General features: G+C 70.7%; 97 protein-coding genes (2 of these 97 cut by a window edge). 47 read left to right on the top strand and 50 right to left on the bottom strand.

What is annotated here, in order from left to right:
- Positions 1 to 548: the 3' portion of a F0F1 ATP synthase subunit A gene (locus ID574_RS24460; RefSeq protein ID WP_188191272.1), read on the top strand. 262 nt of this gene lie to the left of the window's left edge; 548 of the gene's 810 nt are visible here — the last part of the coding sequence; its start codon lies off the left edge, out of view; the stop codon is at positions 546 to 548.
- A gap of 55 nt (positions 549 to 603) precedes the next feature.
- On the opposite strand, the gene nagZ is transcribed toward ID574_RS24460, so the two are convergent.
- The 3 genes from nagZ to ID574_RS24445 form a co-directional block, all read right to left on the bottom strand.
- Entirely contained in the window at positions 604 to 1,896 is a 1,293-nt protein-coding gene (gene nagZ / locus ID574_RS24455; protein WP_223167015.1) for a beta-N-acetylhexosaminidase, read from the bottom strand.
- 115 nt (positions 1,897 to 2,011) lie between these two features.
- Positions 2,012 to 3,325, bottom strand: a complete 1,314-nt coding sequence (locus ID574_RS24450; RefSeq protein ID WP_223167014.1) for a PTS transporter subunit EIIC — start codon at positions 3,323 to 3,325, stop codon at positions 2,012 to 2,014.
- Positions 3,326 to 3,382: 57 nt separating this feature from the next.
- The gene (locus ID574_RS24445) at positions 3,383 to 4,123 is read right to left on the bottom strand and encodes a GntR family transcriptional regulator (RefSeq protein WP_223167013.1); all 741 of its coding nucleotides are present in this window, start codon (positions 4,121 to 4,123) and stop codon (positions 3,383 to 3,385) included.
- Positions 4,124 to 4,251: 128 nt separating this feature from the next.
- Here ID574_RS24445 and ID574_RS24440 point away from each other — a divergent pair, with 128 nt between their 5' ends.
- From ID574_RS24440 to ID574_RS24410, 7 genes are all read left to right on the top strand, one after another.
- Positions 4,252 to 5,286: an SIS domain-containing protein gene (locus ID574_RS24440; RefSeq protein WP_188191269.1), complete on the top strand. Its 1,035-nt coding sequence runs from the start codon at positions 4,252 to 4,254 to the stop codon at positions 5,284 to 5,286.
- Positions 5,287 to 5,415: 129 nt separating this feature from the next.
- Positions 5,416 to 5,652: a PTS sugar transporter subunit IIB gene (locus ID574_RS24435; protein ID WP_125632338.1), complete on the top strand. Its 237-nt coding sequence runs from the start codon at positions 5,416 to 5,418 to the stop codon at positions 5,650 to 5,652.
- 10 nt (positions 5,653 to 5,662) lie between these two features.
- Positions 5,663 to 6,109, top strand: coding sequence for a PTS sugar transporter subunit IIA (locus ID574_RS24430; protein WP_188191268.1), 447 nt, complete (start codon positions 5,663 to 5,665; stop codon positions 6,107 to 6,109).
- A 119-nt stretch (positions 6,110 to 6,228) separates the two neighbouring features.
- Positions 6,229 to 6,492, top strand: a complete 264-nt coding sequence (locus tag ID574_RS24425; protein WP_188191267.1) for an HPr family phosphocarrier protein — start codon at positions 6,229 to 6,231, stop codon at positions 6,490 to 6,492.
- Positions 6,493 to 6,503: 11 nt separating this feature from the next.
- Entirely contained in the window at positions 6,504 to 8,156 is a 1,653-nt protein-coding gene (gene ptsP, locus ID574_RS24420; protein WP_188191439.1) for a phosphoenolpyruvate--protein phosphotransferase, read from the top strand.
- Between the two features lie 536 nt (positions 8,157 to 8,692).
- Positions 8,693 to 9,970, top strand: coding sequence for a PTS transporter subunit EIIC (locus ID574_RS24415; RefSeq protein ID WP_188191266.1), 1,278 nt, complete (start codon positions 8,693 to 8,695; stop codon positions 9,968 to 9,970).
- 177 nt (positions 9,971 to 10,147) lie between these two features.
- The gene (locus tag ID574_RS24410; RefSeq protein ID WP_188191265.1) at positions 10,148 to 10,537 is read left to right on the top strand and encodes an Rv3235 family protein; all 390 of its coding nucleotides are present in this window, start codon (positions 10,148 to 10,150) and stop codon (positions 10,535 to 10,537) included.
- A gap of 65 nt (positions 10,538 to 10,602) precedes the next feature.
- On the opposite strand, the gene secA is transcribed toward ID574_RS24410, so the two are convergent.
- Positions 10,603 to 13,392 (bottom strand): preprotein translocase subunit SecA, encoded by a 2,790-nt coding sequence (gene secA / locus ID574_RS24405; RefSeq protein ID WP_188191264.1) that lies wholly within the window; start codon positions 13,390 to 13,392, stop codon positions 10,603 to 10,605.
- Positions 13,393 to 13,616: 224 nt separating this feature from the next.
- Here secA and ID574_RS24400 point away from each other — a divergent pair, with 224 nt between their 5' ends.
- The 3 genes from ID574_RS24400 (at position 13,617) to ID574_RS24390 (ending at position 16,387) form a co-directional block, all read left to right on the top strand.
- Positions 13,617 to 13,877, top strand: coding sequence for an HGxxPAAW family protein (locus ID574_RS24400; protein ID WP_188191263.1), 261 nt, complete (start codon positions 13,617 to 13,619; stop codon positions 13,875 to 13,877).
- A gap of 674 nt (positions 13,878 to 14,551) precedes the next feature.
- Complete coding sequence (locus tag ID574_RS24395; protein WP_188191262.1) at positions 14,552 to 15,751, top strand: winged helix-turn-helix domain-containing protein; 1,200 nt, start codon at positions 14,552 to 14,554, stop codon at positions 15,749 to 15,751.
- Positions 15,752 to 15,778: 27 nt separating this feature from the next.
- A complete protein-coding gene (locus ID574_RS24390) occupies positions 15,779 to 16,387 on the top strand; it encodes a Uma2 family endonuclease (protein WP_188191261.1) in 609 nt (202 codons plus the stop codon).
- A 31-nt stretch (positions 16,388 to 16,418) separates the two neighbouring features.
- On the opposite strand, the gene ID574_RS24385 is transcribed toward ID574_RS24390, so the two are convergent.
- The 6 genes from ID574_RS24385 to mtrA form a co-directional block, all read right to left on the bottom strand.
- Positions 16,419 to 17,117, bottom strand: a complete 699-nt coding sequence (locus tag ID574_RS24385; protein ID WP_188191260.1) for a response regulator — start codon at positions 17,115 to 17,117, stop codon at positions 16,419 to 16,421.
- Between the two features lie 240 nt (positions 17,118 to 17,357).
- The gene (hpf, locus tag ID574_RS24380; RefSeq protein ID WP_188191259.1) at positions 17,358 to 18,026 is read right to left on the bottom strand and encodes a ribosome hibernation-promoting factor, HPF/YfiA family; all 669 of its coding nucleotides are present in this window, start codon (positions 18,024 to 18,026) and stop codon (positions 17,358 to 17,360) included.
- A gap of 627 nt (positions 18,027 to 18,653) precedes the next feature.
- Positions 18,654 to 19,337, bottom strand: a complete 684-nt coding sequence (locus tag ID574_RS24375; RefSeq protein WP_188191258.1) for a ComF family protein — start codon at positions 19,335 to 19,337, stop codon at positions 18,654 to 18,656.
- A gap of 354 nt (positions 19,338 to 19,691) precedes the next feature.
- Positions 19,692 to 21,431: an LpqB family beta-propeller domain-containing protein gene (locus ID574_RS24370; RefSeq protein ID WP_188191257.1), complete on the bottom strand. Its 1,740-nt coding sequence runs from the start codon at positions 21,429 to 21,431 to the stop codon at positions 19,692 to 19,694.
- The gene (gene mtrB / locus ID574_RS24365; RefSeq protein WP_188191256.1) at positions 21,418 to 23,163 is read right to left on the bottom strand and encodes an MtrAB system histidine kinase MtrB; all 1,746 of its coding nucleotides are present in this window, start codon (positions 23,161 to 23,163) and stop codon (positions 21,418 to 21,420) included. Before mtrB ends, ID574_RS24370 begins: the two co-directional genes overlap by 14 nt.
- Before the next feature lie 18 nt (positions 23,164 to 23,181).
- Positions 23,182 to 23,859 (bottom strand): MtrAB system response regulator MtrA, encoded by a 678-nt coding sequence (mtrA, locus tag ID574_RS24360; RefSeq protein WP_043620615.1) that lies wholly within the window; start codon positions 23,857 to 23,859, stop codon positions 23,182 to 23,184.
- Positions 23,860 to 24,349: 490 nt separating this feature from the next.
- Here mtrA and ID574_RS24355 point away from each other — a divergent pair, with 490 nt between their 5' ends.
- The 5 genes from ID574_RS24355 to ID574_RS24335 all read left to right on the top strand — a co-directional run bounded on the left by ID574_RS24355 (position 24,350) and on the right by ID574_RS24335 (position 30,286).
- On the top strand, positions 24,350 to 25,381 hold the full coding sequence (locus ID574_RS24355; RefSeq protein WP_223167011.1) for a DUF7847 domain-containing protein: 1,032 nt from the start codon (positions 24,350 to 24,352) through the stop codon (positions 25,379 to 25,381).
- Entirely contained in the window at positions 25,378 to 26,412 is a 1,035-nt protein-coding gene (locus tag ID574_RS24350; protein WP_188191254.1) for a DUF4129 domain-containing protein, read from the top strand. Before ID574_RS24355 ends, ID574_RS24350 begins: the two co-directional genes overlap by 4 nt.
- Positions 26,409 to 27,632, top strand: coding sequence for a DUF4350 domain-containing protein (locus ID574_RS24345; protein WP_188191253.1), 1,224 nt, complete (start codon positions 26,409 to 26,411; stop codon positions 27,630 to 27,632). Before ID574_RS24350 ends, ID574_RS24345 begins: the two co-directional genes overlap by 4 nt.
- Before the next feature lie 13 nt (positions 27,633 to 27,645).
- Complete coding sequence (locus tag ID574_RS24340; RefSeq protein ID WP_223167010.1) at positions 27,646 to 28,602, top strand: AAA family ATPase; 957 nt, start codon at positions 27,646 to 27,648, stop codon at positions 28,600 to 28,602.
- Positions 28,603 to 28,912: 310 nt separating this feature from the next.
- Positions 28,913 to 30,286, top strand: coding sequence for a DUF58 domain-containing protein (locus ID574_RS24335; RefSeq protein WP_188191251.1), 1,374 nt, complete (start codon positions 28,913 to 28,915; stop codon positions 30,284 to 30,286).
- Positions 30,287 to 30,295: 9 nt separating this feature from the next.
- On the opposite strand, the gene ID574_RS24330 is transcribed toward ID574_RS24335, so the two are convergent.
- A complete protein-coding gene (locus tag ID574_RS24330) occupies positions 30,296 to 31,288 on the bottom strand; it encodes a stage II sporulation protein M (protein WP_188191250.1) in 993 nt (330 codons plus the stop codon).
- 51 nt (positions 31,289 to 31,339) lie between these two features.
- On the opposite strand from ID574_RS24330, the gene ID574_RS24325 reads away from it, so the two are divergent.
- Positions 31,340 to 32,362 carry an RDD family protein gene (locus ID574_RS24325; RefSeq protein ID WP_188191249.1) on the top strand — a complete coding sequence of 341 codons (1,023 nt, stop codon included), beginning with the start codon at positions 31,340 to 31,342 and terminating at the stop codon, positions 32,360 to 32,362.
- A gap of 24 nt (positions 32,363 to 32,386) precedes the next feature.
- Here ID574_RS24325 and ID574_RS24320 read toward each other — a convergent pair whose 3' ends face one another.
- Complete coding sequence (locus ID574_RS24320) at positions 32,387 to 33,775, bottom strand: LVIVD repeat-containing protein (protein WP_188191248.1); 1,389 nt, start codon at positions 33,773 to 33,775, stop codon at positions 32,387 to 32,389.
- 86 nt (positions 33,776 to 33,861) lie between these two features.
- Positions 33,862 to 35,259 (bottom strand): LVIVD repeat-containing protein, encoded by a 1,398-nt coding sequence (locus ID574_RS24315; RefSeq protein ID WP_188191247.1) that lies wholly within the window; start codon positions 35,257 to 35,259, stop codon positions 33,862 to 33,864.
- A gap of 166 nt (positions 35,260 to 35,425) precedes the next feature.
- Between ID574_RS24315 and ID574_RS24310 the strand changes: the two genes are divergently transcribed.
- Positions 35,426 to 36,073, top strand: a complete 648-nt coding sequence (locus ID574_RS24310) for a DUF305 domain-containing protein (RefSeq protein ID WP_188191246.1) — start codon at positions 35,426 to 35,428, stop codon at positions 36,071 to 36,073.
- A 272-nt stretch (positions 36,074 to 36,345) separates the two neighbouring features.
- Here ID574_RS24310 and ID574_RS24305 read toward each other — a convergent pair whose 3' ends face one another.
- Both ID574_RS24305 and ahcY read right to left on the bottom strand, forming a co-directional pair.
- Positions 36,346 to 37,581, bottom strand: a complete 1,236-nt coding sequence (locus ID574_RS24305) for an adenosylhomocysteinase (protein ID WP_188191245.1) — start codon at positions 37,579 to 37,581, stop codon at positions 36,346 to 36,348.
- Between the two features lie 203 nt (positions 37,582 to 37,784).
- Positions 37,785 to 39,212, bottom strand: a complete 1,428-nt coding sequence (ahcY, locus tag ID574_RS24300) for an adenosylhomocysteinase (protein ID WP_188191244.1) — start codon at positions 39,210 to 39,212, stop codon at positions 37,785 to 37,787.
- Between the two features lie 104 nt (positions 39,213 to 39,316).
- Here ahcY and ID574_RS24295 point away from each other — a divergent pair, with 104 nt between their 5' ends.
- On the top strand, positions 39,317 to 39,658 hold the full coding sequence (locus ID574_RS24295) for a MerR family transcriptional regulator (RefSeq protein ID WP_188191243.1): 342 nt from the start codon (positions 39,317 to 39,319) through the stop codon (positions 39,656 to 39,658).
- Between the two features lie 101 nt (positions 39,659 to 39,759).
- Here ID574_RS24295 and ID574_RS24290 read toward each other — a convergent pair whose 3' ends face one another.
- From ID574_RS24290 to ID574_RS24265, 6 genes are all read right to left on the bottom strand, one after another.
- Positions 39,760 to 40,692: a cation diffusion facilitator family transporter gene (locus tag ID574_RS24290; protein ID WP_188191242.1), complete on the bottom strand. Its 933-nt coding sequence runs from the start codon at positions 40,690 to 40,692 to the stop codon at positions 39,760 to 39,762.
- Between the two features lie 49 nt (positions 40,693 to 40,741).
- Positions 40,742 to 41,848, bottom strand: a complete 1,107-nt coding sequence (locus tag ID574_RS24285; RefSeq protein ID WP_188191241.1) for an SIS domain-containing protein — start codon at positions 41,846 to 41,848, stop codon at positions 40,742 to 40,744.
- Positions 41,845 to 42,012: a Trm112 family protein gene (locus ID574_RS24280; protein ID WP_188191240.1), complete on the bottom strand. Its 168-nt coding sequence runs from the start codon at positions 42,010 to 42,012 to the stop codon at positions 41,845 to 41,847. The genes ID574_RS24285 and ID574_RS24280 overlap by 4 nt, the downstream gene beginning before the upstream one ends.
- Positions 42,009 to 43,358: a phosphomannomutase/phosphoglucomutase gene (locus ID574_RS24275; protein WP_188191239.1), complete on the bottom strand. Its 1,350-nt coding sequence runs from the start codon at positions 43,356 to 43,358 to the stop codon at positions 42,009 to 42,011. The genes ID574_RS24280 and ID574_RS24275 overlap by 4 nt, the downstream gene beginning before the upstream one ends.
- 46 nt (positions 43,359 to 43,404) lie before the next feature.
- Positions 43,405 to 43,773 (bottom strand): DUF3499 domain-containing protein, encoded by a 369-nt coding sequence (locus ID574_RS24270; RefSeq protein ID WP_106236645.1) that lies wholly within the window; start codon positions 43,771 to 43,773, stop codon positions 43,405 to 43,407.
- Between the two features lie 266 nt (positions 43,774 to 44,039).
- Positions 44,040 to 45,041, bottom strand: coding sequence for an NADP-dependent oxidoreductase (locus ID574_RS24265; RefSeq protein WP_188191238.1), 1,002 nt, complete (start codon positions 45,039 to 45,041; stop codon positions 44,040 to 44,042).
- A 145-nt stretch (positions 45,042 to 45,186) separates the two neighbouring features.
- Here ID574_RS24265 and ID574_RS24260 point away from each other — a divergent pair, with 145 nt between their 5' ends.
- The 5 genes from ID574_RS24260 (at position 45,187) to ID574_RS24240 (ending at position 50,795) form a co-directional block, all read left to right on the top strand.
- Positions 45,187 to 48,117 (top strand): AfsR/SARP family transcriptional regulator, encoded by a 2,931-nt coding sequence (locus ID574_RS24260; RefSeq protein ID WP_188191237.1) that lies wholly within the window; start codon positions 45,187 to 45,189, stop codon positions 48,115 to 48,117.
- A 169-nt stretch (positions 48,118 to 48,286) separates the two neighbouring features.
- Positions 48,287 to 49,198 carry a zinc-binding dehydrogenase gene (locus ID574_RS24255; protein WP_188191236.1) on the top strand — a complete coding sequence of 304 codons (912 nt, stop codon included), beginning with the start codon at positions 48,287 to 48,289 and terminating at the stop codon, positions 49,196 to 49,198.
- Between the two features lie 203 nt (positions 49,199 to 49,401).
- Positions 49,402 to 49,761 (top strand): metallopeptidase family protein, encoded by a 360-nt coding sequence (locus ID574_RS24250; RefSeq protein WP_336245539.1) that lies wholly within the window; start codon positions 49,402 to 49,404, stop codon positions 49,759 to 49,761.
- A 352-nt stretch (positions 49,762 to 50,113) separates the two neighbouring features.
- The gene (locus ID574_RS24245) at positions 50,114 to 50,497 is read left to right on the top strand and encodes a VOC family protein (protein ID WP_188191235.1); all 384 of its coding nucleotides are present in this window, start codon (positions 50,114 to 50,116) and stop codon (positions 50,495 to 50,497) included.
- 19 nt (positions 50,498 to 50,516) lie between these two features.
- Positions 50,517 to 50,795 (top strand): DUF1905 domain-containing protein, encoded by a 279-nt coding sequence (locus ID574_RS24240; RefSeq protein WP_188191234.1) that lies wholly within the window; start codon positions 50,517 to 50,519, stop codon positions 50,793 to 50,795.
- Positions 50,796 to 51,077: 282 nt separating this feature from the next.
- Here ID574_RS24240 and ID574_RS24235 read toward each other — a convergent pair whose 3' ends face one another.
- The 4 genes from ID574_RS24235 to ID574_RS24220 all read right to left on the bottom strand — a co-directional run bounded on the left by ID574_RS24235 (position 51,078) and on the right by ID574_RS24220 (position 57,822).
- Positions 51,078 to 52,385, bottom strand: coding sequence for a DUF5719 family protein (locus ID574_RS24235; RefSeq protein WP_188191233.1), 1,308 nt, complete (start codon positions 52,383 to 52,385; stop codon positions 51,078 to 51,080).
- Positions 52,382 to 55,180, bottom strand: coding sequence for a glycosyltransferase family 2 protein (locus tag ID574_RS24230; protein WP_188191232.1), 2,799 nt, complete (start codon positions 55,178 to 55,180; stop codon positions 52,382 to 52,384). The genes ID574_RS24235 and ID574_RS24230 overlap by 4 nt, the downstream gene beginning before the upstream one ends.
- Positions 55,181 to 55,292: 112 nt before the next feature.
- Positions 55,293 to 55,553 carry a WhiB family transcriptional regulator gene (locus ID574_RS24225; RefSeq protein ID WP_020546325.1) on the bottom strand — a complete coding sequence of 87 codons (261 nt, stop codon included), beginning with the start codon at positions 55,551 to 55,553 and terminating at the stop codon, positions 55,293 to 55,295.
- A gap of 307 nt (positions 55,554 to 55,860) precedes the next feature.
- Positions 55,861 to 57,822, bottom strand: coding sequence for a hypothetical protein (locus tag ID574_RS24220; protein ID WP_188191231.1), 1,962 nt, complete (start codon positions 57,820 to 57,822; stop codon positions 55,861 to 55,863).
- Between the two features lie 179 nt (positions 57,823 to 58,001).
- Between ID574_RS24220 and cofD the strand changes: the two genes are divergently transcribed.
- Both cofD and ID574_RS24210 read left to right on the top strand, forming a co-directional pair.
- Complete coding sequence (gene cofD / locus ID574_RS24215) at positions 58,002 to 58,940, top strand: 2-phospho-L-lactate transferase (RefSeq protein WP_188191230.1); 939 nt, start codon at positions 58,002 to 58,004, stop codon at positions 58,938 to 58,940.
- 64 nt (positions 58,941 to 59,004) lie between these two features.
- The gene (locus ID574_RS24210; RefSeq protein ID WP_188191229.1) at positions 59,005 to 60,330 is read left to right on the top strand and encodes a coenzyme F420-0:L-glutamate ligase; all 1,326 of its coding nucleotides are present in this window, start codon (positions 59,005 to 59,007) and stop codon (positions 60,328 to 60,330) included.
- A gap of 144 nt (positions 60,331 to 60,474) precedes the next feature.
- Here ID574_RS24210 and ID574_RS24205 read toward each other — a convergent pair whose 3' ends face one another.
- The 7 genes from ID574_RS24205 to ID574_RS24175 form a co-directional block, all read right to left on the bottom strand.
- Entirely contained in the window at positions 60,475 to 62,223 is a 1,749-nt protein-coding gene (locus tag ID574_RS24205) for a substrate-binding and VWA domain-containing protein (RefSeq protein WP_223167008.1), read from the bottom strand.
- Between the two features lie 81 nt (positions 62,224 to 62,304).
- Positions 62,305 to 64,857 carry a bifunctional FO biosynthesis protein CofGH gene (locus tag ID574_RS24200; RefSeq protein WP_188191227.1) on the bottom strand — a complete coding sequence of 851 codons (2,553 nt, stop codon included), beginning with the start codon at positions 64,855 to 64,857 and terminating at the stop codon, positions 62,305 to 62,307.
- A 49-nt stretch (positions 64,858 to 64,906) separates the two neighbouring features.
- Positions 64,907 to 65,800: a DNA-3-methyladenine glycosylase family protein gene (locus ID574_RS24195; RefSeq protein ID WP_188191437.1), complete on the bottom strand. Its 894-nt coding sequence runs from the start codon at positions 65,798 to 65,800 to the stop codon at positions 64,907 to 64,909.
- Between the two features lie 114 nt (positions 65,801 to 65,914).
- Positions 65,915 to 66,994, bottom strand: coding sequence for a mannose-1-phosphate guanylyltransferase (locus ID574_RS24190; RefSeq protein ID WP_223167007.1), 1,080 nt, complete (start codon positions 66,992 to 66,994; stop codon positions 65,915 to 65,917).
- A gap of 32 nt (positions 66,995 to 67,026) precedes the next feature.
- The gene (locus ID574_RS24185; RefSeq protein WP_188191225.1) at positions 67,027 to 68,142 is read right to left on the bottom strand and encodes a glycosyltransferase family 4 protein; all 1,116 of its coding nucleotides are present in this window, start codon (positions 68,140 to 68,142) and stop codon (positions 67,027 to 67,029) included.
- A 93-nt stretch (positions 68,143 to 68,235) separates the two neighbouring features.
- Entirely contained in the window at positions 68,236 to 69,180 is a 945-nt protein-coding gene (locus ID574_RS24180) for a lysylphosphatidylglycerol synthase transmembrane domain-containing protein (protein ID WP_223167006.1), read from the bottom strand.
- Entirely contained in the window at positions 69,177 to 70,004 is an 828-nt protein-coding gene (locus ID574_RS24175; protein ID WP_188191224.1) for a class I SAM-dependent methyltransferase, read from the bottom strand. Before ID574_RS24175 ends, ID574_RS24180 begins: the two co-directional genes overlap by 4 nt.
- Positions 70,005 to 70,142: 138 nt before the next feature.
- Between ID574_RS24175 and ID574_RS24170 the strand changes: the two genes are divergently transcribed.
- The gene (locus ID574_RS24170; RefSeq protein WP_188191223.1) at positions 70,143 to 71,102 is read left to right on the top strand and encodes a lysylphosphatidylglycerol synthase transmembrane domain-containing protein; all 960 of its coding nucleotides are present in this window, start codon (positions 70,143 to 70,145) and stop codon (positions 71,100 to 71,102) included.
- Here ID574_RS24170 and ID574_RS24165 read toward each other — a convergent pair.
- Genes ID574_RS24165 through ID574_RS24155 form a run of 3 tightly spaced genes read right to left on the bottom strand, consistent with a single transcriptional unit; the run spans position 71,003 to position 75,036 of the window.
- Entirely contained in the window at positions 71,003 to 72,064 is a 1,062-nt protein-coding gene (locus ID574_RS24165) for a glycosyltransferase family 4 protein (protein WP_188191222.1), read from the bottom strand. The two genes, ID574_RS24170 and ID574_RS24165, sit on opposite strands and share 100 nt — an antisense overlap.
- Positions 72,065 to 72,068: 4 nt before the next feature.
- Complete coding sequence (locus tag ID574_RS24160) at positions 72,069 to 72,998, bottom strand: glycosyltransferase family 2 protein (protein WP_188191221.1); 930 nt, start codon at positions 72,996 to 72,998, stop codon at positions 72,069 to 72,071.
- A 58-nt stretch (positions 72,999 to 73,056) separates the two neighbouring features.
- Positions 73,057 to 75,036, bottom strand: coding sequence for a glycosyltransferase family 39 protein (locus tag ID574_RS24155; protein ID WP_188191220.1), 1,980 nt, complete (start codon positions 75,034 to 75,036; stop codon positions 73,057 to 73,059).
- A gap of 532 nt (positions 75,037 to 75,568) precedes the next feature.
- Between ID574_RS24155 and ID574_RS24150 the strand changes: the two genes are divergently transcribed.
- From ID574_RS24150 to ID574_RS24130, 5 genes are all read left to right on the top strand, one after another.
- Positions 75,569 to 77,068 (top strand): hypothetical protein, encoded by a 1,500-nt coding sequence (locus tag ID574_RS24150; protein ID WP_223167005.1) that lies wholly within the window; start codon positions 75,569 to 75,571, stop codon positions 77,066 to 77,068.
- A gap of 144 nt (positions 77,069 to 77,212) precedes the next feature.
- On the top strand, positions 77,213 to 78,859 hold the full coding sequence (locus ID574_RS24145; RefSeq protein ID WP_188191219.1) for an LCP family protein: 1,647 nt from the start codon (positions 77,213 to 77,215) through the stop codon (positions 78,857 to 78,859).
- Between the two features lie 1,050 nt (positions 78,860 to 79,909).
- A complete protein-coding gene (locus ID574_RS24140; RefSeq protein WP_188191218.1) occupies positions 79,910 to 81,022 on the top strand; it encodes an acyltransferase family protein in 1,113 nt (370 codons plus the stop codon).
- A 56-nt stretch (positions 81,023 to 81,078) separates the two neighbouring features.
- Positions 81,079 to 82,044, top strand: a complete 966-nt coding sequence (locus ID574_RS24135; RefSeq protein ID WP_188191217.1) for a glycosyltransferase — start codon at positions 81,079 to 81,081, stop codon at positions 82,042 to 82,044.
- A gap of 65 nt (positions 82,045 to 82,109) precedes the next feature.
- Positions 82,110 to 82,823, top strand: a complete 714-nt coding sequence (locus ID574_RS24130) for an acetoacetate decarboxylase family protein (protein ID WP_188191216.1) — start codon at positions 82,110 to 82,112, stop codon at positions 82,821 to 82,823.
- Positions 82,824 to 82,863: 40 nt separating this feature from the next.
- On the opposite strand, the gene ID574_RS24125 is transcribed toward ID574_RS24130, so the two are convergent.
- From ID574_RS24125 to ID574_RS61700, 6 genes are all read right to left on the bottom strand, one after another.
- Positions 82,864 to 83,748, bottom strand: a complete 885-nt coding sequence (locus ID574_RS24125) for a glycosyltransferase (protein ID WP_188191215.1) — start codon at positions 83,746 to 83,748, stop codon at positions 82,864 to 82,866.
- A gap of 182 nt (positions 83,749 to 83,930) precedes the next feature.
- Positions 83,931 to 84,698 (bottom strand): CDP-alcohol phosphatidyltransferase family protein, encoded by a 768-nt coding sequence (locus ID574_RS24120; protein WP_188191214.1) that lies wholly within the window; start codon positions 84,696 to 84,698, stop codon positions 83,931 to 83,933.
- The gene (locus ID574_RS24115) at positions 84,676 to 85,716 is read right to left on the bottom strand and encodes an iron-containing alcohol dehydrogenase family protein (RefSeq protein WP_188191434.1); all 1,041 of its coding nucleotides are present in this window, start codon (positions 85,714 to 85,716) and stop codon (positions 84,676 to 84,678) included. Before ID574_RS24115 ends, ID574_RS24120 begins: the two co-directional genes overlap by 23 nt.
- Positions 85,717 to 85,744: 28 nt before the next feature.
- Positions 85,745 to 86,479, bottom strand: coding sequence for a phosphocholine cytidylyltransferase family protein (locus ID574_RS24110; protein ID WP_188191213.1), 735 nt, complete (start codon positions 86,477 to 86,479; stop codon positions 85,745 to 85,747).
- Between the two features lie 78 nt (positions 86,480 to 86,557).
- A complete protein-coding gene (locus ID574_RS61705; protein WP_188191212.1) occupies positions 86,558 to 87,181 on the bottom strand; it encodes a DUF5941 domain-containing protein in 624 nt (207 codons plus the stop codon).
- Complete coding sequence (locus ID574_RS61700) at positions 87,178 to 88,596, bottom strand: CDP-alcohol phosphatidyltransferase family protein (RefSeq protein WP_188191211.1); 1,419 nt, start codon at positions 88,594 to 88,596, stop codon at positions 87,178 to 87,180. The genes ID574_RS61705 and ID574_RS61700 overlap by 4 nt, the downstream gene beginning before the upstream one ends.
- 201 nt (positions 88,597 to 88,797) lie before the next feature.
- Between ID574_RS61700 and ID574_RS24095 the strand changes: the two genes are divergently transcribed.
- The gene (locus ID574_RS24095; protein WP_188191210.1) at positions 88,798 to 90,036 is read left to right on the top strand and encodes a bifunctional cytidylyltransferase/SDR family oxidoreductase; all 1,239 of its coding nucleotides are present in this window, start codon (positions 88,798 to 88,800) and stop codon (positions 90,034 to 90,036) included.
- Positions 90,037 to 90,062: 26 nt separating this feature from the next.
- Positions 90,063 to 91,865 carry a CDP-glycerol glycerophosphotransferase family protein gene (locus ID574_RS24090; protein WP_223167004.1) on the top strand — a complete coding sequence of 601 codons (1,803 nt, stop codon included), beginning with the start codon at positions 90,063 to 90,065 and terminating at the stop codon, positions 91,863 to 91,865.
- On the opposite strand, the gene ID574_RS24085 is transcribed toward ID574_RS24090, so the two are convergent.
- On the bottom strand, positions 91,804 to 92,844 hold the full coding sequence (locus ID574_RS24085; protein ID WP_188191209.1) for a glycosyltransferase family 2 protein: 1,041 nt from the start codon (positions 92,842 to 92,844) through the stop codon (positions 91,804 to 91,806). The two genes, ID574_RS24090 and ID574_RS24085, sit on opposite strands and share 62 nt — an antisense overlap.
- A 66-nt stretch (positions 92,845 to 92,910) precedes the next feature.
- Here ID574_RS24085 and ID574_RS24080 point away from each other — a divergent pair, with 66 nt between their 5' ends.
- The 6 genes from ID574_RS24080 to ID574_RS24055 all read left to right on the top strand — a co-directional run bounded on the left by ID574_RS24080 (position 92,911) and on the right by ID574_RS24055 (position 98,891).
- Complete coding sequence (locus ID574_RS24080) at positions 92,911 to 94,356, top strand: LCP family protein (RefSeq protein WP_188191208.1); 1,446 nt, start codon at positions 92,911 to 92,913, stop codon at positions 94,354 to 94,356.
- A 34-nt stretch (positions 94,357 to 94,390) separates the two neighbouring features.
- Entirely contained in the window at positions 94,391 to 94,738 is a 348-nt protein-coding gene (locus tag ID574_RS24075) for an STAS domain-containing protein (RefSeq protein WP_188191207.1), read from the top strand.
- A gap of 99 nt (positions 94,739 to 94,837) precedes the next feature.
- Positions 94,838 to 95,683: a GNAT family N-acetyltransferase gene (locus ID574_RS24070; RefSeq protein ID WP_223167003.1), complete on the top strand. Its 846-nt coding sequence runs from the start codon at positions 94,838 to 94,840 to the stop codon at positions 95,681 to 95,683.
- The gene (locus ID574_RS24065; protein ID WP_223167002.1) at positions 95,680 to 96,525 is read left to right on the top strand and encodes an LLM class flavin-dependent oxidoreductase; all 846 of its coding nucleotides are present in this window, start codon (positions 95,680 to 95,682) and stop codon (positions 96,523 to 96,525) included. The genes ID574_RS24070 and ID574_RS24065 overlap by 4 nt, the downstream gene beginning before the upstream one ends.
- Positions 96,526 to 96,733: 208 nt before the next feature.
- Complete coding sequence (locus tag ID574_RS24060; protein WP_188191206.1) at positions 96,734 to 97,468, top strand: DUF4097 family beta strand repeat-containing protein; 735 nt, start codon at positions 96,734 to 96,736, stop codon at positions 97,466 to 97,468.
- A 667-nt stretch (positions 97,469 to 98,135) separates the two neighbouring features.
- Positions 98,136 to 98,891 (top strand): hypothetical protein, encoded by a 756-nt coding sequence (locus tag ID574_RS24055; RefSeq protein ID WP_188191205.1) that lies wholly within the window; start codon positions 98,136 to 98,138, stop codon positions 98,889 to 98,891.
- On the opposite strand, the gene ID574_RS24050 is transcribed toward ID574_RS24055, so the two are convergent.
- The 3 genes from ID574_RS24050 to ID574_RS24040 all read right to left on the bottom strand — a co-directional run bounded on the left by ID574_RS24050 (position 98,860) and on the right by ID574_RS24040 (position 101,512).
- On the bottom strand, positions 98,860 to 99,270 hold the full coding sequence (locus ID574_RS24050; RefSeq protein ID WP_188191204.1) for a peptidase inhibitor family I36 protein: 411 nt from the start codon (positions 99,268 to 99,270) through the stop codon (positions 98,860 to 98,862). The genes ID574_RS24055 and ID574_RS24050 overlap by 32 nt on opposite strands.
- A gap of 116 nt (positions 99,271 to 99,386) precedes the next feature.
- Positions 99,387 to 99,794, bottom strand: coding sequence for a VOC family protein (locus ID574_RS24045; RefSeq protein WP_188191203.1), 408 nt, complete (start codon positions 99,792 to 99,794; stop codon positions 99,387 to 99,389).
- A gap of 926 nt (positions 99,795 to 100,720) precedes the next feature.
- The gene (locus ID574_RS24040) at positions 100,721 to 101,512 is read right to left on the bottom strand and encodes an IclR family transcriptional regulator (protein WP_188191202.1); all 792 of its coding nucleotides are present in this window, start codon (positions 101,510 to 101,512) and stop codon (positions 100,721 to 100,723) included.
- 448 nt (positions 101,513 to 101,960) lie between these two features.
- On the opposite strand from ID574_RS24040, the gene ID574_RS24035 reads away from it, so the two are divergent.
- Genes ID574_RS24035 through ID574_RS24015 form a run of 5 tightly spaced genes read left to right on the top strand, consistent with a single transcriptional unit; the run spans position 101,961 to position 108,554 of the window.
- The gene (locus tag ID574_RS24035; RefSeq protein WP_188191201.1) at positions 101,961 to 102,599 is read left to right on the top strand and encodes a hypothetical protein; all 639 of its coding nucleotides are present in this window, start codon (positions 101,961 to 101,963) and stop codon (positions 102,597 to 102,599) included.
- Entirely contained in the window at positions 102,580 to 103,896 is a 1,317-nt protein-coding gene (locus ID574_RS24030; RefSeq protein ID WP_188191200.1) for a hypothetical protein, read from the top strand. The genes ID574_RS24035 and ID574_RS24030 overlap by 20 nt, the downstream gene beginning before the upstream one ends.
- Positions 103,897 to 103,947: 51 nt before the next feature.
- The gene (locus tag ID574_RS24025; RefSeq protein ID WP_188191199.1) at positions 103,948 to 105,141 is read left to right on the top strand and encodes an OmpA family protein; all 1,194 of its coding nucleotides are present in this window, start codon (positions 103,948 to 103,950) and stop codon (positions 105,139 to 105,141) included.
- On the top strand, positions 105,138 to 107,846 hold the full coding sequence (locus ID574_RS24020) for an ATP-binding cassette domain-containing protein (protein WP_188191198.1): 2,709 nt from the start codon (positions 105,138 to 105,140) through the stop codon (positions 107,844 to 107,846). Before ID574_RS24025 ends, ID574_RS24020 begins: the two co-directional genes overlap by 4 nt.
- A gap of 21 nt (positions 107,847 to 107,867) precedes the next feature.
- A complete protein-coding gene (locus tag ID574_RS24015) occupies positions 107,868 to 108,554 on the top strand; it encodes a hypothetical protein (RefSeq protein WP_188191197.1) in 687 nt (228 codons plus the stop codon).
- 123 nt (positions 108,555 to 108,677) lie between these two features.
- Here ID574_RS24015 and ID574_RS24010 read toward each other — a convergent pair whose 3' ends face one another.
- Positions 108,678 to 109,841, bottom strand: coding sequence for an acyl-CoA dehydrogenase family protein (locus ID574_RS24010; protein WP_188191196.1), 1,164 nt, complete (start codon positions 109,839 to 109,841; stop codon positions 108,678 to 108,680).
- A gap of 126 nt (positions 109,842 to 109,967) precedes the next feature.
- On the opposite strand from ID574_RS24010, the gene ID574_RS24005 reads away from it, so the two are divergent.
- Positions 109,968 to 111,281: a UDP-glucose dehydrogenase family protein gene (locus ID574_RS24005; protein WP_188191195.1), complete on the top strand. Its 1,314-nt coding sequence runs from the start codon at positions 109,968 to 109,970 to the stop codon at positions 111,279 to 111,281.
- Positions 111,282 to 111,380: 99 nt separating this feature from the next.
- Here ID574_RS24005 and ID574_RS24000 read toward each other — a convergent pair whose 3' ends face one another.
- The 3 genes from ID574_RS24000 to ID574_RS23990 form a co-directional block, all read right to left on the bottom strand.
- Entirely contained in the window at positions 111,381 to 112,259 is an 879-nt protein-coding gene (locus ID574_RS24000) for a GNAT family N-acetyltransferase (RefSeq protein WP_188191194.1), read from the bottom strand.
- 332 nt (positions 112,260 to 112,591) lie between these two features.
- Complete coding sequence (gene purE, locus ID574_RS23995; protein WP_262496042.1) at positions 112,592 to 113,086, bottom strand: 5-(carboxyamino)imidazole ribonucleotide mutase; 495 nt, start codon at positions 113,084 to 113,086, stop codon at positions 112,592 to 112,594.
- A 67-nt stretch (positions 113,087 to 113,153) separates the two neighbouring features.
- Complete coding sequence (locus tag ID574_RS23990; protein WP_188191193.1) at positions 113,154 to 114,302, bottom strand: 5-(carboxyamino)imidazole ribonucleotide synthase; 1,149 nt, start codon at positions 114,300 to 114,302, stop codon at positions 113,154 to 113,156.
- Positions 114,303 to 114,592: 290 nt separating this feature from the next.
- Here ID574_RS23990 and ID574_RS23985 point away from each other — a divergent pair, with 290 nt between their 5' ends.
- Positions 114,593 to 115,075: a GtrA family protein gene (locus ID574_RS23985; protein WP_188191192.1), complete on the top strand. Its 483-nt coding sequence runs from the start codon at positions 114,593 to 114,595 to the stop codon at positions 115,073 to 115,075.
- On the opposite strand, the gene ID574_RS23980 is transcribed toward ID574_RS23985, so the two are convergent.
- Positions 115,059 to 115,343, bottom strand: the final stretch of a protein-coding gene (locus ID574_RS23980; RefSeq protein ID WP_188191191.1) for an ATP-binding protein. Its footprint extends 996 nt past the window's final position; 285 of the gene's 1,281 nt are visible here — the last part of the coding sequence; its start codon lies off the right edge, out of view — the gene reads right to left on this strand; the stop codon is at positions 115,059 to 115,061. The two genes, ID574_RS23985 and ID574_RS23980, sit on opposite strands and share 17 nt — an antisense overlap.

Raw genomic sequence — 115,343 nt, 5'->3', positions numbered from 1 at the left:
GGCCCGCCCTCGGCAAGGACGCCGACCGATGGATGGGCCTGCTCCTGACCATCTTCCTGACCGTCCTGGTGTGGAACCTGATGGGCATCGTCCCGCTCATCCAGTTCCCCGTCGCCGCCCACATCGCCTTCCCCATAGTGCTGGCGCTCAGCGTGTACGGCATCAAGGTCTACCTCGGCGTCCGGCACCACGGCGTACGCGGGTACCTGAGGGGCATCGTGCACCTGCCGGGCCTGCCCGGCTGGGCCTACGGGCTCTACGCCCCGATGATCCTGGCCGAGGTGTTCATCACCTCGCTGTTCACCCATTTCATCCGGCTGTTCGCGAACATGTTCGCCGGCCACATCATCGTCGCCTTCTTCAGCTCGGTGGGTTTCTGGTTCCTGTTCGAGCAGGTCACCCCACTCGGCGTGGGGCTGGGCATCCTGGGCGTGGTGATGACGATCGTCATGACCGCACTGGAGATCCTCATTCAGTTCCTGCAGGCCTTCCTCTTCGCCGTTCTCGCCTCGATGTTCATCGCCAGCGGACTGCACGGCGAGCACTGACACGTCCTGGGGAGGCGGCCCGGAAACATGGCGTCCGCTCGGACAGGTGCGGGCGTCAGCGTGCGGCACGCAGAACAGCGGCGGCCAGCTTGCGGTGTTCGGCGGAGCGCAGCACGTCGGCCGCCTCCTCCGCCGACGCGACGGGCGCCTTGGTCAGCAGGCCCCTCGCCTGTTTGAGCTCGAGCAGCCGGGTGACCGACTCGTCGAGGCGCTCCTGACTGATCCGGCCCGACTTCACCGCCGCCAGCACCGCCTGGTAGGCCTTGGGCAGGTTGTTCGGCATGAGCAGCAGATCCGCGCCGGCCAGCACGGCCCGCACCGCGATCTCACCGTCGTTGTACTTCTGCCGCACACCCGCCATGTTGAGGGCGTCAGTGGAGATCACGCCCTTGAAGCCGAGCTTCTGCCGGAGCAGGCCGGTCAGGATGGGCTTGGACAGCGTCGCGGGGTCGCCCGACGGGTCGAGCTTGGGGAAGACGATGTGGGCGCTCATCACGGCGTCCACCCCGGCGTCGATCGCGGCCTTGAACGGCGGCGCGTCGATCTGCTCCCACTCGGCCTTCGTGTGCTTGATCACGGGCAGGCCGGTGTGGCTGTCGACGGTCGTGTCGCCGTGCCCGGGGAAGTGTTTGGCGGTGGCGGCCACCTTCGCGTCGGCGAAGCCCTTGACCGCCGCGGAGACCATCGTGGCCACCCGCTCCGGGTCCTTGCCGAACGCCCGCGGGCCGATGACGGGGTTTCTCGGGTTGACGTTGACGTCGGCGACCGGGGCGAAGTCCAGGTTGACGCCGAGGGCGCGCAGCTCCACGCCGGTCGCCTTGGCCACGGCGCGCGACATGTCCGGATTTTTCGTGGCCCCGATCTGCGACGCCCCGGGGAAGTCGGTCATGAGCGCGGACATCCGCGCCACCAGACCGTTTTCCTGGTCGGTGCCGATCAGCAGCGGGACCCCCTTCGACGCCTGCTGGAGGCCGTTGGTCAGGCCGACGACCTGGCCGACACTCTTGATGTTGTGCGGGAAGAGGATCACGCCGCCCAGGTGGTATTTCGCGATCACCTTGGCCGGGGTCTGGGCGGAGTATCTCGCCTGGTTCTCGCCCGAGACGGTGTCGGCCGACGTGCCGTAGAGGACGGGCATGAGCAGCTGGCCGACCTTTTCCTCGACGCTCATCTTCGACAGCACGCGCTCGACGGGGTCGGGCTGGGCCTGCGCCAGGGACGGGCTCGGCGCGGGCGGCGTGGTCTTGGCGGGCGGCGCGGCCTTGCCCCCGCTCGGGGTGGCGCCCGCCGGCCCGCCGCCACCGCCGCACGCCGCCAGAGTGATCACCAGGAGGCCTGCCGTACCCATCCGTCGAAGCATGCATCCAAAGGTATCCAGCCGACGACGCCCGCGAGTTCCCCTCTTTGAGAGGTAGAGGGGCCGTATCGGCGGCTCCATAGTGGCTGACCTGCGGCAAACGGCGTCAGGTCTCGCCGGAGTCGACGTCGGGTTCCGGTTCGCGGCCCGGGGTCATGATGTTGAGCCGGCGGATCAGGAACCTGAACACCACGTAGTAGACGACGCCGTAGATCACGCCCAGCAGCAGGATGCCTGGGAGGTTTTCCGTGTTCGACTTGCTGGCGTTCAGCACCAGGTCGAGCAGCCCGGCCGAGAACCCGAAGCCGAGCTGGCCGCCGATCAGCGTGGTCAGCGCCATGGCCAGGCCGGTCAGGAGCGCGTGGACGGCCAGCAGCAGCGGGGCCACGAAGATGAACGCGAACTCGATCGGCTCGGTGATCCCGGTGACGAACGACGCCAGCGCCGCCGACAGCATGATGCCGCCCACCGCGGCACGCCGGTGCTTGGGCGCCGCCTGCCACATGGCCAGGGCGGCGGCGGGCAGGGCGAACATCATGATCGGGAAGAAGCCGGCCATGAACTGACCGGAGTGCGGCGCGCCGCCGAAGTAGCAGTTCCAGTCGCCGCCGAGCACCTGGCCGCCCACCTCGCACTGCGGCACGACGTACCAGACGACCGAGTTGACGAAGTGGTGCAGGCCGAGGGGGATGAGCAGACGGTTGATCACGCCGTAGATGCCGGTGCCGATGGGGCCGATCGCGGTGAGGGCCTCGCCGGCCTGGCGGATCCACTCCCCGAGCACCGGCCAGAGCCAGCCGAAGAGCACGCCGATGAGCAGCGCCGCGATGGAGGTGATGATCGGCACGAACCTGCGCCCGCCGAAGAACGCCAGCCAGGACGGCAGCTTGATCCGGTGGAAGCGCTGCCAGAGGAGGGCGGTGACCAGGCCCATCACGATGCCGCCGAGCACCTTGGTGGGGTTCTGCATGCCGTAGTCGATGATCTCTTTGATGCCCTGGTCCTGGACCTCCCTGATCAGGACGGTGTCCCTGATGCCGGAGCCGAAGAACATGACCTTGGTGACGCGGTCGAAGACGAGATAGCCGACCACGGCGGCGAGCGCGGTGGATCCGTCGGACTTGCGCGCGAAGCCGATCGCCACCCCCACGGCGAACAACATCGGCAGGTTCTCGAACAGCGCCGCGCCGGCCGCGGCCAGCACCTCGGCGACCTGGTTCATCCAGGCGAGGCCCGCCACGTCGGCCAGCCCGCCCGGCTCGGCGCCGTTGGAGCCGAGCATGTCGGGCTGCCCGAAGCGCAGCAGCAGGGCGGCCGCGGGCAGGGCGGCGATGGGCAGCATCAGGGAGCGGCCCAGCCGCTGGAGCACGGTCATGACACGCGCGAACGGCGAGGGCCGGGCGGCGGCGGTCTCGTTCACCGGGCGTTCCTCCGGGGGGTGGGAACGCCGGGGCAGCGCCCCGGCGGGGTAAGGCCCTCAGCCCCGTCTTACGGGCATTTCGAGAATGGTGCGCAACTGGTAGCGGTCGGCGCGGTAGGTGGACACGCCCAGCTCCGCGCAGACGCCGCCGGAGAAGGACCGGCGCTGCAGCAACAGTACGGCGCCGCCGCGCGGCAGCTTCAGCAGGTCGGCGTCGCTGGGGTCGGCGATGCCGCCGTCGATGGTGAGCTCGCCGGCGTCCATGACGAGGCCGTAGCGGCTCTCCAACAGCTCATACAGCGATTTGTCGGACAAATCATGAGAAGCCAGGTCAGGCGCGAGCTTGACCGGGATGTGCGCCCGCTCGATGGACAGCGGCTCTCCATCGGCCGTACGCAGGCGCTCGATGAAATGCACCTCCTCGCCCGGCTGGATCCCCAGCTCCTTGGCCAGGTGGGCGCTGGCGCGGACGACCCGCCTGTCGAGGTCGCGCGAGCCCGGGATCATGCCGCGGGCCCTCATGTCGTCGGTGAACGACGTCAGCTGCAGCGCCAGCTCGATCTTCGGCCTGGCCACGAACGTGCCCTTGCCCGGCACGCGGTGCAGGCGACCCTCGGACACGAGGTGGTCGACGGCCTGCCGGACGGTCATCCTCGACAGCCCGAAACGCTGGCACAGCTCGCGTTCGGACGGGATGGCGGCGCCGATGCTGAGCTCGTCGCTGTCGATGAGGTCCAGCAGGATCTCGCGCAGCTGGAAGTATTTGGGCACCGGACTGTCCGGATCGATGTGCGCCACGGATCCTCCCCTCGTATCCCACATGGGCAATGAGCTATGGTTCGTACTGGTCTAGTCCGGACTAGACCACCATATGTCGCGAAACACGGTCAAGTCCGAGCCGCACTGATGTGAGGGATGAGCCCACGATGACCACGAAGATGCGCAGCGAGATCGCCGAGCAGCCGGCCGCGCTGCGGGCCACACTGGACTCTCTGCTCCCCAGGGTCGGCGAGGTGAGGGCGGTCGGCGAGCGCACCCGCCAGCTGCTGTTCATCGCGCGTGGCACCTCCGACAACGCAGCAGTGTACGGCCGCTACCTGGTCGAATCACACGCGGGCAGGCTGGCGGCGCTGGCTGCCCCGTCGATCGCGACCACGTACAAGCGCAAGCTCGACCTGGACGGTGTGCTCGCTGTCGCGATCTCGCAGTCGGGACGCACTGAGGAGATCGTCGAGACCCTGGCGTGGGCGAAGGACTGCGGGGCCGCGACCGTCGGCATCACCAACGGCGGCGAGGAGAGCCCGCTGGCGCAGGCAGCCGACGTGGCACTGTGCACGGTGGCCGGGGAGGAGAAGGCGGTTCCGGCGACCAAGACGTACACGACGCAGCTGGCCGCGCTGGCGGTGCTGGCGCTCGGCCTGGGGGCCGACGTGGACGTGGCCGAGCTGCGGCGGGTGCCCGAGGCGGTGGAGAAGCTGATCACCGAGCCCGGCGACGTGGAAGCCGTGGTGGAGGGGCTTCTCGACAAGCCGGGCGTGGTCGTGTCCGGGCGCGGGCTGGCGTTCTCGACGGCGCTGGAGACGGCACTCAAGCTCAAGGAGGCCTGCTACCTGCACGCCATGGGCCTGTCGTACGCCGACCTGCTGCACGGCCCCATCGCCGTGGTCGACGCCGACACCCCGGCGCTGTTGGTCGCCGCGGAGAACAGCCCGACGCTGCCCGGCACGGTCGCCCTGGCCGAGCGGGTCGTCGCGGCGGGCGCGGCGGCGTACACGATCGGCGGCGGCCACGCGCTCGCCCAGGCGGGCACGGCCGCCCTCAACGGTCCCGACCTGCCCGAATGGGTGGCGCCCATGGGCTTGATCGTCCCTGGACAGCTGCTCACCGAGGCGCTGGCCCGCCGGCTCGGCATCGACCCCGACGCGCCGCGCGGCCTGAACAAGGTCACCCAGACCGACTGATCAGCGTCCCTGAACGGGGGACGACACCCCCGTGTGGCCTGGGCACGGGGCTGTTCACGAGAAGTAACCATACGATTACCCGGGTCGCGTGCCGGTCGGTAGCCTGGGTGGAAGAGCTAGGGAGGCCGGATGGCGGCGGATGTGAACGCGATCATCGCCGGGCTCGGCGGCGCGGACAACATCATCGAGATCGAGCCCTGCATCACCCGCTTGCGTACGGAGGTGCACGACGCGTCCAAGGTCGACCAGGCCGCGCTCAGGGCGGCGGGCGCGCACGGCGTGATGGCCGCGGGCAACGTGGTCCAGGTCGTCGTCGGGCCGGAGGCGGACACCATCGCCAGCGACATCGAGGACATCATCGGCTGAGGGCGAGACGATGACGACTGTTCTCGCCCCGGTTGAGGGGGCAGCCGTGGGGTTGGCCGCCGTGCCCGATCCGGTGTTCTCCGCGGGCATGGTCGGTCCGGGAACGGCCATCGATCCCCTGCGGGGGCCGGGCAAGGCCGTGGCCCCCATCGCGGGAAAAATCATGAAACTGCACCCGCATGCGTACGTCATCGTGGGGGACGACGGCAAAGGCGTGCTGGTGCACCTCGGCATCGACACGGTCCAGCTCAAAGGGAAGGGTTTCCAGCTGCTGGCGGCTGAGGGCGACCGGGTGAGCGCCGGCCAGCCGGTCGTGGCCTGGGATCCTGCGGCGATCGAGGCCGGCGGCCGCTCGCCGGTCTGCCCGGTGGTCGCGCTCGACGCCCTCTCCGAGGCGGTGACCGGGGTCGCCGAGGGGGCAGTGCATGTGGGGGACGAACTCTTCCAATGGGAATAGGCACGGTCTCACCTCCATCGGGAAGACGACACAATAGGCACGTCCGCCGATCCCGCCCCCGATCGGCAGGGTGGTCACGTATGTCCAGCTGGTCTGGACCGGCACAGAAGGAGGACTCGATGGGTGAGCGCAAGGTCACCGTGGCGGCGGAGGTGGGGCTGCACGCCCGTCCCGCGGCGACGTTCGTGCAGCGGGCGATGAAGGCCCCGATGGACATCACCGTGGCGAAGGCGTACGGCAGCAAGCCGCCGGTCAACGCCAAGAGCATCCTCGGGATCCTGGCTCTGGACGTCAGGCAGGGCGAGACCGTGGTGATCAGGGCTGAGGGCGAGGGCGCCGAGGAGGTCCTCGACGAGCTGGCCGAGATCGCCGGTACACCGTGAACTTGCGGGGGGTGGGGGTCAGCCCGGGCATCGGGCACGGCCCCGCGTACGTGCTGGCCGTCTCCGTGCCCGAACCCCCCGAGGGCGCGACGTACACCGGCGAGGCGGACCAGGAGAAAGAGCGGGCCACGGCCGCGCTCAGGCAGGTCGCGGGCGAGCTGGAGGCCCGCGGCAACCAGGCCGGCGGCGAGGCCGAGGAGATACTCAAGGCCCAGGCGCTCATGGCGGAGGACCCCGGGCTGGTCGTGAAGGTGCGATCCCTCATCGACCGGGGGCTGGCCGCGCCCAGGGCGGTCTTTGAGGCTTTCACGAAATATCGGGACGTGCTGGCAGGGTCCGGGGGCTACCTGGGCGAGCGGGCCGCCGACCTCGACGACATCAGGGACCGCGTGATCGCGCTGCTGTACGGGCAGGCCATGCCGGGGCTGCCGACCGCGCCGGCGGAGCCGTACGTGCTGGTCGCCAGGGATCTCGCGCCTGCCGACACCGCGCTGCTGTCCCGCGAGCAGGTCGCCGCGTTCGTCACCGAGGAGGGCGGCCCCACCAGCCACACCGCGATCCTGGCCAGGGCCATCGGCGTGCCCGCCGTGGTGGCCTGCCCGGGCGCGACCGGCATCCCGCACGGTGTGCGGGTGATGGCCGACGGCACCTCCGGCGACGTACGCGTGGAGCCGGCCGAGTCCGACGTCGCCGACGCGGTCAGCGCGGCCACGGCCAGGCAGGCCGCGCTCGCCTCGGCGCGAGGCCCGGGCAGGACCGCCGACGGGCACCTCGTTCCGCTGCTCGCGAACGTCGGCGGCCCCGCCGAGCTGGACGCCGCCGTGGCCGCGGGCGCCGAGGGCATCGGTCTCTACCGGACCGAGTTCCTCTTCCTCGGCCGGGCCGAGCCGCCGTCGGAGGAGGAGCAGGCGCGGGCCTACCGCGCGGCGATGGAGGCGTTCCCCGGCGCCAAGGTGATCGTGCGGACGCTGGACGGCGGCGCGGACAAGCCGCTGACGTTCCTGCCCGCTCCGGCCGAGCCGAATCCGGCGCTGGGGGAACGCGGGCTGCGGAGGTTCCGGCGGTTCCCCGGCGTGATGGACGCGCAGTTGGAGGCGCTCGCGGCCGTGGGGTCCGAGGATCTCCTGGCGATGGCTCCCATGGTGGCCACGGCCGAGGAGGCCGGGTGGTTCGCGCGGGCGTGCCGGGCCAAGGGGTTGCCGGTCGCCGGCGTGATGATCGAGATCCCGTCGGCCGCGTTGCGGGCCGAGGACGTGCTCGCGTCGGTCGACTTCGTCTCGATCGGCACCAACGACCTCGCCCAGTACGCCCTCGCCGCCGACCGCCAGCTCAGCGCCGTGAGCGCGCTCCAGGACCCGTGGCAGCCCGCGGTGCTCGACCTGGTGGCGATGACCGCGAGCGCCGCGGCCCGGGCCGGCAAGCCGTGCGGGATCTGCGGCGAGTCGGCCGCCGACCCGGCCATGGCCTGCGTACTGGTCGGGCTGGGCGCCTCGACCTTGTCGATGGGCGCCGCCGCGCTGGCTCCCGTACGCGCCGCCCTGGACGCGCACACCCTGGCCCAGTGCCGCCTGGCCGCCGACGCCGCCCGATCACGCACCACGGCGACCGAGGCCCGTGCGGCGGCCCGCGCCCAGTTGCCCGGGCTCGGCCGGCTGGGATTGTAGGGCCCGCCACCAGCCTGCCCACGCGCGCCGCAGCCCCGACCGAGCAGCGGCCCTCACAGCGCCCGCCCCTGCCGGAGCCCGACCCCGCCAGAGGTCGACCCTGTCAGAGCCCAACCCCGCCAGAGCCCAACCGACGCCGTGGCCCGGCCGACGCCGTGGCCCGGCCGAGCAGCCGCCCTTCGCAGAGGCCCCCGTCAGGTCGGCCGGCGCCGCCGCCCCGGCTGCAGCAGCCCCTCACAAGGGCCTGGCTCTGCCAGAGGCCGGCCGACGGGGCGGCCCGGTAGGCGCCGCCGACCCGTCGTTCCGATCCCATCCATGGGCGTTCGCACTCGCTCAAGCCGCCTACGGCCCGTTCAAGCCCGGGGGAAGGCCCTTCCCCATGGCGGCCTTCCAAGGGGCGTCGGGCGCGCTCACGAGTCCGTGGATCGGTGAGCGGGCGGCCCGGTCGACCGCGGATGCCCGGTTTCCCGGCAGGCGGCCGTGGTAGGAACCCACCAATCCCCCGCGAACGGATCACCGAGCGGGGGGATGCGGCGATGGGGGCTGTCGGCTCGGCCTGGTCATCGTCCTTCGCGGTGCTGCAGCGCATCGGCCGCTCGCTCATGATGCCCATCGCCGTCCTCCCCGCCGCCGGCCTGCTCTTCCGCTTCGGCCAGGACGACCTCCTCGGCGCGAACGGCCTCGGCGGCGTCCTGCCCTGGCTCCTCCCCGTGGCGAGGGTGCTGGCGGCCGCCGGCGGCACCCTCTTCGAGAACCTCCCCGTCCTGTTCGCCATCGGCGTGGCGATCGGCTTCGCCCGCAAGTCCGACGGCTCGACGGCACTCGCCGCCCTGGTCGGCTACCTGGTCTTCGACCGGGTCACCAAGACGTTGTTCTTCGCGGCGGGCGAAGGGGCGGTCCACGACAAGGTCGCGCTGGTCCTCGGGGACGGCACCCGTACGCTCGACGTCGGCGCCCAGAACCCGACGGGCGTCCTGGGCGGCATCGTCATCGGCATCACCGCCGCCCTGCTCTGGCAGCGTTGCCACCGGGTCAAGCTCCCGTCGTGGCTGGCCTTCTTCGGCGGCCGCCGCTTCGTCCCCATCGTCACCGCCGTCGCCGCCCTCCTCCTGGGCGTCGGCTTCGGCCTGCTGTGGCGCCCGGTCGGCGACTGGCTGACCGGGGCGGGTGACTGGCTCTCGGCTCACGGCACCGCCGGCACCGGCATCTACGGCGTCGCCAACCGCCTGCTCATCCCCGTGGGCCTGCACCACTTCCTGAACACCATCGTCTGGTTCACGCTCCCGGAGTGCCACGCGGGCGTGAACGGCGCGATCCGCAATGCCAGCGGGGACCTGAACTGCTATTTCGCGGGAGAGCAGGGCGCGGGCATCTTCATGACCGGCTTCTTCCCCGTCATGATGTTCGGCCTGCTCGGCGCGGCCATCGCCATGTGGCGTGCCGCCCCGCCCGACCGCCGCCGCTCTGTCGGGGGCATCATGCTCTCGGCCGGTCTGACGTCCTTCGTCACGGGGATCACCGAGCCGCTGGAGTTCGCCTTCATCTTCGTCGCGCCCGTCCTGTTCGCCGTGCACGCGCTGCTGACGGGCGTGTCGATGGCGCTCATGGCCGAGCTGGGCGCCCGTCTCGGCTTCACGTTCTCGGCGGGCGCGATCGACCTGCTCCTGAACGCCGGCAAGTCCAACACGCACGGCCTCGGCCTGATCATCGCCTTCGGAGTCGCGTACTTCTTCATCTACTACGCGATCTTCGCCGTCCTCATCCGCGCCCTCGACCTGCCCACGCCGGGCCGCGAGGTTACGGCCGAACCATAGCGTCCGGCGAGCCCGTCCGAAAGGATGGCGAAGGACCCCAACTCTCCCCTCACTTTCTCCCCCGGAATGGGACGAAAAGCAGCGGAAATCGAGGAAGCTGGCGGCCTGCGTATATCCGAGCAGGGCCGAAAACTCCTTATAAGCGATTCTTTCTCCACTCGGGAAATGGGAGGACGAGTGTCGGCAGCACCTCGAAACCCGCAGGTCGACGGGTCCCTGGCCCTGGACATCCAGCCCTTGATATGGGGGCCGCCGGGCGCCATCCCGGACGAGCGCAAGCTGCGCCACCTCGGACAGGCCCTGGCCGAGGTGCTGGCGGGCCGCCGAGCCCCGGAGACCGTGGCCGACCGGCTCACCGATCGCGCCTACCGGGAGCTGGTCCGGGCAGGACGGATGATCCAGACGAACCGCACCCCGTTCGCCGGGAGCATGCACGTGAAGGAGCCCAGGGAGGGCGCGATCGAGATGTGCGTGCTCGTCCACTGCGGCGAGCGCAACCACGTCCTCGCCGTACGGCTCGAACGCCGCGGCGTCCACTGGCTGTGCACGGACTTCGAAACCGCCTGACCCACCGAAAAGGCCTCCACCTCTTACGGGGTGGAGGCCTTTTCGGCGTTGCTTCCGCTATCAGCTCAGGCGGCGTTCTTCGGGTCGCCGTGGCAGCGCTTGTACTTCTTGCCGGACCCGCACGGGCACGGCGCGTTGCGCTCCACGTTGCCCCACTGGGCCCGCTCCGCCGGAGTCGTGCGCACCTTGGTGTGCTCGACTCCGCCCTGCTCGCCGGGCGCGGTGTATTCGAGCTCGGCCGGCCGCTCGGGACCGCGCAGCCCGCGGGCGATGATCGACCGGGTCTCCGCGATGACCGCGTCCTCTTCCTCCACGATCGGGTTTTCCTGCACCTCGACCTCGAGGTTGAACAGGAAGCCCACGGAGTCCTCCTTGATGCCCTCGAGCATCGCGGCGAACATCTCGTAGCCCTCACGCGCGTATTCGATCTTGGGGTCCTTCTGCGCGTAGGCCCGCATGCCGATGCCCTCGCGCAGGTAGTCCATCTCGTAGAGGTGCTCGCGCCACTTGCGGTCGAGGACGGACAGGATGACCCGACGCTCGATGTCGCGCATGGCCTCGGCGCCGAACTCGGCCTCGCGCCGGTCGTACGCCTCCAGTGCGTCCTTCGTGATCTTCTCGCTGATCAGCTCGGCGGTCAGCTCCTCACGGCCGCCGGCCTCCTCGATCACGTCGTCGATCCTGACGGTGCACGGGTAGAGCTCGCCGAACGCCTTCCACAGCTTGTCGAGGTCCCACTCCTCGGCGAAGCCCTCGGCCGTGGCGCCCTTGACGTAGCCGTCGATCACTTCGCCGATGAAGTTGCGCACCTGCTCGTGCAGGTCGGCGCCCTCCAGCACGCGGTGCCGCTCGGCGTAGATGACCTTGCGCTGGCGGTCCATCACCTCGTCGTACTTCAGAACTTCCTTGCGGATCTCGAAGTTCTGCTGCTCGACCTGGTGCTGGGCGGAGGCGATGGCCTTGGAGACGATGCCGGACTCGATCGGCTGCTCGTCCGGGATGTTGAGCCGCTCCATGATCATCTGCACGCGCGCCGAGTTGAACAGGCGCATGAGGTCGTCGCCGAGCGACAGGTAGAAGCGGGACTCGCCCGGGTCGCCCTGACGGCCGGAGCGACCGCGCAGCTGGTTGTCGATGCGGCGCGACTCGTGGCGCTCGGTGCCGAGGACGTAGAGGCCGCCCAGCTCGGTGACCTCGTCGTGCTCGGCCTTGACCGCGGCCCTGGCCTTCTCCAGTGCCTCCGGGTAGGCCTTCTCGTACTCCTCCGGCGTCTCGACCGGGTCGAGGCCGCGCTGGCGCAGCTCCTGGTCGGCGCGGAACTCGGAGTTGCCGCCGAGCATGATGTCGGTGCCTCGACCGGCCATGTTGGTGGCCACCGTGACGGCGCCCTTGCGGCCCGCCTCGGCGATGATCGCGGCCTCACGCGCGTGGTTCTTCGCGTTGAGCACCTCGTGGGGCACCCCGCGGCGCTTGAGCGCCTTGGACAGCCGCTCGGACTTCTCCACCGAGGTGGTGCCGACGAGCACCGGCTGGCCGCGCTCGTAGCGCTCCTTGATGTCCTCGACCACCGCGTTGAACTTGGCGTCCTCGGTCTTGTAGACGACGTCCGGCTGGTCCTTGCGGATCATCGGCCGGTTGGTCGGGATGGGGACCACGCCAAGTTTGTACGTCTGGTGGAACTCGTTGGCCTCGGTGGCGGCCGTACCGGTCATGCCGGCCAGCTTGTCGTAGAGGCGGAAGTAGTTCTGCAGCGTGACCGTGGCGAGCGTTTGGTTCTCGTCCTTGATCTTCACACCCTCTTTGGCCTCGATGGCCTGGTGCATGCCCTCGTTGTAGCGGCGGCCGTGCAGGATGCGGCCGGTGAACTCGTCGACGATCAGGACCTCGCCGTCGGCGACGATGTAGTCCTTGTCCTTCTTGAACAGCTCTTTGGCCTTGAGCGCGTTGTTCAGGAAGCCGACGAGGTGGGTGTGCTCGGGCTTGTAGAGGTTGTCGATGCCGAGCCAGTCTTCGACCTTCTCGACGCCGGACTCCAGGATGCCGACCGTGCGCTTCTTCTCGTCGACGATGTAGTCGCCGGTGCTCTCCTCGCCGGGGTTCTTCGCCTCGACGCCCCTGCGCAGCCGGGGCACGATCTTGGCGAACTCCTGGTACCACTTGCCGGACTGCTCGCCCGGGCCGGAGATGATCAGCGGCGTCCTGGCCTCGTCGATCAGGATGGAGTCGACCTCGTCGACGATGGCGTAGTGGTGGCCGCGCTGCGCGCACTCCTCGAGCGACCAGGCCATGTTGTCGCGCAGGTAGTCGAAGCCGAACTCGTTGTTCGTGCCGTACGTGATGTCGGCCAGGTATTGCTTGCGGCGCTCGTCGGGCTGCTGGCCGGAGACGATGCAGCCGACCTCGAGGCCGAGGAAGCGGTGGATGCGCCCCATGGTCTCGGCGTCGCGCTTGGCCAGGTAGTCGTTGACCGTGACGACATGGACGCCCTTGCCGGTCAGAGCGTTGAGGTAGGACGGCAGCGTACAGGTCAGCGTCTTGCCCTCACCGGTCTTCATCTCGGAGATGTTGCCCATGTGGAGGTTGGCGCCGCCCATGATCTGCACGTCGTAGGGACGCTGGCCGAGCACGCGGCGAGCTGCCTCGCGCACGGTCGCGAACGCCTCGGGAAGCAGATCGTCGAGGGTTTCGCCGTCGGCGTAGCGCTGCTTGAACTCGTCGGTCAGGGCGCGCAACTCCGCGTCGGACATGCTCGTGAAGTCGTCCTCGATGGAGTTGACCTGGTCTGCGATCCGCTTGAGCTTGCGCAGAGTCTTGCCTTCGCCGGCGCGTAGGATCTTGTCGAGAATGGCTGGCACTTTATGTAAAGCTCCTCGCAGGTCTACCCCGGCGGCGTCGCCAGGATGGAGAGGCCGAGACAAACTTCCCCGATGCCATCGTAGGCGCTTCCGCAACCAGACACAGCCACCGTGCCGACGAGGGCGCGGTATGGGTCTGGGAGAATGGGCGTAAGGCAGAGGGTATGCCGGTTGAGCGCCGGCCCGCACTCAATAGCGGATAACCGGCAAAGGAAGGATTTGTCATGGTTGAGGGGAAGAAGTCGGAGCAGACGGAGAATCTCGGCAGCCACGGCGGGCGCGCGTCATCGTGGCTGGCGGTGACGGTCATGGTGGCCGGATTCACCGTGGCCGGCTTCGGGCTCACCGCGGCCAGCTGGACGCTCATCTGGATCGGCGTCGGGGTGTTCGTCGTGGGCGCCATCCTGGCCCTTGTCTTCGACATCTACAGCGACGTCGTGATCGACGCGCCCCGGGCGGGCATGCGCGCCGAAGATCACCGCTGAACCCAGTCGCCACAGGCGGGCACCGACCCCATCGGCTGCCCGCCTTTTCCGTGCCCGCCCATCACGATCGGCACGACGGCGCCCGACTGCGGCAGCACCCATCGCCCCCCTTCCCCTGCACCAGCGCCGTTGGGAGCCGCCCCCTCGGCACAGCGCGGTTGACGAGCGAACACCGGAACCCGAGCACTGCTGGCAACTCGTCGCCGGCAGCCGGAAGCGCTGTAGGCGGGCCAGCACCGTAGGCAGGCCAGCGCAGCACGCAGGCCAGCACAGCAGGCCGGGCCGGTCGACGGCGTCGACAGCAGCAGAGGCCGATGCCATCGCAGGCCCAGCACCACCGCAGGCCAGGACCACCGCAAGCCAAGCACCACCGCAAGCCAAGCACCACCGCAAGCCCGACGCCATCGAGGACTTGGCGCCGCCGTCGCGCCAGCGCCATCAGCAGCCAGCGCCGTCGGGGCGCGCTGGCGACGTTGGCCGATCGGCGGCATCGGCCGGCAGCGTCCGAGGGCCTACGCCATCGCAGACCCCACACCGTCGCGGGGCCGGTGCCATCGGGCTGGCATCGCTGGCGAGTCAGCGGCGTCAGGGCCGGGGGAAGGTCTTGCGGGGCCGGGTTTTGTCGGTGCCCGGCGCTAAATTGCTCGCATGCATCGCCCTATAGAGACGCGCACATGACCGGTTCGACCGACCTGACGGCCGACGACGCACGCCGGATCGTCCTGCGCTCGCAAGGTCTGATCGGCGCCGACGCGCGCAAGGGCGGGGTGCACGCCATGCTGCGCAGGCTGGGCGCCGTGCAGCTCGACACGATCTCGGTGCTCGCCCGCTCCCACGAGCTCGTCGCATACGCCCGCCTGGGCGCGGTGGGCCGGGCCAAGGTGGAGCGTGCCTACTGGCACAACCCCGCCCAGAGCTTCGAATACTGGTGCCACGCCGCCTGCATCCTGCCCATCGAGCACTGGCCTCTCTACTCTTTCCGGCGCCGCGCCTTCCGGGACCGGAAGTTCCGCTGGCACGAGGTCCCCGACAACGTGGACAAGCTCCTGGAGCAGGTGCGCGAGTCGGGCCCACTGATGACCTCCGACGTGGGCGGTGCCAAGAACGGCGGCCCGTGGTGGGACTGGTCGGACTCCAAGATCGGCCTGGAGTGGCTGCTGGACATCGGCGAGCTGGTCTGCAGCCGCCGCGTCGGCTGGCGCCGCGTCTATGACCTGGCCGAGCGTGTGGTCCCCGCCGACCTCATGGCCGAGGACCTGTCCGACGAGGAGTGCATCGTCCGGCTGGCCGGCATCGCCGGGCGTTCCCTGGGCGTGGCCAACAGGACGGACCTGATCGACTTCCTGCGCCTCAAGGGCCGCCACGCGGCGATACTCGACGAGGTGCTGCTCAGCGGCGCGGCGGGCCTGGTGCCGGTGACGGTCCAGGGCTGGCCGGGCAAGAAGGGCCAGGCCAACGCCTGGGCGGATCCCGCGGCGCTGGAGTCGGAGCCACGCGGCCGCCACCGCACGACGCTGGTGTCGCCGTTCGACTCGCTCATCTGGCACCGCGGCCGCACCGAGCGGATCTTCGGCTTCACATACACCCTGGAGCTCTACGTTCCCAAGCAGAAGCGGGTGCACGGCTACTTCACGATGCCGGTGCTGGCCGCCGGCCGTCTGATCGGCCGCGTCGACCCGGCCCGCGAGGGCACCACGCTGGTGGCCAGGCAGCTCAGCCTGGAGCCCGGCCTCTCCCCCGCCAAGTGGGCCGACGCGTTAGCGGACGCCCTGTGGTCGGCGGCCGAGTGGGTGGGCTGCGACGCGGTACGCGTCGAACGCGCCGACCCCCCGGAGCTCGTGCCGATCCTCAACAGGGCCAGTACGGCGAGGTAAGCACAATCCCGCATTCGGAAGGGCGTCATGTCGGAGATCTTCGACTGGGTGCAGAAGGCAGGGGTTCAGCCGGAGCCCATCACGGTGGATGTCTGGAAACGACTCCCCGAGGAGTTCTGCCGCCAAGTCGAGGTTGTGGACGGCCAGGCGATTCGGTGCGAACCGCCGTCAAGGCTGCACCAGAAGGTTGCTCGACACCTGACCAACATGCTTGAGCTTGCCACCGTGCGACACGGCGCCGAACACGAAGAGCGCCTCGAAGCCAACATGGACTTCGACGTTCTGCTCTGGGAGCTACCGCGCGCGCAGATCCGACGGCCCGATGCGGCCCTGTTCCGCTGTGCGCCGGAAGAGGAGAACCCCCTTCCGGCACACCTGGTGCTGCTTGTCGTGGAGGTCGTCTCAGGCACCGGCAGAGTAGACACCGTCGGCAAGCGCGCCGAATATGCCGCCGCCGGGATCCCCTGGTATTGGATCGTCAGATTGGACGATCAGGGAGTCTCCAGCATCGAGATCCTCGCGCTGGATCACGGAATCGCCGGCTATCGGCTCGTCTCCCTCCTCGAGCCCGGCTCGGGGACCCTTGCTGAGGGACCGATCCGGATCCGTCTCGAGTGGGAGCGGCTGCGCCCATAGCCCGCCGGACATCTCCAGCGGGCTACCCCTGCTAGGTGATCTCCAGCATCCGCTCCCGCACCGCGTACACGACGGCCTCCATCCGCGAGTGCAGCTGCAGCTTGTCGAGAATGTTCCGGACGTGGTTCTTCACGGTGTTCTCGGAGATGAACAGCTGCTTGGCGATCTCGCGGTTGTTCATGCCCTTGGCCACCAACCGCAGGACCTCCATCTCACGGTCCGTCAGCCGGGGCACCGGCAGCTGGGGCGGGCGTTCGGCCTCCTTGCGGCTCATGTTCGCGAACTCGCTGATGAGCTTGGCGGCCATGGCCGGGTTGATTAACGACTGGCCTTCGTGAACGCCCCGCACCGCAGCGGGCACGTCGTTGATCTGGACGTCCTTGAGCAGGTAGCCGGTCGCTCCTGCCTTGATGGCCTCGAAGAGGTCTTCTTCCTCGTCGCTCACCGTCAGCATGATGATGCGGGTGCTGGGGACGGAGGCCTTGATGCCCTTCGTCGCCTCGATCCCGTCCTGCCGCGGCATGCGCACGTCCATGAGCGCGACGTCAGGCATGAGGCGATCGGCCAGTTCGACCGCCTCCTGCCCGTCGCTCGCCTCACCGACCACCTCGATGTCAGGCTCAGCGGCCAGCGCCAACGCCAGGCTGCGCCTGATCAGCTCGTGATCGTCAACGATCAGCACACGGATCGGCTCGCTCGCCGGCGTGCGGGCCTCGCCAGACTCGCTCACGAGGCCTCCTTCGTCGGCCTCGTGAGCAAGCTGCTGCGTCTGATGGTTCGCTCGCTTCGCTCGCTCACGAGGCCTCCTTCATCCGCCTCGCGACTGCGCATCCCTCGCTTCGCTCGCCCATCTGAACCTGACTGAGCTCGCTCACGTCTCCTCCTCGTCGGGGGGCCAGAGCCGTTGAACCGCAATGATGGCATGTATGCCGCGGTTCTCGGGTGGTCGAGAAGATCTTTTAGCGCGCGATCAGGGCTCTACGAGCCGCAACACGCCGTAGTTGTACCCGCGTCTGTTGTAGACGACGCTCGGCTGGCCGCTCTCCTTGTCACGGAACAGGTAGAAGTCGTGTCCGACCAGCTCCATCTCGAGCAGGGCCTGGTCGATGGTCATGGGTTCCGCTCTGTGGAACTTCTCCCGCACGACGAGCGGCCCCTCGCCGTCCATCTCGATGGGGACGATGTCGTCGTAGAGCTTGTCGCTCTTCTGATGCAGCTCGTCCTCGTCGGGCTCGGCCTGCTCCGGGACGGCGGGCTCCTTCTTCGGCGCCAGGCCGGCTGCGTCGGGGAGCGTCGCGGTGATCTCCGCCACCGAGGGCGGGCAGTGGCTTCCGTGGTGGACCTTGCGCCGGTCGGCCAGCCGCCTGAGTCGGCCTTCCAGCTTGTCGAGGGCTATGTCGAGGGCTGTGAATCGGTCGTCGGCCGAGGCCTCGGCGCGGATGGCCGGTCCTCGGGAGTGAATGGTGAGCTCGACGCGCTCCCGCTGATCGGCGAGACGCGGATTGCGTTCTTTCGACACCTCCACATCGACTCGGATGAGTTTGTTGTCCAGACGTTCGATCCTGGCCAGCTTGGTCGTCACGTGGTCGCGGAACCGGTCACTCACTCCGGTGTGCCGGCCCTTGACGATGATGTCCATGCAACAGCCCCCCTTCCGTCTAACGACTGAGCAAGAGCGCCCGACGACGTGCATGCCGGGCGGGGTCTTCTGTCTGCCTTTCTGTCACCGTTACCCTCTTCCGACTCACGGTCACCGGGAACCCGAGTGGCACCCGTCCGGCCGACCTGGTCTTCGACCCCACATCCGCCTGCTGAGGATTTCGCAGCTCTGTCGCCACTACTGCCCTTCTCTTCTGACGAGGGGCATCTGGCCCCTCGGGAAGGCAGGACTTACCCCTAAGCCGCACCGTGATCGGTCGACAAAGAGTCGCCTTACGTGGACCGTTTTGCCTGCGGCTGGCATCGGCTAGCAGAGCCGGGGACCCCGACCCTGCGCAACCACGGACCCGAACGGGTGCCATGTCAGAACGCTATCCGCATCCTGGGCGAATGTCAGCCAAGGGTTGGACCAAAGGATCACTTTCCGTGATTTCCGCAGGCGTGGCGGGCGCTGCTCGATGCCCTAGTTAACCGATCGGCAAGCCTTATGCGTGGGGGCCTCCCTTCGACGGAGCTGCCCCACCGCGCCCCCAAGGAAGTGACATGTGACCTCCGGGTGAGGGTGAAGTTTTGGATCTTTCTTTACTGACCGTCACCGTAATCCTTTTCAAGATCTTCGGCGTGTCGCCGCGACAGTCACCGCCAGGGGAACGCTCCACCCCGCCGACCGCAGAGCTCTGGAAGCTTCCAAAAGGGTGGCCCCCGTCGTGACGATGTCGTCCACGAGCAGCACAGAGGCCACTGGAGGGCCTTTCGCGCCCTCCGCGACCCGGAGGGACCCGGCGAGGTTGGCGGCCCTCTCGGCGGAGCTCAGGCCCGCTTGGTCGGCCACCCGCCTGGTCTGCCTCAGCGCCGCCCAGGGCTCGGCCGGCAGTCCGTACGCCCGCAGGCGGCGTGCCGCCAGCACCGCCAGGCGGCCGATCGGATCGTGTCCCCGCGCGCTCACGCTCGCCCGCCGGCTGGGCACGGGCACGACCGCGAACCCCCGGGCCGCCCACCGCGCGCCGGTGCCGCCGATCGCCATGACGGCCGTGTAGGCGAGGGCCTCGGCCAGCACGCCCGCCAGCGCCACCGCGCCCCGCTCCTTATACGCCAGGATCACCTTGCGTACCGCCCCTTCGTACGGACTCGCCGACCAGCAGTCCGGCATGCCGGGCAGCCTCGGTCTGGGCAGCCGCCTGGCCGGATGGGCGGTCAGCTCGGCCACGCAGCGCGCGCAGCAACGCGCGCCCTTGGCACGGCACGCCGCGCACGTCTGCGGGAGGACCAGGTCGAGTACGGCGCTCAGCACGCGCCCCAGAATGCCGCCCACCACCGACAGTTCCGCCCCTGCCGCCTCCGGCCCCAGCGCAGGCCCTGCACGCCACCTGGCTTGTACGTCCCCGTCCGCCCGGCGACCATGCGGGCGCGGACCGAGCACAGGTGGCGGGCGGCACAGGCGGCAGACCGAGACGTCGGCTCCCCCGAGACGTCGGCTCCCCGAGACGTCGGGCTGGCCCAGGCCGACGATCGGCCCAGGCGATGACCGGCCCAGGCGATGACCGGCCGAGACGGTGGCCGGCCCAAGCGGTGGGGCCGACCCAAGCGGTGGCGCCGACCCAAGCGGTGGCCGGCCGAGACGGTGGCCGGGCGAGGAGTCGAGGGGTCAGCCGAGGGGGAAGAGGGGGCCGCCGGCGTCGGAGTCGATCTTGGCGGTCCAGGTCTGGTCCGGGTTGAGCTCGATGACCTTGTGCCCCTTGCCCTTCTCCCCTTCGGCCTCCGCCAGGACCCGTTCGTTCAACGCCGCCACCGACCAGAGCGGATCCTTCAGCGGGATCTCGGTGATCTCCCCGTCCCCGATGTCGATCTCGTTCAGCGTCTGCCCGGCCTTGCCGCTGACCAGCAGCAGCAGGTGCTCGTCATCCCGCCATGCCACGTCCTGGATCGTGTCCTTCGAGTCGATCCCCGCCAGCACCCGGACGTTGCCCAGCTTGAGCCCGCCGACGTCCGTCAGCGCCCCGAGTTGGACGGCGTTCTTGCTGGTGGTCACCACCACCCGCACGCCGTCCCTGGCGATGCGCAGGTTGGTGACGTCCCAGCCCTTCAGTTCGGGTGCGGAGACCCGCTCGGGCCCGCGCCCGCTGGCCGGGTCGTACCGCAGCACGACCTTGTTCTTCCGGTCGAACGCCCACAGCGAGCCGTCCCGGTGCCACGACGGCGCGGTCAGGTCGGCGGGAGCGCCCTGGATGACCTCCTGCCACTGCCCCTCCTGGGTGAGCCCGGCCACGGAGATGCCGGTGGAGGTCTTGGCGGCGATGAGCGCGCCGTCCTTGGACATGGCGAAGTCGGAGTAGCCCGGGCGCGGCTGACCGGCCGGTCCCTGCACGGCGCGGCCGGGTCCTTCCTTGGTCATGACGTGGACCGCGCCCCTGCTGACGTAGTAGGCGGTGTTGACGCCGTTGTCCAGCCAGCTCTGGTCGGAGTTGGGCCGGTAGTTGGTGTACAGCTCCCCGTCGACCATGACGTCGATGTCGCGTCCCTTGGCGACGTCGTTGTTGTTGAGGCTGTACCTGATCTGCGCCATGAGGGCGTGCTGGAGGCTCAGGTCAAGGGGGTCGAACGAGCCGGACAGGGTGATCACCACCCGCTCGTCCTCGCCCGACCTGACCGATTCGATCTTGGTGCCGGGTGGGAAGCTCGTGGTCGCCGCGCCCTTCAGGGCAGCGGTCGGGTCCTTGAGCAGGCGCTCGAGGACGATCTTCGCGTACGTCTCCGTGGGCTTCAGCCGCAGGCGCACGTTGTCCACGACGAGCCGGTCCGGCGTACGGCTGCTGAGGTAGTAGAGCTTGGTCGCCCGGTACGCGCGGTCCACGTCGGACCTGGTGAGGACGAGCCCGTCGGTGGGCAGGCTCCGCACCCGGTAGCCGCCGCCCTCCACCTTGACCAGTTGGAAGGGCCGCTCCCAGCCACCGGACTGGGGGACGTAGGTGTCGTCCTCTTCGATGCGGCCCACCAGCTTGGCCTTGAGCGTGATCGTCACCACGGGCTCCGTGCCGTCGTAGTCGCCCATGTCGAACGTCCACTGGTCGTCGAGCACCGTGACCGCCCCGGACGGCGTCCAGTTCCGCAGCGCCTCGGGGGTCAGGTATTGGGGCAGGACCTTCGGGTCGTCGGCGTAGGCCGCCATGGCGGCCTGCAGTCCCCTGACGGTCTGCTCGGCGCTCCAGGTGGGTTGCGGCCTGGTCGCGATCATCCGCTGGAACGGCTTGCTCAGCGGGTCGCCGCCGCCGGCCTGGTCCTTGACGGCGTACGGACCGGTCACCGGGATCACCGTGCAGCCCGAGATCGCCCAGATCAGGGCGGCCGCGATCGCGGCGACCGCCCGGAGCCGGCTAGTCCTCGTCATGAGCCGCCCCGTCCCCGGTGGCGGGCAGCAGCACGGGGGTCATGGTCCCGCGCCACGTGCGCCGCATCTCGATCTCCGGCGGCACCAGCGGCAGCGGCGACCCCTTCAGGTCGGCGCCGGCCGTCCTGGGCAGCGTCAGCCTGAACTGCGAGCCCTCACCCGGCTGCCCCCAGGCCTGCAGCCAGCCGCCGTGCAGGGTGGCGTCCTCGCGTGAGATCGCCAGCCCGAGCCCGGTGCCGCCGATGGTCCGCGCCCGCGACGGGTCCGCCCGCCAGAACCGGTCGAACACCATGGTGTCCTCGCCCGGCTTCAGCCCGATGCCGTGGTCGCGTACGGCGACCGCCACGGCGTCCCGGTCGGCGCCCACGGTGACCACGATCTCCCGGCCCTCGCCGTGCTCGATGGCGTTGAACAGCAGGTTGCGCAGGATGCGCTCGACCCTGCGGTTGTCGATCTCCGCCATGCACGGCTCGTGCGGCAGCCGCAGCTCGAAGCGGGTGCCGTGGCGCTCGGCCAGTGCCTCGGAGTCCTCGATCGCCCGCAGCACCACCTTGGTGACGTCCACGGAGTCCAGGTCGAGCGTGGCGGCGCCGGCGTCGTAGCGGCTGATCTCGAGCAGGTCGGCCAGCATCGACTCGAACCGCTCCAGCTGGGCCTGCATGAGCTCGGCCGAGCGGGCGGCCATGGGGTCGAAGTCCTCGCGGGCGTCGTACAGCAGGTCGGCGGCCATGCGCACGGTCGTCAGCGGCGTGCGCAGCTCGTGCGAGACGTCCGAGACGAACTGCCGCTGGACCTGCGACAGCTCCTCCAGCTGGTGGATCTTGAGTGCCAGGTTCGCGGCCATTTCGTTGAACGAGTTCGCCAGTCGCGCCAGGTCGTCCTCGCCGCGGACCTTGAGGCGTTCGTCGAGCTTGCCGGAGGCCAGGCGTTCGGCGGCCTGGCGGGCCAGCCGCACCGGGGTGACGACCTGCCGGGCGACCAGGTAGGCGATGGCGGCCAGCAGCAGCACGAGCCCGAGGCCCACGACGACGATGGCCAGCCGGACGTTGGACAGCAGCTCCTCTTCCGCGTCGAGCGGGAAGAAGTGGTAGACCTCGTAGTTCTGGCCGGTGGACAGCTCGTGGACGATGCCGCCGACCACGTACGTCAGCCTGGGCTGGCTCTGGCCGACGAACGTGAGCCGCTCGATGGAGGCGACGGGCGTGTCGTACTCGCCGTTCTTGATGTTGCGGCCGAGGCTGGTGGCGAGGCCGGCCGGCACGCTCTCGGGCACGACGTTGCCCGATGCGCGCGACTTACCCGGGCTGGCCGGGTTGAGTATCAGCACGTCGTAGCTCTTCTTGGAGCCGTCCTCGCTGGAGCCGGTGACGGTGTCCATGACGTCGTCGAGCGGGTTGAGCGAGACCGCGCCGCCGTCGGGCGGCTGCGGTTGCTCGTCCGTCTCGGAGGTCAGCGCGTCGGCGATCTGCAGGCGGTCGGCGGCCGCCTCGCTGACCGACGACCGCGTCCTGCTGTCGATCACCGACTTGTTGATCTGGGTGGACAGGAACGTGCCGAGCACGACCACCACGATCACGGAGATCACCAGCGTGCTGGTGACCACCTGGAGATGGAGCGAGCGCCGCCAGACGCTGCGTGCCCTGCCGGCCGCACGACGCACCCGCCGACGCACTCCGCCGAGAATCTGGCGGAGTGTCCGTCGGCGCGTCCTCTTCTTCTTCGTCGGGGGCATGGCGGGGCGGGGCGAAGACTACGCGGGGCCGGCTTTGTAGCCCACGCCGCGAACGGTGACCACGATCTCAGGGTGCTCGGGGTCCTTCTCGATCTTGGCCCGGAGCCGCTGGACGTGGACGTTGACCAGCCGCGTGTCGGCCGCGTGCCGGTAGCCCCACACCTGCTCGAGCAGGACCTCGCGGGTGAACACCTGGCGCGGCTTGCGGGCCAGCGCGACGAGCAGGTCGAACTCGAGCGGCGTGAGGTTGATGGTCTCCTCGCCCCGCTTGACCGAGTGACCGGCCACGTCGATGGTGATGTCGCCGATCTGCAGGATCTCGGGGGTCGGCTCGTCGGTGCGGCGAAGCCGCGCCCGCACCCTCGCGACCAGCTCCTTCGGCTTGAACGGCTTGACAATGTAGTCGTCCGCGCCGGACTCCAGCCCGAGCACGACGTCGATCGTGTCGCTCTTGGCCGTGAGCATGACGATCGGAACCCCCGACTCAGCCCTGATCCTGCGCGCGACGTCGATGCCGTCGGCCCCCGGCAGCATCAGGTCGAGCAGCACCAGGTCCGGGCGCGTATCCCGGAACGCGTCGAGGGCCTTGTCGCCGTCGGAGACGAAGGATGGTTCGAATCCCTCTCCCCGCAGCACGATCCCCAGCATCTCGGCGAGAGCGGCGTCGTCGTCGACGACCAGCACGCGTCCTTTCATGGCCCCTCATTCGTTCTACGCATTGTGGGACATACCCGCACGATCGCTGAAGGTTACCCTTGCTCGGGCCATGAGTGTGACCTGAGCCCTACAAAAGACGAATTTTAGGTCCGCCCCCACGACCGCAATCTCAGTCTGCGGTAACAGAGCAACTTTCGGCCATCCCCGGACGGGAAGCTTGACCGGATTCGCCGAGAATGCGGGCAAGATGAGAGGGCGAATCGGCTCTGTGACACCAATGCCCTCCTCAGCGTGCCAGGATTGGGATATGTCAGACGGTCACGGTCCCATGCCCGAGACGCCATCCGGCTGGTCGGCCGAGCAGCCCCCGCCTTACAGCGCCCCGCCGGCCTCCCCGTGGACCGCCCCCGGCTCGCCGCGGCAAGAGCCCGACGGGCCGCCGTACGGGCCGCCTCAGCAACACCAGCAGCCCTACGGACCTGGGCCCCAAACACCATATCCAGCCCAGCCGCAACCCGGTCACGGCTACATGCCGCCCCCGCCGGCGCTGCGTCCCGGCATCATCCCGCTGCGCCCGCTGGCCCTCGGCGACATCCTCGACGGCACGATCAAGCTCATCCGCTCCAACCCGAAGGCCGTGCTCGGCCTCTCTGCCATCGCCGCGCTGCTCAGCGCCATTCCCCTCGCCGCGGGGCAGGCGTACGTCTTCAACTCCATGGGCGGCCTGCTCACCGATCCCCAGAACGCCGGCGCGGCCGAGGAGCTCACCGGCCTCTACGGCCTCGCCGCCCAATACGGCAGCATGCTCGTCTCGTACGCCATCCAGTTCGTGGTGGTCACCCTGCTCACCGGCGTGATCACCCGCATACTCGGCCGGGCCGTCTTCGGCGGCAACCTCAGCGCGGGCGAGGCCTGGCAACTCGTCAAGGGCCGGATCCCGGCGCTGTTCGGCGTCGTGGGGATCCTCGCCCTCATCATGCTCATACCGGCGATCCTCTTCGTGGTGCTCATGGTGGCCCTCGCGATGAACCCCTCCTCAGGCACCGCCGGCGCGATCCTCGGGCTGTCCGTCCTCTTCTTCATCCTGTACATCGGCTACGCGCTGTTCTTCCGGGCCCGCTTCGCGTTCGCCCCGCCGGCCGTGGTCCTGGAGGGCAGGGGCCCGATCGAGGCCATGCGCCGCTCGTGGCACCTGGTCACCGGCGATTTCTGGCGCGTGTTCGGCATCCTGCTGCTGACGCTGCTGCTCGTCGGCATGCTGGGGGGCCTTCTGTCGCTCCCGTTCTCGGTGGCGGGCATGCTGCTCGGCATGCTGGGCGCGGGTTCCGCGGCCAACGCCGTCCTCTCCGCCGTGCTGATCGCGATCGGCGCCACGCTCGGCGCGATGCTCACCTATCCCATCGAGGCCGGGGTGGCCGGCCTGCTCTACGCCGACCGCCGCATGCGCAGTGAGGCGTTCGACCTCGTGCTGCAGACGGCGGCCATCGAGCAGCAGCGCCAGGGGTGGGTGCACGCCTCGGCCGACGAGCTCTGGCACCCGTCCAACTCCGCCGGCTCGTGAGCCCGATCGACAGGGAGGAGGCCGCGCGCCGGGCCGCGGAGGAGCTCCTCAAGCCTGAGTTCGAGAAAGAGTCGCTGCTCGCGCTGATCTGGCGGCGGATCAACCAGTTCCTCGGCGACCTGATGGACGCGGCCACGGGCGGAGGGCCGGCCGGCGGGATCATCGCGGGAGTGATGATCGTCCTCATCATCCTCGGGGTGATCGTGCTCATCTCGTGGCAGCTGCGCAGAACCGCCCGCAGGAACGCGCTCGCCGTGGGCGGGCTGTTCGGTCAGCGTGCCATGAGCGCCGCCGAGCACCGGCAGGCCGCCGAACGTCTCGCCGCCGAGGGGCGCTGGAGCGAGGCCATCCAGGAGCGGCTCCGCGCCATCGCCCGTGACCTGGAGGAGCGGGCGCTGGTGGACGGCATGCCCGGGCGCACGGCCGACGAACTGGCCGCGGAGGCGGCGGTGGCGCTGCCGGGCTTCGCGACGGAGCTGGCGGCGGCGGCCCGCGCGTTCGACGACGTCACGTACGGGGGCGTCCCCGGCACCCGCGAGACGTACGACTCGATGACCCACCTGGACGACCGACTCCGCCAGGCCCGCCCCGTCCCCCTCGCCGCTCCGGCAGGGGTCGGCGCCGGGGTCCCGGTCGGCGCCGGAGCTCCGACGGCCGGACCCGCCGGCGGGCCTGTCGCAGGCCGGCCTGGCGGACCCATCGGCGGCCCCATGGCGGGGCCGCCTGGGGGACCGTCGGCGTACCCGCTCGCGCCGCCGCCTGCTGGACCGGCATACCCGGCTGCTCCACCGCCTACTGGACCGGCGCACCCGGTGGCACCGCCGCCTGCGGGGCTGGTCTCGGAACGTCCGGCAGCCCCCGTCTCACCCTGCGGAGCCGACAGCGCCCTGTCGGATGACGCGCCCGGCCGAGCCGACGACCCTCGATCGGGAGGCGTATCCGGGAGCGCCGGAGGGCGGGAGGCCGGGAGCACGCGTGACGGTGAGGGGACGGACGGGGTGGATCGGGAGTCTGGGGAGGGGGCGTCATGAGCGCGGTCCTGCGCCCGGTCCAGGCGTCCGGCGGCGGGCCGCAAGGCGGCGGGTCGCCGGGCGGCGGGTCACGGCCCACCTCGCCCACCGTCCGCTCCACCTGGAACGCGAGCCGCATGATCGTGCTCCTGGGCGCCCTCCTCGTCCTGGCGGCGGTCGTGGGAGTGCTGATCAACCCGGGCCGGGGCCCGGAACGCCCGCTCGACCCGGCGGACACCTCCTTGGCCGGCTCCAAGGCGCTGGCCGATCTGTTGCGTGACCGCGGCGTCACGGTGGACCGGGTCGACTCCGTGCAGGCGGCGACCGAGAAGGCGGCGACGGGCAACCGCCTGCTGCTGATCACGGACATGACGTACTTCGACGAGCACACCCTGTCCAGGATCCCCGGCGACCGCCTGATCATCGGCAACGCGTTCGGCCTCGAGACCCTGGCCCCGGGCGTGCGGATGCACCCGGGCCCGCCGGCGCGCAGCCGCTCCCGCGAGCCCGAGTGCCAGTTGCCCGCGGCCAGGCTGTCGGGCAGCGCGTACATGGGTGGCACGGCGTTCGACGGCCCGCCGGGAGCCACCGGCTGCTACCCGTCTCCCTACGGCGGCCACACGCTGATCACCTACCCGAACGCGGGCGGCGTGACGACGATCGTGGGTGACGGCTCCTTCATGACGAACCTGCGCCTGGCCGAGGACGGCAACGCCGCGCTCGCGCTCAACCTGATCGGCACCGGCAGGCCCGTGACCTGGCTGGTGCGCCCGGACAACCCGCCGCCCGCGCTCGACCTGCCCGGCGAGCGCGGCAAGTCGATGTACGAGCTGATGCCCGACAACATCCTCTGGACCGTCTACATGGCGATCATCGCCGTGGCGCTCACCGCGTTCTGGCGGGGCAGGCGACTGGGGCCGGTGGTGGCCGAGCGGTTGCCGGTCATCGTCCGGGCGGCCGAGACGGTCGAGGGACGCGGCCGGCTCTACCGCGCCAGGCGCGCACGGCAGCGGGCGGCGGAGTCGCTGCGCGCGGGCACGATCGACCGGCTGACGCCCAGGCTGGGGCTCGCCTCGGGCGCGGGCGCCCAGGAGGTCGTCGCGGCGCTGGCCGCCCGTACCGGGCAGGATGCGCCCCAGGTCGGCGCGGCGCTGTACGGGCCGCCGCCGGCCGACGACGCCGGCCTCGTCGCCCTGGCCGGATACTTGGACTTCATCGAAAGGCAGGTCAGTGAACTCTGAGGAGACTTACCGCGTGCAGACCTCGACCGACGCGGCCAGGGACGCGCTCGGCGCGCTGCGGGCCGAGGTGTCCAAGGCCGTGGTGGGACAGGACGCGGTGGTGACGGGGCTGGTCATCGCGCTGCTGTGCCGGGGGCACGTGCTGCTGGAAGGCGTGCCCGGCGTGGCCAAGACGTTGATGGTGCGCACGCTGGCGTCGGCGCTTTCCTTGGACTTCAAGCGGGTGCAGTTCACGCCCGACCTGATGCCGGGCGACGTGACCGGATCGTTGATCTATGACGCGAAGACCGCGGAGTTCGAGTTCCGCGAGGGCCCGGTGTTCACGAATCTGCTGCTCGCAGACGAGATCAACCGTACGCCGCCGAAAACGCAGGCGGCGCTGCTGGAGGCGATGGAGGAGCGGCAGGTCAGCGTGGAGGGTGCGGCCCGGCCGCTGCCCGAACCGTTCGTGGTGTGCGCCACGCAGAACCCGGTCGAGTACGAGGGCACGTACCAGCTCCCGGAGGCGCAGCTCGACCGGTTCCTGCTGAAGCTGACCGTGCCGCTGCCGCCGCGCGAGCAGGAGATCGCGGTGCTGGAGCGGCATGCCCGCGGCTTCGATCCGCGCGACCTGTCGGAGGTCAAGGCGGTCGCCACGGCCGAGGACCTTGCGGCGGGGCGGGAGGCGGCGGCGAAGGTGCACGTCGCGCCCGAGGTGCTCGGCTACATCGTGGACGTGGCCCGTGCCACGCGGAACTCTCCCTCGCTGCAGCTGGGCGTCTCGCCGCGAGGCGCCACGGCGCTGCTGGCCGCCGCGCGGGCGTGGGCGTGGCTGTCCGGCCGGCACTACGTGACGCCCGACGACGTGAAGGCGCTGGCCAGGCCCGCGCTGCGGCACCGCGTGCAGCTCCGGCCGGAGGCCGAGCTGGAGGGCGCTACCGCCGACGGCCTGCTCGACGGCATCCTGGCCTCGGTCCCGGTCCCCCGCTGATGTCCGCTCTGACGGGATCCACAGCGCGCCCGGCACCCTTCGCGACCGCCCCTGCCGTGGGCGCCGGACTGGGCGTGTCCCTCGGGATGGCCCGGACCACCGCCCAGGTGACCGCGCCTCTCCGGACAAACCCAGCACGGCACGCCGAACAGGCCGCGTCTCTCGGGACGGTCCCGGCCGGGCGTGTCGGGGTGGCCGTGGCCGTCGGGGTGGTTCCGGCCGGGCGTGCTGGGGTGGCCGTGGCCGTCGGGGTGGTTCCGGTTGCGGGTGACGGGCTGGGCGGGGTGTTCGGGACGGCGGTGGTGTGCTGATGGCGTTGACGGGACGGGCCGGGCTGGTCGCGGCGCTCGGGATCGTGGTGGTGCTGTTCGCGCCCCAGCCCGGGGCCGCGCTGGCGGGAGTCTGCCTGGTGCTGGCCGCCGCGGTCATTGTGGATCTGGTGTTCGCGGGCGCGGTGCGGCCGCTGCGGTTCCACCGATCCGGGGACACGCTCGTACGTCTCGGCCAGCCGGCGACGGTCGAGCTGATCGTGGAGAACCCCGGAGGCAGGCGCGTCCGCGGCATGCTGAGGGACGCCTGGCCGCCCTCCGCGAACGCCACCCCGCGGGTCGCCCGGCTGGACGTGCCCCCGGGCGAGCGCCGCAAGATCGTCGTGACGCTCGACCCGACCAGACGCGGCGACCGTTCGTCGGTGGCGGTCACGGTACGCTCGCTCGGCCCCCTCGGCCTGGCCGCCCGCCAGGGCAGCCACCGGTCGCCGTGGACGGTCCGCGTGCTGCCGCCGTTCCTGTCGCGCAAGCACCTGCCCTCCCGGCTGGCCAGGCTCCGCGAGCTCGAGGGCCAGCATCCGGCGCTGGTGCGGGGACAGGGCACGGAGTTCGACTCGTTGCGCGAGTACGTGATCGGCGACGACGTACGCTCCATCGACTGGCGGGCCACCGCCCGCCGCCACGACGTGGTGGTGCGTACGTGGCGCCCGGAACGCGACCGCCGCGTGCTGATCGTGCTCGACACCGGCCGCACGTCGGCGGGCCGGGTGGGCGACGCGCCGATTCCCATGGCCGGGGCCACGCCGGGCGGCGGCGGGCTGCTGGTCAGGACGGAGCCCAGGCCCACGCCGGGCTGGCCGCGGCTCGACTGGTCGATGGACGCGGCGCTGCTGCTGGCCGCGCTCGCCGCCCGGGCCGGCGACCAGGTGGACTTCCTGGCCTACGACCGGGCGGTGCGGGCGTGGGTGAGCGGGGCGTCGCGCTCCGAGCTGCTGTCGTCGATGGTCAACGCGATGGCGCCGATCGAGGCGGAGCTGATCGAGGCGGACTCCCAGGGCATGGTGGCGGCCATCCTGTCGCGGGCCAAGCGGCGCTGCCTGGTCGTGCTGCTGACGGACCTCAACGCGGCGGCCCTCGACGAAGGGCTCATGCCGGTGCTGCCGCAACTGTCGTCGCGTCATCTGGTGCTGGTGGCCGGGGTGTCGGATCCCCGGGTGGCGGCGATGGCGGCGCGCCGGGGGTCGGCCGAGGAGGTGTACGACGCGGCGGCGGCCGAGCACGCCCAGCTGGAACGCAGGCGCATCACGGCGCGGTTGCGGCGGCACGGGGTGGAGGTCGTGGACGCGCCGCCGGAGGACATCGCGCCCGCGCTGGCGGACGCGTACCTGGCGCTGAAGGCGGCCGGACGGTTGTAAGGGCAGGTGTCAGGCGGTCGGGGCGACGTCTGGGGCGCGTTCCATGTCGCCGGTCTCGTTCTCGCGCAGGGCGCGGCGCCCGAAGACGATCACATACGCCAGGAAGACCGCCTCGGCCACCACCCCGATGCCGATCCGCGCCCACGTCGGCAGCCCCGACGGGGTCACGAACGCCTCGATCAGCCCCGACACGAACAGCACCACGACCAGCCCCAGCGCCACGCTCATCACCGCCCGGCCCTGTTCGGCCAGCACCTCGCGCCGCCGCCGCGGCCCGGGATCGATGACGGTCCAGCCCAGGCGCATGCCCACGGCCGCGGCCAGGAAGACGGCGGTCAGCTCCAGCAGCCCGTGCGGCGTGATGAGGCCGAAGAAGATGTCCAGCTTGCCGCGCGAGGCCATGAGGCCGCCCGTGATGCCGACGTTCTCGGCGTTCGCGTAGAGCGCGTACGGAATCGGCAGCCCCAGCAGCGCCGCGTAGACGATCATCAGCATGGACACCCACGCGTTGTTGATCCACACACGGCTGGCGAAGGACGTCGCCGGGTTCTCCGAGTAGTAGTCGGCGAATTCGTGCTCGACGATCTGGGTGATCTCGTCCTCGGTGTAGATCGACGCCTGGACCTCGGGATTGCCCGCCACCCACGCGCCCAGCACCCAGGCGACGGCCACGAACGCCACCGCACTGGCCAGCCACCACCACCGCGCCCGGTAGGCCACCACGGGGAACGACACCGTGAAGAACCTCACGAACTCCCGCCACGCCGGCGTGTGGGCGCCGGTCACCGCGGACCTGGCCCTGGCCACGAGCGCGGACAGCCGGCCGGTGAGCATCGGGTCGCCGCCGGAGGAGCGGACGATGGACAGGTGCGTCGCCACCCGCTGGTAGAGGTCGACCAGCTCGTCCACCTCGGCGCCGGTCAGCGACGAGCGGTTCTTGACCAGGTGGTCGAGCCGGTCCCAGGCCGGACGGTGTGCTGCGTTGAACGCGTCGATGTCCACCCGAACATTCTGGCCGCTCGATCACCCTTACATAGCCGTTAGGCTCCACATATGTCAGAGGTTGTGACCGGTGACGCAGTCGTCGTCGAAGTGCGGGTGGCGCAGATGCCCTCCCGCGCCGTGGCCCTCAGCATCGACATGCTCGTGCAGTTCACCGCCCTGTTCGGCGCGAACGCGATCTTGGGCGCTTTTGCGAGCATCTCGGATCCGGCGATGTTCGCGGCCGTCATGATCGTGCTGTCGGTGCTGGTGATCGTCGGCTATCCCGTGCTGTTCGAAACCCTCACCAGGGGTCGCAGCCTCGGCAAGATGGCGCTCGGGCTCCGCGTGGTCAGTGACGACGGCAGCCCGGAGCGTTTCAGGCAGGCGTTGTTCCGGGGGCTGACCGGGGTGCTGGAGCTCTGGCCGCCGCTCTTCGGCGCGCCCGCGCTGATCTGCTCGCTGATCTCGAAGCAGGGCAAGCGGATCGGCGACGTCTTCGCGGGCACGATCGTGATCTCCGAACGGGTGCCGCGTCACGGCGATCAGGTCATCATGATGCCGCCGCCGCTGGCGAACTGGGCGGCCACGCTGGAGCTCTCCGGGCTGCCTGACGAGGTGGTCCACGCCGCCCGGCAGTACCTCATGCGCTGGCACGACCTGTCGCCGCAGGTCCAGCACGAGATGGGGGTGCGGATCGCGACCCAGACGGCGGCGTTCGTCACGCCTGCCGCCCCGCCCGGGGTGCCGCCGCACGCGTACTTGAGCGCCGTCCTGGCCGAGCGCCGCCGGCGGGAGGAGGCGCGGCTCGCACAGCGCGCCGGCGGCCTGCCGCAGAAGGGACCGTACGCCGGGCCCTATCAGGCGCCTCATCAGCCCCCGTCCCCGTACGCGCAGCCCGGGCCGCACCAGGCGACCGGGCCGCAGCCCGGGCCCTACCAGCCCGGGCCCCCACCGGGGCCGTACCAACAGCCCGGACCTCAACCCGGGCCGTACCAGCAGCCCGGACCGCAGACCGGGCCTTACGCGCAGCCCCCGGCGCCCGCGCCGGAGCCGCCGAAGGCGACTCCGGGCGGGTTCGCGCCGCCGCAGTGAGCGCGGCGGGCGCATCGCTAGGGGTCAGTTCCACCAGGAGCGGTACGACTCCTGGGTCTGCACGTTCAGCCGGTCGAACCGGACGTGCCTGGCGCTGTTGGTGAGCGGATCGTTGATCTTGACGATGTCGAGTCCCTCGTGGAAGTCGGCAGCGTAGATGTAGCCGTTGTAGTAGTACGCCGACCAGATGCCGCCTCCGTCGCCAGCCGCGCGGGGCCCGCGCTCGAAGTAGCCGATCTCCTTCGGGTTGGCGGCGTCGGTGAAGTCCCACACCGACAGACCGCCCATGTACCACGCCTGGACCATGATGTCCCGGCCCTTGACGGGGATCAGCGAGCCGTTGTGCGCGACGCAGTTCTCCGTGTCGGCCTGGTGGCGCGAGATCTTGAAGTAGCTCTTGAAGACGAGCTGCCCGTTCACGATCTCGTAGATCGCGTCCGCGCCCTTGTTCGGCCCGGTCGCCTCGTTGCAGGTCGGCGCGCCGCCGCCGCCGAGCTCGTCGGTGAAGACGACCTTCTTGGCGTCGTTGCTGAAGGTGGCCGAGTGCCAGAAGGCGAAGTTCGGGTCGGTGGTTTTGGCGGTGACCTTCGGGTTCAGCCGGTCCGAGATGTCGAAGAGCACGCCGTCACCCATGCACGCGCCCGCCGCGATGTTCTTCTCGGCGTAGACGGTGATGTCGTGGCAGCCACTGGTCGGCAGGAGCAGGCCGGGCTGGGTCTCGTTGCCGCCGCCCTCGGAGGCGGGGAAGACGATCGGGGTGGCCGCCACCGCGGCCGCGGCCGGGTTCTTCAGCGGCACCTTGATGATCGAGATCTTGTCGTGCGGCGGCTCGCAGTCCGGGAAGGTCGCGTCCGGCAGGTAGGACGACACGTAGACGTAGACGTTCTTGAACCGGTCGAGGCCCTTGCCCGGGACCAGGGTCAAGGTGTGGGAGCCGCAGTTGGTCTCGACGGACTTGATGTACTTCGGATTGGCCTTGTCGGAGATGTCGAAGATCCGTACGCCCTCCCACGACTCCTTGATCGTGGCAGACTGGCCCGTGCTGTTGCACGAGTCGTTGTTGCGGGAGGAGTCGACGGCGCCGAACAACAGGTTGCCGTACACGCTGACGTCCATCTGCCCGCCGGGGCAGACCACGGAGCTGACGACCGCGGGCTTCTTGGGGTTCCTGATGTCGTAGATCGAGAAGCCGCCGTAGTTGCCGACGTAGGCGTAACCGTCCTCGAAGGCGATGTCGGTGTTGATCGTGTTGGCGATCGGGGCGGGTTTGGGGATGTTGTGGACGTGGGTCATGTTGGGGCTCATGACCACGGTGTCGGGTGGTGGAATGTCGGCGGCCAGCGAGGGCGTTGCGGTCAGCGCCAGCGCGAAGGCCGCCGCGGCCGCTACGAGGGTACGGCGCGGAATGGACACTCGGGAGCCTCCTTGATCACGTTGTCCCGTTTGGAACACACCGGCGAGGGCCCCGGATCCGGGACCCTCACCGGCAAGTAGGTGGGTCAGTGGCCGTGGCCGTGTTCGGGGTAGGAAGCCTGCGTCTGGGCGTTCAGTGAACGCATCCTGACGCTGTTGGCCTGGTTCGTACGCCAGTCGTTGATCTTGAGTACGTCAAGCCCAAGGTTGAAGTCGGATCCGTAGATGTAGCCGTTGTAGTAGTACGCCGACCAGAATCCGCCGTCCAGCGGGGGCGCGGTGTTGTCCGGGCCGCGCTCGAAGAAGGCGATCTCCTGCGGGTTGGCCGAGTCGGTGAAGTCGACGACGGAGATGCCGCCCTGGTACCACGCCTGGACCATGATGTCGCGGCCCTTGACCGGGATGAGCGAGCCGTTGTGGGCCACGCAGTTCTCCGTGTCGGCCTGATGACGCGCGATCTTGAAGTAGCTCTTGAAGACGAGCTGCCCGTTCACGATGTCGTAGTACGCGTTGGCGCCCTTGTTCGGCCCGATGGCCTCGTTGCAGGTCGCCCTGGTGCCGCCGCCGAGCTCGTCGGTGAAGATCACCTTCGTGCCCGCGTTGTTGAACGTCGCCGAGTGCCAGAAGGCGAAGTTCTCCACGTCACGCACGGCTGCGGTGACCTTGGGCTGCTCGGGGTCACGGATGTCGAGCAGGATGCCGTCACCCATGCAGGCGCCGGCGGCGATGCCCTTCTCCGGGTAGGCCGTGATGTCGTGGCAGCCCGTCGTGGCGGACTTGCCGTTGGGGTAGGGCGCGGGGACGCCGCCGTAGCCACCGTCGGGGAGGAACAGGTTGGGCGTGGCGATCACGCTCGCGGCCGTCGGGTTCCGCAGCGGCACCTTGATGATCGAGATCAGGTCGTGGGGCGGCTTGCAGTCCGGGAACGTGTCGCTCGGGGAGTACGAGGAGACGTAGATGTAGACGTTCTGGCGCCACTTGTCGGGAACCAGCGTGTGCGTGTGCGAGCCGCAGTTGGTCTCGACCGACTTGATGTACTTCGGGTTGGCCTTGTCGGAGACGTCGAAGATCCTGATGCCCTCCCACGACTCCTTGATCGTGGCGCTCTGCGAGGTGCTGCTGCACGAGTCGTTGTTGCGGGAGGAGTCGACGGATCCGAACAGCAGGTTGCCGTACACACTGACGTCCATCTGGCCACCGGGGCAGACCACGGAGCTGACCAGTGAGGTCTTCTTCGGGTTCCTGATGTCGTAGATGGAAAAGCCGTAGTAGTTGCCGACATAGGCGTAGTCGCCCTGGAAGGCCATGTCCGTATGGATGTCGGCCAGTACCTCGGGCTTCGGCACGTTGGTCACGTGCTTGATGTTGGGGCTCATGACGATTTCGCCGGGAGCAGGGATGTCCGCGGCCTGGACGGGCAGGGTGGTGCCGGCCAGCGTCACTACCGCCGCCACGAGGACGAGGGCCCTGCGGGGGGTGAACACCGGTCAACCTCCAATAAAGGGGGCGTAAATCTACGTAATCTTCGCCGTTCTCCTCGCGAGGGGCCAGCGTCCAACCTGTCAAATTTTGTTCCTGTTCGCCCTCTTTCATTCGGTCGGATTTTCACCTAGAGTGCGCATTCTCCACCGAGTCAGTCAGGGAGGCTGGGTGCGCGGCGCGCTCATCGTCATCGCAGGACCAGTGATCGGCGTCGTCCTCGCTCTCTCCGGCTGCAGTTCCAGCACACCGCCGCAGGCACCGCGGGCCGACTCGACCGCGCCTATGATCGCCCCCGGGCGTCCCGGCGAGCAGGCCAAGACGCTCTCGCCCGCCGAGGCCGCCACCGCCGTGCCCTCCCCCACGGCGAACGCCGCCGACGTCAAGTACGTCCAGGACATGATCGTCCATCACCGGCAGGCCCTCGACATGGCGCTGCTGGCGCCGAACCGGGCGGATTCGGCCAGGCTGAAGAGCCTGGCGGACCGGATCAAGGCGGCTCAGGGGCCGGAGATCCAGTTCATGACGAGCTGGCTGCGCGAGCTGGACCAGAAGGTGCCCGACCACCACGCGGCCCACGAGGGCATGCCGGGGATGGCCACGCCGCAGCAGTTGGAGGCGCTGAAGGCGGCCACTGGCAAGGACTTCGACCGGCTGTTCCTGCAGCTCATGATCAACCACCACCTCGGGGCGATCGAGATGTCCAAGCAGGTGCTGACCAACGGCTCGCACATCAGGATCGAGGAGCTGGCCAGTGACGTCAGCGTCACCCAGGGGGCGGAGATCCGCCGCATGCAGGAAATGCAGGCCGCCCTCTAGGCGTCCCTACGGCCCACGACCGTCCCACGTGGACACCACGCCTCCCCGGCGGGGAGCCTCCCTCAGAAGGGACCTGAGCCGCGTACGGCCGTCCCAAGCGCTCCGGCCCTCCCCAACGAACTCCAGCCGACGTACGGCCGTCTCAGGGAGCATTCCGGCTCTCCCCAAAGGACACCAGCCGACATACGGCCGTACCACAGCACACCCCGAACCCCTGGAGGACACCAGCCGGGGTACGGCAGGGTGGGGGCGTGCGGTGGGAGGCGGAAGCCCTATGAGCCCACGCGCCAGGAATGCAGGTAGTCCTCCTGCTCGGCGGTGAGCGTGTCGATGGCGATCCCGGTGGCTGCGAGCTTGAGCCTGGCGACCTCGTGATCGATCTCCCCCGGCACGTCGTAGACGCCGGGCACCAGGTTGGCCCGCTCCCCCACCAGCCACTCCACGGCCAGCGCCTGCGCGGAGAACGACATGTCCATGACCGCGGCGGGATGCCCCTCGGCGGCCGTGAGGTTGACCAGCCGCCCCTCGGCGAGCAGCAGCAGGCGGCGGCCGTCGGGCATGACGTACTCGTCGGTGTTGGGCCGCACGCCGCGGTGCACCTCGGTGGCGAGCTCGTCCAGCGCCCGCACGTCGATCTCCACGTCGAAGTGCCCGGCGTTGGCCAGGATCGCCCCGTCCTTCATGACCGACAGGTGCTCGGCCCTGATCACGTCACGGTTGCCGGTCACGGTGACGAACAGGTCGCCGAGCAACGCGGCCTGGGCCATCGGCCGCACCTCGTAGCCCTGCAGGGTCGCGTCGAGCGCCTTGACCGCGTCGATCTCGGTCACGATCACCCGCGCCCCGAACCCCTTGGCCCGCTCGGCCACGCCGCGACCGCAGAACCCGAACCCGGCCACCACCACGGTCCGCCCGGCCAGCATGGTGTTGGTGGCCCGCATGATGCCGTCCAGCGTCGACTGCCCGGTGCCGTACCGGTTGTCGAACATGCGCTTGGTCCGCGTGTCGTTCACGGCCACCATGGGGAACCGCAGCGCGTCCTCGGCGGCCATCTGCCGCAGCCGGATGATCCCGGTGGTGGTCTCCTCGCAGCCGCCGCTCACCCCCTCCAGGAGGTCGGTCCGCTCGGTGTGCAGGATGTTGACGAGGTCGCACCCGTCGTCGAGGACGAGGTCGGGCCCGAGGTCGAGCACCTGGTGGATGTGCCGGTAGTAGGTCGCCCGGTCGACTCCGGCCCGCGCGTGGACGCCGATCCCATAGGCCCGCAACGCCTCGGCGACGTCGTCCTGCGTGGACAGGGGATTGGACGCGGCCAGCGCGATCTCCGCACCGCCCGCCTTCAAGGCGCCCATGAGCACGGCGGTCTCGGCGGTCACGTGCAGGCACGCCGCGACCTTCAACCCGTCGAGCGGCCGTTCGAGCGCGAAGCGCTCACCGATCGCGGTCAACACCGGCATCGAGCGGGCGGCCCACGAAATCTGCCGCTCTCCGCTGTCACTCAGGTCCATGGGTGCCTCTTAACCGAAGAAGACGGCCAAGAATGCGCTCCGTAACGGCGGCCCGCCGGTGAAGGGCTCAGAGGCCGTGTTCCTGGAGGGCCATCAGCCGAAGTACGTCGAGTGGCGGTCAACTTGGCGCCGCCGTACGAGATGGTGGTGGTTGTGACAGGCGCTCCGAAGGAGCGACCCCGGAGCGCCTGCCTGTACAGCTCTCAGTACCGGTAGTGGTCGGACTTGTACGGGCCCTCGACGTGGACGCCGATGTAGGCGGCCTGCTCTTTGGTGAGCTCGGTGAGCTTGACGCCGAGGGCGTCGAGGTGCAGGCGGGCGACCTTCTCGTCCAGGTGCTTGGGCAGCGTGTAGACCCCGATCGGGTATTCGGAGGTCTTCGTGAACAGCTCGATCTGCGCGATCACCTGGTTGGTGAACGAGTTGGACATGACGAAGCTCGGGTGGCCGGTCGCGCAGCCGAGGTTCATCAGCCGGCCCTCGGCCAGCACGATGATCGAGTGCCCGTCGGGGAAGACCCACTCGTCGACCTGGGGCTTGATGTTGTTCTTGGTGATGCCCTCGATGCGGGCCAGGCCGGCCATGTCGATCTCGTTGTCGAAGTGGCCGATGTTGGAGACGATCGCCTGGTGCTTCATCTTCGCCATGTGCTCGGCGGTGATGATGTTGAAGTTGCCCGTGGCGGTGACGAAGATGTCGGCGATGCCGACGACCTCGTCGAGCGTCGTGACCTGGAAGCCGTCCATGGCCGCCTGGAGCGCGCAGATCGGGTCGATCTCGGTGACGATGACCCGGGCGCCCTGGCCGCGCAGCGCGTCGGCGCAGCCCTTGCCGACGTCGCCGTAGCCGCAGACCACGGCCACCTTGCCGCCGATGAGCACGTCGGTGGCCCTGTTGAGGCCGTCGATGACGGAGTGGCGGCAGCCGTACTTGTTGTCGAACTTCGACTTGGTGACCGAGTCGTTGACGTTGATCGCCGGGAAGAGGAGCTGGCCGTTCTTGTGCATCTCGTAGAGGCGGTGCACGCCGGTCGTGGTCTCCTCGGTGACGCCCTTGATGCTCTCGGCGATCCGCGTCCACTTCTTGTCCGTGCCGACCGTGCGGGTGAGCAGGTCGATGATGACGTGCCACTCCTCCGGGTCCTCGGCGGTGGCGGGCGGCACGGCGCCGGCCTTCTCGTATTCGGCGCCCTTGTGCACGAGGAGCGTGGCGTCGCCGCCGTCGTCCAGGATCATGTTGGGGGCGTCACCGTTGGGCCAGGTCAGGGCCTGCTCGGTGCACCACCAGTATTCCTCCAGCGTCTCGCCCTTCCAGGCGAACACCGGGACGCCCTGCGGGTCGTCCACGGTGCCGTTGGGGCCGACGACCACCGCGGCGGCGGCGTGGTCCTGCGTGGAGAAGATGTTGCAGCTGACCCAGCGGACCTCCGCGCCCAGCGCCACCAGCGTCTCGATGAGGACGGCGGTCTGGATCGTCATGTGCAGGGAGCCCATGATCTTCGCGCCGCGAAGCGGCTGGGAGGCCGCGTATTCCTTGCGGACCGCCATGAGGCCGGGCATCTCGTGCTCGGCGAGCCGGATCTCCTTGCGGCCGAACTCGGCAAGTGAAAGGTCGGCGACCTTGAAGTCCATCGGGTGTCCCCTCGCGCTGACGGATGGTTGTCGCGGACGAGTCTAGGCGCCTTCCGGCCGGGATCGCATCCGCAGCACCCCGAACTTGACGTAAGAATGTAAGAATGCGGATTACGGAAGCGGCCAAGCGGCTCGGCATGTCCCCACGGATGCTTCGCTACCGGGAGGCGCTCGGGCTGCTGCCGCCCGTCCGGGAGCAGGGGGCTCACCGGCGGTTCGGGCCCGAGGAGCTGGCCGCGGTGGCTCACGGAGTGGAGCTGGAGAAACGGTTCGACGTGTCGCCTGCCGAGCTGGCGTTCGCGCTGCGGGTGCTGAGCGAGCCGGCGGTGGCGGCCGCCGTACGCGAGCTCGGGGTGCGGATCGGACGCATCCAGGTGCCTCGCAGGGCGCTCGACTTCGAGAAGGAGAAGGCCCTGCGGCTCCTCAGAGGGGGCGCCGGACGCTGAGACGGCCTCACCGCCGAAGCCGTTCGCCCACCCCCGCCCGGACACACGCACCCCCGGGCACGAGCTTCGGCAGCTCGTCCCGGGGGGGAGGTAAGAGGAGGTCAGCCGGAGGTGGTCTTGGTGCGTTCGCGGTCGAGGTCCGGCTCCAGGTAGATGACCCGGGCGATCGGCACGGCCTCGCGGATGCGCCGCTCGGCCTCGTCGATGCCGCGCGCCACCTCCGACGCCGTCTCGTCGTGCGCCACCGCGATCTTGGCGCCCACGAGCAGCTCCTCCGGCCCGAGGTGCAGCGTGCGCATGTGGATGATCCGCTCCACCTCGGGCGCGCTCTCCAGGGCGCGGCGGATCTGCTCCTCCGTCTCCGCCGCGGCACCCTCGCCGACCAGCAGCGACTTGGTCTCGATGGCGAGCACGATCGCGATGATGGCCAGCAGCACGCCGATCATCAGGGTGCCGATGGCGTCCCAGATGGGGTCGCCCGTGACGACGGCCATCGTCACGCCGAACAACGCGAAGATCAGACCGAGCAGCGCCCCCAGGTCCTCCAGCAGGATGACGGGCAGCTCGGGCGACTTGGACCTGCGGATGAACGCGACCCATGACTGGTTGCCGCGCACGGCGTTCGATTCCTTGATCGCCGTGCGGAACGAGAATATTTCCGCGATGATGGCGAAGATCAGCACGCCGAACGCCCAGCCCGGCGACTTCAGACCCTCGTCATGGCTGATCTTGTGGTAGCCCTCGTAGAGCGAGAACAACGCGCCGATCGTGAACAGCACCACGGCCACCACGAAGGCGTAGAAGTAGCGCTCGCGCCCGTAGCCGAACGGGTGCTCCTTGGTGCTGGCCCGCTGCGCCCGCTTGCCGCCGACCAGCAGCAGCACCTGGTTGCCGGAGTCGGCGACGGAGTGGATGCCCTCAGCCAGCATCGAGGAGGAGCCGGTGAATGCCGCGGCCACGAACTTCGCCACAGCGATGGACAAATTCGCGGCCAATGCCGCAACGATCGCTTTAGTTCCGCCGCTCGCGCTCACGGGTCTTCTCCACTCATAAGGATCATCTGCAAAGGCCTGGAAGGGGATCCTATTGCGAAATCCTGGCCTTCAGCTCAGTGATCGCCGACACGAGCGTCGGATCGACGGCATATCCCAGCGCGAGATAGGTGCTGGCGTAGTCGCCCAGCGCGATCAGCATGGCCATCCGCTCCAGCGGATGCTCGCCCTTGGCCGCTAGCTCGGTCACCGGGAGGCCGCGCTCGCGCGCCAGCCGCAGCGCCGCCTCGCGCCGCCGCGTCACCTGCGGGTGTTCCTCGATGTCGCGTAGGACGACCAGCCGCAGCGTGCGCTCGGCCGTGTCGGCGAAGATGTCGCGCTCGGCCATCGGGCCGTCGAACGCGGCCACCTGGTTGTGCCCGGCCTCGGGCAGCTCGCCGTAAATGGCGGGATATTTCGCGTTCGCGTTGAGCTGGCAGGCCAGCCGGTACGCGGCCACGGTCGTCGCCGCCGACGACCCCCAGATCACCGGCACGCTCTCGGCCAGGTCCATGGCGAGCGACTTGCCGGGGTTGATGAACGACTCGCTGGCCGGCCGGCACCGGTGCGCCATGTCCTCCAGGCCCTTGGCCACCCGCTCGAACAGGTCGGCGTCGGCCTGCACGAGCCGCAACGCGGCGGCGGCCACGATCAACGGAGTCGTCAGCAGCCAGAGGTTGGCCCGGGACGGGCCGCTGACCGGCACCGGGACGTAGACGGCCGACGCCTGGACGGCGATGGCCTCCAGCGGGGAGCCGGCGGGCCCGACGCCGAGCAGCGTGCAGCCGCGCCGCACGGCCTGGGTGGCGACCGAGATCGTCTCCTCGGTGTCGCCTGCGCCGGAGACGGCGATGACCAGGTCGGTGGCGCCGATCCAGCCGGGGAGCTGGTAGGAGCGCACGGTCACGATCGGCAGCGGCGCGCCGTTGCCGACGACCGCCGCGAGAATGTCGCCGGCGATGCCGGAGCCGCCCATGCCCGCGACCACGATGGCGCGCGGGCGCCCGTGGGCGCCCAGCCGGTCGAGGCGGGCCTCGGCGGCGGCGCGGTGGCCGGTGCGTACGTGTGCCGCGGAGGCGGCCACCGCCGGCAGCATGCCGCCAGGGTCGGCCTCGGTGAGGTGAGCCTGGTCGTCGAGCCGCTCCGGCTCCCAGGTCACGGCTTCCTGGCCTCGTCGACGAGCAGGACGGGGATGTCATCCCGGACCGGGTAGATCAGGCCGCAGCCCGTGCAGGCGAGCTCTTCGGCTTCCGCCTCCGCACGCAGGGGCGCCTTGCATTTCGGACAGGCCAGGATCTCCAGCAGCCAGTCGTCGATCTTCACACTGACACCCTTCCCACGATGGCGAGGACCTCGTCCTTGATCGCCGTCATCTTGCTCTCGTCGGCCGCCTCGGCGTTGAGCCTGAGCAGCGGCTCGGTGTTGGACGCCCGCAGGTTGAACCACCAGTCGGGCCCGGTCACGGTCAGGCCGTCGAGCTCGTCGAACTCGCCCCGACCGGCGAACGCCTCGCGTACGCGCCGCAGCGCCTCACCCTGGTCGGCGACGGCGCTGTTGATCTCGCCGGAGGCGTGGTAGCGCGAGTAGGCCGCCACCACCTCCGACAGCGCCCGCTCCTGCCCGCCCAGAGCGGCGAGCACGTGCATCGCCGCGAGCATCCCGGAGTCCGCGAACCAGAAGTCGCGGAAGTAGTAGTGGGCCGAGTGCTCGCCGCCGAACACCGCGCCGGTGCGGGCCATCTCGGCCTTGATGAACGAGTGCCCGACGCGCGTCCGCACCGGGACGCCGCCGTGCTCGCGCACGATCTCGGGGACCCCGAGCGACGTGATCAGATTGTGGATGATCGTCGCCCCCGGGTATTTGCCCAGCTCACGCACGGCGACCAGCGCCGTGATCGCGGACGGCGAGACCGACTCGCCGCGCTCGTCGATCACCCAGCAGCGGTCGGCGTCGCCGTCGAAGGCCAGCCCGATGTCCGCCCCGCTCTCCACCACGGCCCGCTGCAGGTCGACGAGGTTCTGCGGCTCCAGCGGGTTGGCCTCGTGGTTGGGGAAGTTCCCGTCGAGCTCGAAGTAGAGCGGGACCAGGTCGAGCGGCAGCCCATCGAACACGGCGGGCACCGTGTAGCCGCCCATGCCGTTGCCCGCGTCCACCACGACCTTGAGCGGCCTGATGGCCGACAGGTCGACGAGCGAGCGCAGGTGGTCGGCGTAGCCCACCAGCAGGTCCTTCTCGATCAGCGACCCGGTGGGCGTGGCGGTCACCCCGACCAGCTCGGCGGCCCGGTCGCGGATCTCGGTCAGCCCCGTGTCGCCGCCGATCGGCACAGCACCGGCCCTGCACATCTTCATGCCGTTGTAGCGGGCGGGGTTGTGGCTCGCGGTGAACATCACGCCGGGCAGCCCCAGGCTGCCGCTGGCGTAGTAGAGCAGGTCGGTCGAGCCCAGGCCGGCGTGGACGACGTCCGCGCGCCGCGAGCGGGCGCCGCGTACGAACGCGTCGGCCAGCGGCCGGGACGACTCGCGCATGTCATGCGCGACCACGACCGATTCGGCACCTGTCACCTCGACGAAGGCCGCCCCCACGGCCTCGGCGGTCGGCTCGTCGAGCTCGTCGGGCACCACCCCGCGAACGTCGTACGCTTTGAAGATCTTGGCGAGGTCGCCCACTCTCCAGCTCCGCCCCTAGGTCGTTTCCTCCTCCGGTAAAACGAGCCTACCGGTCGCGGTGCTGCTGGGCCGACCTCAGAACGCGCAGGTGCCCCCGGCGGCCGACCTCGACGCCCTGGCCGACCGGCTCGCCGCCGCCGGAGGGCGTGGGCCTGGCGGCCTCCCTGACCGCGTTGGCCAGCGCCTCGAGGTCGTCGGAGCTGGGTGAGGCGCCGTCCGTCGGCAGGCGTACCACCTCCCAGCCGCGGGGGGCGGTCAGTCGCTCGGCGTGTTCGGCGCACAGGTCGTAACAGTGTGGCTCCGCGTACGTCGCCAGGGGGCCGAGAACAGCGGTCGAGTCGGCGTATACGTACGTGAGCGTGAAGACGGCAGGCTGGCTGCAGGCGGTGCGGGAACAGCGGCGGACGGGGCTCACGGAGGGACCGTATCTGGTAAGAGTCCGAGGCGCCACTATCTGAGCGCTCTTAACGAGCGTGTCGCCACAATTCGGACACCTGTCGCAGCCTTTCCACCCACATGCCCCGATGACGTCACCCCCCACCACCTCGCTGGATCCGCCCCGCTGTCGCCCCTTCCCACCGCCCGGATCCGTCCGGATCCGCCCGGTCCCGCGGCCCCTCGACGTCTCATGACCGTACGAAGCCCGGGCCCGGGCGGGCGGCGCTGCGCGGGAGTCACGGCTCAGAGCTTCACCAGCATCTTGCCGACGTTGCCGCCGCGCATCATGTCGAGGAAGGCGCCGGGAGCCTGCTCGATGCCCTCGGCCACGGTCGTCTCGGTACGCAGCGAGCCGTCGGCCAGCCAGCCCGCCGCCTTGCCGATCCACTCGGGGAAGAGGTGGAGGTAGGAATTGACCAGCATGCCGCGCAGCGTGGCGTCCTTGGCCGCCAGCTGGAACAGGTTGCCGGGGCCGGGGACGGGCTCGGTGGCGTTGTAGGAGCTGATGGCGCCGACCATCGCGATCCGGCCGCCGTGCCGCAGCGCGCCGATGGCGGCCGTCAGGTGGTCGCCGCCGACGTGGTCCACGTAGACGTCGATGCCGTCGGGGGCGGCCGCGGCCAGCTGGTCCGCGACGGCGCCGGCCCGGTGGTCGACGCCCGCGTCGTAGCCGAAGTCGGCCACGATCTTCTTCACCTTGTGCTCGCCGCCGGCCGACCCGATCACGCGGGAGGCGCCCAGCTTGCGGGCGAGCTGGCCGGCGACGCTCCCCACGGCCCCGGCCGCCGCCGAGACGAACACCACGTCACCCTCCCGTACCGGTGCCACCTCGGTCAGGGCCGCGTAGGCCGTCAGCCCGGTGGTGCCCAGCGCGCCCAGGTAGGCGTCGGCGGGCGCGAGGGCGGTGTCGACGACCGTCGCGGCGGCGACGTCCAGGACCGCGTACTCCCGCCAGCCGAGGAAGTGCACGACGGTGGCGCCCACCGGCACCAGCGGGGATTGCGAGGCCACGACCTCGCCGACCGCCGAGCCCTCCAGAGGCGCGCCGAGCTCGAACGGCGGTATGTAGGACTCGCGGTCGTCCATCCGGCCGCGCATGTACGGGTCCACCGACATCCACGTGTTGCGCACCAGCACCTGGCCGTCGGCCGGTTCGGGGATCGGGGTGACGGCGAGTTCGAAGTCCTCCGGGCGGGGCTCCCCGGAGGGGCGGGCAGCCAGGCGGATCTCACGGTTGACGGACATGGTGTTCTCCCTGGAACTCATGGGATGGCCGGGTGATCGCGAGTCTCGTCCCGGCTCGGCGTTCGTTGACGGGACCGACTGTGCCGGGGGCCGCGCACGACGGGCTGGGGGTCGGCTGGGGGTTCGCTGCGGATAGCGTGACCGGGTGCGATTCGGAGTTCTGGGACCGCTCGCCGTGTGGGATCCGGACGGGCGGCCCGTACGCGTCCCCGAGCTGAAGGTGCGTGCGCTTCTCGCCGACCTCCTCGTCCACGAGGGCCGTCCGGTGCCGCCCGACCGGCTCGCGTACGACCTGTGGGGCGACGATCCGCCCGGCAACCCGGCCAACACCCTGCAGACCAAGGTGTCCCAGCTGCGCCGCGCCCTCGGCCGCGACACGGTGGTGCTCGAGCCGGCCGGGTACGTGCTGCGTGCCGACGAGGTCGACCAGGCCGGTTTCGCCGCGCTGCTCGACCACGCCCGCGCGGCCGCGGACCCGCACGACAAGGCCGACCTGCTGGCGGACGCGCTGGCGATGTGGCGCGGGCCAGCCTATGCGGACTTCCGCGACGAGGAGTTCGCCCGCGCCGCCGCCACGCGGCTGGAGGAGCAGCGGCTTACCGCGCTGGAGGAGCAGGCGGAGGTACGCCTGGCGCTCGGCGAGCACAGCCGGCTGGCCGACGAGCTCGGCGAGCTGGTGGCCGCCCACCCGCTGCGCGAGCGGCTGCGGGCCGCGCACCTGCGTGCCCTCTATCGGTCGGGGCGGCAGAGCGAGGCTCTGGCCGGGTACGCCGACCTGCGCGAGCGGCTGGCCGACGAGCTCGGGCTGGATCCAGGGCCGGAGCTGGCCGCGCTGCACGGGGCGATGCTGAGGCACGAGCCGGAGCTGGCGCCCGTGGCGGCGCCGGTCACCTCGGCCGCGCGGCGCCGTACGAACCTGCCCGCGCCCCTCACGGATCTGATCGACAGGGAGGACGCCGTCGCGCAGGTCCGCGGCCTTCTGGGCTCCTCCCGGCTGGTCACCCTGACCGGACCGGGCGGGGTGGGCAAGACGCGGCTGGCCGTGGCCGCCGCCGCGGACCTGGCGTTCGCCGACGGGGTGTGGCTGGTCGAGCTCGCGGGGACCACCGGTTCGGTGGCCGAGCCGGTCGCCGCGGCGCTCGGCGTCCGCGACGAGACCGCATCCGGCCCCGGAGCGCCGACCGCCGATCTGCCGCACCGGCTGGCAGACGCGTTGCGCGGGCAGGAGCTGCTCCTGGTGCTGGACAACTGCGAGCACCTCGTCGAAGAGGTCGCCGAGCTGGTGAGCCTGCTGCTGCGGACCGCGTCCGGGCTCCGTGTCCTGGCCACGAGCCAGGAGTCGCTGGCGATCCCCGGCGAGGCGCTCTACGTCGTCCCCCCGCTGGCCCCCGCCGACGCGGTGCGGTTGTTCGTCTCCCGCGCGGCGCCCGGACTCACCCTGGATGCCGAGAGCCGGCCGTGGGTCGAGTCGATCTGCGCGCGACTGGACGGCCTGCCGCTGGCGCTCGAGCTGGCCGCCGCCCGCGTACGCGCGCTCGGCGTGCGTGGGGTGGCTGAACGCCTCGACGACCGCTTCCGCCTGCTCGCCGCCGCGGGCCGAGGCCTGCCCGCCCGCCAGCGGACCCTCCAGGCGGTGATCGACTGGAGCTGGGACCAGCTCACCGAGCCCCAGCGCAGGGCTCTGACCGCGCTGGCCGTCCACCCCGGCGGCTGCACGGTGGAGGGCGCCGAAGCGGTCGGCGTCGGCCTCGACCTGCTGGACCAGCTGGTCAACAGGTCCATGGTGGTGGCCGACCCGCCCCGTTACCGCCTCCTGGAGAGCATCGCGGCCTACTGCCTCGCCCGCCTCGACCCCGCCGACCCGGTGTTCCGGCTCAGAGACGAGCACTACATCGGGCTGGCCGAGCGGGCGCGGCCGCACCTGCGCGGTCCCGCCCAGCGCGAATGGCTGCGCCGGCTCGACGACGAGGTGCTCAACCTGCGGGCCGTCACCGGTTCCAGACGGCTGGCCGACGCCCTCGTCTGGTACTGGTACCTGCGCGGACGGCACACGGAAGGGCACCGCCACCTCGCCGCGACGAGCCCGGGATCGGCGTACGAGGTGGGGTTCGCCATCCTGACCGGGGCCCCGCGGGGCGAGGTGACGGAGTTCCCCGACGCCAGGTCACGATGGTTCCTCGCGCACGCATACCTGCATCGCGGCGACGTGGCCGCGGCCGGACCTCTGCTGGATGAGGCGCTGGCCGAGTTCCGCGCCCTCGGTGACCGCTGGGGCGAGGCGGCAGCGCTCACCGCACACGCCAAGCTGGCCATCTTCCAGGGCGACCTCGCGGCCGCCGAGCGCAGCGGCGCGGAGAGCCTGGCCCTCTTCGACCGCCTCGGCGACCGCTGGGGGCTTCTGCAGGCCTCCGACCAGCTCGCGTACCTGGCCGAGATCACCGGTGGCCACGAACGCGCCGGCCGGCTGCACCGCGAAGGGCTGAACATCGCCGAGGAGCTACGGCTGTGGACCGACGTGTCGTACCGGCTGTCCAGCCTGGGCAGGATCGCGTTGCTGAAGGGTGATCTCGCCCGCGCCAGGGAGTTCCACGAGCGCGGCATGCGGCTGGCGGCCGAGCAGTCCAACCGGTTCGCCGAGGAGTTCGCCCGTGTCGGGCTGGGGCTCGTGGCGCGGCGCGCGGGCGACCTCGACACTGCCGAGCGGCTCTTCCAGGAGTCACTGGACTGGAACCGGCGGCTGGAGGCCGACTACGACGTGCCGTTCTACGGGGTGACGCTGATCCTGGCCGAGCTGGGGTTCGTCGCGGAGCAGCGGGGCGATGCCGTACGGGCCAGGCAGCTGCACCTCGAAGGGCTCGCGGCCGCAAGGGAGCTCGGCGATCCGCGCTCCGTCGCCCTGGCCCACGAGGGTCTGGCCGGGGTCGCGGCGCTCGAAGGCGCGACCGAAGAGGCGTTGCGCCTGCTGGCGGAGGCGAGCGCGCTACGCGAGTCGATCGGCGCGCCGTTGCCGCCGGCCGAACGCGGCGACGTCAACCGCATCCGAGCCCGCCTCCCCACAACCGGCCCAACCCCCTGACCCGACCCCCACCCGACCACGACCAGCTCCACGCCTTGCCCCAACGCCTCCCTCTCGGCCGCCCTGCTCAGCCGCCTGCTCGGCCGCCATGCGTTGACCCCCAGCCGATCGTGCGCGTCGCTTGCCAGAGTCGCCTCACTCCGTTTGAGAACGACATGAAGGAGCGACCATGCGAGCCTTGATCTACGACCCGGCCGCACCACACCGGCTACGGCTCGGCGAGGCGGAGGACCCGACGCCCGCGCCTGCCCAGGCGCTGATTCAGGTGACCGCCGTCTCGTTCAACTTCGGCGAGATCGCCTTCAGGCCCGCGGACGGGAAGCCGGGGCACGTTTCCGGCTGGGACGCCGCCGGCGTGGTCGTCCAGGCCGCCGCTGACGGATCGGGTCCCGCCGCCGGCACCCGGGTGGTGACGTTCGGCTGGTCCGGCGCCTGGGCCGAGTCTCGAGCCGTGGACACGGGCAATCTGGCCGTCGTACCGGATGACGTCGATCTCGGCTTGGCCGCCGCCCTCCCGGTCGCCGGTGTCACAGCGCTCCAGGCGCTGCGACGGCTCGGCCCTGTGATCGGCCGCCGGGTCATGATCACGGGTGCCTCCGGGGGCGTCGGCAGGTACGCCGTGCAGCTCGCCGCCCGGGCCGGCGCCCACGTCATCGCCTCCGTGGGCAGCCCTGCCCGCGCCGAGGGCCTGCGCGAGCTGGGCGCGTCGGAGATCGTCTTCGGCCCGTCCGGCGTTTCAGGACGCGTGTACGGCGTACTGGACAACGTCGGCGGATCCCAGCTGGCCCAGGCGTACAACCTGCTGGAGGACGGTGGGATCGTCCAGGCCGTCGGCATGGCGTCGGGCGAGCCGACACTGATCGACTTCGAGGAGGCCCGCACCCGCGTCGACCGTGGACGCCTGGAGACGTTCAACCTGTCGGCCCCGCTCGGTGGCGACCTGGCCTACCTCGTGGACCTCCTGCGCAGGGGAGGGCTCGATCCGCAGATCGGCTGGCGCGGCCCCTGGGACCGGGCTCACGCGGCCGCCGAGGCGCTGCTCGCCCGCCGCGTCCAGGGCAAGGTCGTGCTCGATCTCTGACCGAACGACCACCGGGAGGCCCTGACCCCGACACCACCTGGCGAACTCCGGCCGGACGATCACCTGGAGAACCGGCGCCGTCACTCCCAGAACTGACGGCGCCTCCCCTTAGACTTGCCCCTGTGACTCCGAAGCGCGGTCCGAGACGGCGCGATCGCCACGGTCGCGGCCTCCGCGGCCCGCTCGCCCCCTCCCACGTCCCCATGGCCAAGTCCCGCAGCGAACGCTTCGACGACCTCGTCCTCGACGCCGTCGACCGCCTCCGCCCCCGCTGGGAACGCCAGCTGTCGGCCGTGGAGTTCGCGGTGGAGGAGGTGCCGCCGCTGAGCGAGCTGGGCGACGGACCGAGCCTGGGCTCCGACCCGATCCCGTTCGGCCGCGCGGACGCCGCCAGCGGCCAGAGCCCGGCGTCGGTGGTGGTCTACCGGCGCCCGCTGGAGGCCCGTGCCAGAGACCGCGACACGCTGGGCGCGATGGTCCACGACACGGTGGTGGAACAGGTCGCCACGCTCCTCGGCCTCTCCCCTGAGACCGTCGATCCCGGCTACGACGACCGCCGCTGACCACCTTCCCAGCAGCCGCCCTCGCGCTCCCGACCCTGGGCTGAGTATGCAACGATCAATCTGTCACCATGAATGGAATCCACGAGCCTAGATCAGCAGCGCCAACACCATCAGAGATCTTGTAACGCTCAAGTCCCATCCTCTGGCAAGGCCCAACGTCTCCGCACGCCTGGAGTTGATTAGTTCAATTGGGTCCTAGAGCGGCTAAGTTAATCAAACTCCATCGTTGCGTGCGTCTGGGGATGTCCCGAAGCCCTGAGCTTCAGCCCTCAGCGAGACGATATGCCCGGCAGCGATGAGTTTCGCGGCGTTCGCGAGTCCACATGCTGAAGCGCACAACAGGAGGCCTGAAATGGGCGAGCGAGTCAGCACCGCGATCACCGGCATCAGAACCGTCGGCGTCCCCGTCACCGACCAGGACCGCGCCGTCGACTTCTACGTGAACGCCCTTGGGTTGGAGAAGCGCATGGACGCCCCGGTCGAGCAGCTCGGCGGGCGGTGGATCGAGGCGGCTCCTCCGGGATCGGCAACCTCCATCGCACTCGTCCCCGCCTCCTCGACGGCGTCGACCGGCGTCGAGACGGGCATCCGTCTGACCACGGCGGACGCCGCGTCCCTGCACAAGGAACTGGTACAGCGCGGGGTGGACGTGGGCGAGCTCCTGCAGTGGGAAGGCGTCCCGCCGATGTTCGCCCTCCGCGATCCGGACGGCAACGGACTCGAGATCGTCGAATAGCTGGGGAGGAGATCTTGCGATGACGAACAAGCTGGGAAAAGAGTTCGTCGCGACGTTGCGGACGGGCGAGGGCAAGGGCGCCTGGACGTACGTGGTGATGCCCGGCTCGGCAGAATTCTTCGGGACCCGGGGACTGGTCAAGATCAGGGGAACCATCGACGGTCACCCCTTCCAGAGCTCCTTCATGGCCCTCGGCGACGGCACGCACATGCTGCCCGTGAAGGCGGCCACCCGGAAGCTCCTCAGGAAAGAGGCGGGGGACAGCGTCACTGTTCATCTGCACGAACGGATCGCATAACGCAGCCTGGGCCGCTCACCTCCTTGGCCTCCCCTATCACCGGAGCGAACAGGCGTCCGCACGCCCGATGGCACAGTGAACATCCCACGGCATAGTGGCGGGGCGATCCCGCGCCGGTATCGATTCATCGATTGACATCATGGCCCACGCCGGGGAGCGCGAGGGGTCCGGAAGGCCCCTCGCCCGGGGGCTTGCCCCACAGGGCGCTGCCCGAGCTTCCAACCGCACCTAGCGCGACCCTGAGGCGAGGACCATGCAGTTCCCCAGGGCCTACCCCAGCTCCTAGGGCAGGACGACCCGCGGGGTGTCCGTGAGCGGTGGGAGCAGGGTCCATATGCGGCCCGGGGCCAGGGGTTGGACCGTGAGGAGCCGGCCGTTCTTGTCGCGTTCCTCCACCACCCGTCCTCCATAGACCTCCCCGGACACAGGCGTGACGACGATCGCGAAATCGCCCTTCGCCTTCAGGGGCACCTCCCGCGTCCGGCCCGCCGCCACGTCCACGTCGAACGGCGGTTCCGGAGGTCTCCCTCCGGGCACCACCTGCACCCGCACCTTGCCGCCGTCCCCGCCGAGGGCCGTGAGGATCAGCCGGGAGCCGGCGCCGTTGCGGGCCACCGCGCTGCCCAGGTCCAGGGAGGGGGTGCCGGCGGTGAAGGCGACGTCCTGGCGCCGGCCGGTGCCGGTCATGACGGCGCCGGCCACGATCGGGGTCTCCGAGGTGAAAACGAGGGCGGCGGAGGAGCCGGACAGGCCGGTGGTCACGTCCACCGAGACGACGCTCCCGGCCGGCACGTCGATCGTCTCGCGGCCGCGCATGGCGTACTCGGCGTCCTTGCTCACCGCCTTCACCCGCACCAGCGCGTCGGTCGTGCCGGGGGCGGCGACGAGCAGCTCGCGGCGGCCGCCACCGCCGGGGATGCCGGGTACGACGACGCGCGTGGCAGGCGGGGCGGCGGCCGGGAGCCAGTCGACGCCCCCGGTGTCCAGCGTGGTGCGGGCGGCCACGGCGACGCGGCCGAAGACGGTCGTGACGCTCACGGCCATGATGTCGGCCGAGGGGGCGAGGGTCTTGAGGTCGATCTCGCGGTGCTGGCCGGGCGCGATGTCCAGGCCGACGCCCTTGTCGCCGGAGACGGGGCCCTCGGCGGCGTGGACCTGGACGTCGGCCAGCGCCGGGGCCTTGTCGGCGTTCGTGAGGTGCAGAGTCACGGCGGCGTTGGCCGGTCCGGGGCCGATCAGCCAGGTCGTGGGGGCTGGTTCGGTGCAGCGGACGCCGGACAGGCCGCGGCCGTCGCCGCGCGTGGCGCGGGTGGTGTAGCCGGCCTCCAGGGCGGCGGGGCCGTTCGTGACGTACGGGTCGCCTTTCTCCATCGTCTCGTGGGACAGGCTGCCGGACGCGTACACGCCGACCTTCTCCCCCTCCGTCCCGGGGCATACGGCCGTGACCGACTCGACCGCCACCTTCCGGGGTACGGAGGCGGGCGGCGCGACGGGGGCGGGTCTGGTGACGTACGCGACGCCGTACATGGCCGCCAGGGCCACGATCACCAGCGCGAGCAGGCCGAACCTGTTCTCCACGAACGACTTCACGACGCCACCGCCATCGCGGCCGAGTGCGAGGGCTCCGCGGCCTCCTGCGTGCTCTCACGCCGTCCCGGCGCGGCCAGCACGCCGACCACCAGCACCATCAACCCCTGCGCCCACAACCACGGCCGGTGGAGCGCGCTCTCCGGCTGGGTGGGCACGCGGGTGACCGGTTCGGCCAGGCGCCACAGGCCGCCGGCCGCCGACAGGCTCATGCGCTGCAGCGACGGCTGCGAGTCGAGCGTCCTGGCCAGCTGCGGCGCGACCGGGGGCGCCACCGCGACCATCGCGATGCCGTTCACCGCGAGCGTGGCCGCGTCCCCGCCACGCCCGCCGACAAGCCCCTGCGCCGCCGTGGCGACCCGGGTGCGGGCCTCGGACGCGACGGGCAACTCCGCTTCGCCGAGGAGAGGGCCGCGCCCGTGCAGCACGGTGAAGGAGGAGCCCTTGATCACCAGGGTCCGCTCGCCGTTGACGGTATGCGCGGCCGCCAGTGCCGGCAACACGTCGGGCGCGTCGCCGGCCAGCGGCCCCCGTACACCCGTGACCACCCAGTAGCCGGCGGCCAGCAGGGGCGTGCTGAACGCCACCGCCACCACCGCCGAGGCCCCCAGCCGCCGGAGCCCGCCACGGGCGCGCAGCCCGGTCAGGCGGTGGGCGGTCAGGCACACGAGGATCACCAGCCCGGCGCCCGCGAACGCCAGCGGAACCCCCGGCCAGGCGGGCGCGCCCGCGACCGTGATCCGGCTGACCAGGATCGCGACCAGCACCCCGTACAGGGCGACGCCCCAGCCGATGGCGACGATCACACGCTGGCGGCGCATGAGGAGCGCGGCCAGCGCCACCGCCACCAGGCCCGCGGTCACCCAGAACGGCGGCAGCCCGGGCCCTCCGGGGCTGAGCGCCAGCAGCGACTCGGGCCCCAGCGCGGCGTCCACCAGTGCGGGATCGTGAAGCCCCGCCTCCAGGAGGATCCTCCCCGGGTCCGTCACCAGCCCGGCCAGCCACGGGAACAGCAGGGCCACCGGTACGAGGAGCGCGATGGCCATGGACGTCGCCGCCCTGCGGAACGCGACCGCGGCCGACACCCCGAGCACCGCGACCATCGGGTACACCAGCGGCACGAACGCCGTCCCCACCGCCAGCAGCAGCCCGAGCGCCCAGGCGGCGCGGCGGGCGCGGCGGCGTTCGGGGGACAGCAGGGTCGCGCCGAGCGAGGCGTAGACCGGCACCAGCACGAACACCACGGCCGTGCCCAGCCGCCCGGCCGCGACGGCGCCGGTCGCGACGGGCAGCAGCGCGTACGTCCCCGCGGCCCACGCCCGCGCGGGCACGGCCGGGACGAGGTGCCGGGTGGCCAGGTACGCGGTGGCGCCCGCCAGCGGCACCGAGCCGAGCAGCAGCACCGAGACGGCCAGCCAGGTCTTGCCGAACGCGAGCGTGGACAGCACGGCCATGACGCCCACGTACGGGGGCGCCCATTCGCCCGAGCCGAGCCCGATGTCGTGGAAGCCCTCGGTGTAGAAGGCCCAGAGGTCGCCGGCGCCGCCGATCACCGGGACCAGCGCGCCCCCGCCGAGCCGTTCGCCGAAGAGCAGCGACCGCTCGGCGGCGAGCGAGATCGCGGTCAGCGCGAGCATGAGGACGACGCCGGGGCGGGTGAGGAAGCGCTTGACCGCGCCGGTGTCCGGCGGGCCCGGGATCTCCTCGTCCTCGTCGGCGGCCGCGTGGTGGTGGTGCCGGCCGGCCGAGTCGACGGGGGCGTCGCCGGCGAGGAAGCTCTGCACCATGTCGATCAGCCGCCGGTAGGCCGCGCCAGGAGGGGTCAACAACCGCTTTATGCGGATATATCCCTTCTTGCGGCCATAACGGCGCGCGCGGCGCGCCCGGAGCAGCCGGAACGGATGCACCAGGATCGAGCCCATGGCCACCATCTCGTCCAGCGCGTTCGCCGGCTGCTTGCCGACGACGAACAGCAGCGTGCGGACGGCCGAGCCGAGGACGTTCCGCAGCAGCGCCCACACCATCGCGCGGAACGGCAGGTTCACCATGACCACGAAGATCGCGTTCCGCCGGTCGAGCCTGCGCGGGTGGTCGCCGCTGACCGTGATGCGCCGCCGCCGGCGCGCGGCCGCCTCGGCGTGCCAGGCCACCGCGTCGGTCACGGCCAGCACCTTGTGACCGGCGTTGCGTACCCGCCAGCACAGGTCGAGATCGTCGCGGAACAGCGGGAAGAACGGGTCGAGCCCGCCGACCTTCTCCCACACGTCGCGGCGGATCAGCATCCCTGCCGTGGACACCGACAGCACCTCGCGTGTGCCGTCGTGCTGCCCCTGGTCGAACTCGCGCGGCTCCAGCCCGGTGTCCCTGCGCCCGGTGCGGCCCACGGTCACGCCGAGCTCGAGCAGGCGCCGGCGGTCGAGCCAGTCACGCAGTTTGGGACCGAGCACGGCCGCCTTGGGGTCGTACTCGGCCGCGGTGAGCAGGAACTCCAGCGCGCGTCTTTCGGGGGCGCAGTCGTCGTGGAGCAGCCAGATCCACTCGTCGCTCCCGTACGAGGGCAGCTTCTCGAGCGCCTCGGCGACGGACTCGGCGAAGGCGGTCGAGCGGGGCATGGAGATCACATTGGCGGCGCCGAGCGTCTGGGTGAGCAGGCCGGCCGAGCCGTCCCTGCTGCCGTTGTCGACGCCGACCACGCGGTCGGGCCTGCGGCTCTGGTTCACCAGCGCCCGCAGCGTCTCCCCGAGCCAGCGCGCGCCGTCATGAGCGACGACGATCACGGTGACGTAGGGCCTGGACATGGTGGGTGCTCCTGGGGGGATGATCAGGCGCGCCCACCATACATGTACAAGGGGGTCATGAGATGCGAAAAAGGGTCACACGGCGGCCCGCGTGACCCTTTCGCCCATATAGCTAAACGGCCTGGCGCTTGATCCGTCTGCGTTCCCGCTCGGACAGCCCACCCCAGATGCCGAACCGCTCATCGTGCTCGAGTGCGTATTCGAGGCACTCGGCACGGACCTCGCACGATCGGCAGACCTTCTTGGCCTCTCGGGTGGAGCCGCCCTTCTCCGGGAAGAACGCCTCCGGATCGGTCTGCGCGCACAGCGCGCGCTCCTGCCAGCCGAGTTCTTCAGCGTCAAGCTGATCCTGTGCGATGACCGGATCGGTCACTGCACACCTCCCTGCCGCCCGCCCGCAATGGAGCCCCCCATGGACGCCTTCCTTATTACCCACCCACCGGAAGGCGTAACAACATGGTTGTAATTACACGCGTGTGCCGTAGCTGACGTCAAGCGGCATGCGGGTATCCGGGGAAAGACCAGATCTCGCCCCGGTGTGCTTGGCATGTGATGTTCTCGCCCGGCCGGCAACGGCTGCGACCGGGTTCGTTCAACCTGTCAGCGGTCCGAACCGTACCAGGGCGGGATAGACGCCCGCCCGTGACCCACCTTCTCTCTAGTCGTTCATTGCCGGTCCGTTACCTGCGTGGCTCGTTGGGGGTGTATATGGCGGTCGGGTCGATGGGGGCGTCTCCCGGGCGGTGATGGTCGCCGAGGGCGTCCCCGTGCATCGAGGACGGGTCGAGGCGCACCGTCGACTCGCCCTGGCCGTCGTTCCAGCCGGTGGAAGCCTGGTGGGTCGGCTGGTAGGAGCGGGGCTCGTACGCGCCCTGCTGGGGTTCGTACCCGCCCTGCTGCTGGGGGTGCTGGGGGTGGCCGAACGGGTCGTCGTACGGCCTGGGCTGGCCGCTGTAGTCCGGCACGCGCAGGTCGGGGGCGGTGCCGGACGTCGCGTGCTGGTACGTCTCCGCCTGCTGGTAGGCGTCCATGAGCTGCTGGGAGCGCGGGTCCACGGGCGGGTCGGGCTCCTGGTACGCGGGCGCGGGCGGGGTGGCGAACTCGGCGCCCGAATAGCCGGTGAACGGGGTGCCGCCCTGCTGCGGCTGGTCGAAGGCGCTCTGCCCGTAGTACGGGACGCTGGGGGACGTGTCGCCCGTCGGGTAGGACTGGTCGCCGCCGGGGGTGGGGTAGGCGTCCGCCGGCGGGGCGTACGGGTTCTGGTGGTCCGCGGGGGCGGGCGGGGGCGCGTACGGATTGGGGCTGGCGTGGCCGTAGAGGCTCGGCTGGCTGTCCGCCGGGACGTACGGGGCGGGCTGGTACTCGGCGGCGGGCGGGGTGTTGTACTCCTGCGGCGCCGGAGTGTTGTACTCCTGGGCCGCCGGGGTGTTGTAGTCCGGGGCGGGGCGGTCGAGGTTCGGCGCCGTGTCGGCGGGCGCGTAGGGGGACGAACCGAATGCCGGATCCTGACCGAACGCCGGGCTCTGCCCGAAACCGGAGTCCTGACCGAAGCCCTGCTGATCGGCCGGCGCGGGCGGAAGCGCCCCTATGACCGGCTGGTAGGGCTCCTGCTGCTGGGACTGCGGCTGGCCCTGACCGTAGCCGGGCTGCTCCGGCTGGCCGTAGCCGGGCTGGGCATTGGGCTGCTCCGGCTGGCCGAACTGCTGGTGGAGGTCGGCAGACGGCGCGTAGGCCGCGCCCTGCTCGACCTGGCCACCGCCGCCGAAGCTCGGCGGCTGCTGACCGTAACCCGGCTGCTGCCCCGATGGGGGCTGCTGACCGTAACCAGGCTGCTGCCCCGATGGGGGCTGTTGACCGTAGCCGGGCTGCTGGCCGGACGGGGGCTGCTGACCGTAGGGGGACGGCTGTTCCTGCTGCCCGAAGGCGGGCTGCTGTTCCTGCGGCGCCGGGCCGGGCGGCTGGCCGGGGACGGGCTGCTGCCCCGACGGCGGCTGCTGGCCGTAACCGGCGGCGAGCTGCTCCTGCTGGCCGAACGCGGGCTGCTGCCCCGACGGGTGGCCCATCGGCGGCTGCTGGCCATAGGCGGCGGGGGGCTGCTGACCGTAGCCGGGAGCGGGCTGCTGGCCATAGGGGGCGGGAGGCTGGTCCTGCGGGCCGCCGGCGAAGGGCGGCTGCTGGCCGAACTGGGGGTGGTGGTAGACCTGCGCCGCCGGACGCTCCGGCATGACCTGCGGGATCAGGTACACGAGCGCGATGGCCATCAGCGCCAGCGCAGGCGCCCCCAGCAGCACGAACTCCACGGTCACGCGCACCCCGCCTCCGGCGAAGAGGCCGAGCAGCAGCGCCAGCATGCCGAACACCGCACCCAGGAGCAGCCCGACCGCCGCCCCGTACGCGATCGGCTTCGCCTTGGGCGAAGGCGCGCCGATCTTGGTGACCAGCAGCACCGCCCCCAGGAGCAACGCCGTCACGACCGGGCTGGTCAGACTGGAGAAGTTGGACAGCGCGCGGTCCATGAAGGAAGAGCTGGGCGACGAGCCGATCAGGATGTGGCCGATCGCCAGCAGCACGTTCACCAGCCCGGTGACGAGCATGATCCAGGCGGCCGGCTCCCGCAGCCGGTTGACGTCAAGTTTGCTCATAAGTACCCCCATTGGACCCTTTGGCCCGAAGGGAGTTTGCCACATCACCCCCGGGGACGGCGGGAGTCCCAGGAACCCCTTACATCTCAATTCGGCCTATACCAGCCAGTACGCACTCACAAGTGGTGAAGACCACTCCCCCGGCAGGCTTGTCAGAGGCCGGTGAAAGACTGGACCGCATGCACATCGTGTCACTCGCGGGCGGCATCGGCGGCGCCCGCTTCCTGCGCGGCCTGCGCGCGACCGAGCCGGACGCCACGATCACGGTCATCGGCAACACGGGTGACGACATCACCCTGTTCGGGCTGCGGGTCTGCCCCGACCTCGACACCGTGATGTACACCCTGGGCAACGGCATCGACGAGGAGCAGGGCTGGGGCCGGGCCAAGGAGTCCCACGTCGTCAAGGAGGAGCTGGCCGCCTACGGCGCCGAGCCGCAGTGGTTCGGGCTCGGTGACCGCGACTTCGCCACCCACATCCTCCGCTCCCAGATGCTGGAGGCCGGCTACCCGCTCTCGCAGATCACGCAGGCGCTGTGCGAGCGCTGGCAGCCGGGCGTGCGGCTGCTGCCCATGTCCGACGACCGCTGCGAGACCCATGTGGTGATCGAGGACGAGCGCGGCAGGCGTGCCGTCCACTTCCAGGAGTGGTGGGTACGCCTGCGCGCCTCCCTGCCCGCGCAGTCGTTCGCCCTGGTCGGGGTGGACAAGGCCAAGCCGGCGCCGGGCGTGCTGGAGGCCATCGAGCAGGCCGACGTGGTCATCCTGCCGCCGTCCAACCCAGTCGTGAGCATCGGCACGATCCTCCAGGTCCCGGGCATCCGCGAGGCCCTGCTCCCCAAGACCGTGGTCGGGGTCTCGCCGATCATCGGCGGCGCGCCGGTGCGAGGCATGGCCGACGCCTGCCTGACGGCCATCGGGGTGGAGACGACTGCCCAGGCCGTCCTGGAGCTGTACGGCTCTGAGCTGATCGACGGCTGGCTGGTGGCTGAGGAGGACGCCGAAGTCGCCCTCGACGGTGTCCGCGTCGTCGTCCGCCCGATCCTCATGCACGACGCGGAGGCCGCCGCCGACATCGCCCGCACGGCCCTCGACCTGGCGCTGAGCCTCACCCGATGACCCCGCCCGCACACCACGCCACCCCGCCCATCACGTCCCGACGTCGCCCTCAGGAGCTCGCCCGATGACCGCCGCCGAAACCCCGGACGACACCCGACGCGACACCGAGCCGACGCACGACACCCCCCACCGCATCGAGGTGATCGCCGTGGAAGGCATCGGCGAGGTGCGGCCCGGTGACGACGTGGCGGGGCTGCTCGCGGGCGCCGGTCTTCGCGACGGTGACATCGTGGTCGTCACGTCAAAGATCGTGAGCAAGGCCGAGGGCAGGATCCGCCGGGCGCCTGACCGGAGCCAGGCGATCGAGGACGAGACCGAGCGCGTGGTCGCCAGGCGCGGCGACACCGTGATCTCCCAGACGCGCCACGGCTTCGTCATGGCCGCCGCCGGAGTCGACGCCTCCAACACCGACCCGGGCACCGTCCTGCTCCTCCCCGAAGACCCCGACGCCTCGGCCAGGCGCATCAGGGCAGGGCTGACGGCGCGGGCCGGAGTGATCGTCTCCGACACGTTCGGCCGCCCCTGGCGCAACGGGCTCACCGACGTGGCCATCGGGGTGGCGGGCGTGCGGGCGCTGGACGACTTCCGAGGCACCTCCGACGGGTACGGCAACGAGCTCAGCGCCACCGTGACGGCGCTGGCCGACGAGATCGCCGGCGCGGCCGAGCTGGTCAAGGGCAAGCTCGCCGGCGTTCCGGTGGCGATCGTACGCGGGCTGTCCCATCTGGTGACGGACGACGACGGGCCCGGTGTCAGGCCGCTGGTGCGGGCGGCCGACGACGACCTGTTCCGTTACGGGTCGCGGGACGTCGTGTTCGCCCGCCGTACGATCAGGGAGTTCTCAGACCGCCCCGTCGATCCGGAGGCCGTGCGGAGGGCGGTGGCGGCGGGCATCGCCGCGCCCGCGCCGCATCACACGACCCCGTGGCGGTTCGTGCTGGTCGAGTCGCCGGAGACGCGGATCAAGCTGCTCGACGCGATGCGCGAGGCGTGGATCGAGGACCTGCGGGGCGACGGGTTCAGTGAGCAGTCGATCGCCAAGCGGATCAGGCGCGGCGACGTGCTGCGCAACGCCCCCTACCTGGTGGTGCCGTGCCTGGTGATGGAGGGGTCCCACACCTACCGCGACGATCGGCGCAACGCGTCCGAGCGGGAGATGTTCGTGGTGGCGACGGGCGCCGGGGTGGAGAACTTCCTGATCCAGCTCGCCGTCGAGGGGCTCGGCTCGGCGTGGGTGTCGTCCACGATGTTCTGCCGTCCGATCGTCCGCGCGGTGCTCGACCTGCCGGATTCGTGGGACCCGATGGGCTGCGTGGCCGTGGGGCACGCGGCGGCCCCGCCGCGCGACCGTGCGCCCCGCGACCCGGCGGACTTCATCGTGACACGTTGACCAGGATGCCCACGTTCGTCGCCGTGGCGGTGATCGCCGTCGCCGCCCCGGGACACAGGCGCACGCGTGGCGCGAAGCCGAGGCCTCAGTAACGGGCAGGGGCACTCAGCCGGTGAGGCCAAGGGAGACGTGAGGGGGTGGGGTTCAGGTGGTGGGTTTGCAGGTGGGGTGGCAGAGGCGGCGGGCCAGGGCGGCGAGGAAGACGTCGATGATCTCACCAGGTTCCTGGGCTTCGTGCAGGGAGCCGTTCGTGGCGGCGGCGATCTGGGCGAGCCCGGCACGGTCCGTCCCCGGGCCGAAACTGATGATGACGATCTGCACCGGCCGCTCCGGCTTCCACTCGCGCCGCAACGTCTCCACGAGCTGCGGCAAACTCGTGCCCTTGCCGTCATCCTTGCCCGCCGTGATGACCAGGAGCGAGTTGTTCATGTCCTCCCGGTACGCCCCGGAGACCTTCCGGAAGCCGCCGAGTATCGAGTCGTACAGCGAGCTGTCCCGATCAGGATGGGCGGTGATCGTGGTGGTCATCTCCCCCAGGCGGCTCCTGCGGATCACCTCCCCGCTCTCCGGCTCGCTGATCGGCCCGAGCCCGACGCGTTCCTGGTAGCCGTTGATGCGGCCGAGCCCGTCGGCGAACTCCCACAGCCCCATGTGCGTGGAGTCGGGGAAGAGCTGCAGCCCGATCCTGGCGGCCTCCAGCGCCACCTGCACCCGCGTGCTGCCCCTCAGCGGCTCGGCCATGTGCTTGGAGGTGTCGGCGAGCACGAGGATGTTGGTCGGCGGCGCCAGCCGGCTCCAGGCGCGCAGCGCCTCGTCGATGTCCTGCTGCGACACCGACGACCTGGTCCTCGGTGCGGCGGTGGGAATCTGGGGCCCCGGCGAGATCGGCCCCTGGGCGCCGTCGCCCGACCTGAACCCGGCCCGCCGGACGATCTCCTGTGCCTCCGCCCCCTTCAGCCAACCGGCGAAGAGCGTGGACGCCTCGGCCACCGCGGGGTCGGTGGCGGTGACGACGTACGGGTAGTCGAGGTTGATCGTCCCCTCGCGTGGATGCAGCGCCACGACAGGGTCGGCGGACGGGCGCAGGTTGTGGTTCCACACCGACTGCTCGGGGACGATGACCACCGGCCGCTGCCAGAACGCGCGATCGTCGACCGCGTCCAGCATGCTGCGGTAGTCGGGCGCCGAGCCGGCCTGCGCCCACCGGACGAAGGCGGTCAGCGCCTTGTCCGCGTCCTGCCCGGTGCCGACGACGTCCCTGGCCGCGGCCACGGTGGCGATGCCCGCCCCGGCCAGCGACGGATCCGGCACGCGTACGACGTCGGGCTCCTCCGCGGTCGGCGTCAGCCGCCCGCGGACGGTCGGCGGGAAGACCATCCGCCAGTTCATCTCGGTCTTGCCCACGGAGAAGCGCTGCGCCAGCGACGAGCGGGTGGCGAACACCAGCGGCGACGTCGCGACCACGGTCTCGCCCGCGGGCAGCGCGCTGGCGCCCTGCCGGCGGGCCAGCCTGATCCAGGCCGACGAGTCGGCGATCCAGCCGTCGGGCCGCTCGCGCAGCACGCCGGCCCGGTCGCCGATCAGCGTACGCAGGACGGTGGCCGGCGGCTGCTCGGTGACCTGGACGAGCACGCACCGCCGGCCCACCGACGCCTTCGTGTCGTTGAACCGCCCCGCGGCCTCCATGACCGCGGGCGCCACGTCGACCGCCGCCGCCACGCTGACCAGAACAGGCTCTCGTGTGGAGCACAGCGTGCCGACCCCGCCGAACACCACGACGAGGGCGCCGGCCGCGACGGCCACGGCCGCGAGCCCAGCGAGCATGCCGCGCTGCAGCGCCTTCCTGCGTCGCTGCTCATGGGACAGAGCGGCGCGGTGTCGACCCAACCGCACGGTGAACCTCTCTCCAGGGGAGTGACGATTCTCCCAGCGTCTCTCATACCGGACACGAGCCGTTGTTAGAACAGGTTACAATTAGGCCAACGGCAGCACCCGCCGGACACTCTGGCAGACGCCGTCGCTCGCCAGGGACGCCTGGAGGCGCTCCGCGGAGGGGACGCCGTACTCGGTGGTGCGCTGCCTGACGGGCCGGCCGGCGACCTCGACCATCGCCCGCAGCTCGCTGATGGTCTTGTACGAGCCGTTCTCCGACCCCGCCATCCTGCTGATGGTCTCCTCCATGAGCGTGCCGCCGAGGTCGTTCACGCCGCCCTGGAGCACCTGGCGGCACAGGTCGTCGCGGAGCTTCACCCAGGAGCACTGGATGTTCTTGATCGCGCCGTGGAGCAGGATCCTGGCCAGGGCGTGCACGGCCCGGTTCTCGCTGGCCGTGGGGCCGGGACGGGCCACGCCCGCCAGGTAGATCGGGGCACTGGTGTGCACGAACGGCAGCAACACGAACTCCGAGAACCCGCCGGTCTCCTCCTGCAGCCGCCTGATCAGCTTGATGTGCCTGACCCAGTGCAGGTGGGTGTCGACGTGGCCGTACATCATGGTGGAGGTCGTCGGGATGCCGACCTTGTGCGCGGTCGTGATGACCTCGATCCACTCCTGGGTGGGCAGCTTGCCCTTGGTCAGCACCCAGCGCACGTCGTCGTCGAGGATCTCCGCCGCCGTCCCGGGGAGCGAGTCGACGCCGGCCTCCTTGGCCGCCTCCAGCCACTCCCGGATGGACATGTTCGTCCGCGAGGCCCCGTTGATCACCTCCATCGGCGAGAACGCGTGCACGTGCATGTCCGGCGTCCTGGCCTTCACGGCCTTGGCGATGTCGAAGTACGCGGTCCCGGGCAGATCCGGATGGATGCCGCCCTGCATGCACACCTCGGTCGCCCCCGCCTCCCACGCCTCCTGCGCCCGGTCGGCCACCTGGTCCAGGCTCAGCGTGTACGCGTCGGCGTCCGTGCGGCGCTGGGCGAACGCGCAGAACCGGCAGCCGGTGTAGCAGACGTTGGTGAAGTTGATGTTCCTGTTGACGACATAGGTCACCTCGTCGCCCACGGCCTCCTTCCGTAGCTCGTCGGCGATGGCGGCCAGCTCGTCGAGCGCCTCCCCGTCGGCCCCGAGCAGCGCGACGGCCTCGTCGTCGGTGAGCCCGGCGGGGTCCGACGCGGCCCGCCGCAGCGCCTGGCGCACGTCGCCGGGCGTGGTGGGGACGGCCGCGCCGAGGCGGTCCTTCAAGGCGTCCCAGTCGCCGTACACGTGGTCGAAGTCGTCCCGCCGGTCGTTCGTACGCCCGGAGGTGTCCACCTCGACGTGCAGGTCGACGCGTCCCGACGCGGCGAACCCGCCGTCGGGCTCCTGCCACGGCCGGCCCTCCAGCGCCGCGTCCTCGCGGGCCAGCCCCGTCGCCGGGTCCGCCAGGGCGGCCACGTGGGCGGTCAGGCGCGGGTCCAGCCAGGGCTCGCCGGCCAGCACGTACTCCGGATAGATCGTCAGCCGCTCCCGCAGCCGGAAGCCGGCCTCCCGCGTACGGTCCGCCAGCTCGTCGATCTGCGGCCACGGCCGCTCCGGGTTCACGTGGTCGGGGGTCAGCGGGGACACGCCGCCCCAGTCGTCGATCCCCGCGCGGATCATGAGCTCGTACTCGGCGTCGACCAGGTTCGGCGGCGCCTGGAGCCGGACGCGTGGGCCGAGGACCAGCCGCGCCACGGCGATCGTGGCGGCCAGCTCCTGGAGGTCGGCGTCGGGCAGCCCGCGCATGGCCGTGTCCGGCTTGGCGCGGAAGTTCTGGACGATGACCTCCTGGATGCCGCCGTACTCGCGGGCCACCCGCCGGATCGCGAAGATCGACTCGGCCCGGTCCTGGACGGTCTCCCCGATCCCGATCAAGATCCCGGTCGTGAACGGCACGTTGGTGCGCCCCGCGTCCTCCAGCACCCGCAGCCGCACCGCCGGGTCCTTGTCCGGCGAGCCGTAGTGGGGCTGCCCCTTCTCCTCGAACAACCGCCGCGACGTCGTCTCCAGCATCATCCCCATGGACGGCGCGACGGGCTTGAGCCGCTGCAGGTCACGCCAGCTCAGCACGCCCGGGTTGAGGTGCGGCAGCAGCCCGGTCTCCTCCAGCACCCTGATCGCCATCGCGCGCACGTACGACAGCGTGTCGTCGTAGCCGTGCGCGTCGAGCCACTCGCGGGCCTGGTGCCAGCGGTCCTCGGGCCGGTCCCCCAGCGTGAACAGCGCCTCCTTGCACCCCATCGCCGCCCCCTGCCGGGCGATCTCCAGCACCTCGTCGGGGCTCAGGAACGGCGACTCCAGCTTGTGCGGCGCGGTCGCGAACGTGCAGTAACCGCATCGATCTCGGCACAACCTGGTCAGCGGGATGAACACCTTCCTGCTGTAGGTGATGATCCCGGGACGGCCGGCGGCCTCCAGTCCGGCGTCGCGGACGCGGGAGGCGTGGTCCAGGAGGGAGTCGAGGTGGTCACCACGGGCGTGCAGCAGCACGGTCGCCTCGGTGACGTCGAGGGCCTTGCCGTCGCGGGCACGGGCGAGAGCGCGGCGCAAAGCGGATTCACTGACCAGATCCATGCATGGCACACTACGTCCGCCTGGGTTCGCAGCCCGCACCCAGGGCCGGTCAGAAGGATCGGTAGTCCCGCACCGGCATGCGCGGCCCGCGCGCCGGCGGGCGCAGCCCCGACAGCCAGACGAGCACCGTGGCCCGGTGCCGGTGCCCCTGGTACGGCTCCAGCAGCCGCAACATCCCGGGATCGTCGGTCTTCTCCCCGGTCAGGGCGTAGCCGACGAGCTTGGCGAGGTGGAAGTCGCCCACGCTGACGGCGTCGGGGTCGCCGAAGGCCCGCTGGCGCACCTCGGCGGACGTCCACACCCCGATCCCGGGCAGGGCCCGAAGCAGCCGGTCGAGCTCCTGCGTCGTCGCGGCGGCCTCGAGCTTGCCGGCGTGCCAGGCGGCGGTCGCGATGGTCCTGGCGCGTACGGCCTCGGCGCCGGAGCGGTGCCAGTGCCAGATCGGGATCTGCCGCCACACGGTCGCCTCGGGGATGACCCGCATGCCCTCGGGCGCCGGTCCGGGAGCGGGTTCGCCGTACCGGTTGAGCAGCCACTTCCAGGCCCGCCACGCCTCCTGCCCGACGACCTTCTGCTCCAGCACGGCCGGCACGAGGGCCTCCATGACGCGGCCGGTCCTGCCGATCCGCAGCCCCGGGTGTCTCCGGGCGACGTCCGCCAGGACCTCATGTTTGACGGTAAATCCGGAAATGTCGTCGTCGGCCCCGAGCAGCGCCGGCAGCGTCTCCAGCGCCCACCCCGCCCCGGGACCCCACGCCTGCCCGTGCACGCAGCCGTCCTTGACGCTCACCCTGAGCGCGCAGGGCCCGTCAGGCGTCCTGGAGGTGCGCCACACGGCTCCGTCGGGCGTCTGACGCCAGGTGGGGTCGCCGCCGCCGCGCCGGTGGGGCAGCAACGCCAGCCCCACGTCCAGCGGCCCCTCGGGTGTCCACCTGCGCTCCATCACCCGTCCAGTCTGCCCGTCCCGCTCACGTGTTCGGGCCGGGAGGGGCCGGAAACTGCACCCGGGAAATCCCGCGCCGCAGACCGCGCGACCGGCTGTCGGCTCCTGAGAACGTCAGACGTCGCTGGAGTAGCGCATCGCGCGCTCGGGGAGCTCGATCCCGGGCCAGATGCGCACGCCGTTCTGCAACTCGTTGCCGGGCCCCACGACGGCCCCATCGCCGATCACGGCGTCACGCACCACCGTGCCCGCGCAGACCCGCGCGCCGTTGCCGACCACGGAGTCCGTCACGGACGCGCCCGTCTCGACGACGCAGTCGTCGAGCAGCACCGAACCGACCACCGTGGCCCCGGCCTCGACGACCGCCCGCGCGCCGACGGCCGTGCCGCCCTCGACCTTGGCCTCCGGCGACAGCAGGGCCCCGGGCAGCGCCAGGTATTCGCCCGTCGGCCCCGGCAGCGCCGGCGACTCCAGCCGCCCCAGCACCAGGTCACGCGAGCCCTGGACGAACGCGGCGGGGGTGCCGACGTCGAGCCAGTAGGTGCGGGTGGCGTATCCGAGCACGAGCTCGCCTGACCCGATCAGCCCGGGGAACGTCTCCCGCTCCACCGACACGACCGCGTCCTTCGGGATCGAGTCGATCACCGATCGGGTGAAGACGTAGCAGCCGGCGTTGATCCGGTTGGTCACCGGATTGGGGGTCTTCTCCAGGAACGCCGTGACCCGCCCGCTCTCGTCGGTCGGCACGCATCCGAATCGAGAGGGATCGTCCACTTCTGTCAAATGGAGCGTTACAGCGGCCTGCCGTGCGAGGTGCATGCGCACTTGGTGGCCGATGTCGTGTCCGGACAGAATATCCCCGTTCAGGATGAGCACGGGGTCGGACGGGCCCGAGGTGAGCGCCTCGGCGGCGTTGCGGATCGCGCCGCCGGTGCCGAGCGGGGTCTCCTCCGTCATGTATTCGAGAGAGAGCCCGAACGCCGCCCCGTCGCCGAAAGCGGGCTCGAACATGGCCGCCTTGTAGGAGGTGGCGAACACGATCCGGCGCACGCCGAACGATCGCGCGCGGGCCAGCTGGTGGGCCAGGAACGGCACTCCGGCAGTCGGCAGCAGCGGCTTGGGCGTGCCCAGTGTCAGCGGACGCAGGCGCGTGCCCTGCCCCCCGACCAGGAGGATCGCCTCGAGGTCTGGCAAAGAGCTCTCCATCACTCCGTGAGGTTACCGAACTATTCCATTGCGCGCTGGTAGGAGCTGAGGTGCGCCTCGGCCGAGGCGTCCCATGTGAACTCGCGGGCTCTCGCCAGCCCGGCCTCCTGCAGCTGCCGTCTCCGTTCGGAGGAGGCGAGCAGCTGCCCGAGCGCCGCGGCGATGCTGTCGGCGTCCGGCTCAGTGTAGGCCACGGCGTCCCCGCCGACCTCGGGCAGCGACGTCCGGTGTGTCGTCAGCACGGGCGCGCCGCAGGCCATGGCCTCCAGCACGGGCAGCCCGAACCCCTCGCCGCGCGAGGGAAAGGCCACCACGAGCGCCCCGCCGAGGAACCCGGGCAGGTCGGGCGCGCGCAGGTAGCCCGGCCGCACGACCCTGACCGTGGCCTCGACCTCCCGGCAGGCGGCGTCGACGTCGTCCTCGTGCACGCCCCCGCCGATCACCAGCGCGGGCGGCTTCTCCAGCCGCTTCACGGCGGCGGCGAAGCCGCGGATGAGGTTGGGGACGTTCTTGCGTGGGTCGAGATTGCCCAGGAACGCCACATAGGGCTGCCCGTGCAGCCCGCAACGCAGGGCGGCCCGGCGGATCTCCTCCTCGCTCGGCGGGTGGAACTGCGCCAGGTCGACGCCGTGGTAGGCGACGTCGATGCGGGTCGGGTCGGCGGAGAGCACGCGGACGAGCTCGTCCCTGGTCGCCTTGGACGGGACGATCACGCGCTGCGCGTGGCGCACGGCGGTGCGCGTGGCCGAGCGGAAGAACGACGCCCGCGGGCTGTGCTGGTCGGGCTCGGTGAACCAGGTGGCGTCGTGGATTGTCACGACGGTCGGCAGGCCGGAGCTGAGCGGGATGGAGTAGTAGGGAGCGTGGATCAGGTCGGCGCCGGCCTGGCGGGCCAGCAGCGGTAAACCGGTCTGCTCCCAGGCGAGCCTGGCGGCCCTGTTGGTGATCGCCACGGGGCCGGGAATGACGTCGGCGGAGGGCGCCAGCCGCCGATATCGCTCCGCTTCGGCCCGCTGGCAGACGACGGCGAGGTCGGCGCCGGCCCGGTCAAGGGCTGCCACGAGCCCGTCCACATATCTGATCAACGCGCCGCGGTCCGCGGGGACGGCTGCCGCATCGACGAGCACACGAGGCATACGAAGATCTTCTCCCCTCAAGATCAACGTGGGACCCGGCGTCCCCCTCTGAAGTTCAGCCTACGACCAGCCTCCCCTAAATCGTGGGGCAAATCACATCGAGGTGCGACGCGCCGCAATTCCGGCCAGGCCGGCACAGATGAGATCACCCACGATGATGACAATTCGGGACGAAAGGGCCACCGCAATCGCGGCGCCGCTGTCGAGGTGGGGCGCCAGCACCGCCACCATGGCGACCTCCCGCACGCCCGCGCCCGCCGGGACGACGAAGGTCATGATGCCCAGGCACCACGACAGCGCGAAGGCGCCGACGGCGAACACCAGGCCGACCTGGGGTGCGACGAAGTAGAGGTGCACGCCGTACGCGGTCCAGCCGGCCAGCGCCCAGCCGAGCGCGGTGAGCATGCCGCGGCGGGTGAGCGGGCGTTCGAGCGGCTCGCGCTTCAGCCTGCGCAGCCCGAACGCGATCAGCGCGTTGATGACCTTGGGCTCCAGCAGGACCAGCAGGACCGGGATGAACAGCAGCAGCCACCCGTAGCGATCCCACCCGAGCGTGCCCAGCGTGACCAGCAGGCCGGTGGCGAGCTGGATGGGCATCATCAGGAAGAACACCGCCGCGCTGCGCGGGCGGGGCACGCCGAGGTCGCGGCCCATCTCCATCTGGGCGAGCACCGGCCAGACGGCGCCGGGGATGTATTTGCCGAGCTGGCCCACGAAGAACACCTTGGCCGCGGGCCGGAGCGGCAGCGGGGAGCCGAGGTCGGCCAGCAGCGTGCGCCAGGTGAGCATGGCCCCGAGCAGGGCGGCGACCACGGCCACCAGCGACCCCGCCAGCGCGGCCCACGACAGCCGGGCGAACCCCGCGACCACCGCGTCCCACTGCTTCGTCACGGCCCACCCGCCGAACCCGAGCGCGATGAGCAGGAACCCGATCCGCACGAGCTTCTTCGCGAGCGACCCACCGGGGCGCGGCGTGTTCACGGCATCCTCGCCGGCGGTTCCGCCGACGACGGCCGCCTCACCCGGACGCTCGCTCACAGCGGGCGGACCCGTTCGGGGGGCTGCGGCAGGGCCGCGCCCACAGGACGCCTGGGCGTCTTGGTGGCCACCCACAGGTATGTCGGCACCACCGGAAGCAGCAGCTTCAGCGCCCCGCGCGGCATCCTGGCCAGCACGGCCTTGACGACCTTGCCCGGCAGGCCGGGGAACAACTCGCCCCCGGCGAACTTCGTCGGCGTCGCCAGCACGGGGAAGGTGTAGTCCCACACGTGGAAGGCCCGCAGCATCTTCCGGAGCCCGCGCCGAGTCCTGAACCGCTCATAGTAGTGATCGGCCCGCCCGAACGCCCGCACGTACCGGTCGGCCAGAGCGGGCGGCAGATAGGACAGGAAGGGCAGCTTGTAGTGCGGCTCCATCACCCCGAGCCGGTTGCCGAGCCCCAGGTAGAGCACCCCGCCGTCGGACAGCACCCGATGCATCTCGGCCACCACCGCGTCGGGGTCGACCACGTGCTCGTAGATGTGGTTGAACACCAGCACGTCGATCGAGGAGTCGGGGAACGGCAGCGCGGTGCCGTCACCGCACACGAACGCCACCCGGTCGCCGAACCGGTCGGCCGCCTTGCGCAGGCCCGGCACGTCGATGTCGATGCCCAGCGTGTGCTTGGCCCCGGCCTGCGCCAGCTCGTCGGCGATGAACCCGGCCGAGCAGCCCACGTCGCCCACGGTCAGCCCGCCGAGCGGCCCGTGGAAGTGCTCCAGCACAGCGATGATCTTCGCTGCCTTGCGCCGCCGTTTCTGCTCGTCGAGCATGGCGGACTGGAACTCCGAGTATTCGAGCTGCGCGACCCTTTGCTTCCCCACGGAGCCCCACAGTACCCACCTCAGCGCCGGCACGGCGTCGAAGGGGCGCAAGGGCACCGTGGCCGGCCCGTCTGCCGGCTTGCGCCCGTCGCGAGCGTCGTCTGGCTTTACCAGGCCGATCACGCGTAGCCTGAGCGAATGCTGCGTCGGCTGTTGCGCATCGTCCTCGCCCTGGTCGCCGTGGGTTTCCTCGGGTACGGCCTGGCGCAGAACTGGGAAGAGACCACCGGCGCCGTGGCCGCGATGTCGCCGTGGGCGGTGCTCGGTGCGTTCGCCGCGGTGCTGCTGGGTCAGTTCTTCATGCTGGTGGCCTGGCGCGAGATCCTGGCCGGGCTCGGCACGCGGGTGCCGTTGCGGACCGCCGGGCGGATCATGTTCGTGGGGCAGCTGGGGAAATACATCCCGGGCGCGGTGTGGGCGTACGCGGCGATGATGGACCTGGGCCGCGACCACGGCAGCCCGCCGCGGCGCACGTTCGCGACGATCTCGCTCGGCCTGGTGATCAACATCGGCGTCGCGATCTCGATCGCCGCGGCCACGCTCTGGACGCTGGATGCGGTGCGGCAGGCCTGGTACCTCGTGCTGCTCGTGCCGGTGATCATCCTGTGCCTGCACCCGAAGGTGCTCGCCTGGGGTCTCAACCTGGCGCTGCGCGTCGCGCGCAGGGAGCCGCTGGAGAGCGTGCTGCCCGGCCGCACCGTGGTCGTCGCGGTGGCGTGGACGGCGCTCGGCTGGTTCGTGTACGGGATCCACATCTGGCTGCTCAGCGGCCGGCCGGACCTCTACGTGATCGCGACCGGGGCCTACGCGTTCGCGTGGGCCACCGGGATCCTCACGGTCGTGGTGCCGGCCGGGGTCGGGATCCGGGAGGGCGCGCTGGTGCTCGTGCTCGCGCCGGTCATCGGCCCTGGGCCCGCGCTGGCGGTGGCGATCGTGTCGCGGCTGGCGTTCACGCTGGCGGACGCGGCCGCGGCGGGCATCTCGTTCCTGCTCGGCCGTCAGGTTCCGAGGAGCGTGCCCGCGTACGCCGACCAGAACGGCTCGGGATCGACCGCCTTGACCCCCGACCGCAACCTCTCAGGCTCCCCGGAGGCGTAAAAGCGCTCGATCGCGTCCCGGAGCGCGCCCACGTCGCCTGGCTCGACGAGCAGCCCGTCCACGCCGTCGGTGACGTGGTCGGCGAGCGCGCCCACGCGGGTGGCGATCACCGGGACGCCGTGCTCGTGCCCGAGCCAGACGTTCTGGCTGGCGGTGGCGGTGCGGTAGGGCAGCACCAGCGCGTCGGCGGCGGCGAACAGCTTCGGCACGTCCTCGGCGGCGACGTAGCCGGGCCGCAGGTCCACCCGGTCGGCGATGCCCAGCTCGCCGATCAGCGCCTTCGTCTCGTCCAGCCCGCCCCAGAACTCCCCCGCCACGGTCAGCGATACCCCGTCGGGCAGCGCCCTGAGCAGCAGGTCGAGCCCTTTGTACGGCCGGACGATGCCGAAGAACAGCAGCCGCCGGTGCACCTGGGAGGACCGCTCGGCCGTGGTGGACGGCAGGTGCGGAGGCAGCGCCGCCACGCTCACCGGCTTGCCCGTGAGCCCTCTGGCCAGCGCGGCCTGCTGCTCGGAGTGGGTCAGCACGCCGTCGACCCGCTTGAGCAGCGCCTTCATCAGCGGCTCGTCGTAGGGCTTCCGCTCGTGCGGCAGCACGTTGTGGCAGAGGGCGATCGTCCTGACTTTCCGCCCTATCCCGTACAAAATCCCCAAATAGGCGGGGACCTGCACCGGGCTCAGCACGGCCAGCACCACGAGGTCGGCGGAGCGCATCCGCCGCCCGGCCGCCACCCACCCGTCAGGCCGGCGCCAGTCGAGCCTTCTGACGGTCTTCGGATAGGGGGTGCCCTCGGGCGCCGAGATCGTCTGCTGCCCCGGGTAGAGGAACGACGGGTATTGCGCCCGCCACGACTCGATCACCACGTCGTGGCCGAGCGCCGACAGCCGGTGCGCCAGCTCGGTGGTGTGCTGCGCCCCGCCGCCCTTGTACGGATAGGTCGGCCCGACGATCGCGATCCGCACGCGCCTACTCTCCCCGCGAACGCACGATCAGGTCGGCCAGCAGGGCCACGGACCCGATCAGCATCCCGGACAGGAAGATCATGACGGTGTTGGCGGGGAAGTAGAACGGGTGCTGGATCATGTCCCAGACCCCCTTCACGAACCCGATGCCGACCAGCCACAACGCGGGCGGCATGAGCACCTTGAGCGGGTTGAAGTACATGATCATCCGCAGCACCTGGAGGATGTAGCGATAGGCGTCGGACACGAAGCTGAACTTCGACTTGCCGGCCCGCTTGGCGTACTCGATCGGCAGGTAGTGGATGTCGTGCTGGTTGGACAGGAACGACAGCGTGATCGTCGTCACGCACGAGAACCCGGGAGGCAGCAGCCGCAGATAGGGCTTGGCCACCGACTTGCGGAAGGCCCGCAGCCCCGAGTTGAGGTCGGGGATCTTCTGACCGGCCAGCATCTCCGCGACCTTCCGGATCACGAACTTCGCGGGCACCCGCAGCAGCTTGTGCGAGCCCTCCTCGCTGGTGCGCGCGCCGACCACCTGGTCGATGGTCTTGTCCTTGTCCAGGATCTGCACCAGCTCGGGAATGCGCTCGTTGGGGTAGGTCATGTCGGCGTCGGTCCACACGACGATCTCGCCCCTGGCCTCCTGGGTGCCGATGCGCCGCACGGTGCCGGCGCCGCCGTTGCGGTGGAAGGCGCGCACGCGCAGGTGCGGGTAGCTCGGCGCGGCCTCCTGCAGCCTGGCCAGCGTCAGGTCGGTCGAGCAGTCGTCGATGGCCACGAGCTCGTAGGTGTAGCCGCTCGAGTCCATGGCCCTCGTGATGCGCTCGACTTCGTCGATGACGTGATCCTGCTCGTTGTAGCAGGGCAGGACGATGGTGACGTATGGCGCTTCTTCCACGGCAGGTCCACTCTTGGGGGTCTCAAGCGTGCTCACGGGGGTCGAGGTTACTCTGCCCACCTTAAAGGCGGCTCCACATCGTGCAGGAACCGCTTCATGCTGCCACCGCCATCCACACGTCGATCCCGAGTGACCACGTGCCGTTCGGGGGGTCGATGAGCGAGCGCTCGTCCTGGAGGGTGACCAGCGCCATCACGCGCGTCGCAGGCCCGTAACGCCAAACCTGCTCGGGCCTCGCCGCCAGCACGACGGGGACCCGGCCGGCCGCGCGCACCCGCTCGATCAGCCGGCGTGTCTCCGCCTCGGGCGCGACGTCCCCCGAATCCGGAGGGCGCGCGACCTTCGCCGCCGGACGGTCGCACATGCCGCGGACGAGCTGGGTGAACCGGTCGCCGGTGACCCGCTCCACGATCAGCACGGACGCCTCGGGCGGGATCTTCGCGCACATCGCCTCGACGGCGGCCGCCTCGCCGCGCTCGACCGGCGTGAACGCGGTGCCGATCGAGGTCACGGCCGGGGGCACCAGCACGAGCAGGACGGCGACGGATGCCACCCAGCGCCGCTTCGGCAGCTCGCGCAGCGCGTACGCGGCGAGCAGGATCAATCCCGGGATCACGATGGGGACCAGGCGGCGGGCGGCCCACGGGTGGTCGGGCGTGATCTCGGGCCGCAGCAGCGTCGTGACGGTGGTCCAGCCGATCATCGCCAGCGGCAGCAGCCAGGCGAACGGCGTGCCGTCACGCAGCAGCCTGTGGAGGAGCAGGGCGGCCGCGACCGTGGCCAGCACGAGCACGGGGAGGCCGACGTACCAGGCGACCCAGTGCAGGGAGTCCTCGAAGTAGAGCCGGGTGCCGTCCAGGGGCAGGCCGTTGGCCCGCTGGATTGTCTCGATCATCGTGAACGTGCGCCGGTCCTCCCCGTTCACGGGGTCGCGGGTCACGGTCTGGAACCACGGGCGCGCGTAGAGCCCGGCCATGAGCAGCACGACCAGCGTCGCTCCGGCCGCGGGAGCCCAGGCCGGCGGCCGGAGCCTGGCGAGGGCGGGAGCGGCGGCCGTACCGATCGCGATCAGCACGACGACGGCGGCGCAAATGAGCAGCAGCGGCCGGACAGAGCTCGACAAATAGGTCAGGTAAGGGCGGGCGAGCAGGTACGCCGCCAGCATCCCCAGCCCGGCCCCTGCCACCAGCCCGGCCAGCATCGGCAGTCCGAGCGCGCCCTGCGGCCTGCCGAAGCGCCGCATCGCGATCAGCAATCCCGCGAACGCCAGCACCGGGAGCACGTCCCGCAGCCCGTCCACCCGCACCAGCACGGCCAGCCCGAACACCAGCCCCGCCAGCAGCCCGTGCCGCCACCCCGGCCGCTCCAGCGCGTCATGCGCCAGCGCCAGCCCCCCGAACAGCAGGATCAGCGACGGGATCTCGCTGAACGTGGTGCGCGAGGTGTAGAGGATCGGCAGGCTCACCGCGAACGCCAGCGCCGCCGGCACCGCCCAGCGCGCCCCCGCCAGCCGCACCACCACCCCGGCCAGCGTGAGGACGGCCAGCGCCCCCAGCACCGGCGGCACCGCGAACGGCACGCCCAGCCAGTAGCCGATCGCGAACAGCATGGGCGGGCCCGGCATGAACTGCGGCACCACCGATCCGCCCACGTCGTAGAACCCGACGCTCTCGAAGACCAGCGCCGGATCGGCACCGCCGAACGCCGCGGCCTGAGCGGGGATGGGCAGGGAGCCGTGGCCGGCGATCCAGGCGGCGTACTGGGCGTAGGTGGCCGGGTCGCGCCGGACGATCAGCTGCTCGCTGTGCAGGATCCCGTTGAACACGCCCGCCGCCACCGCGACCGCGATCACCCCGGCGACCTGCCACGACGTGGCCTCGACCACCTTGCCCGGGCGACGCGTCCCCGCCCAGCACAGCAGGGCGGCCGCGGGCACGCCGAGCAGCAGCGCGGGCAGCGGCGTGAACCGGCCGAGCAACAGCAGCGGGAGCCCCACCAGCAGCCAGCCCGCTACGGCGAGCGGGGGCACCAGCGAGAGCGTGGCGAGCAGTCGGCCAGGTCGATCGAGTTCCATCGGTGAGCGAGCGTATCCAACGCCACCCACCCACCGCCCCCGACACGACCTCCGCCGCGCCCTGCCTGCCGTTTCCACGCCCCGCAGGCCACCGTTTCCACGCCCCGCAGGCCACCGTTTCCGCGCCCCGCAGGCCGTTTCCGCATCCGTCCTCACCACCCCCCGACCCGCACCGCCCCGCTCCCGCGGCCGACACGCCTGCCGGGCCCGCACGCCACTCTGTGGGCACGCGACGACAAGGACCGATCACGCGGGCCCCCTTCACGGTCTACGAGCGCCCGGCCAATGCCGCCACCGCGGTGGGCGACGCACGCGGCAGGGCCGGCAGCGGGGAGGCCGTGGTGCGGACGCCGACAGCGTGGGGTCCGGCATCGTGGCCATGGCACGATCGGCGGATGCCCGGCCCGCGCCCCGCAGTGCGATCGACCAGCGCATGCAGACCCGGCGGCGCGGAACCGCATACAGAGAGCGCGTGGCGGGCGGGGCGCAGTTGGTGGCGCGGGGGTGTCGGAGGCGCGGGTAGCGTACCGGTGTGTCACAGGAGCGGGAGGGCGTGCGGGTGGTGTCGGAGGCTCGCGCGGACGGGCCCGCGGAGCGGCACGGGGGCAGACGCCCCCGGGACCTGGCCGGCGTGGTGCGGCGGCACAAGTGGTTCCTGCTGGTGCTCGCCCTGGGCACGGCCCTGCGGGCCCTCGCCATGCTCGGGTACCGCCCGGCCCTGTGGTTCCCCGACTCCTACACCTACATCGTCACCGTCTTCAAACCGAAGCCCGACCTGGTGCGCCCGGCGGGCTACTCGATGTTCCTCAAGCTGCTGGAGCCGTTCCACTCCTTCGCCGCGGTGACGGCGGCCCAGCACCTGCTCGGCCTGGCCACCGGCGTGCTGATCTACCGGGTGGCGCGCAGGGCCCCCAGGTGGGCGGCGACCCTGGCCACAGTGCCGGTGCTTCTCGACGCTTACCAGATCGAGCTGGAGCACCTGCTGGTCTCCGACACGCTGTTCATGTTCCTGGTCGTCGCGGCCGTCGCCCTGTGCCCGGCGACCAGGACGGGCCCGGTCGTCGCCATCGGGCTGCTGCTGGCCGCGGCCACGCTGACCAGGACCGTCGGCCAGCCGCTCATCGTGGTGTTCGCGGCCTGGTTCGTGCTGCGCGGGCGGATCGGCCGGGCCGGGATAATGCTGGCGGCGGCCCTGGTGCCGGTCCTCGCGTACGGCGCCTGGTTCTACGCCACCTACCAGCGCGTCGGCCTCGTGGGCGCGAACGGCGCCTTCCTGTACGCCCGCACGATGTCGTTCGCCGACTGCGCCGAGATGGACCCGCCGCCGGACCTGAAGGTCCTGTGCGACCCGCGCCCGCCCGAGCAGCGCCCGCCGTCCCAGGAGTACATCTGGGCGCCGGACTCTCCGCTGGTCCGCCTGCCCGGCATCACGTTCACCAAGGAGAACGACGACCTGGCGGCCAGGTTCGCGACGCTGGCGATCACGAAGCAGCCGCTCGACTACGCCGCCTCGGTCCTCTCCGAGCTCGGCCGCTCGTTCCGCTGGGATCGCCCGGTCTATCCGGACCAGGAAATCTACGGCTATTACCAATTCCCGGTAACTCCACCCGGACCACCTGGGCGCTATCCCGCGCAGGTCGGCGCCGAATATGCCAAGCTCTACGAGCAAGGTGCGATCGGCACGGAGATCGTCGAGCCCTACGCCGGATGGCTGAGGGCCTACCAGAGCGTGGCGCGGCTGCCCGGCCCGGTGCTCCTGGGGGTCCTTCTGGTGCCTCCCGTAGTGGCCGTCGCGCGCAGGCGGAAGGCAGGGCGCCGCGCGGGAGCTCCGGTCCGGCCGCTGCCGTGGGCCGCAGCCGTTGTGCTGTTGGTCACACCGGCAGCGGCGGCGGAGTTCGACTATCGCTACGTGTTGCCGGCCGTACCCCTGGCCTGTCTTGCCGCGGCCCTGAGCATCAGGCCTGACCTGCGACCTCAGTCAGGGAGTACGAATGAGTTTGGCGATGATATTCCACCCAATGTCCGGCTCTGAGTATGCTTGCCCGCGGAAACATCACGCCCGGGTCACGGTCGTTTCCGGCGGTCGTCGCACCGGACACGCGGAACGTGACCTACTCTCGTGGCGCGGAACGACCAAGCCGGAGCGCGGAGCGCGAGGTACGAGGCTAGGGGGCGTATGAGTGACTACAGGAGCGTGCCGGTGGTCGACACCGTGCACGACCGCAGAGTCGCCACCACCCAGCCCGGCAGCAGGATGGCGCGCAGGGCCGCCGCGGCGTCCGCCCCGCCTCCGCCGCCCCCGCCCGACGACCGGCCCCCGCGCAGCCACCGCACCGACGGCGGCGGCCAGGGCAAGATGCGGGTGCTGGCCTGGATCAGCATCGGGGTCACGACGCTCATGGTCGGGGGCTCCCTGACCGCCTACACCGTGTACCGCGACGCCTTCGGCAACATCACCCAGAAGAGCGTCAAAGACGACATCATCAACCCGCGTCCCCCGGACACGGGCGCGCTCAACGTGCTGCTCGTCGGCTCCGACACGCGCGCCGGCGAGGGCAACGCGAAGTACGGCCAGCAGCTCGCCAGGACGGCCGACGCGGGCGGCAAGCGCACCGACACGATCATCCTGCTGCACATCTCGCCCAACCGCGACAAGGCGCAGCTGCTCAGCTTCCCGCGCGACTCCATGGTGCAGATCCCCAAGTGCAAGAACGAGGCCACCAAGCAGGAGATGCCGGCCCGCCGAGACATGATCAACTCGGCGTACAACGCGGGCGGGATCGCCTGCACGATCTCCACCATCGAGACCCTCACCGGGATCCGCATCAATCACTTCGTCGAGGTGGACTTCAGCGGCTTCAAGAACATCGTCGACGCGCTCGGCGGCATCGAGATCTGCCTGAAGTCGGGCGTCAACGACAAGAAGGCCAAGCTCGTCCTGCCACCGGGCAAGAGCCTGCTGAACGGCGAGAAGGCGCTCGGCTACGTGCGCCTGCGCAACTACGGCGACGGCAGCGACATCCAGCGCATCAAGCGCCAGCAGATCTTCCTGAGCAAGGTCATCGCCAAGGCCACCAGCAACGACCTGCTCACCGACCCGGGCAAGCTGCGCAACTTCATCTCGGCCGCGGCCGGCTCCGTCACCATGGACCCCGACCTGGCCAACGACACCGAGCGGCTCATCGAGATCGCGCTGAGCGCCAAGGAGCTGACGGCCAACGGCGTCAAGCTCACGACGATCCCGTGGATTCCCGACCCCGAGAACCCGAAGGCCCGCGTGGTGTGGAAGGAGCCGGACGCCACCAAGCTGTTCACCTCGATCAAAACCGACACCGAGGTCGCCACCCCGGCGCCGTCGGCCAGCGCCGGCACCAAGCCCAAGGTCACCGTCAAGCCGGAGCAGGTGAGGGTTCAGGTGCTCAACGGCACCAAGGCCGTGGGCAAGGCCAAGGAGGTCGCCGACCAGCTCGCCGAGCAGGGCTTCAACGTCGTGGGCCTGGGCAACTACGAGTCTCCCGACGGGCAGAGCCTGGCGAAGAGCGAGATCCACTACGCCAAGACGATCGCCTCTGCGCCCGACCACGCCACCACGCTGGCAGGCGCGGTCCTGCCCAAACCGGCCCCGGCGGCGGGCAAGGTCAAGGCGACCAACCCGTCGACGTACACCAACCCGGCGGTCACGGCGGGAGCCGCTCCGAAGGGCACTCCGGTGATCCAGCTCGTGGTGGGTGAGGACTTCGACTCGGTCAAGGTGACCAAGCTGCCCGACAGCGTCCAGAACAGCACGATCACCGCCTCCGAGCAGAAGAACGTCTGCACCTGACGCTCCAAGTTCCCTGTGTAACAGGGCATTCTGGGCGGCCTTCGGAGACAGGAGCCGTGAGGGCGGGATAGTCTGTTGCGGGTCGGCGACGCAGCGCGACACCGAATCGTAAGGTGGTTTTCACGTCGTGTTGTCGTCGTGTTCCCCGGCCCCCTAGCGAAGCTGAGCGACTTCCTCGTGTCTGACACCAGATTCACTCCACCGGCCATGACCCCGCGGAGCTCTGCGGGTCCGGACGAGGAAGGCGGCCCCGCCAACACGGGCGCGAAATGGCCGCTGCCGGAGGAGACTTTCTGGAGCGAGCGGACCGATCCTCACGGGGTGCTGCCGGGCGACCCGACGGACCCCGGCGGCCTCGCCACCGCCCCACCGGTCGATCCGAGCGCCAACGCCCGGCCCGCAGACTCTCGCGACGCCGCTCACGGGCGGCCGACCGGCCCTCGCGACACGGCTCAGGGGCCGACCGGGCCTCACGACGCCGCTCACGGGCCGGCCGACGCACGCGGGCTCTCGGCCCCGCACTCGGCCGCGCCCGGGATGCCCGGCTCCCCTGGCGGGATGGCGGGGACACAGCAGAGCGCGGGCGACCGGCGGGCCGCGCGAGCGTGGGACCCCACGACCGCCGACCCGGCCGCCCAGGGAGGCGCCGCCGTTCACCCAACGGACCGCGGCGGCACCACCTCGGCTCGCCCGGCGGACCCCAGGAGCGTCGCCGGCCACGGCGGTCATCACGCCACCGGTGCCCGCCACGCCGCCACGCCCCGCCCCGCCGACTCACTCGGGACCGCTGCCCCTGACGGGATGGCCGAGATCCGGCCGACTGCGGGAGGCAGGCGGGCCGCCGGCCCTGACGGGATGGCCGAGGATCGACCGACTGCGGGAGGCAGGCGGGCCGCCGGCCCTGACGGGATGGCCGAGGGCCGGCCGGCTCCGGGAGGCAGGCGGGCCGCTGGAGGGCGGGGGGCCTCGACCGCCCATTCGGCAAGCCCTCACGGTCTGGCGACCGCCCATCCCGCCGCCCCTCCGCGGACGCCCGGTGTCGGTCCCGAGATGCCCGATGGCCGGTCGGCCGCGGGTGCGGGCGGCGAGCGGGTCGGGAGGCACGGCGTAGCGATCGATGAGCGGCCGCTGGCGCAGGCGGAGCCGAAGGCGGAGGCCGAGCCGCCGAAGCGCAAGCGCGACCCGTTCCTCGACAATGTCAAGTTCGTCCTGATCGCCCTCGTGGTCGTCGGCCACTCGCTGGTGCCGACGCTCTCGGCCGACTCCTCCAGGGCGCTCTACATCTTCATCTACACGTTCCACATGCCGGCGTTCGTGATGATCAGCGGCTACCTGTCCAGAAATTTCTGGAACTCCAACGCCAAGACGAACAAGCTGGTCGACACGTTCCTCGTCCCCTATGTGATCGTCGAGGTCGGCTACGCCGCGCTCCGCTTCGCCACGGGCCAGAAGTGGAGCCTGACGATCATCGACCCGGCCTGGCTCAACTGGTATCTGCTCGCTCTGCTGTTCTGGCGGCTGTCCACACCGGTGTGGAAGCGGATGAAGTACCCCGTCCCGGTGGCGATCGCGATCTACCTGTTCGCCGGGTTCTCGCAGATCTCCGGCGACTTCAGCATGGACCGCTTCTTCGGCCTGCTGCCGTTCTTCGTGATCGGCCTGGTGATGCAGCCCGAGCACTTCGAGCTGCTCAACCGCCGCTGGGTCAAGATCGTGGCGGCGTTCACCGTGCTCGGCGCGGCCGCGGTGGCGATCTACATCGCCCCCAGGGCCCCGCTCGACCCCTTCTACTTCAAGGAGAGCTACCAGGACCTCGACCTGTCCTGGTACATGGGCCTGGGCCTGCGCCTCGGGCTGCTGGCGTGCGGGCTGGCCATGTGCTTCGCCGTGCTGGCGCTGGTGCCCAGGGGTGAGACGTGGTTCTCCGACCTCGGCACCCGAACGCTCTACGCCTACCTCCTCCACGGCATCCCGGTGATGATCGCCAAGGAGATGGGCTGGCTGGAGTTCCCGTGGCTGTTCGGGCCGCTGGGCGTGCTGGCGATCAGTTCGAGCGCGTTCGCCCTGGCGATCCTGCTGTGCCTGCCCGAGACCAGGACGATTTTCAAGTGGGTGCTGGAGCCGCGCCTGGTATGGCTCTATCGTCGCCCCTCTGGAAGTTAAGCGACCGTTCCACCCGCATTAACGCCTTTGACCTGGTAGGCGCGGAGCATCGACACATGCGCGCATGTGTCGCCACGACCGTCCATCACCCCGAGGACGCCCGGATCATGCACCGGCAGATCCGGGCGCTGCTCGACGCGGGCCACGAGGTGACCTACGTCGCGCCGTTCACCTACTTCAACGTCACTCCGGCCATGGGGCTCACCGCGGTCGACGTGCCGCGCCTGGCCACGTACGGCAAGGCCCGCGCGGCTCTCAGACGCGGCCTCAGGGGCGCGGACCTGCTGATCGTGCACGACCACCGGCTGCTGCGCACGCTGCCCTACCGGCGCCCTCCGGTCGTCTGGGACGTGCGCGAGGAGGTCACCCCCAGGCAGCTGGCCCGTGCCGAGCGCCGCCACCAGGTGATCACGCCTGCGGTGGTGCCCGAGGCGACCCTGGTGTCACCCAGCCCGCCTCCTCCCGGCGACACCAGGGTCGTCCACATCGGCCGCCTGTCGGCCGAGCGCGGCGTGAACGAGCTGATCGGCCTGGCCGAGCGCCTGGTGCCGCACGGCATCCGGCTCGACCTCATCGGGCCCGCGGAGCGGGACGTGCGCCCGCTGCTGCGGGACGCGCAGCGGGTGGGCCTGCTCGACTGGTTCGGGTACGTGCCCAACCGGCACGCCCTGCGCATGGCCGAGGGTGCGCTGGCCGGCCTGTCGCTGGCGGACGCCACGGTGCGCCGGGTGCCGACGAAGATCATGGACTACATGGGCCGCGGCCTGCCGGTGATCACCACGCCGCAGGGCGCCGCGATGGTGGAGGGCGTCGGCTGCGGGCTGGTGGTGCCGCTGGACGTGGACGCCGTGCTGAACGCCGTACTCGACCTGAAGGAGAACCCGGAACGGCGGGTCAGGCTGGGCGCCCTGGGCCATGCCGAGGCGCGCCTGCGTCACCACTGGCCGGACCACGCGGCGGCCTTCGTGCGCCTCGCCGAGTCGTGGGCCGGCCGCTCGGCCGCGCACGCCCTCGCCGTCTAGGGTTGAGCCGAAACGCCACCGGGGTGGGAATGGTCACACGGCCTGGGGGTTGATGTACTGGGACCATGGCATCGCATCTGATCCAGGGCCGGACGGTGGACATGCCCGTCCGGGTGAGGGACGCCGAGATCTGCAGCGCCTTCTACCCGGTGCGTGCCGACGCCGCCCGGGCGGTCATCGCGTACTCCGGTCTCGACGTGGCCGAGGTGCTGCCCGGCAAGGCCGTTTGCATGCTGCTGTTCGTCGACTACCGCGACGGGGACCTCGACACCTACCACGAGTTCGGGATGGCCTTCCTGATCCGACCACCGGGCTTCTCCGGGGCCACGGGGCTCCGCGAGCTGCGGCAGGCGGGGGTGTTCGTGCACTGGCTGCCGGTGGACCAGCGGTTCACGCTGGAGGCGGGGCGGACGTTGTGGGGGTTCCCGAAGGAGCTGGCGGACATCGAGCTCCGGCTGAACTCGCCGTTCAAGCGGTGCATCCTCCGCAAGGACGGCAGGCTCGTGCTGGACATGCTGGTCAAACCGGGTGTTCCGGTGCCTGGCGCGACGGCGATGACGCCGATGGACGCCTACACGCACCGGGAGGGGGTCACGCGGCGCGTCCCCTGGTCCGTGCGCGCCCGCGGCGCCAGGATGCGCCCCAGCGGCGCGCTGATCCGCCTCGGCAACCACCCGGTCGCCAAGGAGCTGAGCGAGCTGGGGCTGCCCAAGCGGGCCATGTTCACCACCACGGTCTCGCGGGCGGCGATGGTCTTCGGCGAGGCGTCCGAGACCTGACCGGGCCCGGCGTTAGCAGCCCGGTAGAGGCTCGGCGGTTTCAGACGATGGGCGGGCGGCCGAGCTTGACCATGCGCCAGGCCGTGCGCCAGGCCATCGGCCGGCGCTCGCCGGCGGGGCTGCGCAGGCCCTCGATGAAGCCGCTGAACCACGACTTGAGCGCGTCTCCGGAGCGGCGCTCCCTGATGACCGTGAGCACGATCCAGTTGGTCAGATAGAGCACGGCCAGCGGCCACGGCAGGTTGCGGCGGGCCAGCCAGACGCGGTTGCGGGCGTTGAGCCGGTAGAACTCGGCGTGCCTGGTCGGCGGCACCTGCGGGTGGTACATCACCGTCTCGGCGTCGTATTCGATCCGGTAGCCCTCGCCCAGCAGCCGCCAGGCCAGGTCGGTCTCCTCGTGGGCGTAGAAGAACCGCTCCGGCAGGCCGCCCACCTGGAGGAACGCCGAGCGCCTGACGGCGGAGGCGCCGCCGAGGAAGGTCGTGACCGGCGAGGAGCGCTGCGGATCGCCCGCGCGCAGCCGGGGGACGTGGCGCCGCTGCCCGATGCCGCCGTCGGGATCCATCACCCGGAAGGAGATCACCGCGAGGTCGGGCTCGGTGGCGAAGCGTTCGCGGACGTGCGCGACGACCTTCTGGTTGGCATACCAGCCGTCGTCGTCGAGGAACAGCACGACGTCGCCCGAGCACTCCTCCACGCCGCGGTTGCGGCCTGCGGGGATGCCCGCGTTGCGGTCGAGCCGGATCGATTTCACGACCGCGGCCGACCCCTCGGGTGGCGTCGCCGTCACCTCGGGCACGTCGGCCCCGTTGCCCACGATCACCACCTCGACGTCGCCGTCGATCTGGTTGAGCGCGGACTCGACCGCCCGGTTCAGCTCCGCGACCCGGTTGCCCATGGTGAGGATGACGCACGAGATCTTCAACGAATCACTGTCCTGACGCGTTGAGAGCACGAGCGGAGCATTCTTTCATGATCACCGAGTCTGCTGGTCATTGGGGATGTTGGGTGGAGCTAAGCGTATCGGAACCGAAGGTGAACCCCCACCGAACGGCGGACGTCCGATCAATACGACGGACGACGGCCCACTCCGGTTCCGACATGAGATCACGCCAGCCGCCGCGACGCGAGGATACTTACCAAATGCAGAATGACTTGTAGACAGGCGGCGACGAAACAGGCCGCCAGCAGCACCCGGGTGGCCGTCAGATCGCCCCTCACCACGTCGATCACCGCGGTGGCCAGGGCGAGCATGGACAGCTCGATCGGCTGCACGATGCGGTGGAACCTCGTGGCGGCGAGCACCCGCCGGCCCAGCCCCAGCAGCCCGGAGCGGAACTGCACCCCGGACGCCTCGGTGGCGGCCGGCAGCCCGCCCTTGGCCCGGGCCACCTCAACGAGATCGGTCTCGGCCTTGATGAGGATCGCGCCGAGCGCGGCGGCCAGGCCCAGGACGGTGTGCCAGTCGGGCAGCACCGCCGACGCCCGCCAGCCCAGCCCGACGAGCACCGCCGCCTCGGCGAAGTAGGCGCCGACGCGGTCGAGGTAGACGCCGGCCAGCGAGGTCTTGCCCGTCCAGCGGGCGAGCTCGCCGTCGGAGCAGTCGAGCAGCAGGTAGACCTGGATGAGCAGGGCGGCGGCCACGGCGGCCCACAGCCCCGGCAGGGCCAGCACGACGCCGCCCGCGATGCCGGCCACCGTCATCACCCAGGTGAGCTGGTTGGGCGTGACGGGCGTCTTGGTCATGAGCCAGGTGACGTAGATCGACAACCGGCGCATGTAGAGCGCGCCCGCCCAGTGCTCGCCGTTCCTGCGCTCGAGGTGGCCGGCGGGCTGGGCGACCCGCCGCAGCTCAGCGACCGAAGGCCCGGACATAGTCCCCCACCCGATCGCGGATCTCCGAGTCCTGCATGCGCAGGTGCTCCAGGATCGTGTAACGGCCGGGACGAGTGCTGGGCGCCAGCGCGACGGCTTCGGCGAACTGCGCGACGCTCAGCCCGATGTCGGCGGGCACGACCGGCAGCTCGTGCCGGCGCAGGCAGTCGACGACCTGGTTGGCCCGGGCTTCGTCCTCCCTCAGGAAGAAGCAGAAGGCGGCGCCGATGCCGGCCAGCTCGCCGTGGTTGGAGGTGCCGGGGAAGAGCTGATCCACGGCATGAAGGATCTCATGGTCTCCACCGCTCGCGGGCCGCGAGGATCCCGCGATCACCATCGACATGCCGGAGAGGATCAGGGACTCGGCCAGCACGGTCAGGAAGGCGTCGGACTCGATGGAGTCGGTGCGCCCGATGAGCGCCTCGGCGGCCGTGCGGGCCATAGAGCAGGCCAGCCCGTCGATCGGCTCGCCGCGCTCGATGTTGCCGAGCTGCCAGTCCTCGATGGCCGACAGGTTGCTCACCACGTCGCCCACACCCGCCCTGACCAGCGACTCCGGCGCGTTGTGCACGAAGTCGAGATCGACCAGGATGGCCAGCGGCATCGGCACCCCGAACGAGCCCTTGCCTCCCTCGTAGACCAGGGAGGCCGTGGGCGAGCAGATGCCGTCGTGGGAGAGGTTGGTGGCGACCGCGACCATCGGGATGCCCGCGAGCGAGGCGGCGTATTTGGTGACGTCGATGGTCTTGCCGCCGCCGACGCCGATCACGACCTCATAGGCGGCCTTGCGCAGGTCGGCGCCGAGCGAGACGGCCGCGTCGACCGACCCGTCGGCCACCCTGAACATCTGGGCCTCGTCCAGTTGCGGCGAGATCAGGCTCTCGATGTGGTCTCCCTGGCCGGGGCCCACGGCCACGGCCACCCTGCCGGAGGTGGCCACCCTGCTGTCGGCCAGCAGAGCGCCCAGCTCGGCCACGGCGCCGCGCCTGACCTGCATGGTCAGCGGCGCCGGCAGCATCCTCGCGAGAAGCGGCATGCCCGCCCCCTCAGTAGCGAACGGCTATGGTGCGGGCCTTGGCCAGGTCGTCGTGGTTGTCCACCTCGACCCAGTCGACCTCGCCGATGGGCGCGGCGTGGATCGTCTCGCCGCGCTCGACCATCTCCTGGTAGCCGTCCTCGTAGTAGAGCTGCGGGTCCCGCTCGAACGTGGCCCTCAGCGCGTCGGCCAGCCGCTCGGCGGCGCCGGGCCTGATGAGGGTGGCGCCGATGTACTCGCCGTAGGCCTCGGCCGGATCCATCAGCTTGGTGATGCGCCGCAGCGAGCCGTCGGGCGAGAGTGTGACCTTCATCTCCTCGTCGGCGAGCTTTTTGACGTTGTCGACGGCGAGGAGGATGTCGCTCGTCTCGGGGGCGGACAGGAGCGTCTTCTCGACCGAGACCGGGTGCACGGTGTCGCCGTTGACCAGCAGCGCGCCCTGGGAGAAGTAGTCGCGGGCGCACCACAGGGAGTAGGCGTTGTTCCACTCCTCGGCCTTGTCGTTGTGAACCAGGGTGAGCTGGACGCCGTATTTCTTCTCGAAGGCGGCCTTGCGATCGTGCACGGCCTGGGCCGCGTACCCGACGACGACCACGATCTCCCGGAGGTCCACCTCGGCCAGATTGCGCAGCGAGATGTCCATGATCGTGGTTTCGCCGTCGACCGGCACGAGCGCCTTGGGCAGCGTGTCGGTGTACGGCCGCAGGCGTCGTCCGGCCCCAGCGGCCAGCACCATTCCCAGCAACGTGCACTCCTCAGTCGAGCATGACTACGTGTGGGCCAAAGGTTAGTTCCCTTTGGGCCCTCCGCGGGTAATCCGGCGTTAGTCTTGCGTTCCCATATCGGCTGCTTCCACCCCGGATCGGGGCGCAGCCAGCCAGCTTGTCAGGCTCTCCCAGCCGAACAACGCCCACAGATAGACCGCGAGCAGGGCGTAGCCGGCGGTCATCGGCCCCATGAGGGCGACCAGCGAGACCGCCATCATCCGCCCGTCCCAGCCGAGCCCCAGCGTGGCCAGCCACGACGGCGGATAGACGCGCTGCCGCAGCCGATAAACAAGATCATAATGGTGGAACGCCAGCGCCCCGAGCAACAGGAAGATCAGCACCGGGTTGAGCTGGTGCGCGAACCCGCACGCCGCGACGAAGGTGTATTCGATCACCCGCAGGATGGGCGGGACGAGCCAGTCGACCCTGCCGTCGTGCGGATGGGTGCTGCCGGGCCCGGCCAGCAGCAGCGTCACGGCCGGCGCGAACACCGCCAGCCCGTCCGTGCCGGCCACCCCGAGCAGCAGCAGCACGCCGGTGACGAACGTGCCGGCGAGCACCGGCGGCAGCGGCGGCAGTTGCCCGGCCACGAGCAGGCCCATGGCGCGCGAGAGCGGGCCGTCGTCGCGGTAGGCCACGACCGTGCTGTTGGGCACGGGGGTCATGTGAACCGGGCTCATCGTGCCGACCTCGCCATCCGTCCGGCGAGCTGGTAGACGGCCGCCACGCCGCCCCAGCAGAGCAGGGCCAGGAACGTCGCCCGGGCGTCCCAGACGGCGGCGGTGACGGCGATCAACGCGGTCCGCTCGCCGATGGGCAGGACGACGATCTTCTTCAGCCAGCGTACGACCGCCTGGCGCTCCAGGCGCTGGGCGAGCTTCAGCACGCCCGTCGCGGACCTGGTGTCGGCCGACTCCTGCAGGGATCGGGGTGGCCGGGCCCACGCCGCGCCGACCCTGGCGGCGTCCGCGGCGGCGCCTGCGTAGGAGTACTGGATGGCGTGCCGGACGACCAGCACGATCATCGCGGCCGCGGCGAGGTGCCAGATGGCGGGGTCGGCCGAGCCGAAGGCCAGGCCGATGTAGACGATGAGCTCCTTGAACCGGTCGGACATGCCGTCCGCCCAGGCGCCGAGCGAGGAGAACGTGCGAGTGTAGCGGGCGAGCTGGCCGTCGAGGCAGTCGAGCGCGAACGACAGGTAGAGCAGCAGCGCCCCGGCCAGGCGCCCGCTCTGGGTGCCCGCGGAGAACCAGACGGCCGCCAGCAGGGCCAGGCCGAACGAGACGCCGGTGACGGTGTTGGGAGTGACCTTGAGTTTGACGGCGGGCTTGATCAGGTAGCGGGACCAGGTGGAGACGAAGTAGGTGGCGAAGAAGCCGTCGTCCTCCTTCACCGAGGTGTCGAGCCTGACCCGGGCCTCGTCCACGCCGGCCAGGGCGGCGACGGCCGCGTCCGCGGCGTTCTGGCCGGCCACGCGATCGGCGTGCAGCGGCCCGATCGCGGCGGCCCGCACCGCCACGCCGGTCCTGACCAGCCCGACCAGCAGGAGGTCGACGGCCTCGACCGGGGTGACCGGCCCAAGCTTGCCGGTGTCGGCCAGCTCGGCCAGCTCCTCGGCCACGTCGGCGAGGGCGGCCAGGTCGCGCTCGCCGGCCTGGAGCACGCCCCGGAACGTGGCGTTCGCCTCGGGGACGATGTGGAACGAGCTGCCCGCGGTGACGACCCTGCCGCCCTCGACGCGCACCGGCGGCCGGAGGGGGCCCGCGGTCGCGTCGTGGGAGACCAGCGCCCCGGTGTCGTGCGCCGGGTGCTCCAGCAGCACCGCGAGCGCCTCGCGGTGGGCCACGAGGTCACCGGGGATGACGGCGACGGCGCCCGTGGCGGTCCTGGCGAGCTTCGCGACGCCCCTGAGGTCGGCCCCGAGCCCGCCGCCGGGGGTCAGCAGCTGGACCTCGCGCACGGGCAGCGTGGCGAGCTGGTCGCCGAGCCGGTCGAGCAGCGTGCCGTCGCCGCAGGAGAGCCTGCCGGCCGGGGTCGTGGCGAGCAGCACGACCGAGGTGGCCGTGCTCTCGCGGATCGTCGACGAGTCGGGCAAAGCGCAGGTCTCCTACCGGTCGGGCGGGAGTGCGTGGACTTGGGGGTGCGTAGCCTCAGCGTAGCGACCGGTCAACGCGATATCACGGATGTGGGACCCCCGATAAGAAACCTGCTCATCAGACTGCCGCCCCACTGTCGAGACTGGTCAGGCCAGTAGCGGCAGTCCATTTAGCAGATCTCTCATCGGTACGCTGCCGGTATGAGTTCACGGTCGATTGGCGTGCTTCTCGCGGCCGGTGTCGGGCAGAGGGTGGGGTTGGCCACTCCCAAGCAATTCGTGGAGGTCGCGGGGAGGAGCATCCTCGAGCATTCGCTGGCCGTGTTCGAGGGCGCGCCGGAGATCGACGAGATCGTGGTGCTGATCACGCCGGGATACACCGACCGGGCACGCGAGATCGTGGCCAGGGGCGGCTACCGCAAGGTCAGCAAGGTCGTGGAGGGTGGCGCGAGCCGCACCGAGAGCACCTGGCGGGCGTTGCAGGCCCTGGGGACCGAAGAGTGCGACGTGCTGTTGCACGACGCCGTACGCCCCCTCGTGGATCGCCGGATCATCGCCGAGTGCGTCGACGCCCTGCGCACGCATCAGGCCGTCAACGTGGCGATCCCGAGCTCCGACACCGTCCTGGTGGCCGAGCCGGTGCCGGACGGAGAGGTCATCGGCGAGGTGCTCGACCGGTCCCGGCTGCGGCGCAGCCAGACGCCGCAGTGCTTCAAGCTGTCGGTGATCAGGGAGGCGTACGAGCGGGCGCTGGCCGACCCCGGCTTCGGCAGCCGACCGGCCACCGACGACTGCGGCGTGGTGCTGCGCTACCTGCCCGACGTGCCGATCCACCTGGTGACGGGGAGCGAGCACAACATCAAGATCACCCACCCCGCCGACCTGCACATCGCCGAGCTGCTCTTCCAGTTGCGCACCGAGGCGCCCGCGGGCGACCGGAGCAGGCTGGCGGGCAGGAGCGTGGTGGTCTTCGGCGATCATGAGGTGGCCGGGCTGGCCGCCGCGTACGGCGCCCGGGTGCGCACGTTCACCCGGGGCGACGGCGTACGCGTGGAGGAGGCCGACTCCGTGGCGAAGGCGCTGGCCGGGATGGGCGACATCGACCACGTGGTGCACACGGCGGCCATGGCCACACCGACCGACGAGGCCATGGCCGTGCACTACCTGGGGGCGCTCAACGTGGCCCGGGCCGCCCGTCCGCACCTGCGCATGAGCCTGCTCCTGCACGCCCCGTCCGGCGAGGGCGCGCCGGAGGCCTCGGCCAGGGCCGCGGTCGCCGCGCTGGCCCGGACGCTGGCCCGCGAATGGGCGACCGACGGCATAAGGGTGAACTGCGTGAATACCACCACGTCTCCCCGCGCGGACGCGCAGACCTCGCTGGACGTCCTCATCTCCGATCTTTCCGGGCAGGTGGTAGACGGTCACGTGGACGGCGCTTGACCCGGCGCTTGTTACCGTGCGATCACATGAGGAAACTCATCGTGATCGTCCTGCTGCTCGGCTCCTACCCCGTACTGCTGGCGTCGGCCCTCTGGCCGGCGCCACTGGCGTTCGCGGCGGTGGCCGCGGTCTCCTACGCCGCCGAGTACGCCGCGCCACGGGTCGCCAGGCGGCTGCTCGACCTGCTCGGCAAGGTGCACCTGGGGATCACCCTGCGCTTCGCGGCCCGCCAGACGGCGGCGCTGCTGCTGGTGGCGCGGACGGCGGGGCCGGACTCGGCGTGGTTCGTGGCGGTGGCCGCCGGCGGGTTCGGCCTCCACATGGTGCGGGCCGCGCACACAGGCCTGGCCATGCGGCTCAGGCAGATGCTCGGCAGCATGCCGGTCACCACTCGCAACCTGGACGTGTCGGCGCTGCGCATCCCGAAGTTGCCACCGCGCTGGCTGCGCGACGCCCGGAGCGTGCGCTTCCTCTACCTGGACGCCCTGCCCGTGCTGGGCGCCGGGGCGGGCGCGGCCGCGGCGGCGGGCGGTGCGGTGCCGCCCGCGGCCGGCGCCGTGGCGGCCGCCGCCGGCGCGGCCCTGGCGCTGGTGCTGGGCGCCGCCGGGGCATTGGCGCTCATCCCGTACGTGCGCCGGGCCCTGCCTCTCACCGACAAGGCTCGCGTGCTCCAGGTCGTGAGCGAGCAGGTCAGGGCCTACGACCCGGAGGTCATCCTGTACTTCTCCGGCGCCACCGCGGCCGCGTACCAGGCCAGGATGTGGCTGCCCGTGCTGGAGCGGATCGACCGGCGGGCCATCGTCGTGCTGCGCGAGCGCGGCATGGCCGCCCACCTGGAGCCCTCCACGCTGCCGATGGTGTGCATCCCGTCCTCGGCCGACCTGATGAGCTTCCGCGCCCTGTTCAGCGCCAAGCTCTGCCTGTACGTCTCCAACGTCGGCAGGAACGTCCACATGCTGCGCATCCCGACCCTGCGCAGCGCCTTCCTCAACCACGGCGACAGCGACAAGGAGGCGTCGTTCAACCCGTTCTCCCGGGTGTACGACGAGGTGTGGGTGGCCGGCCCCGCCGGGAGGGACCGCTACCGGCGGGCCAAGGTGGGCGTGCGGGACGAGAACATCCACGAGGTGGGCCGGCCGCAGCTGGAGGGCATCTCGACGGAGGGCCCCGGGCTGCCGTACCGGACCGTCCTGTACGCCCCCACCTGGGAGGGCTGGAACGACGACCTGTTCCACACCTCGCTGATCACCATGGGCCCGCGCATCGTGCGGGCGCTGCTCGACCACGAGCCCCCGCTCCGCGTGATCTACAAACCGCACCCGCTCACGGGCTGCCGCGACAAGAGCGCCCTCCGCGCGCACCGGAAGATCGTGGCCATGATCGAGGCGGCCGAGCTGGCCAAGTCGAAGGACAGGCACCCGTCGCGGGCCTCCGGGACGCGGCCGCGCATCACGCATCTGATCGTCACCGGCCCCGAGCCGCACCTCTACGACTGCTTCAACGAGTGCGACCTGCTCATCAGCGACATCTCCAGCGTCGTGGCCGACTTCCTCGCCAGCGAGAAGCCGTACGCGGTGACCAACGTGGCCGGCCTGCCCGAGCGCGCCTTCCACGAGCGCTATCCGAGCGCCGAGGCGGGCGTGCTGCTCGGCGAGGACCTGGCCGGGCTCGCGGACTTCCTCGACGGGGAGGACACGCTGGCCCGGGCCAGGATCAAGCTCAGGAGCTACCTGTTCGGCCCGGAGTATCCGGACGCGATGACCCGCTTCAACGCGGCGGTGGAGCGGGTGCTGACTTCGGCGGCCGGGCCAGCTTCTTCGGACTCGTGAGGAAGCCCCAGCCCCAGGAGCAGTGCATGGTGGCGTACACGATGGGCAGCCGCAGCCGCGCCGCCATGGGCAGCCCGCCGCCGGTCAGCACCGAGCCCGCCACGATGGCGAGCGCGTAGCCGCCGGGGACGATCAGGCCGAGCGGGAAGAACGGCGAGACGACCAGACCCAGCAGCATGGCCAGCACCGCCGCCGGCGGTGCGAGGTAGCGCAGGTTGATCGTGCCCTCGTGGGTGCGCGCGACCACCCGCCGCCAGCGGCCGTAGTGGAAGTATTGCTTGGCCAGCGCCTTGACGTTGGGCCGCGGCCGGTAGGAGACCCGCATGCGCGGCTGGAACCAGACCAGGCCGCCGCTCTGGCGGATGCGGTGGTTCATCTCCCAGTCTTGGGCGCGCTGGAAGTGCTCGTCGTAGCCGCCCACCCGGTCGAGCGCCGAGCGGCGGAAGACGCCGAGGTAGACGGTGTCGGCGGGGCCGGCGGTGCCGCCCACGTGGAAGGCGGCGGCGCCCACGCCGATCTTGGAGGTCATCGCGCAGGCGACGGCCTGTTCGAACGGCGTGACGCCCTCGGCCGCCATGATGCCGCCGACGTTGTCGGCGCCGGTCTGCGCCAGCGTCTCGACCGCGATGCGCAGGTAGTCGGGGGGCAACATGGCATGGCCGTCCACCCTGGCGACGATGCCGTTGCGGGAGGCGGCGATCGCGGCGTTGAGCGCGTTGGGGGTGCGGCCGGTCGGGTTGGGCACCACGGTCACCCGGGGGTCGGCCGCCGCGATGGCGTCGGCGACCTCCTGGGTCCGGTCCTGTGAGGGGCCGACGGCGAGCACGACCTCGATCTCACCGGGGTAGTGCTGGGCGAGGACCTGGTCGACGGCCTCGCGCAGGTGCCGCTCCTCGTTGAGGACCGGCATGATGACGGAGATGGGGGGCCAGGCACGCGTCTCCGCGGGCGCGTGCGGCGAGTCGGGGAACTGCTTCATGGCGGGGCTCACGCTACTGTACCGGCAGGGGAGTCGGGAAACCTCCGGGCGAACGAGGGGGAGGGCATGCGTGACGCGGGCGAGGAGGACGCCGGAGTGCTCGTGGGCGGAGACGCCTACGGTGGCGTCAGGCTCGCGCCCGGCCGCACCCGCAAGCCGTTCAAGCGGAGCGCCAAGGCGCGCCGCCGCAACGTGATCATCGCCGGTTTCCTCTCCACCTGCGTGCTCGTCACCACCGGGGTGGTGTGGGCGACGCCGCGCCAGATCGGCACCGTGGACGCCGGCGTGACCGCGCCCTCGGCGCGCGGCCCGGAGAACATCCTGCTGGTCGGCGTGGACAAACGCGACGACCTCACCCGCCAGCAGCAAAACCGGCTCAAGCTCGGCCGCGAGGCGGGCCAGCGCACCGACACCATGATGGTGATCCACCTGTCGGAGGACCACCGCCGGATCACCGTGGTGAGCCTGCCGCGCGACACCTGGACGACGATCCCGGGCAAGGGCGACCACAAGATCAACTCGGCCTACCAGTTCGGCGGCCCCAAGCTCACCAAGCAGACCGTCGAGGCCGCCACCGGGCTGCAGATCAACCGCTACATCGAGGTCAACATCCTGGGCTTCATCGACGTGGTCGACTCCCTCGGCGGTGTCACGGTGTGCACGCCGGTGCCGATCAACGACCCCAAGACGGGGCTCAACCTGGCTGCGGGCACCCACCAGCTCGACGGCGTGCAGGCGCTCGGCTACGCCCGCACGCGGGCCACCGCCCGGTCCGACCTCGACCGCATCGACCGGCAGCAGCAGGTCATCTCGGCGCTGCTCAACCGGGCGCTGAGCGCCGACACGCTGGCCAACCCGGGCAAGCTGGCCTCGTTCGTCAACTCGACGCTCAGCACGGTCAAGGTCGACCCCGACGACGGACTGCTGGGCCTGGCCACCCAGCTGAGGGACGTCTCGCTGGAGGACGTGAAGTTCGCCGAGGTGCCGCTCGCCAACGTCGATTTCAAGGCGCCCACGGGCGAGTCGGCGGTGCTGTGGGACAAACAGGCCGCCAAGGACATGTTCGCCAAGATCAACGCGGACCAGGACCTCACCAGCGCCACGCCCACCGCGGCCCCGTCGACCCCGTCGAGCAAGCCGTCAGCCATCGCGCCCGGCGGCATCTCGCTCACGGTCAAGAACGGCACGCTCATCACCGGGCTCGGCGCCCGTACGAAGGCGGCCCTGGTCGCGTACGGCTTCAAGGTCCCCGACGATCCCGGAAACACGACCAAGAAGGACTACACGAAGACCGTCGTCCGGTACGCCGAGGGCCAGGAGCAGGCGGCGCGCGTGGTGGCGACCGCCATTCCCGGGGCCGAGCTGAAAAAGGCCGACGTCGAGGGCATCGAAGTGATAGTCGGCAGCGACCAGCCGAAAATCCAGAAACAGAAGCCGACAACCACCCCAACCGCCAAACCGAGTGTTACACCTACGACCAAAACGGCAATGCAGAACATATGTAAGAAATAGGTATAACTATCGGCCTTTCGGGCAGGTGAGCCCCATGGTGGTCAGGTCTTGGCGGGAGGACCCCTGTACGGTTCTGCACGTCGTAGGTGATCTCGACGTTGCGGGCGCGCCTCGGCTGCGAGCCGAGTTCGAGCAGGCGATCGCAGGCGCCGACCCGCCCCACCTGGTCGTCGACCTGACCGAGGTCCCGTTCTGCGACTCCGTGGGGCTGGGCGTGCTGGTGGCCACGCTCAACAATGTGCAGCGCATGCGCGGCCGCATGATCCTCGTGCTGGCCCCCGGCATGATCCGTCACCTGCTGACCATCACCAACCTGGATCGGCATTTCGAGACGACCACGTCGCTCGGTGAGGCCCGCGACGCGTTGGGGAACGCGGCTTAAGTCCTGGGAGCGCGGTTAAACGTTTGAGGTGTGCGAGAACATGGTCATGTTCATCGCGGGCACACCTCCCCATGACCTGGCGGAGAGCCCCTGCACACTGTGGAGGCTTTCACGTTGTTCGACCAGTTCCCCGAGCCGGCGCGCTCTCAGCTCGCGGCCGCCTTCGACGAAGGAAGGACGCGGCCCGAGTGGTGCTTCGCGGAGGGTCAGGCGCGCCTGGCGTACTGGGCGCCCTTTCCCGACTCGGAGCCGATGATCGTCTGGCAGTTCGACCCGGGGCCCGATCCCGTCGCCGCCGCGGACCTGCTGCGCCGCAGCCTGCAGGCGATGGGTCTGGTAAAGATCATCTGTGACATCCCGCTCAAACCCGGCCTCACCCCTGTCGTCGATCGCGCCGTCGAGCACGAGGCCCTGACCCGGGCCGGCTTCGCCATGGAGGTCGAGCGGCTGTCGCTCGAATGGGTGGCGGGCACCGACATGCCTCCCGACCCCGGGAGGCTCACCTACCGCCCGGCGCGCCGCATGCCCCGCGCCGAGGTGCTCGACCTCCTCGTACGCATCTCCGAGGGCTCGCTCGACCACGACACCCGCGTCGAGGTCGCCACGTCGGGCGCCGAGCGGGAGGCCCGCTGGATGTACGACGACCTGATGAGCCGCAGGGCCAAGCCCGACTGGTTCGTCATCGGATACGCCGACGACTCCCCCGTCGGCCTGGTGGCGCCCGACGACCACTCCATCGCCTACATCGGCGTCGTGCCCGAGCACCGCGGCCGCGGCTACGTCGACGACCTCCTGGCCAGGGGCACCACAACACTGGCCGAGGCCGGCCTGCAGCGCATCGTCGCGGCCACCGACGTCGCCAACACCCCTACCGCGAACGCCTTCCTCCGTGCTGGATACTCGGAGGTCGGCCGGGTTTTCCGCTACTACTGGAGGAAATCGTGAGACTTGGCGTGATGTTCGACCGGGACCTTCCTCCCGAGCAGCTGATCCCGTTCGCCAAGGCGCTGGACGAGACGTCCGTGGACGACCTGTGGGTGGTGGAGGACCTCGGCTGGACCGGCGGCATCTCCTCGTCTGCCACCGCCCTCGCCGCGACCTCCCGCCTGCGCGTCGGCCTCGGCATCGCCCCCGCTCCCCTGCGCAACCCGATGCTCCTGGCCATGGAGCTGGCCAACCTGGCCCGCGTGCATCCCGGACGGCTGGCGGCGGGGATCGGGCACGGCGCAGGCGACTGGATGCGCCAGGTGGGCGCGGCCCCGCGGTCGCCGCTGGCGCTGTTGGAGGAGACGATCACGTCCGTACGCGCGTTGCTCCGCGGCGAGACCGTCACCCTGCACGGCAGGTCGGTCCACCTGGACGGGGTGTCGCTGGTGCACCCGCCCGCCGAGGCGCCGCCCGTGCTGGCCGGGGTGAAGGGGCCTCGGTCGCTGGCGCTGTCGGGGCGCGTGGCGCAGGGGACGATCCTTCCCGAGGGCGTCGGGCCCGCGCAGCTGCCCGGGATACGGGAGCAGATCGGGGCCGGGGACGAGGACCACGAGCTGGTGGTCTTCACCTACCTCCACATCGGTGACGACGCGGCCGGGTTCACCCGCGCCATGGTGGAGGGGCAGGCCGCGTGGCTGGGCGTCGCCCCGGAGGACGTGGCGATGGCGGCCGGGACCGCGGAGGAGGCGGCGGCCATGGTCAAGAGCCTGTGGGCGGCGGGGGCCGACACGGTGGCGGTCCGGCCGCTCGCCCAGGAGGACCCGCTGCGCCACGTCACGGCACTGCTGGCGGCGCTGTAAGGGGCCACGCCGGTCACAACCCCTTTCGCCGCCCGGCCACCGATCTCGCCCCCGCGGTCCTCAAGCCCCGTGGCGGGCGCCCGCGTCCGCCACACCCGCCGCCGACCCGGGCGGGTGAGGGCGGCCGGGGGCGAGATGGCCGAATGGTCGATGGCGGTCGGTCGGATGGTCGATGGCCGGCGGGCGGCGCTCGGCCACCATCGACCACATGAGGCGAATCACGGCATTAGCAGCATGCGCGACGGCGGTGGCACTGACCACCGCCGGTTGCGGCGGCCTGGACCTGGACGCCGAAGAGGTGCACGCCACCCAGTCGTTCCCCTTGTCGGGGACCGACTTGAAGATCATCTCCTCGCTGGGCGGCGTCCGCGTCCTCCCGGGCACGGGCGGCAACGTCCAGGTCGAACGGTGGGTCCGGGGCAAGGCCGCCCACCAGGGCAAGGCCGCCTGGTCCCTGCGGGACGGCACCCTGCGGCTCAGCGCCGACTGCAACATGGTCCTCGGCGACTGCGGCGCCCGCTACCACGTCAAGGTCCCGCCCGGCGTACGGCTGTCGATCGACGCGGCGGACGGCGTCATCCTGAAGGACCTCCCGCAGGACGTGGACGTGGTCAGCAGGGACCACATCCAGGTGTCCGGCACCTCGGGGAAGCTGCGGCTGCGCAGCGAGGGCCCGATCACGGGCGACGGCCTGAAGTCGGCGAATGTCCGGTGCCGCACCGCGGACGGCGCGATCGACCTGTCCTTCACCGGCACGCCGGCCAGGCTCGACCTGCAGTCCAGCGATGGGAGGGTCACGGCGACCGTGCCGAAGGGCTCGTACGCGGTGACGGCGAGGAGCACGGACGGCAGCGAGCGCTCCGAGATCAAGAGCGACTCCAAGGCCGCCAACACCATCGTGGCACGCAGCGGTTCGGGAGACGTCCGCATCCAGGCCGCCTGATCGAGGGCCGGGCCCGGCGTCGCGGTCGCATCCCCGGCGGGTGCGCCCGGGCCGGAGTCGACGACGCCGCCCGCGCGTACCTCCTCGGCGGTGAGCGGCCGCAGCGTCAGGGTGTAGTCCTAAACCGCCGAGCCCTTCACGCGCAACGGCCCAACGGGCAGCGACCGGTTCTGGCTGGGCGGGCAGGGGTCCCGGGCATCATGTCGTTCGCATGTTCTACCCGACAGGGCCAGCTCTGGCAATGTAACGGTCACCGACAGTGACAGCAGGATGAGAGCGGGGGTGCGGGCGTGCCGGTCATTCGACGATGGCCACACGGGGGCCAGACGGGGTCACGGCGCCCGATCCCCGCAACGGCGCGCCGGCTTCGGCACGCCCCGCGACCGGCGCCGGTGCCCTGCATGAGTAAGCTCACCGCGACCTGCACCGCTCATGGCGCGATCGCAGAGCAGACCGGCCAGGTCGTCCCGCAGAGCGTGCTGGCCCAGCGGGTGGCCTGGCTGACCGGCCTGGCCCAGGAGCTGACCGCCCGCCTGATCGCCGCCCGGTGGAACCCAGCCGATCTGGACGCCCTTGCCTCTGGGGTGGGGCTGGACGGGCGGGCGTTGCCGGCCAAGGGCTGGATGGCCGCCCGCAGGCTGGGCTGGGGCGTCGCCCCGGAGCCGGCGTGCAGGTCTGTGATCGGGTGGCGCGCTGCGCCCAGGAGCAGGCTGCTCGCCTGTTGCGGCTGGCGCTGCACCGCCGCGATCTGGTGGCGGCGCTCGTGGCCACCTGGCCGCGCGACCCGGGCAGGCGCACCGAGGCCGAATGGGCGGCGTTGCGGGCGGTGCTGCCGGACGGGGTGGGCGCGGCGGAGGTGCGCAACCGGACCCGGCAGATCCGCGCCTACCGCGATGCCCACGACGGCGTGCTGCCGGCGGATCTGACCGACCTGGAGGAGCCTCCGGCGTGTGCGGCGCAGATCGTGCTGGCCGCGGCCGACCGGCAACTGGCCGTCCTGGAACGCACCGGGGAGCGTAGCGCCCGGTTGCGGGTGAAGCTGCCCCTGACCGCCTGCCCAGCCTCCGCCAGGGGCTGGGCCTGGCATGTGCTGCCGATCGCCCTGCCGCCGACCGTCCCGGCGGAGGCGAAACTGTGCTCCCCGACCCTGCGGGTGGTCAAGGGGCGGGGTACGCATCGATCTGCCGTTCCGGACCCCGATCGGCCTCGCGCCCGCGACCGGTCATGTGCTCGGGTGCGGCTTCGACTGGGGGCTCAATACCCTGCTGACCGGCGCGGTCGGACGGCTGACAGGGGAGGGCCGGGTGGTCTCGGATGGGCGGCCGCTGGTCTACGACACACGGCTCGGCGCGGCCGGACATCGCAGGCGGGATGCCCGGCCGCCGGGCTCATCAGCCGTGGACGTCGGCGGAGGACCGGGTGATGGTGAAGCAGGACGGCCCGCTCGGACCGCTGACACGGAGGGAGTGGAAGAAGTCCCGGAATGTACTGAAGAAATTGCCCTTCGCGCCGGCGAGGCTCACTGCGCGGCAGCCTTCGTAGTTCGCCTCCGAGTAGAGGTGAACGGTGGAACTCGTACGGTTCCAGTCGGATTTGGCCCGGCCCGCCATGTTGAGTACGGCCAGATCGGGGGTGTCGCTCTGAACCTCGACGATGTCGCCCGTGCCGTCGAGCCCGGAGAACAGGCAGTAGTAGTTGGGCCGGCATCGGTCATATCCCTCGGCCGCCTGGGCCGGAACGCTCGTCAGCGTGACCAGCGCCGCCGCGGCCGGGACCACCAGTAAGTGAAGCTTCTTGCCCACAATGCCTCCGTAGCTGAAAATTTCTTTCGGACTACGGCTCGACCATACATGCCCCGATCTTGCTCGGGAAGAGGTGATCTGTTCACATCGGCACAGCGCCCGCGAACGCGGCGGCGTCAGGACTGCCCGGATATGTCGGAAGCGACCAGTTCGACCTCGAACCCGTCCTGATCCTCCAGGTAGGCGGCATAGTGCTGCTCACCACCGGCATGAGGATGCCGGTCCGGGAACATGAGCGTCCAGCCGTGCAGAGGCGCCTGTTCGACCAGGAAATCGAGCTCGGCACGGCTCGCCACGTGGAAGGCGAGGTGGTTCAGGCCGGGACGACGGCGGTCATGGCGGTCGGCGGTCAGGTCGGGCGACTGCTCCAGGACCAGGTACGTGGCGCCGAGACGCCAGCTTCTGCCGTTCTTCCAATCCTGGAAAACGGTGTAGCCGAGAGCCTCCAGCAACCATTGCCAGCTGCTTGTCGCCCGAGACAGGTCGGGGACCCAGATCTCGACATGGTGCAGAGTGCCGGTCATGGGTCCGCTCGCGTGATCCGCTGCCGTCATGGCACCATCACGGCCTCTGGCACGACACCTCCAGCGTTCCAGATCATCTCCGCGACCGCGCCTACCGGGCCCTTCTGCTTGGCGAGGCGCAGCAGATCACGGCTTGGCCCCGATGTGAACGGTACGCACACGGCAACTATCCCAAACGACGTGCGGAATTACCCGCAAGATCCCCAGACCGGGGCGCCGACCAATTCGACCGAGCTTGCTCCCGTAGAGCCGCCACCTCTCGCCGCAAGATATGTGGCCCGACGAGCATCAGGACATGTACGGCGCTCAGCTCGTGGGCGGTTGCCCAGATGCCCAACGTGGGGTTCTGGAACGGGAGGACCTCGAACGCGGCCCGGTCCAGGTATCTCATGCCTCCGGTCCCGCACGGGCAGGTCATCGTGCCGATCAGCCGGCAGGATCACGTCCGCCAGCCGTGCGTTCTCTCGGGCGGCGAGCACGGGTTCGAGCCGCCGCTTGAACCGCGGCCAGTGGCGCTGTGCCGATAGTGGTCCACGAGGAACTGCGCGACGCGGCGTCGGCGCGGGCGGGGGTCGGCCAGGCGTGCCCGCCGATGGAGGTGGAGCGGCCATGCGGCAGATGGGTGGCGATGAGAGCCAGCGTGTCTGCCACGGGTGGTGGAGCAAGGCGCGGCGCGTGCGGTACCCACCCAGCCGCCGGCTTCGGCCGGCCTCCCAGTCCTGGGAGCGGCTGTAGCCGGGGTCTCCAGGAGCCATTGTCAGCTGTCGATGACGCGCTGGAGGTCGGGGACCCAGATCTCGATATGGCGGAGTGCTTCGGTGGCAGGCTTGTCGTTCACGCGGCGACCCCATGACAGCCGGGGTGTGCTCCTTTCCGTCCGCGCCGACCCTCACGATGAGACGGCGTTCCCCCAAAGCACAAAATCATCACAGGCCGTCGAACGGATGGACGAGCGGGGTTTTGCGTAATGCGCGAGAGATCTGCGATGCCGCCGACCGCAGAGCGTTGATCAGCCCATCCGCCTCTCTCTGCCCCGCTCCTACCAGGACGGAGACCGCGGCCACGACAACACTGTCGCTACCGTGCTCGAAAATGGGAAAGGCATACGAGTCGATCCCGATCAGACGCTCTTCATAACAGATGGCATAACCGCGTTCCCGAATAGCCTTGAGCTCCGCTTTCAATTGCTGCGGGGAGGTGATGGTGTGGTCGGTGTATCGGGTGAGCTTTCTGCTCAGAATTCTCTTCCTCATTTCGACGGGAGAATAAGCGAGAATGACCTTGCCCGCCCCGGTGGCATGCAACGGCATGCGTCCGCCCACACGCCCCACGGGCTTGACGGGAAGGTTCTTGGAAAGCCTCTCCACGAGGAGCGCCCCATCCCCGGCGGGCATGGCCAGCTGCACGTGCCCGCGGGTCATCCGGTACAGGTTCTGCAGGACGGGCATGGCGATCTCGCGCAGGATCGAGGCATGGGGGCAGCGCGTGCCGATCTCCCACATGAGCCTGCTCAGGCAGTAGCGCCCGGAAGGCAGCCGCACCAGAGCGCCCTGGAGCACGAGGTCCTGGAGCCAGCGATGCGCGGTGCTCGACGTGAGCTGCGTTCTCTCACAGATCTCCGTGAGGGACAGTTCGGTCTGGTCGCCGGCGAAGGACTTGAAGATCGACATCACCTTGGCGGCGCCCGACGGCCCGAGGCCCTTGTCGTTCCCCGTCATTGAGTCTCCACTCAGTTGCGACTTCTTGCATTACTCCAGGTAGACGACGGCGTTTCCCGCTGAGCGGGATAGTACTTCATGTGCGACTCCCGTATCGCGCATAGTGTTCCCGCACGTACAGGTCGGCATGGATTCGGTCACCCTTCGAGCAACATGCCCCTTTTGGGCATTTTTTGGGCAGATGCCCCGATCCGGCTGATCGGTTATCCGGGCCGCGAATCGCCAGCGGCCGAGTATCGGGATTCCTTCATGCCCATATTGGAGTCCTATGTCGGGAGGTGTCGGATTGAGTGAATGGGCGGGCCCGCCCGCCAAGCCGCTCCGTTACGGCTTCTTGCTCCGGTTTTGGGACGCCTATCAGGGATTTCGGGACGGGCGTCACCGCATTCCCGCGGTCCCAATCGCCGCCGAAACTGAATCCGGTTCTACAAAAGCCCCGGAGGTCCACGTGATCACCCCCAAGCTGGAATACCTGCGCCATCTCGCCCATGACCAGATCGATCAGGAGCGGAGCGCGTGCCTGTCCCGCACCGGGCGCCTGCGGGGAGAACTGGCCGGTGCCGAGGAGCGGCGGCAGGCAGCCGAGCGCGAAGTCCGCATCGCCCGACAGGCGTGGGAGGAGGCACGCCAGCCGGTCCCCGAGGAGGACCTCAAAGAGCGACGGCTGGCCGAGTCCCTCAGGAATGGCCGCCCAGACTCCCTGGTGCGGGCACGCCGGCTGGCCGACCGCAGGAGGAGCCTGGCCGCGGCCGAGATCGAGTGGGCCAAGGCCGAGGAGCGCCTGGCCGCTGCGGTGCAGGCGGTCGAAACGCTGAGGCAGGAGATCGCACGCGAGGAGGCGGACGGCCGGGCGCGGGCCCGGCGCGTCCATGAGTTCGTGAGCCGGCGCGCGGCCGCGTACCTGCAACAGCTTGTCCGCACGCACCCGCGCGGGCCCGATCTCAACTCCCGCCTCGAGTTGCTCGGGCCGGACCTGCCGGCGTGGGCGCTCGAACCGCCGGAGTTCTCCGGCCGCGAGCCGGAGGCCAGGGAACACGCACGGGATCGAACAGAAGGAGTGACTTCGGATGGCGCGGTGGCATTTTAGGCGCGGCGGCTCCGGCCTGCGGCGCGCACCGGAGCCCAGGCGGTTCGTGCCCTCGGACGTCGATGAGGCTGCCGCGCTCTCCGAGATCACACGCCTGGTGGAGGAGCTGGCGCCTGGTGGGGTGGACGAGGCGACCGGGCACCCGCTCGACAACCTCATCAACTCGACGGCGGCGCGCTGGGAGCAGGAGGTCCAGGCGGAGTACGCCGCGTACCACGCGGAGGCCACCGCGCTCGTCGGCGTGGCGGACGCAGCAGTGGCGGAGTGCCGGCTGGCGGAGGCCGATGACCGCGAACGCCTCGCGGACGTCCGCCTCGCCCTCGACGCGGCCAGCTCCCGCCTGGTGCAACCGGGCGACGGCCCCACAGAGGGGGCCGCTCCCGCGAGTGCGACCGACTCCCCGAGCGAGACCGGTTCCCCGGGCCGGGGCGACCCTGCGGGCGAGGGAGCCTCGCCGGGTGGGGGCGACTTGCCGGGCCGGGGCCGTTTCGTGCGATGGGGTGGCCGGCAGTACGCGGATCCCACGCTGCTCGCCGGGTGGCCGCGGGTGCCACTGCTGCTCCACACGGCGGCGCTGGCGGCCGCAGCCGGCGCCGACTGGGCCGCTTTCCTGCAGGTGGTAAAGCTGATCATGCGCTCCGAGTCCGCCCTCACCACCTCCGTGGTAGTGGTCGGGTTCACAGCGATCGTGGTCTATCTGGCGCATGCCACCGGCGTGATGTGTCGTGATATCAGGGCCGGATCAGCGGAGGTGAGCCGAGCCCTGGCCGCCCTCTGCGTGCTCGCGTGGGCCGCGTTCGGCGCCGCCGCCTTCGTGGCACGTCTCAGGGCCGCCGAGCCTCGCCAGGCGTTCAGCGACGCCACATCGCCATCGGACGACAGCGCCCTGTTCTCTGCGCTCTTCTTCTTGGCGTTCTTCGTCGGCACCGGCATCGTCGCGGGCGCGGGAGCGTATCTCACCCACAACCCCCTCCGATCAGCGTACGGCCGGGCGCTGCGCGTCCACCGGCGTATGCTCCGCAGGGCCATCGTCTCGGCCCGTGAGCTCGCCCTGGCCGAGGCGAACCGGTCCGCGCACGCGAGCGAGCTCATGGCCGCGCGCCAGAGCCTGCTGCACGCCCTCCAGGTCCGCCTAGCCCTCGCCGAGCGGCTCAAGCAGATGGCCCGCGTGTTGATCGCTCAGCGGGCACAGGACCCGGCCGTCACCGACGCCATCCTCGAGCCCGATCTGCGGCCCTACGCGTGGTCGCCGGGCACTGCCGGCAGCACCACCCCGCCGGCGCGATCGACCTCGTGACCGCGCCGCCAGCCCCGTTACACATCCCGATCCGACCTGGAAGACACGTCGATGTATCCATCCGCACGGTCGTCCGCGACCTTCCTCTCCGTCGCCGCGCTCCTCGGTCTCTCGCTCACCGCCTGCGCCGAGGGCGGGGAAGGCCCGTCCACATCCAAGCTCGCCTCGCTGGGCTGCGGGATGTCGGGCGACGGCCCACTCGCCCTCGCCGTGGGCTCGCACGCGAACGCCCCCGCGCCCGCCATTGAGCCTGCTCTGGTGGAACTGATGAAGCAGAGCGCCCAGGCGGGGCACCGCATATCGCTGGTACGGATCGACGGCGCCCCCGCAGTGGTGTTCGACGCCCCCTTCAAGAGCGACGCGGGAAACGACGTCGCCCTGGAGAAAGACGTCAACTCCTACCTCACTGCGGTCGAGCAGAAGATCAAGGGGGACATCCGCGCGAAGGCGCCGGAAGTGGACGTGCTGACCGCGTTCACGCTGGCGGCCCGCAGCACCGAGCCCGGCGGCAACATCGTCCTCATCGACCCGGGACTGCAGACCACGACGCCTCTCGACTTCCGTGAGGTGATCGACGCGGAGCCCGCCGATGTGGTCGCGTACCTGCGCAAGCAGGAGCTCATCCCCGACCTCACCGGCCGCAAGGTCCTTCTCTCCGGGCTCGGCGACACCGCGTCGCCCCAGCCCGAGCCGGATCTCCGCCTGCGCAGGAACATCGTCGCGATCTGGAAGGAGATCGCGCAGGCCGGCGGGGCCGCATGCGTCGCGGTGGACGGCAAGCCGAACGATCAGGCGGCCCCCACGGGCGCTCCACCAGTCAGCGTCGTCCCGCTGCCGTCCGTACGTGACACGTTCTCCGCCTGTGGCGAAGCGGATCTGAGCGACGGCAACCACGTCGGGTTCGTACGGGGGACATCGAAGTTCCGCGACGTCGCCGGCGCCAGGAAGACGCTCGCGAACCTCGCGGACACCATCCGCAAAGACGACCTCCGGGTCAAACTCATCGGCAGCACCTCGTCGGAGGGCACGAGGGAGGGCAACCTCCGGCTCTCCCGGGAACGTGCGCAAGCGGTCAAGCGGGAACTCGTCCTGCTGGGGGTACCCAGAGGGAGCATCACCGCCGAGGGTCATGGCGCACAATGGCCGGGCCGGGTCGACGATCTCGCCCCTGACGGCACCCTGCTGCCCGGCCCCGCAGCCCGCAACCGCAAGGTCATAGCCCGGCTGACCTGCCCGGCCACATGAAACCGACCCTCTATGGCCCGCTCGCCCGCCTGTCGGACTGGTATCACGGGTGGCGCGATGGCTGGGCGGAGATCCCCTCGCCCGTTGCCCACGGCGCCCTGGACCGGCCGGTCACGACCCCACACAGGGACGCGTTGATACGGCGGGCGCAGGACGCCTTCGAACACGAACGGCTCCGCTACGAGGCGGACCGCACCAGGGTGCTGGCGCACCGAACCGCAGCGTCGGCTTTCAAGCCGCACATCCAGGACCGGGCCGCGCGGGCCGAGGAGCGACTGGCGGCCGTCTCCGCTCTCCTGTCTCCAGAGGAGCGGACGCGGCGACGCCTGGGCGAGGAGCGCCGCGACGACCGCATCGTCGTCACCCGCCGACTGCGCGAGCAGGAGCAGAGGATACGCGCCGCGCAGGCCGCCGTCCAAGACGCCCATGCGGAGCTCGCCTCCCTGGACGGGCAGATCGCTGCCACGTCGGAGGAGGCCGACAGGTGCCTCAGCGCGGCCGCGGCGCGGGTGCGACGCATTCACGAACACACCCATCGCAGACTCGCCGCGTACCGGAGGCGGCTCGTGCGCACGCACCCGCACGGCGCGTGGGTCAACGACGTGCTCAGCTCCCCGTCCCCGGAGATCCCGGGATGGGCGCTTCTGGGCCCGCCCGCGCCTCTTCCCAGCCCGGCTCCGCGACCGCTGCGGGAAGAGCAGCCGCAGCCGGAGGAGCCGCCGGCGCGGCGGCTGATCCCCCTGGGCGACGTCACGGTCTTCGGCTCCGACCCGGTCGCCGACGTCGTCCTCGACGCGGTCGCGGCGGCACCGCACCATTTCACGCTGCGACGGGAGGGTGGGCGGTACCTGCTGTCAGACCACGGGCATGGGCATGGGCCGTATATCGCCGGGCAGCCGGTCAAGTCCGCGATGCTCTCGCCGGGCGATTGCTTCGACTTCGCCGACCATCGTTACCGCATCAGCCAAGACGGCTCCGGCCTGGAGGACACCCCTCTCGGCGGTTGCGCCCTCATCGTCGCCGAAGTGTACGCCAAGAGCGGCGACAAACCCCGCCTCACGCGCATGTCCTTCGTGCAGCGGGACAACACCTTGCTAGCGATCCTCGGCCCATCCGGGGCGGGCAAGAGTTCGCTGTTCTCCGCGCTCCTCGGAGAGCTCGAAACGGACGGCGGCGAGTTGTTCTTCCGGGGTCTGGACCTCAAGACCCACGCCCGGCAGATCCGGGAGCAGCTCGGCTTCGTCCCGCAGGAGATCGAGCTCTACCAGACGCTCACGGTCCGGCGCCTGCTGCAGTACTCCACGTGGCTGCGCAGCCCGTGGCGGCGGCCCGAGCGCAATCGGCGCGTCGAGGAGGTGTGTGCCCAACTCGGCCTCGAAACCCAGATCGACCAGCTCGTCGCCACGCTCTCCGGCGGGCAGCGCAGGCGTGTCTCGATCGCACTGGAGCTGCTCACCAAGCCGCGGCTGCTCATGCTCGACGAGCCTGCCTCCGGTCTCGACCCCGGTATGGACCGCGAGCTCATGACGCTGCTGCGCGAGTACGCTGACGACGGCAACACGGTCATCGTCATCACCCACGCGACCGACCACCTGGATCGGGCCGGGCACGTGCTCGTCGTCGTCCGCGACGGCCGGCCGGTCTACTCAGGGCCGCCGGCACTGGTCAGGAGCGCGCTCGGGGCCGCGAGCTACGCAGACCTGATGAAGTCACTCGCCGACGACCCGCTGACGCCGGCCCGGCGGTACGCGGCCGGCAGCGCGGCATCCGAGGCGGTCGTCGAAGCGGAACGCGCGAAGACCTCGCCGGCTGTTCCACCCCCCATGCGCCGCCGCGGCCCGGCCCGGACGTTCGCCCGCCAGCTCTGGGTGCTGATCCTCCGCCAGATCTCCCTGCTGGCCGCGCGCGGCGCGTCCAGGAACCGCAGCGACGACGAGCGCAAGCTGCTCGAGTGGACGCGAAGGAGCGCGGTGGTCCTGATGCCCTTCATCATCGCAGGTGTGTCGGCGGTGCTGGCCGGCCTCGTGACCGGCGAGTCCGGCCTCGGCGGAGGCGACGCGGCGCCGACGGCGTTGAGCCTGCTCACCACCCTCTGCGTGCTCAGCGGCCAGGCGCTCACCTACAGCGACATCGTCTCGGACTATCCGATCATCCGCAGGGAACGCCGCACGGGGACGCTGACCCTGGCAGTGACGCTGTCCCGGTGGCTGATCTACGCCGCCGTCGCCGTGGCGGAGGCGCTGCTGATCACTGTGTTGTTCCTGCGGATCAGGCCGGGGCCCACGCGCTCCCTGGTTTTGTGGCCAGCGGCGGAGCTCTTCGTCAACCTGGCAGCGGTCACCGTGGCGGCCATGTCGATGGGCCTGCTCATCTCGGTGGTCGCGCGGAAGCTGGAACAGGCCGTCGCGCTGGTGACGGCCACGTCAGTCGCGCAGATCGCGCTGAACGGCATCACGGCCGACCTGTCAGGTAACCGGGTGCTGACCGCCGTGGCCGCCCTGCTGCCAGACCGGTGGGGGGTGGCCGCCGCGGCCTCTTCGCTCGACCTGCGCGCGCTCAGCGCCCTCGGGACGCCGAAGGACGCGCTGTGGCGGCACGACCTCCATCAGTGGCTGTTCGATCTTGCCGCGCTCGGGGTCGTGACGCTCGCCTGCTTCGCGGGGGCCACCCTGTGGCTCTCGCGACGACTCAGCAGAAGTCAGTAACGGAATCCAACGGAGACATCCATGTCATGGCTCATCATCTGGCTGATCGTCTGCGTGACGGCCGGGACATTGATCCTCGTCATCCGGCACATCCGCAAGAAACGGACAACCGTCGCCGGGAGCGGCGGGCGGGAGGCGGGCGAGCCCACGTCGCCGTTCTGGACGTGGGTGGAGCGCTGCGGGTGGTGCTTCGGCATCGTCTCCGGGATCGCCGCGGTGTGGACTCTCGTCACCTCCGCCTCGCCCGGCTCCTCCCCGGCGAAGACGCCGTCCCCGGACCCCTCATCCGTGGTCGCGAGCAGCGACGGCTACCCGCTGGAGCCCTGTTCCTGGACCCTGGTCTGCAACGACCGTGACAAGATGGACCTCGACACGGGCAACCCCGGGCACGGCAGCTCATCCATCCAGGTAGGGCCGGCCAGGAACGGCGGACCGGCCGAGATCATCCTCGAGGACGACCGGATTCACGGGTCCGACACGACCCCACGTTACGTGATCTCGCCCGGCACGACCGCAGACGCCGCGGACTGCGTGAACCTGCTCGCCCACAAGAAGTACCGGCGGCTCGAAGTGGGGCTGGACGATCTGACGCAGGGGACCAAGCTCTGCGTCGAGACGAATGACAAGCAGGTGGCGCTGGTCACCGTCATGCGGGTCTCGTACGACCCGGTCGGGCTGGAGATCGCCTTCACCACGTGGAAGGTCTGAGAGCGTCGGTCAGCCAATGCGAGGGCGGCGTCGCCGACCGTCCACGCGCGGCGTGAAGACGGCACGCCGCGCCAGGACACGGTAGAGGTCAACTCGTGGTGCTCGGACAGCTCTCCCTGGGGCCTACTTGAGGAGCTGCCTGGCCATCACCATTCTCTGGATCTGGTTGGTGCCCTCGTAGATCTGGGTGATCTTGGCGTCGCGCATCATGCGTTCCACCGGGAAGTCCCTCGTGTAGCCGTACCCGCCCAGCAGTTGCACCGCGTCCGTGGTGATCTCCATGGCCGCGTCCGAAGCCGCGCACTTCGCGGCGCTCGACAGGAACGTCAGGTCCTTCTGGGGCTCGCCGTTCATCGCCCGCTCCGACTTCGCAGCCGCGTGGTACGTGAGCTGCCGCGCCGCCTCCAGCTTCATCGCCATGTCGGCGAGCATGAACTGCAGGCCCTGGAAGTCGGCGATCGGGCGGCCGAACTGCTTGCGCTCCTTCACGTAGCCGATCGCGAAGTCCAGCGCGCCCTGGGCGATGCCCAGCGCCTGGGCGGCGATGGTGATGCGGGTGTGGTCGAGCGTCGCCAGGGCCGTCTTGAAGCCGGTTCCGGGGTCACCGATCATGCGGCTGGCCGGGATGCGGACGTTGTCCAGGATGACCTGGCGGGTCGGGGAGCCCTTGATGCCGAGCTTCTTCTCCTTGGGGCCGAAAGAGACGCCCTCGTCGGACTTCTCGACGACGAAGGCCGAGATGCCGCGGGCGCCTGCCGACGGGTCCGTGACGGCCATCACCGTGTAGTACTCGGAGACGCCGGCGTTCGTGATCCACATCTTGGTGCCGTTGAGCACGTACGCGTCGCCGTCCGCCACCGCCCTCGTCTTCATCGCCGCCGCGTCCGAGCCCGCCTCCGGCTCCGAGAGCGCGTACGAGAACATGGCCTCCCCCCTGGCCACCGGCGCCAGGTAGCGGGACTTCAGCTCCTCCGACGCCGACAGGAGCAGCGGGACCGTGCCGAGCTTGTTGACGGCGGGGATCAGGGAGGACGACGCGCAGGCGCGGGCCACCTCCTCGATGACGATCACCGTCGCCAGCGCGTCCGCCCCCGCGCCCCCGTACTCCTCAGGGATGTGCACGGCGTGCAGATCCGCCGCCACCAGCGATTTGTAGACGTCCCAGGAGAACTCCTCGGTCTCGTCGGCCTCGGCGGCGTAGGGGGCGATCTTCTCGTCGGCCAGGGCCCGGACGGTCTCCCTGAGCATGTCGTGCTCTTCGGCGGGCGCGTATAGAGGGAAGCTCATGCGTCAAATACTAGGACGTCCGAACATCTTGTTACCAGTCGGTACGGTTTGCGAAGAGGTGCAGGTGGCACGTAGCACTTAGCGAAAGGCCGGTAGCATGCCTGCGCGATCGAAAGGAGCTCACTCGTGCCATATCGCCTCACGGTGATCGGGACCGGATACCTGGGCATCACGCATGCGGCATGCATGGCGGATCTGGGATTCGAAGTCCTGGGCCTCGACATCGATGCAGACAAGGTCCGCCGGCTGAACGACGGTGAGCTCCCCATCCACGAACCCGGGCTGGAGCCGGTGCTCCGCCGCGGGCTCGACTCCGGCCGCCTCCGCTTCACCACCTCGTACCAGGAGGTCGCCGACTTCGGCGACGTGCACTTCATCTGCGTGGGCACCCCGCAGAAACGCGGCGAGTACGCCGCCGACGTCTCCTACATGGACGCCGCCATCGAGTCGCTCGCGCCGCTCCTCGACCGCGAATGCCTGGTCGTCGGCAAGTCCACCGTGCCCGTCGGCACCGCCGAGCGGCTCGCGGACAAGCTGACCCGGCTGGCCCCGGCCGGGGCCGAGGCCGAGCTGGCCTGGAACCCCGAGTTCCTGCGGGAGGGGTTCGCCGTCCAGGACACGCTGCGGCCGAATCGGATCGTGCTCGGGGTCCGGAGCGAGCGGAGCGAGAAGGTGCTGCGGGAGGTGTACGAGCCGCTGGGAGACGTTCCGTTCGTGGTGACCGATTTCGCCACGTCCGAGCTGGTCAAGACGGCCGCCAACGCCTTCCTCGCGACCAAGATCTCCTTCATCAACGCCATGGCCGAGGTGTGCGAGGCTGCTCACGCCGACGTCAAGCAGCTGTCCGAGGCGCTGTCGTACGACGACCGCATCGGCGGGCGGTTCCTGAACGCCGGGCTCGGGTTCGGGGGCGGCTGCCTGCCCAAGGACATCAGGGCGTTCATGGCGCGGGCCGGCGAGCTGGGGGCGGACCAGGCGCTGACGTTCCTGCGCGAGGTGGACGCCATCAACATGCGGCGGCGCGCCCGCATGGTCGACCTGGCCAGGGAGCTGGCCGGCGGGTCCTTCCACGGGTGCACCGTGGGCGTGCTGGGCGCGGCGTTCAAGCCGAACTCCGACGACATCCGCGACTCCCCCGCGCTCGACGTCGCCGTGACGATCGGTCACCAGGGCGGACAGGTCACCGTGTACGACCCGATCGCGCTCCGCAACGCCCGCAAGGCTCATCCTGAGCTCAACTACGGCGAGTCGGCCGTGGAGGCGGTGCGTGGGGCGCACGTGGTGTTGCTGCTCACGGAGTGGCAGGAGTTCGTGGAGCTCGATCCGGAGGAGTTGGGCGCCGTCGTGGCCACGCGGCGCATCGTGGACGGGCGCAATGCCCTGGACGCTGAACTGTGGCGATCCGCTGGATGGCACTACCGGGCGCTGGGCCGCCCGTAGACCCTCCGTGTGCCGGTAGGCCGTCCGTCCGTAAGCCGGTCGTCGCGTCCGCATGCCGTCCGTCGTGTCCGCAGGGTTCCTCGCCGTCGTGTGGTCGCCTCATGGGCGGGCGTGGCGGACCCACTGGGTGAACAGCGGGCGGTAGCCGCGGCGGGCCCAGAACGGGGCCGAGAGCGGGTTCGGGAGGGCGTGGTGGAGCGTCATCGCCGTCACGCCCTGCGCCGCCGCATGGCCGTGGGCCACCTCGGTGAGCACCGCGCCCACGCCCCGGCCGCGGACGGACGGCTCCACGTACAGGACGCTCAGGTACGCTACCGGCGCCGCGTTCACGGATCGGGCGATCCATCCGGAATGGCCGGGCGGCTGGACGATGACGCAGCCCGCCGCCTCCCCGTCCCGCTCGGCCAGCCAGCACCATTCCGTGGGCAGCACCTCCGTGGCCAGGAAGTCGCGGATGCGGGCCGGGGTCGACGGGCGTGGCGTCACCCATCCGAACTGCGCGTCGTACGCCACCAGCCGCTCGTACAGACGGGCCATCGTTTCGAGGTCGGCCATGGTGGCCCGGCGGACGCCCGGAGCGGCGGTGACACCCGTGGGAGACCGGTGGACCGTCTGCGCCACGATGGGGGCGAAGTCGCGGACGGCCAGGGCGCGCACCGGCGTCGTGTCCCGGCTCGGCCAGGAAACCGTGAGCGCCTGGTCGGGCTCGTCGAGCCGCAGGCCCGCCACCCATCGGTCCAGCAGCGCGCCGAGCGCCGCCTCCGGGTCGGGTCCGGCGACGCGGGCCTGGAGCCGGTGCAGGATCAGCGGGGACCAGGAGGCCCGCATGCTGCCGGGGTCGATGCGCTCCACGGACGCCCGGCCGACGGCGTCGCGGGCCTCGATCAGGTCGCCTGCTCCGAACAGCTCGTACTGGCCCCCGACCAGCGGATCGGCGGCCCGGACGCGGGCGGCGTGCGCCCTGATCACCGAGTTCATCCCGGCACAGTAGTGGTCCGGCCGCCCGCGAAAAAGGGCCCACACGGGCGTGCATATGGCGGAGCTTCCGCGGGTGAGGCCGCCGTCCAGGTCCCCCATTCCAGAGCAACGTCCCTCATCCCCCAAGCAGGGAGCACCCCGGAGCGATCGTCCTGTTCACGGGGGACTCGCCGCCGAGCGCGGCTCTTTCCGCATGGCGGGCACCCGGCTCGACGCGGAGGCGTGGGCAGCGCGGCCTGTGACCCCGGTGCGCTGTCCGCCTCGGCGCAGGCAGCGGCGCAGGCGCAGGCGCCCGCCGAACGCGCGAGCGGGGTCCGGGCGGGGCTTGGGTGCTAGAGTTCGGCGGCCTCGGCGCGCAGGCGTTCGCCCTTCGCGTGCGCCTGCTCCTTGAGCCGCTCCTGGAACTCCTCCATCCGGGCGCGGAGCCCGGCGTCGGAGGCGGCGAGGATGCGTACGGCGAGCAGGCCCGCGTTGCGTGCCCCGCCCACCGCCACCGTGGCCACCGGCACCCCGGCCGGCATCTGGACGATCGACAGCAGGGAGTCCATGCCGTCGAGGTATTTCAGGGGCACCGGCACCCCGATCACCGGCAGCGGCGTGACCGAGGCCAGCATGCCGGGCAGGTGGGCGGCCCCGCCCGCGCCGGCGATGATCACCTGGAGGCCGCGGGAGGCCGCCTGACGGCCGTAGTCGATCATCTCGGTCGGCATGCGGTGCGCGGACACGACATCGGCCTCGAACGGCACCCCGAACTCCGCCACGGCCTCCGCCGCCGCTTTCATGACCGGCCAGTCGGAGTCGCTCCCCATGACAATACCGATTTTCACGCTGCCTCCTTCGTCGGCAACGTGAAAATCAAGATGCTGCGTCCGATGGTTCGTTCGCTGCGCTCTCTCACGTGTATTCCCCCGTGGTGAGGTAGACGGCGGCGTGGCGGGCGCGGGCGCGGACCTCGTCCAGGTTGGAGCCGAGGGCCGTCACGTGGCCGATCTTGCGGCCCGGACGCACCTGCTTGCCGTAGAAGTGGAGCTTGATGCCCGGGTCGTGGGCCAGCACGTGCTCGTAGCGCTTGAACAGGTCGGGGTCGTCGCCGCCGAGCAGGTTGGCCATGACGACGGCCTGGGCGGTCATCGTGGGCGAGCCCAGCGGCAGGTCGAGCACGGCCCTGAGGTGCTGCTCGAACTGCGACGTGCGCGAGCCCTCGATCGTCCAATGGCCGCTGTTGTGCGGGCGCATGGCCAGCTCGTTGACCACCAGCCCACGGGCCGTCTGGAACATCTCCACCGCCAGCAGCCCTGTCACCCCCAGCTCGTGGGCGATCTTCAGGCCGATGTGCTGGGCCGCGGCGGCGTCTTCCCGGTCGAGGCCGGGGGCCGGCGCGAGCACCTCGACGCAGATGCCGTCGCGCTGCACGGTCTCCACGACCGGGTAGCTGACGCCCTGCCCGTGCGGCGATCGAGCCACCAGCACCGCGAGCTCCCGCTCGAACGGCACGAAGGCCTCCGCCATCAGCTCGGCCCCGGACGCGAACGCATCCTCGACCTGAGCGGCGTCCTCGCACACCCACACGCCGCGGCCGTCGTATCCGCCGCGCACCGCCTTCAGCACCACGGGCCAGCCGTGCTCCTCGGCGAAGCCGGACACGTCCGCCGCCGACGAGAGCCGCGACCAGGCCGGGCACGGGACGCCGATCACGGTCAGCCGCTCGCGCATGACCGCCTTGTCCTGCGCGTGCACGAGCGCGTCGGCGCCCGGGTGGACGGAATAGCCGTCACCGGCCAGGGCCCTGATGTGCTCGGTCGGGACGTGCTCGTGGTCGAAGGTGATCGCGTCGCATCCCTTGGCGAAATCGCGGAGGTCGCCGAGATCGCGGTAGTCTCCGACGCGGGTGTCGACGATCACGCGGGCGGCGCTCTCGTCAGGGGCGCCCGCCAGCACCCGCAGCTCGACGCCGAGCGCGATGGCGGGCTGCTGCGACATCCTGGCCAGCTGACCCGCGCCTACGATGCCGACGACCGGGCCGATGGGGCGGTATGAACTCACGCCAGGTGAGCTTACCGGGACGCAACGACAGCTTCTTCCTGGAGTGCCGGGCGGGTTGCCGGGCACCTCTCCAAAGGGGGCTGGGCGGTCGTTCCGGGTCGCCTCGCAAGGCACGACCGCCCAGCGACCTGCATCGGCAGAGTAATGCCCGCGTTTCCGAATCGCCGCCCATAAGACCATATTTCTAAAGCTGTCTTTACGGGGTAAGTTCATCCGTCTGACACCCGGCCTACATCATGACCGGTACGCTGGGGTGACCAGCCTCGACTAGGAAGGGTCCGAGCAGAGACGTGGACTTCGCCAAACGCCTCTACGAGCGGTTCGCCTCCCTCGTCCACGAGCTGGCCAAGTTCGGCAGCATCGGGGCCATCGCCTTCCTCATCGACTTCGGCCTGCTCAACTTCTGCAACGTCGTGGTCGGCTTGGGGCCGCTGACGTCCAAGGTCGCGGCCACGACGGTCTCCACGACGTTCGCCTACGCCGGCAACCGCTACTGGACCTTCCGGCACCGCGAGCAGAGCGGGCTGAGGCGCGAATACTTCCTGTTCTTCCTGCTCAACGGCATCGCGCTGCTGTTCGGCGTGCTGACGATCGGCTTCGCCACCTACACGCTCAACCTGCACGACCCGCTCAGCCTCAACATCGCCAACATCGTTGGTGTCGGGCTCGGCACGTTGTTCCGCTACTGGTCGTACAAGAAGTGGGTGTTCCTGGAGGCCACCGAGCCGATCCCGATGGAGCTGCCCGAGACCGGGGTCAGGCAGGACCGCTGACCACGCGGGTCCTGGCGCCGTCGTCCTCCGCGGGGCGCAGGAAGATGGCGAACGTCGCGGGACGGCGCCGCACCAACTCCAGCCGGCCGCCGTCGGCGGCGGCCAGCGCGCGGGCGAGCGTCAGGCCGAGGCCGGTGCCCCCGCCGCCGCTGACGTTCCGTTCGAAGATCTTGGGGGCGATCTCGTCGGCGATGCCCGGGCCCTCGTCGGCCACCTCGATGACCACGTAGTTGTCGCCGCTGGTGGTGGTGACCGTGACGGCGCCGCC

The organism is Nonomuraea sp. SYSU D8015, assembly GCF_008065375.1.
Lineage (GTDB): Bacteria > Actinomycetota > Actinomycetes > Streptosporangiales > Streptosporangiaceae > Nonomuraea.
The sequence above is the reverse complement of the archived record's forward strand: the minus strand, read 5'-3'. Positions and strand labels throughout refer to the sequence as shown.

What these genes read in the sequence shown, in the direction of transcription:
- ID574_RS24415 (WP_188191266.1), top strand. Translation starts at nt 8,693, where the DNA reads ATGGGGGCTGTCGGCTCGGCCTGGTCATCGTCCTTCGCGGTGCTGCAG.
- ID574_RS24255 (WP_188191236.1), top strand. Translation starts at nt 48,287, where the DNA reads ATGCGAGCCTTGATCTACGACCCGGCCGCACCACACCGGCTACGGCTC.
- ID574_RS24345 (WP_188191253.1), top strand. Translation starts at nt 26,409, where the DNA reads ATGAGCGCGGTCCTGCGCCCGGTCCAGGCGTCCGGCGGCGGGCCGCAA.
- ID574_RS24220 (WP_188191231.1), bottom strand. Translation starts at nt 57,822, where the DNA reads ATGAGCAAACTTGACGTCAACCGGCTGCGGGAGCCGGCCGCCTGGATC.
- ID574_RS24090 (WP_223167004.1), top strand. Translation starts at nt 90,063, where the DNA reads ATGAGGAAACTCATCGTGATCGTCCTGCTGCTCGGCTCCTACCCCGTA.
- ID574_RS24210 (WP_188191229.1), top strand. Translation starts at nt 59,005, where the DNA reads ATGACCGCCGCCGAAACCCCGGACGACACCCGACGCGACACCGAGCCG.
- ID574_RS24170 (WP_188191223.1), top strand. Translation starts at nt 70,143, where the DNA reads ATGCTGCGTCGGCTGTTGCGCATCGTCCTCGCCCTGGTCGCCGTGGGT.
- ID574_RS24080 (WP_188191208.1), top strand. Translation starts at nt 92,911, where the DNA reads ATGCGTGACGCGGGCGAGGAGGACGCCGGAGTGCTCGTGGGCGGAGAC.
- ID574_RS24115 (WP_188191434.1), bottom strand. Translation starts at nt 85,716, where the DNA reads ATGCTGCCGGCGCCGCTGACCATGCAGGTCAGGCGCGGCGCCGTGGCC.
- ID574_RS24200 (WP_188191227.1), bottom strand. Translation starts at nt 64,857, where the DNA reads ATGGATCTGGTCAGTGAATCCGCTTTGCGCCGCGCTCTCGCCCGTGCC.
- ID574_RS24010 (WP_188191196.1), bottom strand. Translation starts at nt 109,841, where the DNA reads ATGAGCTTCCCTCTATACGCGCCCGCCGAAGAGCACGACATGCTCAGG.
- ID574_RS24015 (WP_188191197.1), top strand. Translation starts at nt 107,868, where the DNA reads ATGTCATGGCTCATCATCTGGCTGATCGTCTGCGTGACGGCCGGGACA.
- ID574_RS24250 (WP_336245539.1), top strand. Translation starts at nt 49,402, where the DNA reads ATGGCCAAGTCCCGCAGCGAACGCTTCGACGACCTCGTCCTCGACGCC.
- ID574_RS24140 (WP_188191218.1), top strand. Translation starts at nt 79,910, where the DNA reads ATGCCCGATGGCCGGTCGGCCGCGGGTGCGGGCGGCGAGCGGGTCGGG.
- ID574_RS24395 (WP_188191262.1), top strand. Translation starts at nt 14,552, where the DNA reads ATGACCGGTTCGACCGACCTGACGGCCGACGACGCACGCCGGATCGTC.
- mtrA (WP_043620615.1), bottom strand. Translation starts at nt 23,859, where the DNA reads ATGAAAGGACGCGTGCTGGTCGTCGACGACGACGCCGCTCTCGCCGAG.
- ID574_RS24145 (WP_188191219.1), top strand. Translation starts at nt 77,213, where the DNA reads ATGAGTGACTACAGGAGCGTGCCGGTGGTCGACACCGTGCACGACCGC.
- hpf (WP_188191259.1), bottom strand. Translation starts at nt 18,026, where the DNA reads ATGGACATCATCGTCAAGGGCCGGCACACCGGAGTGAGTGACCGGTTC.
- ID574_RS24435 (WP_125632338.1), top strand. Translation starts at nt 5,416, where the DNA reads ATGGCGGCGGATGTGAACGCGATCATCGCCGGGCTCGGCGGCGCGGAC.
- ID574_RS24245 (WP_188191235.1), top strand. Translation starts at nt 50,114, where the DNA reads ATGGGCGAGCGAGTCAGCACCGCGATCACCGGCATCAGAACCGTCGGC.
- ID574_RS24040 (WP_188191202.1), bottom strand. Translation starts at nt 101,512, where the DNA reads ATGACGGGGAACGACAAGGGCCTCGGGCCGTCGGGCGCCGCCAAGGTG.
- ID574_RS24095 (WP_188191210.1), top strand. Translation starts at nt 88,798, where the DNA reads ATGAGTTCACGGTCGATTGGCGTGCTTCTCGCGGCCGGTGTCGGGCAG.
- ID574_RS24025 (WP_188191199.1), top strand. Translation starts at nt 103,948, where the DNA reads ATGTATCCATCCGCACGGTCGTCCGCGACCTTCCTCTCCGTCGCCGCG.
- ID574_RS24155 (WP_188191220.1), bottom strand. Translation starts at nt 75,036, where the DNA reads ATGGAACTCGATCGACCTGGCCGACTGCTCGCCACGCTCTCGCTGGTG.
- ID574_RS24085 (WP_188191209.1), bottom strand. Translation starts at nt 92,844, where the DNA reads ATGAAGCAGTTCCCCGACTCGCCGCACGCGCCCGCGGAGACGCGTGCC.
- ID574_RS24335 (WP_188191251.1), top strand. Translation starts at nt 28,913, where the DNA reads ATGGCGTTGACGGGACGGGCCGGGCTGGTCGCGGCGCTCGGGATCGTG.
- ID574_RS24045 (WP_188191203.1), bottom strand. Translation starts at nt 99,794, where the DNA reads ATGACCGGCACTCTGCACCATGTCGAGATCTGGGTCCCCGACCTGTCT.
- ID574_RS24265 (WP_188191238.1), bottom strand. Translation starts at nt 45,041, where the DNA reads ATGTCCGTCAACCGTGAGATCCGCCTGGCTGCCCGCCCCTCCGGGGAG.
- cofD (WP_188191230.1), top strand. Translation starts at nt 58,002, where the DNA reads ATGCACATCGTGTCACTCGCGGGCGGCATCGGCGGCGCCCGCTTCCTG.
- ID574_RS24370 (WP_188191257.1), bottom strand. Translation starts at nt 21,431, where the DNA reads ATGACGAGGACTAGCCGGCTCCGGGCGGTCGCCGCGATCGCGGCCGCC.
- ID574_RS24000 (WP_188191194.1), bottom strand. Translation starts at nt 112,259, where the DNA reads ATGAACTCGGTGATCAGGGCGCACGCCGCCCGCGTCCGGGCCGCCGAT.
- ID574_RS24400 (WP_188191263.1), top strand. Translation starts at nt 13,617, where the DNA reads ATGGTTGAGGGGAAGAAGTCGGAGCAGACGGAGAATCTCGGCAGCCAC.
- ID574_RS24305 (WP_188191245.1), bottom strand. Translation starts at nt 37,581, where the DNA reads ATGGACCTGAGTGACAGCGGAGAGCGGCAGATTTCGTGGGCCGCCCGC.
- mtrB (WP_188191256.1), bottom strand. Translation starts at nt 23,163, where the DNA reads ATGCCCCCGACGAAGAAGAAGAGGACGCGCCGACGGACACTCCGCCAG.
- ID574_RS24430 (WP_188191268.1), top strand. Translation starts at nt 5,663, where the DNA reads ATGACGACTGTTCTCGCCCCGGTTGAGGGGGCAGCCGTGGGGTTGGCC.
- ID574_RS24075 (WP_188191207.1), top strand. Translation starts at nt 94,391, where the DNA reads ATGGTGGTCAGGTCTTGGCGGGAGGACCCCTGTACGGTTCTGCACGTC.
- ID574_RS61705 (WP_188191212.1), bottom strand. Translation starts at nt 87,181, where the DNA reads ATGAGCCCGGTTCACATGACCCCCGTGCCCAACAGCACGGTCGTGGCC.
- ID574_RS24060 (WP_188191206.1), top strand. Translation starts at nt 96,734, where the DNA reads ATGAGGCGAATCACGGCATTAGCAGCATGCGCGACGGCGGTGGCACTG.
- ID574_RS24120 (WP_188191214.1), bottom strand. Translation starts at nt 84,698, where the DNA reads ATGTCCGGGCCTTCGGTCGCTGAGCTGCGGCGGGTCGCCCAGCCCGCC.
- ID574_RS24195 (WP_188191437.1), bottom strand. Translation starts at nt 65,800, where the DNA reads ATGGAGCGCAGGTGGACACCCGAGGGGCCGCTGGACGTGGGGCTGGCG.
- ID574_RS24390 (WP_188191261.1), top strand. Translation starts at nt 15,779, where the DNA reads ATGTCGGAGATCTTCGACTGGGTGCAGAAGGCAGGGGTTCAGCCGGAG.
- ID574_RS24030 (WP_188191200.1), top strand. Translation starts at nt 102,580, where the DNA reads ATGGCGCGGTGGCATTTTAGGCGCGGCGGCTCCGGCCTGCGGCGCGCA.
- nagZ (WP_223167015.1), bottom strand. Translation starts at nt 1,896, where the DNA reads ATGGGTACGGCAGGCCTCCTGGTGATCACTCTGGCGGCGTGCGGCGGT.
- ID574_RS24295 (WP_188191243.1), top strand. Translation starts at nt 39,317, where the DNA reads ATGCGGATTACGGAAGCGGCCAAGCGGCTCGGCATGTCCCCACGGATG.
- ID574_RS24355 (WP_223167011.1), top strand. Translation starts at nt 24,350, where the DNA reads ATGCCGCCCCCGCCGGCGCTGCGTCCCGGCATCATCCCGCTGCGCCCG.
- ID574_RS24135 (WP_188191217.1), top strand. Translation starts at nt 81,079, where the DNA reads ATGCGCGCATGTGTCGCCACGACCGTCCATCACCCCGAGGACGCCCGG.
- ID574_RS24185 (WP_188191225.1), bottom strand. Translation starts at nt 68,142, where the DNA reads ATGCCTCGTGTGCTCGTCGATGCGGCAGCCGTCCCCGCGGACCGCGGC.
- ID574_RS24325 (WP_188191249.1), top strand. Translation starts at nt 31,340, where the DNA reads ATGTCAGAGGTTGTGACCGGTGACGCAGTCGTCGTCGAAGTGCGGGTG.
- ID574_RS24230 (WP_188191232.1), bottom strand. Translation starts at nt 55,180, where the DNA reads ATGTCCAGGCCCTACGTCACCGTGATCGTCGTCGCTCATGACGGCGCG.
- ID574_RS24425 (WP_188191267.1), top strand. Translation starts at nt 6,229, where the DNA reads ATGGGTGAGCGCAAGGTCACCGTGGCGGCGGAGGTGGGGCTGCACGCC.
- ahcY (WP_188191244.1), bottom strand. Translation starts at nt 39,212, where the DNA reads ATGGACTTCAAGGTCGCCGACCTTTCACTTGCCGAGTTCGGCCGCAAG.
- ID574_RS24240 (WP_188191234.1), top strand. Translation starts at nt 50,517, where the DNA reads ATGACGAACAAGCTGGGAAAAGAGTTCGTCGCGACGTTGCGGACGGGC.
- ID574_RS24440 (WP_188191269.1), top strand. Translation starts at nt 4,252, where the DNA reads ATGACCACGAAGATGCGCAGCGAGATCGCCGAGCAGCCGGCCGCGCTG.
- ID574_RS24130 (WP_188191216.1), top strand. Translation starts at nt 82,110, where the DNA reads ATGGCATCGCATCTGATCCAGGGCCGGACGGTGGACATGCCCGTCCGG.
- ID574_RS24020 (WP_188191198.1), top strand. Translation starts at nt 105,138, where the DNA reads ATGAAACCGACCCTCTATGGCCCGCTCGCCCGCCTGTCGGACTGGTAT.